The organism is Streptomyces sp. Je 1-79 (assembly GCF_025195125.1).
Classification (GTDB): Bacteria; Actinomycetota; Actinomycetes; order Streptomycetales; family Streptomycetaceae; genus Streptomyces.
The window spans coordinates 168,543-283,885 of the sequence record NZ_JAMGSL010000005.1; the positions used below are offsets into that span (position 1 = coordinate 168,543).

Consider the following 115,343-nt stretch of genomic DNA (forward strand, 5'->3'; position numbering starts at 1 on the left):
AGCTCGACGCCGCTGTCCTTCGCGGCCTGCTCGGCGCCCTCCTTCATCTTCACGAAGAAGGGGTTCGTGTCCGTCTTGGTGATCAGGCCGACCTTCACCGATCCACTGGACCCGCCCTGGGCGCCGGAGCCGCAAGCGGTCAGGGCCAGCGCCCCGACGGCGGCGCAGGCGGTGACGCGGACAAGGGTGGGAACGGCACGGTTCCTACGGGACATGAATGACTCCTGCGGGGTTCGGGCGGAGCGGCCGCGCTGGTCGGACAGGCTGCGGCGCGGGGGAGGTCGTTGCTGTGCGGCGAGTGTCATCGTTAACACATGTCATCGTTGACACTGCTTGCGGAGGATGATGGACTCCGACTCCGCGCAACGTCAATGCCTTGGCACCGTCACAAATCGGCAACGTCGAAGAAGGTCCGTACTTCGATGACGCCGCCCCTCGTGAACCGCCCTGCTGCGCACCGCTACCGCGCCGCCCCAACTGGAGAGAAGCCGTCATGCGCCTGCCTCGGGTCACCGTCCTCGGAGAATGCGTCGCCGACGCCTTCACCGCTCCCGCGCCCACCTCGGGTGAGTTCGCTCCCGAGCTCGCTCTGCGGGTCATGCCGGGCGGTGGCCCGGCGAACACGGCCGTGGCACTCGCCCGGTTGGGCACGTCCGTCCGCTTCCTGGCTCGGCTGTCGGACGACGTCTTCGGTCGGCTCTTCCGTGCTCACCTCGAGGCATCCGGCGTCGATCTGTCCCGGGCGATACGCGCTCACGAGCCCAGCACCCTGGCCGTCGCCGAGCTCGACGCCCGGGGTCAGGCGGTCTACTCCTTCCACGCGCAGGGCACAGCGGACTGGCAGTGGACGGCGGACGAACTGTCCGCAGCGGATCTCGCGTCCACCACTTGTCTGCACGCGGGTTCTCTGGCCCTCGTACGCGAACCGGGCGGCCCCGTGGTGGAGGAGTTCCTCGCCCGCGCCTCTGATGCGGCCACGATCTCCATCGACCCGAACGTGCGGCCCCTGCTCGTGGCGCCCGAGGTCTACCGCGCACGCCTGCAGCGCTGGTGCGCGCTCGCGGACATCCTGCGGCTGAGCGAGGACGACCTGGAGCTGCTGCTGCCCGGGTACTCGGTCGAGCGCGCCTGCGACGTCTGGCACACGGCGGGTGCCCGGCTCGTGGTGGTCACTCGCGGCGAGCGCGGCGCGACAGCCTCACTGGACGGCGACCGGGCCGCCGTGCCGGCTCCGCCGACCGAGGTGGTGGACACCGTGGGGGCGGGGGACTCGTTCACCGCGGGTCTTCTGCACCATCTCGACGCCAGGGGCCTGCTGGGCGGGCGGTTGACGGATCTGCGGATGGACGACGTCGCGGAGGCGTGTGCGTTCGCGGCCCGGGTCGCGGCGCTCACCTGCTCCGCCAGCGGCCCGAACCCGCCCTGGGAGAGCCAGTTGCGGCCGCCGGCGACCGCGGTCGGGTGACCGGCCCGCACCCCGGTCCGGCCCGGACGAGTCTGCCGGAACCATTGACGCACCGCCGCGCGCAAGCTCATCATCACTCCCCAGCAGGTGTCATCGCTGACATGTGTCAGCGATGACACCTGCTGTTCCGGGCCGCCCCCACCGGCCGGCACTGCAATCCCCTTCCGGCGGTCGTGCCCACCGCAGCGGACGCGGCCGGGACGCCGCCCCACAGTGCAGGAGAGACCATGAGCCCAGGCCCCGTACTCCGCCGTGCCCCGCTGCGGCTTGTCGCCGCGGCGGCCGCAACATGCGCGCTCGCCGTCACCGCCGTCGCCCCCCGGGCCGCGGCATCCGACAGCCCGCCGTACACCGAGCCCCACCGGCCCCAGTTCCACTTCACACCGAAGAAGAACTGGATGAACGACCCCAACGGGCTGGTCTACTTCAAGGGCGAGTACCACCTCTTCTACCAGTACAACCCCAGCGGCAGCACCTGGGGCAACATGTCCTGGGGCCACGCCGTCAGCAGGGACCTTGTGCACTGGGAGGAACTCCCGCTCGCCATCCCGCACGACGACGAGGAGATGGTCTTCTCCGGCAGCGCGGTCGTCGACCATCACAACACCTCGGGCTTCGGCACCGAGAACACCCCTGCGATGGTCGCCGTCTACACGAGCGCGTACAAAGCCGACGGCAAGCAGGCCCAGTCGTTGGCCTACAGCACCGACCGGGGTCGGACCTGGACCAAGTACGCCGGCAACCCCGTGCTGGACATCGGCTCGAAGGAATTCCGCGACCCCAAGGTGCAGTGGTACGCCCCCACCAAGAGCTGGCTCATGACCGTGTCCCTGTCCACCGAGCACAAGGTCAGGTTCTACTCCTCCAAGGACCTCAAGCAGTGGGAGCTGCTCAGCGATTTCGGCCCGGCCGGTGCCGTGGGCGGCGTATGGGAGTGCCCCGACCTGTTCCCGCTGCCGGTCGACGGAGATCCGAGCCGCACGAAGTGGGTGCTGGTCGTCAACATCAACCCCGGCGGCATCGCGGGAGGTTCGGCCGCGCAGTACTTCGTCGGCGACTTCGACGGCAGGAGGTTCACCCCCGACGACGACGGCTCCTACACCCCGCCCGCCGGGCTGGTCATGCAGGACTTCGAACAGCCCGGCTTCGGCGCCTGGGCGACGACCGGCACGGCGTTCGGGAACGAACCGGCCACCGGCCCGCTCGAGGGACAGCTGCCCGTCTCCGGCGTCGAGGGCACGGGCTACGCCAACAGTTTCCACGGTCACGACGGCGCGACCGGCACCCTGACCTCACCCGCCTTCACCGTCGACAGCCCCTATCTGAACTTCAAGGTCGGCGGTGGACGACACCCGCACGTGACCGGCGCCGTCATGGGTGAGCAGCCGGTGCCCACCGGGACGGTCCTGGCCGACTTCGAAGCGGCGGGCTACGGCTCCTGGACCGCGACGGGCACCGCGTTCGGCGACGGCCCGGCGACGGGCACGCTGCCCGGCCAGCAGGAAGTGTCCGGGCACCTCGGCGACGGCCTGGTGAACACCTTCCTGAACGGCGACTCCACCGTCGGGACGCTCACCTCACCGGACTTCACCATCGACAAGGACCACATCAACCTCCTCGTCGGAGGCGGCAACCACCCCTCCGGCGCCGAGGCTCCCACCGCGGTGCGCCTCGTCGTGGACGGCAAGGTCGTCCGCAGTGCCGCCGGCAAGAACTCCGAGGCACTGAACTGGGCCACCTGGAACGTCGCCGATCTATCCGGCAGGACCGCCCGTATCGAGATCGTGGACCAGAACACCGGTGGCTGGGGCCATATCAACGTCGACCACATCATGCTGTCGGACACCCCGGCAACGCCACGTTCGAACGAGACGTCTGTGAACCTGCTCGTGGACGGCACGGTCGTGCGGACCGCCACAGGCGAGGACAGCGAAACCCTGGACTGGGCCTCGTTCGACCTGCGCCCGTACGCCGGGAAGCAGGCCCGGGTCCAGCTCGTCGACATGAACACCGCGGGCTGGGGCCACATCTCAGCCGATCAGTTCACCGCCGCCGATACGCCCGCGCTGTCGAGGATCCAGCGCGCCGACTGGGTCGACCACGGCAAGGACTACTACGCGGCCGTGTCATGGGAGGACGCCCCGGACGGGAGGCGCCGCATGATCGGCTGGATGAACAACTGGCAGTACGGCAACAGCGTTCCCACCTCCCCCTGGCGTAGTGCGCAGAGCATGCCGAGGGAGATGGGGCTGCGCACCGTGGACGGCCGGATCCGGCTGACCCAGCAGCCGGTGACCTCCCTGGAGTCGCTGCGGACCGCGCCGCCCGTCAGCGTGCGCGACGTCACGGTCACCGACGGCTCCACGCCTCTGGCCGGGGGACGTGCCGACGGCAAGGCGCTCGACATCCGGGCCACCTTCTCCCTCGGCGACGCCGAGCGGTTCGGACTCAAGGTCCGCACGGGCGAAGGGCAGGAGACCGTCATCGGTTACGACACCGAGACCCAGGAACTGTACGTCGACCGCGCGAGGTCGGGCGCGGTGGACTTCAGCGACGACTTCCCCGGTGTCCAACGCGCGCCGCTGACGGCCAAGGGCGGCAAGGTCAGGCTTCGGATCCTGGTCGACTGGTCCTCCGTGGAGGTGTTCGGCGGCGACGGCCAGGCCGTGATCACCGACCAGATCTTCCCCGACCCGGACAGCGAGGGGGTACAGGTCTTCGCAGAAGGCGGTTCCGTCGGCCTGGACCGCATCCAGGTCTGGCAGCTGCGCTCGTACCGCGACTGATCGCGCTCATGCGCGCTCATTGACAGCGCAGGGCGGGGATGCCGGAACCGGCCCCCCGCCCGTACCGCTCACGCCACGCCGGCCACGCCGGAGACAGACAGGAAGAACGACATGCGCAAAACTCTGCTGGCCGAGTTCGGTGTCCGGCCCGGCTCCGAGGAACACGTCGCCGAGCTGGTGAGGGACTACTGTCGGCACGTCCGCGAAGAACCCGGGAACCTGGCGTTCGAGGTGTACACGAAACAGTCCGACCCCCTGGCGTACTGGATCTTCGAGGTGTACGCGGACGAGGCGGCGTTCCAGGCTCACCTGGCAGCGCCTTACGGCTCGTTGTTCAACGCCGAGCTGCGGCAGTCGATCACTGAGAAGGAGTCCGTCCTCACGTTCCTCAGCCCGCTCGACGCCACGCAGTGGGGTGGTGACTCGTAGGCTGTCCCGGACGGCGGGCGGCCGGCCGACGCACTCGCATCCGACGGACTTGACCGATCGTGAGGGTTGCAGCCGCGCCACGACAGCTGTCTCGCCCCCGGTGCGTCCACGCCTCAGCGGCGGGCCGTCCGCCGAAGACGGCTCGGGGTTGTCCTTGCGGAGGTTGGTGGACACGAACAAGGACAACCCGGAGCGTCAGGTGCGGTTGACGTTCATGGGCTGATCGAGCCGATCACGATGTGCAAGCGGCGCTGGCCGACGGCCCCGCGGCCCCATCCTCGTCATGACCGGCGGTCTCGCGACGGCCGGTGGGTCACGGCCAGCGCAGGATCACGTATCCGCGGTGGGGTACGTCGGCCTCGACGTGCAGGTGCGGCCCGGCTCGCCGCACCGGGACCGACACCGGCTCCCGCAGGGGTTCCAGCAGCAGGGCCGTCGGATCGCCGTCGGTCACCACCACAGGGCGTGCCGGGTCGGCGGAACCGTTGGCGATCGCCAGTCGCCGTACGCCGTCGGCCTCACCGTAGTGCGGGACGAGGTGCGGTCCGCCGGTGACCAGGGGGAGTTCGGCGCCGAGGAAGCGGACCATGCGCTGTGCCAGGCGCTGTCCGTCGTCGCATCGGCCCAGCGTCTCGGGCGCGCACGCGGCCATGGTCACGACTCGCCCGCCGAGGCTGTTGGTGTAGGCGACCCGGCCGTCGCCCCAGTGGTCACGCCGTGGTGTGAGGATGCGCGTCCACACCTGCGCCTCGGGCACGGCAGTGAGCCTGGCCAGGGCGGGCTGGACGTTCACGCTCAACAGCGCGTCGCTGTCGAGGATGTGTTCCATGCTGTACGGCTCCGGCTGCGGCGTGTCCCGTTCGACGATCCCGCCCACCTCGACGCCGAGGAACTCCCCGCAGCCACGTTCTTCGAGGATCCGCGCGGCCACCCCGTCCAGGAGCAGGCCACCGGAGAGCAGTCGCGGCAGTTCGTCGTCGGGGACGCCCCAGGCGGTGCTGCCGAAGAGCGCTGTGACGGGAGCCCTGCCTGCCTGGATCGGGATGCCGTAGGAGAGCAGGAAGCGCGCGGTGCGCACCGGGTCGGCCTCCAGGCCGCGGAGCGTGCCGTCGCCCGGGATCGACGCCGCCGTGTCGGGCCACCAGGGGACGCCCACGCCGATGGTCGTCAGGTCCTCGGTGACGGTCGCGTCGAGCGCGGCGCGTGAGGCGTCGAGCATGCGACCGATGCGGGGATAGCGCGCGGGGCCGCCGGTGACGAACGGGAACAGGTCCAGAAGGAGCGCGTCAGCGCCGGAGAGCTGCGCGGTGACCATCTCCGACCACGTCTGGGTGTCGGACTTGCTCCATTCCGTGTGCGTCCAGTTCTCGATCTCCGGCGCGACCTCGACCGTGTCGGGCCGTAGCGGCCTCTGGAGTTCGAGCATGGCGACGGAGTACGACAGGAAGGCACCGGGCTGGTCGCTGTACGGGGCGAAGTGCGGGCGGTGCACGTCGCAGCGGGTGAACAGGGCCTTCCAGTCGCGCCCTTCCAGGGACGCGGATCCCAGGCCGGAACTCATGAGGCCCAACTGCGCGCGGCCCGCGACGGCGTCCCGCACGGCGTCCAGGGCCTCCAGCTGCGTCGTGCGCCACGTGCGGCGCAGGATCTCTCGCCACGGGTGCACGCCCGGGCCGGTGATGGCCTCGACGAGCTGTTCCCTGGAGGGGCGCTCGCCGGCCAGCTCGGCGAACCGGTCGAGCATGCCGGGCTCGAAACCCCCGCCCCAGGTGAGCGGCGCGTGGTTGTGGAAGCGGAAGTCGTCCTCGATCCACAGCACACGGAAGCCGAGGCCGGCGAAACGCCCGTAGTGCGACGCGAGCCAGTCGCGCCAGACCGGGCACGCGAACGAGGCCGCGGCGGTGGCGACCTCCCCCTGGGGCGAGACCAGAGGCGCGAATCCCACGTCCTGTACGCGCCCCCGGTCGGCGTGTCCCGCCGTCACCCAGGGATTGAGACTGAGCGAGACGCCGTGCTCCGTGAGCACCTTGTGGGCGTGTGCGACGTGCTCGAACCAGAAGTCCTCGTCGGCTCCGACCAGATGGCCGGTGTGCAGCTCCTCGGACCCGTAGATCAGCACCACTTCCTCGATCCCGTGCGCGACGCAGAACTCACCCAGTTCGCGAGGGTCCCGCCCGGGAAGGAGCTGGTAGCGCAAGTGGTACCGCGACGTGCTGGTCATGCCTGGGATCCCCTGTCCACACGGGTACGTGATGACGCAGGGAGCGCGAACCTCCTCGCCTCGGGCACGATCACGGGGGTGCCCTTCCCTGTGGCAGCAGAGAGTAGCGACACTTTATTCAAACCGCCAGGTTTATTGGCCTCGGCCGGTCCGGGCTTCGGGCTCTTGGCGCCCGGAACAGACCGTTATGCGCCTGTGGTGTCCGATCTATTAGCCAAAGCGATATCGGATTCCGCGTACTCGAGAGCCAGTCTCGCCGCACCGATGGCGACCGAGTCGCTCCCCAGACCGGACGCCACGACCTCCGGCGGATAGAGGCAGGCTCGGTTCAGGTGCTCCTGGATGGGCTCGACCAGCAGGGCGCCACCGCTCGACAGCGAGCCGCCGATGATGACCATCTCTGGGTCGAAGGGGCCCACCACCGTCAAGAGGCTCTCCGCCAGCCCGACCGCGAGCGCGGTCACGGCCTCCGCGGCCCGCGGCTCGCCCGCGGCGGCCCTGCCGAAGGCGAATTCCGCGGCCTGCGCCGGCGAGCGAAGCTCTCCCGGCTCGACCGCCATCGCGAAGTCCATGACGGGACCGAAGACCTGCCACAGGCCGGTGGCGTGTTCCGCGATCTCGCCCGAGGCCGAGTGGGCCCCGCGGTACGGCTTGCCTCCGATCAGCATGCCCAGCGACATCCGGTTGCCCGCGAAGAGGTAGAGCACGTCCATGCGCTCGACGGCGGCGCCGCGCCACTGCTCGGCCAGTACGGCGAGCCGGACGTCGTTCTCGACCACCACGGGAGCCGAGATCCTGCCCGACAGCTCGTCCTGGAGCGCGAGGCCCGTCCACCCGGACAGGACGGAGCTCTTCACGACGCGCCCGGTACCGTCGACGACCCCGGTGGTGCCCACCCCCACGGCCATGGGGCGCTGGCCCAGCTCCTCCGAGCAGTCGGCGATGAAACGCTCGATCGCGTCCAGGCGCTCGCCCGCCGTCATGTCGGGGAAGATCGCCGCCTTGCGGGACTGGGTGACCTGCCCGTTCAGGTCGACCCCCACCGCCTGGAGCCGGTAGGCGCCCACGCTCAGACCGAGGACGCGTCCGGCCGAGGCGCGGAACCGGTAGCGCTTGGCGGGCCGGCCGCGCAGACCGCGCTCCTGGCCGCACTCTTCGGCCCACCCCTGCTCCAGCAGCTCTTCCATGATCGTCTCGACCGTCGGCCTGGAGACCTGCACCTGCTGGGCCAGCTCGGTCAGGGTTGCGGCCGTCTCGCGGTGCCGCAGAACGCGCAGGACGGCGGCGGAGTTCAATCGCCGCAACAGAGAGGCGTCACCGCCGTGCTGGTTCATGCCAGGCATCCTACTTACGAAAGTTCACAGAGAAACAGCAGGTGATTCGGATTTCGTCGCCGCCGGCCTCCGTCGTCCGCATGAGAGACCCGGAGCGCCGTGCCACCCAGGAGAACTGGGGACGGTCACGGGCGGAGCGGTCTCCAGCCGAGGGTCGGGCCCGGCGTAATGGTGGCGTCACTTAGCAAAACTCTTTGAATATAGGTATTGACCGGGGCGCGACCCGCGCTGTTGACTCCTGCCACATCCGCACGGAGCCCGAAGGCGTCGAGACGACGCCGCGGCTTCGGTGCCGGCCCCGCGTGCACCCGGCGAGGCGACCGGCGGCATCCCGTTCTCGGATTGGCTGAGGCAGCGACACCTGTGATGAGTACGACGACTGCGTTCAAGCCCCGGCTCCGCCCGGGCACACAACGGATCCCTCTCCCCGAGCGCCCCACGACGGTCTGGGCGTCTGCCGAAGTTCTCCCCGCTACCACTCGCCGCAGGAGGTGAACGTGTCGGCCACTGCATCCACTTCGCCCCGTCCGGACACGCCTCAACCCGCTCCGCCGCGCGATCGGCGCGCACGTCCGCGTACAGAGGCCGGAAAGGCCGGCCGCGACCTCGCGGCCCGACGGCGCTTCGGCGCACGCCTCAAGCGGGACCGAACGCTGCTGCTCCTGTGCGTGCCCGGCATCCTGTACTTCGCGGTGTTCTTCTACCTGCCGCTGGCGGGCAACGTCATCGCCTTCCAGGACTACCAGACGTATCTGGGGTTCCAGCAGAGCCCGTTCGTCGGCTGGGCCAACTTCACCGCGCTACTGGAACAGCCCGAGTTCTGGTCCGCCGTGTGGAACACCCTGGAGATCAGCGTCGTCCAGCTGTTCCTCTACTTCCCGGCGCCGATCGCCCTCGCGCTCTTCCTCAACTCCCTGATCGGTACCAGGACCCGTCGGCTGATGCAGACCGTGGTCTACCTGCCGCACTTCCTGTCCTGGGTCGTGGTCGTGGGCATGTTCCAGCAGGTCTTCGGCGGCGCGGGCACGGTGACGAGTCTGCTCAACGACAACGGCATCGCCGTCGGCAACATCATGAACAACCCTGACACGTTCATCCTGCTGCTCACCTCCCAGGCCGTCTGGAAGGACGCCGGCTGGGGCGCGATCATCTTCCTCGCCGCCATGGCGTCCATCGACAACTCGCTCTACGAATCAGCGGCCATGGACGGCGCCGGGTGGCTACGCCGCATGTGGCACATCACCCTGCCCGGCATCCGCCCCGTGATGATCATGCTGCTGATCCTGCGGCTCGGCGACATCCTCTCCGTCGGCTTCGAGCAGATGCTGCTCCAGCGTGACGCGGTAGGCGCGGAAGCGGCGGAGGTACTGGACACCTACGTCTACTTCCACGGCGTCGTCGACGGGGACTGGGGCATGTCCACCGCCGCGGGCCTGATGAAGGGCGTCATCGGATTCATCCTGATCGTCCTCGCGAACAAACTCGCTCACCGCCTCGGCGAGCAGGGGGTCTACCGATGAGCATGGCGTCGCTTTCGACGATTCTCGGCAAGGGCCGGCGCGGCCGCCGCCCGACCGAGCGCCCCGTATGGATGGAACAGCCCAGCAGGGCGGGCCAGGGGCTCAAGCTGTTGGTCATGGTCGCGATGATCGTCGCCGTCGGCTACCCGTTCCTGCTCGCCATCGGCACCAGCCTGGCCACCAAGGCCGAACTGGCGGCGAACGGCGGATATGTGCTCTTCCCCGCGGATCCGACCTTGGAGGCGTACCGGGTGGTGCTCTCCGGTGGCGTGGTCACCCGCGCCGCGCTGGTCAGCGTCGGCATCACCCTCGTCGGCACCGTACTGAGCCTGCTGTGCACGATCTGCCTCGCCTACGGGCTCTCGCGACCCGGGACCCTCGCCGGGAAGCCGTTGCTCCTCATCGTGGTGGGCACGTTCCTCTTCACACCGGGCATCATCCCCAACTACCTGGTGGCGCAGGCGCTCGGACTGCTCGACACCTACGGCGCGATGGTCGTACCCATCATGCTCAACGCCTTCAACGTCATCGTGGTGCGGGCATTCTTCCAAGGCATCCCGGAAGAACTGCACGAGGCCGCGCGCCTCGACGGGGCAGGCGATCTGAAGGTGCTGCTGAAGATAGTGCTCCCGCTGTCCAAGGCGGTGATCGCTGTGGTCGGCATGTTCTACGCGGTCACCTACTGGAACAGCTTCTTCAACGCGATGCTCTACATCAACGACCCGGACAAGCTGCCGCTGCAGGTCGTCCTGCGCTCGTACGTCCTCCAGGGCGACACGTTCAACGCCAAGGCGATGGGTGTCAGCGTCCTCCCGGCGAGCACCTCGCTGTCGATGGCCGTCCTCATCCTCGCCGTCCTGCCGATCATCGCGGTCTACCCGTTCCTGCAGAAGTACTTCACCAAGGGCGTCCTCACCGGCGCGATCAAAGCCTGAGCCCTTCTTCCACCGTTCCTTTCGCCGGTCGCCGGTCATTCCCGCCGTTCGTCCTTCCCCCTTCATCGCTTCAGGGAGAGCCATGTCCTCCAGAAACCTCAACCGTCGTGGATTCCTCGGCGCCGCCGGTGCGGCCGGCCTCACCGTCGCAGGAGGTGGTGCTCTCGCCGCGTGCAGCTCCGGAACGGGCACGTCCAACGGCGCCGGCGCGGAGGCCTCGGCCAGGCTGAAGCTGCCGACCTACGTGCCGGCGCAGGTCACCCCTCCGGACCTGCTCGGCAACGGCCAGGGCCTGGACCCCGCCTACCTGCGCTACCCCAAGGACCCCGCCCGTAGCGTCACCGCGGTGCCCGGTGACGGAAAGCCGGTCACCGCCCTGACGGAGACGTTCACCACCGCGGCCCCGGCCATGAACCGCAACTCCTACTGGCAGGAGCTCAACAAGCGGCTCGGCTCGGAACTGCGTATGACGATCGTCAACGGCCTCGGTGCCGAGGACGTCTACCGCGCGAAGTTCAACGCGACCGTCGCCGGCGGCGACATGCACGACCTGATGTGGTTCCCCCCGAACCAGGGCCTGAAGAACGTCCCCGCCCTCCTCAAGGCCAAGTTCCACGACCTGACGCCGTACCTCGCGGGCGACGCCGTCAAGAAGTACCCCCACCTGGCGAACATCCCCGACTTCGCATGGCGCACCGCCGTCTTCAACGGCAAGCTCTGGGGCGTCGCCGTCCCGTACGGCCGAATGGGACAGGTCTACGTCGCCAACGAGGACTTCTGGAAGCCTGTCGGCGGTGCGCGGTTCGACAGCGCCCAGGACTTCCTCGACAAGGGGAAGGAACTGCTCGACACCAAGCGCAAGAAGTACGTGCTGGAGCCCGCCTACGTCAACCACATCGGTCAGTTCGCCCTGTGGTACGGCGCGCCCAACGGCTGGCGGCTGGACGGCGGCAAGCTCACCCACACGTTCGAGACGGAAGAGTTCTTCGCCGGACTCGAGTTCGCCCTCAAGTGCCGGCAGGCGCAGCTCTTCTGGCCGGACCCCAACCTCGCCACGACTCTGGAGAAGCTGGAGGGCGGCTTCCTCGGCGCCCATGTCCAGTCCTTTCCCGGCTTCCTCAACGACAGTGCGATGTACGACTGGCCGGCGAAGGTCATCGTCCCCTTCGCCGCGGAGCCGGGCATCAGGCCTAGCTTCAGCTTCGGCTACGGCTCGGTCGGGTTCACCGCGATCAACAAGACGGTGCCCAAGGAGCGCATCGAGACGCTGCTTCAGATCATGAACTACCTCAGCGCGCCCTTCGGCACCGCGGAGCGCCTCTTCCTCGACTACGGTCTGGAGGGCACCCATCACACCCGCTCCAAGGACGGTGATGTCATGCTCAACACCAAGGGCAACGCCGAGGTGCTCACCACCCGGCAGGCCATCACCTTCTTCGGCAACGCTCCGCAGGCGCTCTACCTGCCCGGCAAGCCGGAGGTCACCAGCGCCATCCACCAGACCGAGCTCGAACTGATGAAGCTCGCCCGAGTCAATCCGACCACGGGCCTCTTCTCCGACACCAACTCGAACAAGGGCGCCTCCGCGTCCGGCGACTTCTACGGCGCCATCACCGACCTCGTGGCCGGCCGGAAGCCGCTCTCCTCCTTCAAGAAGGAGATCCTCCCCGCCTGGCAGCGGGCCGCGGGCAACGCGATGCGGCGCGAGTTCGAGAAGGCCATCGCCCAGGGCGGTGGCAAGTGACCGACGACCTGCGCATCGGCGTCATCGGCCTCGGACTGCGGCGCAACCTCGCCGACTCCGCCCATCGTCCGGGCGAAGGCTCGGTCGTCGCCGCGGTGGCCGACACCGACCCGGCGGTGCGGACCGGGGTTCCCGGGCGGTTCCCCGGCGCGACGGCCTACTCCGACCACCGGACGCTCCTCGACGACGACACCATCGACGCCGTCATCGTCGCCACCCCCGACGACACGCACGAGGCCATCGCCTGCGACGCCCTCGAGGCGGGCAAGGCGACCTACGTGGAAAAGCCGCTGGGGATCACCGTCGAGCAGTGCGACACGATTCTGCGCACCGCGTACGAGACGGGCAGTCGCCTCTACGTCGGGCACAACATGCGGCACATGGGCGTCGTCCGGCTGATGCGCGACATCATCGCCCGCGGGGACATCGGTGTGCCGAAGACCGTGTGGGTACGGCACTTCGTCTCGTACGGCGGTGACTACTACTTCAAGGACTGGCACGCCGACCGCCGCCGCACCACCGGGCTGCTGCTCCAGAAGGCGGCTCACGACATCGACGTGATCCACTGGCTGGCCGGCGGATACACGCAGCGCGTCAACGCCCTCGGAGATCTGATGGTCTACGGCGACCTGCCGCGTCGGGAGCCCGACACCCCGCGGCCGGAGGGCTGGCTGCGCACGTTCGAGTGGCCGCCGGGCGAGCGCAGGAACCTGCACCACATCGTGGATGTCGAGGACGTGTCCGTGATGAACATGCGGCTGGACAACGGCGTCGTCGCCGCCTACCAGCAGTGCCACTTCAGCCCCGACTACTGGCGCAACTACACGGTCATCGGGACCGAGGGCCGGCTGGAGAACTTCGGTGACCGGCCCGGCGACGAGGTCCGCGTCTGGAACACCGGACCGAGCGACTACCGCGTCGACGCCGACGCGGTCCACAAGGTGCCCGACGCGAAGGGCGGGCACGGCGGCGCGGACGCACGGATCATCGAGGAGTTCTGCCGCTTCGCACGCGACGGCGGTGCCACGGACACGTCGCCCGTCGCCGCCCGGATGAGTGTGGCCGCAGGGGTCATGGCGACGCGCTCGCTGCGCGAGGGCGGCGCGGCGTACGAGGTGCCACCGCTGGACCCGAGCCTGGTCGCCTACTTCGCGGACGGCCAGCGGCGGACGGAAGCGCTGAAGTAGGAAGCGTCAGTGCACCGCACCACCGCCCCGGCCTCCTCGCAGGAAGGCCGGGGCGGTCGCGTTGCTCCACGGCCGCGCCGGTTCGTCGCCGGGGCTGGTGGACGTGGCTCGGCTCGCCGGTCACAAGCTCGCCGACGAACGCCTTCGCGAAGGCCGCCTCGACCTGTGATCGCGACACCAGATGCCCACGGCCGTCGAGCGGCTGTCGACCGCTCGTCAAGTGGGGTGATTCTGGACCACTTGTCGGTGATCCTGGCCCACGTCAATGGCGGAAAAGAGCTTCTACGGTACGTGAGGACCGACCAGTACCCGAGCAGAGGTCCTGACCGCATTCCATCGATATGCTGCTACCGCTGAGCACCGAACCCGGACTGACGGCCGCGCCGAAGGCCGGCGACGGGTGTCGCTATGTGGCGTCAATGCTCGATTTGGAAGCGGCTTTGGGACACTACGGTCTGGCGGATGCGGTTGGTGAATTCGGGGCTGCGCGCGATGCGTCGACCCCGTCGGCCGCCGCGTCACAGCCGGCGATGGGAGCCTGCCCCGGACCCGCCGGCAAACACAGGCCCCGAATCCGGGCCGCTGGCGGCCCTGCTGAACCGGACCGCGGTCACCCAGGTCGAGGTCGGCCGCCGGCCCCTGTCGGTCTATGACGAGCTGACCGGCACCCGCCCCTTCACCACCAAGCCGAGCACGAGGGAAACGTCTTGAAACACGGCCGGCAAGCTGGGACTGCCCCACCTGGCCGACGCCCTGACTCAGTACGCTCAGCGGGCTGACGAGGCCAAGATTGCCCACTCCCGGCGGCCCGAGCAGAGCTGCGTTGGCCTTGGTGCTCCTGCACCACTGCGACGTGATCTCCATCAACGGCCCCAGCTACCGGCTCAAGAACCGGCTCTCTGCCATCGAGTGAGACCAGGAAAGCGCAGCCTGACAACGACCTGGTCGACAATGAGCGCATGGACGTCCCTGAGCTGCTCGAATCAGCTTCCCTGCTGGTTCCGGAAGAGACCGCCACCGAGAACGACATCACGGTGCGAGATATCTGGGACTACCTCGTCCACGACGAGTGGGAGATCGCCCTGGGCCTGCTGGAGGAGCTAGGGGACGGTCGCTCGCTCCCTCTGGCGTTTTGGGAGAAGCTCGCCGACGCGGCCGAGCAGCTCCGGCTGGAGCGGAGCGCGGCTTGGTGCCATTGGCGGTGCTCAGAGATCCGCAACGGCGTGATCCGGGCGGATCTGGCGCTCCGTCCTGCCGTCGAGGCGCGACGCACGACGCCGATCTCCGGTGCCGGTGTTCTGCGACCCATGTGGGACACCGGACACCTCTCACCCACCGGTGGACGTGCGGTCAGCATCGCCTGGCTCTGGGTTGAGAACATGCCCGTTCTCGAGCCCGGCGGCCGAGCCACGGTTCGCCTCGTGCCCCTCACCCCCTCCCACTGGACGCACGTCCAGCCCGGCCAGCAGATCACCATGCACGAGGACCGAACCGTGGCCGGCACCGCAGTCATCCTGGAGGTTCACCGCCCCGCCACCGTCATGCCCTCGCGATGACGTGACTGGCTCACAGCCTCCCTGCTGGTGCACGTATCTCCGTACTTGGTGGGGCACTCACAGGAGTACGCCGACAGGGATCTCGTGCACCAACGTGACCCTGCTGGGCAGTCGGGAGAGGGGCACGTCCCAGCTCATGGTGACCTTCGGGGCGGGAGTCGATGAGCGGTTGCGGGGTTCAGGCTGGGGTTCTTCGTCGGACCCGCTCCGTCCCGCAGACGAGGGTCCGGGGGCGTCGCGAGCAGGAACGTGTAGAACTGAAGTTCAGCTGTAGTCGCAATTCTAGACTGGGTCTGAGAAACAGCCATAGTCGCGCTAGAGTGGCCCCTGAGCTGTTGAAAGAGACCTACGGAGGCCGGGCTATGTCACCCCGCAAGAAGCGGGCCACACTCGCCCGCACAACTCGCCGCCCCTATGTGGATGACGCCACCTGGGACAGCGCCGACGACATCGCCGCCAGTGATGCCCTGACCGTCGGTCACCTGCTCACCGTCCTCCTGGACCGGTATGCCGCCGGCGTCGTCGACGTGCCCCTTCCGGAGGAGGATGTGCGCGCGGGTGGACGCAGCGGGCACCTCGCCGCCATCGGAGATGCCGCCTGGGTCCACTCCGACGAGCGCCGAGCGCGGGAGGGCATCCAGTCCATGAGTGTCCTTTGCGAACTGCTGCTGCGTGAGACCGTTGCCGGACGCGTCTCGGCCGGTCTCGACGCCGCGCCGCGCGCCCAGCCGCAGACCGAGCCGCGCGAGGAAGCCGCGGGCGCCGTGACCCCGTCCCTGCTCCACCCCGCCGCCTGAGACCGGAGTCCGCCATGACCGAGCGTGCCGCAGAGCCCACTGGCCCCCGCATCCCCATGCCCGAGAAGACCCCGGCCGCGCTCCGTGTAGCCGTCGGACGCCTCGACCCGACTGTCCTCGCCACGTTTGATCAGCAGTGGGACGAAGCGATGCGCCAAGCCCGCGATGAGTACACCCTCACACCGCCCCGTGCCTTTGTCGAGCACTGGTGGTCATGGGTCGGAGTCGCCCGCTACCCGCAGCGCCTCGCCCGCTTCCGTGAGTGCGAGCGCATCATCGGTGAGTCGGATGATCGAGCCGAGCGCCGCGCCGCAGCGAGTGAGCTGGCTTCCATCCTCGCCGAGGCTGTCGCCGCGTGAGTGACTGGACCTGGGAGTACGAACCCGATGCCGAGAACGTCGTAGGCGGCCTGGACAAGACCCAGCGGCTGGAGGTCGAAGCGATCGCGCAGCGGATCGCCGATGCCGTGGGAGTCCGTCGCATCGGCAAGCCCTTCGACATCACCGAGGCGGCATCCGGCGTCAGGACGTTCGCAGAGGGCGCCGTGATGGTCTGGTACCAGGAGGACTACCGCGACGATGTCGTCCTGGTCCTCCGCGCGCAGCACTTCGGAGCGCAGCATCTCGGCACCTGACCCCGCGCGGAGTGACGCTGCCGGGCGTGCCGTTGCGCGCCAGGATCCCAGCACTCTCATGGCGGCCGTCTTCACCCCGTTGCCGAGGTGGCCGCGCGTTCTTCTTCGAAGCCTGACAGCAGGGCGTCGAGCGCGAAGTCGAAGCGTGCTTCGGCCGCGTCCTCGCCTGCCTCCCTGGCGGCGGTGACCAGGAGCGGGTACGCCGCCGGGTCCAGTGAGGCCATGTCCCCGGCGCCGTCGACGCGGCCCGCCTGGGCGGCGGCGTGGCCGACGACGAAGCTGGTCAGTGAGTAGAGCACGTCCAGGCTCCTGGGCAGGGAGAAGCCCGCCCCGTGCAGCATCCCCACGACGGCCTCCAGCGTCCGCAGGTTGCGGGGTGTCATGGCGGCCCGGGACAGCAGCAACGGCACGGTGTGCGGGTGGGCGTTGAGTGCGGCGACCAGCGCGTGGGCGTACGCGCTCAGGTCCGCCCGCCAGGTGGCGGCGCCGAACTCCGGGGGTACGGCCTCGGCGACGACCTGCTCGATCACCCCGTCCAGCAGAGCGACCTTGTTCGGCACGTGGTGGTAGAGGGTCATCGCCTCCACGCCCAGCTCGGCGCCGAGCCGCCGCATCGACAGCGCCTTCAGCCCTTCCTGGTCGACGAGCCGCAGCGCCGCCTCCAGGACGGCCTGCCGGGTGAGCCCCGCACGTTGTCCGCGAGCCCTGTTGGCCGCCATGGCGCCCCTCCTCCGTACCGGACGCACCGTGATCCGGTTGACGATTCTTACGATGTAAGTATAGCGTCCCGGTCCAGATTTACATTGTAAGAATGTGGATGCCTCAAGGGTCGACGGGGATGAGGGGACGATGACCACAGGGGAGCTCGCCACGGCGAGGGAACAGCCCGAACGGCCGCCGGACGACGCCGGTCCCGCCCAGGGGCCGCCCCCGGCGGGGCTGCTGCGGCCCTACGCGGGGGGCTTCGCCGCCGTGATCGTCCTCCAGGTCGTCGGCGCGGCGGCGGGCCTGGTGCCCCTGCTCGCGGTCGTCGAGCTGGGCCGGCTGCTGCTCGCGCCCGGTCCGGTCGACCACGGCGACGTCCGGTTCGTCGTGGTGGCGGGCGCGGTCGGCCTGTTCGTCAAGCTGCTGTTCACCGCCGCTGCGGCAGGGGTGGGGCACCTGCTCGACGGGCGGGTGCAGTTGGCGTTACGCCGCCGGCTGGCCGCGCGCCTGGGGCGGGTGCCGATCGGCTGGCTCTCCCGGCGTCGCAGCGGTGAGCTGGCCAGGCTGGTGGGCGAGGACGTCGGAGCCGTGCACCCGTTCATCGCCCACACCCCCGGCGAGCTGGCCTCCGCCTTCGTCGTGCCGCTCGGGTCACTGGTCTACCTCGTCACCGTCGACTGGCGGCTGACGCTGATCACACTGATTCCGGTGGTCGCGGCCGTGGCACTGGTCCCGCTGATGATGACTCCGGTCCGGCTGCGCGAACAGGCCGACTTCGACGCGGCGATGGCGCGGATCGCGGGTTCCGTCGTGGAGTTCGTCCAGGGCATCGCGGTGGTCAAGGTCTTCGGCGGGGGCGAGCGCGCCCACCGCGAGTTCCGCACCGCCGTCGACGGCTTCGTCGACGCCTTCCGCCGCTGGGTGGACGGGATCTCCCCGATCGCCGCGGGGATGCAGCTGGTTCTCTCGCCCCCGTCCGTGCTGCTGACCGTCCTGATCGGTGGCGCCGCGCTGATCGGCGACGGCGGGATGGCCCCCGCCGACCTGCTGCCCTTCCTGCTGCTGGGGCTCGGGCTGACCGCCCCGGTGGCGGCGCTCGGGCACGGTTTCGACGAGGCGCAGGCCGCCCGCCGCGCGATCGGCCGGATCCGCGACGTGCTCGCGGTGCCGCCGCTGCCGGAGCCGGTGAACCCGATCGCGCCGCGCGGCCACGGGGTGGAGCTGCGCGACGTCCGCTTCGCCTACGAAGCCGGCCGCGACGTCCTGCGCGGCATCGATCTCGTACTGGAGCCGGGGACCGTCACCGCGCTCGTCGGACCGTCGGGAAGCGGCAAGTCCACGCTGGTGCAGCTGCTGCCGCGGTTCTTCGACCCCACGAGCGGTTCGGTGCGCCTGGGCGGTGTCGACCTGCGCGAGGTGGGCAGCCGGGAGCTCTACCGGCACGTCTCGTTCGTCTTCCAGGACGTCCACCTGCTGCGGGCCTCGGTCGCGGACAACATCGCCCTCGCGGTGCCGGACGCCCGGCCGGAGGAGGTGGTGGGCGCCGCCCGTCTGGCCAACGTCCACGACCGGATACTCGAACTGCCGCGGGGGTACGAGACGGTGATCGGCGAGGACGCCCGGCTGTCGGGCGGCGAGGCCCAACGGATCGCGCTCGCCCGCGCGCTGCTGGCCGACACCCCCGTCCTGGTGCTCGACGAGGCGACCTCCTTCGCCGACCCGCAGACCGAACAGGCGGTACGCCGAGCCCTGGACACGCTGCGCAAGGACCGGACGATCCTGGTCATCGCGCACCGCCTGGAGACCGTCACCGGTGCCGACGCCGTCGCGGTCCTGGAGGACGGCGTGATCGTCGAGCACGGCAGCCCTGGGGAACTGCTCACCGCCGACGGGAAGTTCGCCGCGCTGTGGCGCTCCCGGCACACGGCGGGCTCCGGAGGCGAAGGCGAACGGCCATGACGGCACACCACCCTGACCAACCTCCACGGCGCCTCTTCGATCAGCAAGGAGACGACCTTCGATGATCCGCACGCTGCTGCGCGTGCTGGGCCACCAGCACTCCCGCCCGATGCTCCGTACCCTCGCCCTGATGACCGCGGCCGCGGTCGTCGAAGGTCTCTGCTACGCCCTCCTGGCACCCGTGCTGCGGGCGTTGCTCGGCGGCGCGCCGGACCGTGCCTGGCCCTGGCTGGCCGCCCTCGGGGCGACGGTCGCGGCGTACGCGGTGCTGCGCTACGTCAGTGACCTGTCGGGGTTCAGGGTCGGCACCGCGCTGCTGCGCGGCGTGTACCACCGCCTCGGCGACCATCTGACCCGGCTGCCGCTCGGCTGGTACGGGGCGGCCCGGGTGGGAGAGGTGTCCGTCCTGGCCGGTCAGGGCGTTCTGCAGGCGATGAGCGTGGTCGCGCACCTGCTGGCGCCGCTGGTCTCCGCCGCCGTGACGCCGCTGACGATCGTCGCCGTGATCTTCTCCCTCGACTGGCGGTTGGGCCTGGCGGCGCTCTCCGCCGTGCCCGTCGTCGCGGCGGTCCAGGTCCTGACCGGGCGGATGACGACGGCCGAGGACGACGAGCGGGCGGCACGCGACCGCGAGGCCACCGGGAGGGTCGTCGAATACGTCCGGGCACAGCCGGTGCTGCGCGCCGGCGGCCGGACGGCCGAACGCTTCCGCCTCCTTGACGACGCCCTGGGGCAGGTGCGGCACGCCTCCCGTCGCTCCGTACTGTCCGCTCTGCCCGGCGCGTTGGGGCTGTCGTTGACCGTGCAGGCGGCGTTCACAGCGGTACTGGCCGTGGGCGCGCATCTCGCGCTCGGCGGCGCCATCGGAGCCGCGGAGCTGCTCGCGGTCCTGGTGCTGGCCGCCCGCTGCGCGGATCCGCTGCTGTCGCTGGCCGACCTCGGTGGCCGACTGCGCGGCGCGCGCGGCGAACTGGCCAGGATCGACGCGGTTCTGCGTACGGAACCGCTGCGGCAGGCCCCCGACCCGGTGGAACCGGTCGGCCACGGTCTGGAGTTCGAGGCGGTCGCCTTCCGGCACGGTGGGCGCACCGTGTTCGACGGCCTGTCACTGACCGTTCCCGAAGGGCAGCGGCTGGCCGTGGTGGGGCCGTCGGGCGCGGGCAAGAGCACCCTGCTCCAGCTGCTCGCGCGGTTCTACGACGTGGACGCGGGCGCGGTGCGCGTCGGCGGCGCGGACGTGCGCGCGATCCGTACCGAGGCGCTGATGGCGCGGTTCGCCGTCGTCTTCCAGGACGTCTACCTCTTCGACGGCACGATCGAGGACAACGTGCGCCAGGGCCGCCCCGACGCCACCGGCGCGGAGGTACGGGCGGCCGCGGCCGCGGCGCGGCTGGACGAGGTGGTCCAGCGTCTGCCCGACGGATGGGCGACCACGGTCGGCGAGGGCGGCGCCCGCCTGTCGGGCGGTGAACGACAGCGGGTCTCGATCGCCCGGGCGCTGCTGAAGGACGCGCCGATCGTGCTGCTGGACGAGATCACCTCCGCGCTGGACCCCGTCAACGAGGCCGCCGTCCACGCCGGCATCGAGCGCCTGATGGCGGGTCGGACGGTGGTGATGGTGGCCCACCGCCTGCGCACCGTGCGGCACGCCGACCGGATCGTCTTCCTCGACGACGGCCGGATCACCGAGGAGGGCGACCACGACGATCTGCTGCGCCGCGGCGGCCGTTACGCCGCATTCTGGAACGCCGCTCTCACGCCCGCAGCGATCAGTCCGCCGCGGTGATCGGCGCGGGTGCTCCACCCCGCTTGGCCGTTTCCCGCGAAGGGCCTCACGGCTCCTCGGCGGGCCAGGGCTTCTCGTTCGGTTCCTCGCCGCCCTGGTCGAGGCGGAAGGGCGGGTACGCGTCCGTCATGAGGCCCGCGTAGGCCACGACCCGGAGCACTCAGCGGTTCAGGCCGACCACCAGGACGAACAGATCGCGCGGATACCGGCCGGTGAACGCGAGGGCGAAGGCCGCGATCAGCGTCAGCAGGGTGGTCAGGCCGCCGCTCCACCAGCCCGCCCTCATGCCGCCGGCGAAGAACGCGATCACGAGGTAGTGGGGGATGGCGAGCAGCCACCACTTGACGAGGACCAGCCCGCGCGAGAGCCGCTCCGGATAGGCGATGTCCAGTCGCGCCGGGTAGTCGGGCTCGCGCCCCAGGCTGAAGGGTGGGTAGCGGTCGGTGCCCAGGGCGCTGTACGTGTAGAAGGACACGCGCCAGGACCAGCGCAGCACCCCCACGTTGAAGTCGAACAGCGCGCGCGGATAGCGCTCCGTGAACAGGATGGCGAAGAACGCGATCACGGACACGATCAGGAACGCGAGCCACAGGAAGATCAGCACGATCCAGTGGGGGATCGCCAGGATCCACTTGACCAGCCACAGCCAGCGCGACAGCGGGGTGTCGAGCCGGGCCGTCACCGTGACCGGAGGGTAGGAACGGGAGCCGTCCATCATCGTCACTTCCTCGACGGAGAGGCAGCGTCGTACGGGAGAGCCGGTCGGTACCCCTCCCCTCCATGATCGCGCCGTTCCGCCTTCCGGCCCACCGGAAGAGCAGGACGCGGGGGCCGGGCCCCGTACGTGCAGGTCAGGCGTGCGGCTCAGCGGAGCGGAGCCGCACGGATCGCTCCTCCAGGGTGGGGGTACGACCTCCGGATCAGAGCCCCGTGACCTTGGCGCTCGCCGACAGCTCGTAGACCAGGGTGACCGTGCTGCGGCCGCCGGGCGGCAGGGGGACGTCCCAGCGGGCGATGCCCTCGGCGTCCACCACGTCCGGCGCGGGGGAACACCCCTCCTTCTGCAGGCGCACCTCCACCGCCGACACCTCGGAGACCGGGATCCGCTCCCGTAGCGCGACCACGCGCTCGCCCCGCTCCCCGGGGGCGGAGAACCGGGACAGATGCAGGCGCACCGTGCGGGTGACCACGGTCCGCTGGCTGAAGCCGGCGGAGTCGCGGGACTCCTCCGTCTCCCGGACCACCCGGTAGTCGTCGCGGCTCCCGAAGGCCAGCTCGAAGGGGGCGCCCACGGCGGTGAAGTCCAGCGTGCCGCGGCCGCTGAAACCGCTGCCGCGCACCAGGTCCACGGGCCCGGCGAGCAGCACGTGCCCGGACCGGTTGTCGCCCCGTACGACCTGCGTGACCAGGGGGGACAGCTCCGGCGAGCAGGCGTACTCGCTGCGCGCCGCCGTGGTGAACGCCGAGAGCGGTACCCGGTGGGCGCGGCCGTCACCGCGCACCGAGACCGGCGCGGGGGACCTCAGCACCTGGGCCTCGCCGCCGTCGTCCACGCCCGGCAGACCCAGTACCGGAGCCGCCGGGCCGAGGTCCCCGATCTCCTCCTCGCGCAGCTCGACGTCGACCGTGCGGCGCTCCGCCGCGGAGCGGTCGGTGAGCGTCAGCCGGTCCTCGCCGAGCCGTGGCGGAGCGGTGGCCAGGGCCGAGCGGGCCGTCGACAGGGTGAGCCGTACGCCGGACCAGTCCTCGCCCGTGCGCTGCCAGACCATGGCGTCGGTCTCCAGCGTCAGGGAGTCCCCGTCGAGCACGGCCCGGTAGGCGGGCCGCCACAGCGCGCACGGGGTGAGGTGGCTCAGCCGTAGCCGGGCCGGTCCGGCGGCCGACGCCTCCACGGTCAGCTCGACGTGACCGAGCAGTTCGGCGGGCTCCTCCTCGGCCAGGTCCATGGCCCGCAGGGTCTCGCCGAGTTCGCCGCCCAGGGCGCTCAACTCGGCCTCCACGAGGCGGAGTTCCTCGCTCTGTTCGTCCCGCTGGCCGTCCAGCCGGTCCAGTTCGCGGGCCCAGCGGGGCCGTTCGGACTCGCCGGAGCCGGCGCCTTCGCCGATGTCGCGCAGCAGATCGGCGGCGACGCGGCCGAGCAGGTCGAGGCGGGCCCGGAGCCGGTCCCGCCGCCGCTCCAGGGCGAGCTGCTCCTCCTGGAGGGCGTGTGCGCGGTGGCTCAGGGTGGAGTCGTCGTCGGTCGGCAGCGGCCCGCGCGGCGTCCATGCGCGGACGATCCGTACGTCGAGCACGGTCGCGGGGTGGTCGGCCGTCAGCTCGGCGTGAAGGGTCCGGTCGACGGCCAGCGCGCTGACCGGCCCGAGACGCAGGCGCTGGACGCCCGCCGCCAGGTCCAGCACGGCGGTGCGCTCGACGTGGGCGCGGTCCTCGAGGCAGGTGACGGCGGTGACGGGGAGGGCGATCGGCTTCGGGGCCGTGGACATGGTGTGTCAGCTCCTGCGGTTGCCGCCGACCAGGGCCTTGCCGGTCGGGATGCGGATCTCGTAGCCGCCGTCCAGCGCGGCGGTGGCGCCCGCCGGCAGGTCCAGCCGCCAGACGCGGGTGCCCGGCGCGTGGCGATCGGGCCCCGCGCCTTCCTCGGGTGCCGTCCAGTCGGCCCGTTCCTCGATCCGTACGTCCGGTTCGGAGGTGACCGGCACGCGTTCGCGGACCTCGACGGTGACGGGCCTCGCGAGCCGGTTGGCCAGCTCGACGTGGATGCGGTGGTCGAGCACGGTGGTGTTGTTGCGCAGGCCGGAGGTCGACTCGTGCACGTTCGTACGGCGGGTGACCCGGATGCCCTCGGCCGGCCCGAGCCCCACCCGGCGGACCCCGCCGGGGGCGAGCGTGGGCAGGGCGGCGGTCAGCAGGAACTCGTCGTCGACGGTGACCTCCACCGGACCGGCCAGCAGCGCCTGATCGGTGGCGTTGGAGAGCACCAGCGTCGCGTACACGGTCTGCTCGACGGACGGCACGCAGAGGTACTCGGTGCGCAGCCCGACCGGGATCTCGCCGACGGTGACGGTGTGCCAGGTGCCGTCCGACGGAATGTCGGCGCGGGCCGTGGCGTCGAAGCGGTGGTCGAAGGAGCCCGCCGACTCACGCGGCCGGACGGCGTGGCCGGGCAGCGGCAGCGCGGCCACCGTCTCGGCCCGGCGGCGGTACTCGGCGGCCAGCGGGTCGAAGGGCGCGTCGGGGAACAGCCGTCCTCGGCGACCGGCCTGGTCGTCGGGGCCGGACAGGACGAGCGCGGCGTAGTCGAGCTCGGCGCCGCTCGGCTGCGGCGGACCGGCCACCGGCGCCGGAGGAGGCGGCGGCGCCGGTGCGGCCGCGCCCGGAGCCGCCGGTGCCATGGCGGGGGGAGGTCCCGCGAACCCGCCGCCGCCACGCGGCGCGGCGCTCCGTTGCGGTGCGGCCGGCTGTGCGGGGGCGGGCATCCCGGCGAAGCTCTCCGGGGCGGGGCGGTACGCGCCGCCCGGCTCCGGGAGCGCCGCGGGCGGCGCGCCGTAGCCCTGCGATGCCGGCGGCGGGGGAGGCGGTGGCGGAGGCGGCATCGGGCCGCCCGCGAAAGCGCCCCCGAAACCGCCCGCGCCGACCAGCGTCGTGGAGCCGGCCCCGCCGGCCATGGGTGCGCCGGCCGGGGCGGGACGGGGGCCGGCCGCCTCGTACCCGGCGAACAGATCGGCGAGCCCCGCCGGGGGCTCACGCCAGCCGGACGGTGCGGGGGCGGGCTGCCGGCGTCCGATCCGGATCGAGCGGAGCCTCGGCAGGTCCGTGCGGCGCCGGAGATCGGCCGTGGCCAGGGCGATGCGTACGCCGGTCCAGTCCTCGCCCGTCCGCTGCGCCACCGAGGCGCGCAGCACCAGACGGCCGCCGCCGTCACCCTGACGGTGGCTGAGACGGTACGTCGGCACCCACACGGCGCCCGGCACCCCGTACTCCAGCTCCACCTCCGCGTCCACGCCCGCGTCGGCGCCGGTGACATCGAGGGTCAGCACCGCGCAGACCGTGGTCTCCACGTACGCCGACGGCGCGTCGGTGGAGGCGCGGGCGAACCGGTCGGTGGCGATGTCGAGTTCGTGCTCGACGTCACGCAGCGCCTCCTCCAGCTCGGCCAGGCGGCTGTGGAGCGCGGTCAAGCGCTCGTCGACGAAGTCGGCGAGCTCCAGCCACGCGTCGACCGGGGTACGACGGTGCGGGTCGTCGCGCTTGCGGGGCGGGGGCACCGGGTGGAGCGCCCTGATCTCCTCGATGAGAGCCAGCTGCCGGTCCCGGCGAGCCCGCGCCGCCGCGTACGCGTCGCGCAGCCGCTCGACCTCGCGCCTCGACTCGTCGGACGTCCCGCCCGCGCCGAGCGGCTCGGCCTCGACCTCCACCCGGGCCTCGGTCACGCGGACCTCGGGGGCGCCCAGCACGCGGGCCCGCAGCGAGCCGGGGTCCAGCGAGCGGGGCAGTCCCGTCACGCGCACCCGGCCGTCGGGCGGCACGCTGCCCCTGGCCAGGCGGCGGCAGACCGCGCCCTGCGCGTACACCACGACCGCATCGAGGGTCGATCCCCACCTCGGTGCCGACTCAGCCGTCATCTGCTCCCGCCCCCCGCCGCGTTCATGCTGGACGAAGCCTACGCCCGGCCGGCCCACGCGTCCGTGCCGGATCGGAAAGCCGGCGTCCCGGCCCACGCGCCCCGTCGGCCGGTCCGCCGTCTCCTCCTCGGCTGCCGGACGCATCGGTGCAAGCGCCGGACAACACCGGCCTAAGCTGCCGTCGGCACCGGCCTCAGCTGCCGTCCGGCACCGGCCTCAGCTGCCGTCCGGCACCGGCCTCGACCCAGGAGCGCACCTCATGTCCGACCCCACCCAGCAGCCCCCGTACCCCGACGCCCTGAGCCCCGACCAGGCACCGGCGCCGCACCCACTGCTCGCGCCGCTGACCGGGCTGCTGGGCACCTGGGCCGGCCGGGGGCGTGGCGGGTACCCGACCCTCGACGAGGAGTTCACCTACGCGCAGGAGGTCACCTTCAGCCACGACGGGCGACCGTTCCTGCACTACGAGGCCCGCGCCTGGCTGCTCGACGCGGACGGTGCCCCGCTGCGGCCGTCGGCCCGGGAGGCCGGCTTCTGGCGGCTCCAGCCCGAGGGGCGGGTGGAGGCGCTGATCACCCAGCCCACCGGCATCGCGGAGATCCTGGCGGGCAGCGCCGACGCGGGCACGGTCGACCTCACCACCCATCAGGTGGCGTTCACCCCCACGGCCAAGGAGGTGAACGCCACCCGCCGTCGCTACACCCTCGTGGACGAGGACACGCTCGACTTCGTGCACGACCTCGCGGCGGTCGGCCGGCCCCTGCAGCACCACCTGTCGGCCCGGCTCCGACGGAGGTCCTGACCCGGCGTCAGGTGCGCGGTGCCCGCGGTTCGATCCGGAAGTCGAAGGCGAGCGTCCCCGGGTCCAGGGCCGTCACGCCGCCGTCGACGGTGAGCACCGCCCCGTTGACGAAGGAGGAGGCGGGCGAGAGCAGCCAGGCCACGGCCTCGGCGACCTCGCGCGGCTCACCCGGACGGCCGGCGGGCAGGACCCGGGTCACCTCCTCGTACGCCGCGTCGACACCGCCGTTCCCCAGCCCCGCCTCGTCGGCGAACCGGCTCATCCGGCGGTCCGCCATGTCCGTGCGCACCCAGCTCGGGCACACGGTGTTGGCGCGCAGCCCCGCGTGTCCGTAGTCGACCGCGAGCGAGCGGCAGAGCTGGAGCAGGGCTGCCTTGGAGGTGGCGTAGGCGGCGTTGCCCACACCGTTGCGCAGCGCGGACACCGAGGCGACCGCGACCACCGCGCCCCGGGCGTCGAGCAGGTGTGGGAGCGCGGCGCGCAGCAGATGGAACGGGCCCGTGAGGTTGGTCCGCATCACCGCGTCCCAGTCCTCCAGGGTCACCTCGCCCACGCCGCCGCCACGGCCGATCCCGGCGTTGAGGACGAGCCCGTCGAGCCGGCCGTACGCGGCGACGGTCGCCTCGACGAGTGCCCGTACCGCGTCGGGGTCGCCGATGTCCGACGGGAGGGCCAGGGCGCCGCACTCCTCGGCCACGAGCCGCAGGGGTTCGGGCCGCCGCCCGGAGACCGCCACCTGGTGCCCCGCTTCCCGCAGCAGCCGGGCCGTCGCGGCACCGATGCCCGTCCCGCCGCCGGTCACGAGGTACACGCGCTGATCAGCCATGGTCGTCGAGCCTCCGTCGTCGTCCGCCGTCTTGTTGATGGATCACGGCTTCGGCCTCGCCGGCCGGTCGGCGTAGTCCTCGACCAGGTCGCCGATGAGGGCGAGGAGCGCGTCGACCCGGTGCCGGTCCTCGGTGGCGGTCCGCAGGCCGTGGTGGACCTCCTTCAGCCGGGCCAGGGCTGCCGGCTCACGGTCCCTCACCGCGTCGAGCAGCGACGTGGAGACCAGATCCATGCACGCGGTGAACAGGGTCCGGGTCGCCGGGGCCGGGGGAGCCGGGTCGGGGGCGGCGTAGGCGCTGGTCAGGTACTGCACGGGGTCGGTGAGGCTCCAGCCGACGATGGTGCCGTGCTGGACGAGGAGCGCCACGTCGGTGGCGATGCCGACGCGGGCCTCCAGCGGCTCGTCGAGGACGTCGAGGTCACGCAGGCAGGTGAGCACGGTGTCTCCGGGGGCGCGGCAGAGTTCCGTGGTCACCTCCAGCCGGAAGTCCTCCGCCTTGTCCGCGCGGAGCCCGCCCGGCCGGACGGGGGGCGTGGCGGGGACGCGCGCGGAGTCCTCGGCGTCGGCGGCCTCGTGGGACGGCAACTGGAACTCGGCGCCGACCAGTTCCCGTCCGGCCGGGTCGAACCGGAGCTCGTCGGGCGTGTCCCACAGCCAGTCCTGGCTGCCGAAGGTGTCCAGCTGGAACCGCTCGCGTTCCTCGGCGTTCGTGTACGGCGCGACGCGCACCCGGAAGTCCCGGAAGTCGAAACGCGGGGTGAGGGGCAGGGGATCGCCGGCCACGGTCGAGGTCCAGCCGTTGTCGAGGGTGAGTCGCATGGGGATCGCCGCCTCATCGGATCTGTACGGCCGGAGCCATGTAGCCGTTCTTGGCAGGAATCCTGCCCTCCACGACGTCGGTATGGGTAATCGGCCCGCCGGGGTCGGTGGGCAGGCCGCCGAGCGCCTTCACCCCGGACTCGCCCTTGATGCCCGAAGGGCCGTACGCGGTGATGGCGTTGCCCGCTCCGGCGCCGCCGCCCTTCGTCACCACGATGTCCTCGCCCTGACGGAAGATCAGGTTCCCGCTGTTCGCGGTCGAGTGGTACACCGCGTCGGGGTTCTTCAGGATCTCCAGGACCCGTTCGTCGCTGAAGCCGTGTTTGGTGTCGCCGTGGTAGTCGCCGCCCTTCTTCCACTTGCCCTCCTGCGCCCTCTCGATGACCTCGTCCGTGGTCCTGTGGGCGTCCTCCCTGGCCTTCTGGGCCTTCTCCTCCTTGGTGTACTTGGGCATGAGGCCCAGCGGGTCGCACAGGGTGTACGGGTTGTCCACGTAGGCGACGGGATTCGGCGCGGGCGCGAGGCCGAGGGGGTCCGGGGAGGTGTAGCGGCCGGTCTCCGGGTCGTAGTGCCGGAAGTAGTTGTAGTGCAGGCCGGTCTCGGGATCGAAGTACTGGCCGGGGAAGCGGAGCGGGGTGTACGTGGTGCTGTCGCGGGCCCAGGCGGTGGTGCCCCACAGGGTGGCCCGGGAGCGCCACGCGATGTCGCCGGACTCGTCGACCAGTTCGGTGGGGGTGCCGATGAGGTCCGTGGCGATGGCGAAGAAGCGCCGGTCGATCTCCTGCCGGCGGTCGTCGGCCGTGAGGATCCGCTCGGTCTGGGCCAGCGGGACGGTGCCCCGGTGGTCCCAGGTGAGGGCGACCGCGTTCGGCAGGTCGGGCTGGTGGCTGGTCTGTTCGCACAGCGTCAGGCCGTCCCAGGTGAACCGGACCTCCTCGGCCACGCTCTCGCCGTCGGACGCCAGGCGCTGTTTCGCGACGCGGCGGCCGAGCGGGTCGTAGCGGTACCGCCACCGGGTCCCGTCGGGGGTGGTCACGGAGGTGAGGCGGTTCTCCGTGTCCCACGCGTAGCGCCAGGTGTCCGGCTTGCGGGAGAGACGGGTCTTCTGGCGCAGGACGACCCGGCCGAGGGCGTCGTACTCGAAGCGGACCCCGCCGGCGCGGGTGAGGGTGGTGCCGGTGAGGTCGCGCGGTCCGGTGGCCTCGGCGCCGGGGTGGCCGGACGGCCAGGACGCCGAGGTCTGGTTGCCCGCTTCGTCGTAGGCGTACCGCTCCGTCCAGCCCTGCGCGTGGACGGCGGTCACCCGGCCCGCCGGGTCGAGATCGAAGGTGCGCGTGCCCGACAGCCGGTCGGCGACGGAGGTCACGTGACCGTCCGCGCGGTAGGAGTAGGCGCGGCTGTTGACGGCGCGTCCCCCGGCGGTGATGTGCTGCGTGGAGAGCCGTCCGGCCTCGTCCCAGGCGGAGGTCACCGTGAGCGCGTCGCCGAAGACGCGGGACAGCTCGCGTCCGGCGGCGTCGTGGGTGAAGTCGACGTGCCGGCCGCCGGTGGTGAGGCGCCGGGCCCGGCCGTCGGCGCCGTAGACGTAGGAGGTGACGTGGCCCGTAGTCGTGATGCGGCGGGTACGGCGTCCCAGTGCGTCGTAGGCGTACATGAGGGGCCGGCCGTCCACCAGCTCCGTCTTGGTGAGTCCGCGGCGGTCGTACTGATAGGCCAGAGAGCTGTCGGGGCCGGTCGCCTCAAGCAGCCGCCCGGCCCGGTCGTAGGTGTACGCCGTCACCCGGCCGTCGGCGTCCTTGCGGATCACCCGGCCGAGCCGGTCACGCTCGAACGCGACCGTCCCGCCGAGCGCGTCGGTGCGGGCGGCGAGCCGGCCCGCGGCGTCCACCCGGTAGGTGACGGTACGGCCGTCGAAGTCGGTCTCGGAGACGATGTCGCCCGCGGCGTCGTACTCGTAACTCCAGCTCAGCCCCTGCGGGTTGAGCACGCGGGTCAGGCGCAGCTCGGCGTCGTGCTCGAACTCGTGGCGGGTGCCGTCGGGCCCGGTGCGGGCCACCGGCAGGTCGAAGTGGGTGTACTCGAAGCGGGAGACGCCACCGGACGCGTCGGTCCTGGTGAGCAGGTTGCCCTCGCCGTCGTAGCTCCACGACTCCGTGGCGCCGTCGGGACCCGTACGGCGGGCGAGCTGCCCGTCCGCGTCCCACTCCAGACGCGTGACCCCGCCCACCGGGTCGGTGACGCGGACGGGGCGGCCGAGGGCGTCGCGCCGCGTGCGGGTGACGCCACCCGCCGGGTCGGTCACCTCCACGGGCAGACCGGCCGCGTCACACACCACGCGGGTCGTGGCCCCGAGGGCGTCGGTGACCGAGGTGAGCCGGCCGGCGTCGTCGTAGGTGTAGTGGGTGGTGGCGCCGGCCTGGTCGGTGACCGCCGTGCGGTTGCCACGCTCGTCGAACGTGTGGAGCATGCGGGTGCCGTCCGGCCCGCAGACCTCCACCGGCAGGCCGAACGGGCCGCGCACGGTGCGCAGTTCGGTGCCGTCGGGGCGGACGGCGGCGATCAGCCGGTCTTCCTCGTCGTACGAGAAAGCGGTGGTGAGGCCCAGTGGGTCGGTACGGGTCGCGGTGTTGCCGCGCGGGTCGTACGAGAAGGCCGTGGTGCGGCCGAGCGGGTCGGTGACGGCCAGAAGACGGCAGCCGGGGCCGAAGGTGTGCCGGGTCGCGTGGCCGTCGGCGGTCGTGATCGTGGTGGTGTGGCGGCCGGTCGCGGGGTCGGGTTCGGTGTACGCGAGGGAGATCTGGACGTGCCCCGCCTCGCCGCCCTCGGCCACGACGCGGTCGCGGTCGTCGTAGACGTAGTCGTAGCGGCTCCCGTTGGAGTCGATCCACGCGATGACCCGGCGGCGGTCGTCGTAGACGAAGGTGGTGGTGGCGCCGGAGGGCCTGGTGACGGTCGCGAGGTCGCCGTCCTGGTAGCCGTAGCTCATCAGGGGCAGGTCCGCGCCGCCCTCGCCCGCGCCGGCCAGCGACAGGGCGGTGACCAGACCGTCGGCGGCGGACAGCTTCACCTGGTGGCCCGCCGAGTGGACGAGCGCCAGCGGCAGGCCGTCCTCGGTCCGGTCGACGGTGAGGGAGTGGCCGTTGCGTTCGGTGATCCCGGTCAGCCAGGCCGCGCCGTCGCCGCCCGGTTCGCCGCCGGCCGGAGCGGTGAAGTGGAAGACCAGGCCGCTGTCGGGATCGGTGACCGTGTAGTCGCCGTCGGCGTCGCGCGCCAGCAGGGTGCGGGCCCTGCCCGTCTCCGGCCGGGTGGGCGCGCCGGGGACCGGGTGCGGGTACGGCACCAGGAGCCCTTCGGCGGTGACGTGCACGACGCCGACGGCGTCGATCTCCAGACGCTCGTCGACGGTGGAGGTCCAGGCGGGGCCGAGGAAGCGGCCCACCGCGCAACCGGACTCGGTGCGGCGGGTGAAGACCAGCGGCAGGATGCCGGGCAGTGAGACATCGGTCTGGGGCAGGAACATCCGGCCCGTGGCGAGGTCCACCGGGTCGCCGCCGGCGTCGCGGTCGCCGTCCGGGATGCGGTGGGTGCCGTCGGGGGATTCGTCGATCAGCTTGCGCGCCTTCGCGGCGTCCGCCAGGTCGGCGGCGATGCGGACGCCCTTCACCGCGGCGCCGCCTCCGCCGGTGGCCACGGTCAGCGCCGCGTCGGGCAGCAGACGCCCGAAGCCCTCGTAGGGGTCCTTCATGAAGTCGCTGATCATCTGGCGGCCGGTACCGACCGGGTCGTTGACCGCGACCACGAGGCCCGCCGCCAGGCTGTTCAGGGACGTGGCGTACTCCGCGGGGTGCGTGATGTTGTACGGATCCAGCGGGTTGATCCCGCGGACGAAGTTCAACAGGCCCGCTGTGCCCTTGATGAGGCCGCCGCCGACATGGTCCCCCATGATCTGGAGTTCCTGGAACCCGTCGCCCAACTGCTGGGCGTACGAGGGCTTCTCCGGGGCCTTGTCACGGGCCGCGCGGACCGCGGTGCGCGCGGTCTCGGCCGCCGTGTTCCGCTGCTTGCGGGCCTCGGCGAGGATCTCCTGGGCCTCCTGCATCAACTTCTTGCCGGGATCCTCGAACGTCGCGGCGGGACGGGGCGGCAGCGTCGAACTGTCGCGCTTGTCGGCGGGCTGCGCGTTGTAGCGGTCGACCGCACTGTTGAAGTCGTCGACCTTCTTGCGGTGCGCGTCGGCGGCGTCCGCGGAGGCCTTGGTGCCCTCCTTCCACTTCTCGATGGCCGTCTGCGCCCGCCCCTGCGCCCAGGTGACCGTGCCGGCGAACGCCCACAGCGCTCCGGCCGCCTTCTCCAGGGCGTCGGCCCCGGTGAACCACTTGGGCGGCTGGGTGCGCACGGCCGCCCGCAGCGCCTCCGCCGCCTCACCCTTGAGCTGGGAGGAGTCGAGGCCCTTGAGGCCGGCGGCGGAGCTCTCGAAGGCCGACTGGAAGCCCCTGAGCTTCTTGGCGGTGGAGGTGATCTTGTCCGGGCTGCCGTAGATCAGCTTGGTCTTGTCCTCGGTCTGCCCGAGGTCCATCTCGTCGACCTCGGCGCCCAACCGGTTGGCGATTGAACGGGACTGCTCCCGCACCCAGTCCGCACCGGACTCCCACCCGACGTCCTCCAGCCGGTCGGCGGTCCAGTCACCGGCGTCCTCGACCCGGTCGCCGACCCACTCGACGCCCTCCTCGACCGCGTCCTCGACCGAGTCCGGCGTGATGTCGCTGATGATGTCGCCGATGCCCATGGTCAGTTCCCCCCGGATTCACCCTGCTGCTGGGCCTGCTTGGCGCGTTCCTCCGGAGACGGGCCGAAGGTGTCGTCCAGCGCCTGGTTCCACTGGTCGTCGGAGATGCCGAGCGCGTCGTTCATCAGCGCCGACTGGCGGCCGCCCTGCCCCTCGGTGAGGACCGTGCGGCCGGTGTCCTTCCACGTCTGGCCCATCTCCTGACCGGCCTGCTCGAAGGACTCCGCGCTCCAGTCCGGGTTCAGGTAGTCCGGCGTGAAGACGTCGCCCCAGTTCTGCTTCGCGATCTCCTCCTCCGTGGCGTGCGGGTTGCCGCCCATCACGGAGTTGACGCCCACCTTCAGCGCGCCCTCGACGTACTGGTCGTGCTCCCACTGCGTGCCCGCGGCGAGGCCGAGGCGGTTCGCGATCCCGCTGGCGTCGGCCACCAGCGCGCGCACCCCCCACTCCCAGCGCTCGCAGAAGTCCTCGAAATCGACCGAGAGCCCGTGGTGTCCGGCCTCCATCCCGGTCATCGACAGCTCCGAGAAGCCCTTGCCCGCCACCGAACCGGTGGCGCCGCCGAGGTCACCGAGCTGGTCGATGATCGCGCCCACGCCCTGCGTGAACTTGGCGACGGACGCCTTGTCGAACTGCAGGTCGCCCCCGTCACCGCCCATGGCCGCGCCCCTCGTTCGGCTCTTCCGCGTCGACGGCGGCACCGTCCGCGACGATGCCCCGGACCGGCGGGAAGAACATCGAGCCGTCCTCGGTGGCGATGTCGACGGCCAGGCCGGTGGGCTCGTCCAGGGACGGCACGACCTCGTCGACGATGCGGGCGCCCAGCAGCGCCGCGTACTCCATGGGCCGGTCGCCGGTCCCGCGGAGCCCGGCGAACCGGGCGAGGGCGGCCTCGTCGGTGAACCCGCAGATCCACCGCACCCCACCCGAATGAGCCGACCAGAGACCTCCGCCGGACGTCGGCACCAGGAGCAGCGAGCGCCGCATCTCCCCGACGAGTGCGCGAGGATCGCCGATGCCCCTTCGCTGCTCGGCGATGCGCTCGGCCAGTGCTGTCCTCGTCCGTTCCACGGCGCCTCCCTCGTCGTCGGTCTCACAGCCTGCACCGTGGTTCAGGACGCGCGCCAGGGTGACGCCGGTTCTCGTGGCACCCGTGGGAGACACGAACCGCACCGCACTCGTGGAAGACACGATCCGCACCCGACCCCGTGGGAGACACGATCCGCACCGTGAGACGGGACCTGCCCCGCGCGCCAGGACCGCTTCAAGGCCTGCTCGTGTGAACTATCTTGGGCAGCAGTGGGACGAGAAGGAGGCACCCCGTGCCATCTGGGCAGCAGGCGCGCGCACAGGCAGCGGCGATCACACCGGGCAGGCGCTCGTCGGAGGCTGAGCCGGCCTCGCCCGCCGAGCGGGTGCGGGCACTGTTCGGCGGCCATCGGCTGTCCCCCGCGCAGCGGCGAATCGCCCAGTTCCTCATCGACCACCTCACCGAGGCCGCGTTCCTGTCGATCACCGAACTCGCGGAGCGTGTCGGCGTCAGCCAGCCGTCCGTGACCCGGTTCGCCTCGTCCCTGGGGTTCAGCGGATACCCCGCGCTCCGGGAGGCCCTGCAGCCGATCGCGCTCAGCGCCGTCGCCGGCGCGCCGGACGAGGGGGAGGAGCGGCTCGGCAACGAGCTCCAGTCGGCGGTCGACGCCGAGATCGAGAACCTGACGGCCCTGCGGCGGGTGCTCGCCGACCCGGACCAGATCCTCGACATCGGCCGCGAACTGGCACGGTCCGTCCCCCTGACGGTCGTCGGCGTACGGATCTCGGTCTCCCTCGCCGAGTACTTCGCGTACGCGGCGCGGCGCATCCACCCCGACGTGCGGGTGGTGACGCGTGGCGGCAGCGTCGCCTACGACGGGCTGCTCCAGGCGCGCGAGGCGGGCGGGACGTGGGTGCTGGCCTTCGCGATGCCCCGGCATGCCAACGAGACCCTCGCCGTCGTCCGGGCCGCCCGCCGCACCGGGCTGCGCGTCGCGCTGATCACCGATCTGGCGCTCGGGCCGCTCGTCGAGGAGGCCGATGTGGTGTTCACCGCCGGTACGGGATCACGGCTGGTCTTCGACTCGTACGCGGCGCCGGGCGTGCTGTCCGCGGCGATCCTCCAGGCCATGGCGGACGCGGATCCGGAGCGTACGCAGCTCCGGCTGGAGAAGTACGAGCAGGCGGCCGAACAGCACGCCTTCTTCCTGGACGACTGAGGTCCGCCCGCACGGCCCGGGGGCTGCCGGAGCGGTTTCATGGCAACGAAGTGCATGAAATTTTTCATGCACCTTGCTTACTCGACGGTATATATATTTACTGTGAGGGCCCCCACGGGCCCGAACATCACATGTGGGCCGCCCCCTCCTCCTCGGACGGCTCCCGCGTGTGTGAACGGCTCGCTCCGCGCTCGTCGCGGATGCTCTGTGGCGGCTCCGGTCAACCCCTGGGCCGGAGCCGCCACGCAGAGCGTCACTCAGAGGAAGTCGGCGAGGCCCGTGAGGAGCCGGTCCACGTCGTCCTCCGTGTTGTAGGGCGCCAGGCCCGCCCGGAGCGCCGGGCCCTCCAGCTTCAGCGCGGCGAACGGCTCGTGCGCGTAGAACTGCCCGGCGGTGGCCAGGACGGAGCGGGCGGCCAGATGTATCTGGGCCTCGCGCTCGTCGCGGCCTTCGAGGGTCATCAGCACCGTCGGGGTACGGTCCCCGGCCTTCGAGTGCAGGGTGACGGCGTCGCCCAGCCCCCGAAGCCCCTCCTCCAGCCTCGTACGCAGCGCCAGCTCGTGCTCGTGCAGGGAGGCCAGCGAGTGCCTCAGCCGCTCCCGGCGCGTGGCGCCGTCACCCGGGTCCACCGCCGCGAGGAAGTCCACCGCCGCGGTGGCGCCCGCCAGGATCTCGTACGGCAGCGTGCCGAACTCGAAGCGCTCCGGCACGGCGTCGGAAGAGGGCAGGAGCTTGTCCGGGCGCAGGGTCTCGAGCAGCTCGGGCGAGCCGGTGAGCACCCCGCAGTGGGGTCCGAGGAACTTGTACGGCGAGCAGACGAACAGGTCCGCGCCCATCGCGGGCACGTCCACGAGGTGGTGCGCCGCGTAGTGCACCCCGTCCACGTACACCAGGGCGCCGACCTCGTGGGCCCGGTCGGCGATCCGGCGGACGGGCGGCTTGGTGCCGAGGACGTTCGAGGCCGCCGTCACCGCGACGAGCCGCGTCCGGGCCGAGAGGACCCGCTCGTACGACTCCAGGTCGAGCTCCGCCGTCTCCGGGTCGATCTCGATCCAGCGGACCGTCGCTCCCGCGTGCTCGGCCGCCTGGACCCAGGGCCGGACGTTGGTGTCGTGGTCCAGCCGGCTGACGACGATCTCGTCACCCGGCCGCCAGTCCTTGGCCAGGGTGCGGGAGAAGTCGTAGGTGAGCTGGGTGGCGCTGCGCCCGTGGACGACGGCGCTCGCGGGCATGTGGAGCAGGTCGGCGTAGGCGCCGCGGAACTCCGCGACGGCCCGCTCGGCGTTGAGCTCGGAGGGGCTGACGGTTCCCCGGTTGGAGAGCGGTCCGGTCAGTGTCTCGGCGATGGCGTCGGCGACGGGGCGCGGGGTCTGCGTGCCGCCCGGCCCGTCGAAGAACGCGAGGCCGTGGTCGAGGGAGGGGAAGTGGGCCCGGAGAGCGGTGACGTCGATGGCCATGGCCTCTGCTTTCGGTCGGCGGCTGGTCGGGTCTGCCTGGGGTGTACCCGGGGGCGGTGTGCCCGGTGGGGCACGGCCCCCGCTGCGGGGCGCCGTGGGATGGGGCGCCCCTGGCACCCCCGGTGCCGGGTCCGTTCGACGAGGTCCGTCGGTCCGGAGCCGGCACCGGGGGCCTGGGGTCTGGGCCGGGCTACTCGGTCACGCCGTAGGCGCGGCCGTCCCGCCCGCCGGAGCCTTCCCCGGCGGCGGCGTGGCCACCTTCCGACCGTACGCCCGCGACCGGCTGCTTCAGGGAGCCGAGGTCGTGCGCGTACGTGCCGACCGCGTGGGCGATGACGTCGATGTTGCTGTCGAACGTCGTCATGCTGATGTTCTCGAGCGTGTCGCCGGCGCCGTGGTAGTTCGGGTCGAAGGCGACCCCCGCCGTTCCGCCGAACCTGGCGGCCTCCGCGGGCGTCTTGAGCGCCTCCGCGCCGGAGAACGTACCGCCGGAGGGGATGCCGGCGTCGAGGAACGGGCCGTAGTCGAAGCGGGCGACGAACGGCGTGCCCGCGTGGGGCAGGCCCCGCTCGCCGAGGAACGCGGTGATGTCCCGCTCGATGCGGTCGGAGCCCGCGGCGGCGGTCTGCGTGTTGGCGCCCTCGGAGTTGTCGCCGTCGTAGACGAACATGCCGGCGTTCGTCGAGGCGATCAGCTCGAAGTTGAGGTAGAGCCTGATCTCCCGCTTGTCGAGGGGCGAGAGGTTCGCGACGTAGTGGTGGGAGCCGACGAGGCCGCTCTCCGCCGCGGACCACCAGGCGAAGCGCACCTTGTTGCGGGGGCTCTTCTCCTTCTTCGCCAGCTTCAGCGCGACGTCGAGCAGTCCGGCCGAGCCGGAGCCGTTGTCGTTGATGCCCGGACCCGCGAGCACCGAGTCGAGCGAGGCGCCGAGCATCACGGTGTCGGCCGCGTTGCCTCGCTTGGTCTCGGCGATGACGTTGTTGGTGGAACGCTTCTCCTGCAGCTGGCGGATCTCGAAGGAGAGGTTCACCGGGCCGGCGGCCAGCTCCGCGGCGAGCTTCTCGCCCTCGGCCTTGCTGATGCCGCCGGTGGGTATCTTCGCGGCGGCCGGGTCGCCGAGGGTGCCCGAGAGCGGGCCGTACCCGGCGTCGATGTTGTTGTAGATGAGGGCGCCGACCGCGCCCGCGGCCGCGGCCTGTTCCTGCTTGACGGCGAAGGCGCAGCCGCCGCGCTTGATCAGCGCGATCCTGCCGTTGAAGGCGCCCGGGGCGTAGTCACCGGGCTCGCAGCCGGTGGTGCCGTCGGCATCGACCGGAACGGCCGCCACCTCGGCCCTGACTCCGCCGACCGGCGTCGACTTCGTGTACGTCAGCGCCCGTATCTCGATGTCGCGCGGGGCGGGCGTGACGGTGGAGAGCTTTTCGGCCAGCGTCTGCGTGTAGACGAAGTCGAAGCGCTGGTACGAGACGTTGTAGCCGGCCTTCTTCAGCTGCTGGTAGACGTAGGCGGCCGAGGCGTCGTGCCCGAGCGAGCCGGCGACGCGGTGACCGCCGGCCGAGTCGGCTATCGCCTGGAACTTCCGCAGGTGAGGTAAGGCGTCCTTGGCGGACGCCTCGCGAACGAGCGCCTTCGAGAGCGCGGCGGCGTCCTTGCCCGGCCTGTCCTGTTGGGAGGAGGCGGGTGAGGCGGAGGCCAGGAGGAGCGGGGTCGCGAGAGCAGCTGCGGTCAGGGTGGCCGCGGCTCTGCGATGTGATGCGTTCACAGAGGTCCTTCCCGGTGCGAACGAGGTTGAGGGGAAGTTAGCGATCTCTGGGGGGTTCTGTGAACAGATGTGCCACAACTCACTTCATTTCACTCACAGTTGCGGCGGCTTCGTGGAGGAGAGGCGGGTGGAGGCCGTGCGGCGCGCCGGATGGCGGGGCGTCCGCACGGAGGCCGGTGCCGGTCCCGGGAGAGGGTGAGTCCTCCGCCGTGTCCCCTGCCGACAGCAGAAAATGCTCGTGGGCGAGCCGGCGCAGCGCGGACATGGCGATGTCGCCGAGCGCGGTCACCGCCACCAGGCTTGTCGCGGCGCTTTCCGGGTCGTCCTGTTCGCTGAGAATTTGCACCTCAAGTCGCGCGATCCGCTCCAGGTGTTCGGCATACGCGGGGAACAGCCGTGGAATTTCGTGGTGATCGAGCGATTTACAGGCGATGGCCACCTGGCAGAGCGTCTGCCAGGCCGGGTTCTCGGGGCTCACCTGCCAGCCCCACCCCTGGATCAGGCCCGCCACCCTGGCCTGAGCCCACTCCCACTCCTGATCGGGCGAGGGGGAGCCCGGCGTGGGCAGGGCGTACTGGGTGATGCGCAGTAATTCGGTCGCGGGTGGTCGTTCCTCTTCGACGTGCCTGACGAGCCTGCGGACCTCGGCGTGCGGAAGTCCTCCGATATTCAGCAGTGCATTTACCAGTGCAACCCTGCGCACATGGGATTCGTCGTATTCGGGAAGCGTGGGCAGGAGATCCAGTTCCTGGTACGAGCGCAACGTGCGGACAGGGACATGGGTCTTGCGGCTCAGAGCGGCGAGCTGCGACATATTCCACCGGATTTCGGTCGGATGGTGGGGACGGCGTGCTTCACGACTGGGCGGGTAATTCGGGGGTCGCCGAGACCCTATGCGGCGTGAATGCGGAGACACAAGCATTCCTGTCGCCACCCTGGAGGAGTTGGCTCAAAGGGGAGTTCGCCGTCCCGTGGCGGTTCGGTGTACTCGCGAGGGTCGTCCGGCACCGTGGGGGACCGGCCCGCTCGCGTGCGACCGGTTCGGCCTGAAAAGGCTGTTGACGCCCTGCCGGAACGGCCCGTGTGCGGGATACCCTCCAGCGCCCGCGGGGGTCCGGGGACGGTGTTCGGTGGGTGTTGGTCCTCCTCTCGGTTCGTGTTCGGCGAACCCTGGTACCCATGGGAAGTGGATATGCCGGGCCTTCGTGGCCGTCCGAGTTCTTTCGCCGGTTTTGCGTCGCCATGCAAAGGCGCCGAGGAGGGCCGGATTCCGTGGGCGCGACACTTGACGTTTCATTTGGTGATACGGCATGATCATGGCGATCTCCGGCCTTTCTCGCCGTTTTGTACCGACCGCGTGACGAGGGAGCCCGTGGAGGGGGATGTGCAAAGGGGAGGGGGAGACGTGTCCGACACGTCGGCGGGGGGAAATCCACGGCACGGTCCCCGTGCCGAGGACGAGGGGCTGGCCGCGGAATTACTGGCCTGCGAGCCGGAGTTGCTCGACGTCTATCGGAGCAGGTTGGTCGAGCAGCGGAATCCGCTCGGCACGAATAGGGAAGCCTGGGATTCCGTGTCCGACCGGACCCGCCGGATCCTGTCCGAATGCCGTGAAGCGCTGAGGGGAGGCGCCGACGCCTTCCCCGAGCAGCGACCTGTGCCGCACTGCTGCCCCCGCCGTCCGGGAGGGGCGCGGACACCCGACGGAACCGTACCGGTCCACGCCCTGCGCGCGGGGTCCTCGCTGGTCCAGGTCGTGGCGGAGTTCCTGGAGCGGTCCCTCACCCGCCGGCCGACCAGCGACCTGAGCCGGACGAGACTGATGGCGATGCTCCAGGCGGCGGTCGCACGCTCCCTGGAGGACGGCGCGGACGGGCACGACCTCCATCTGCTCGACGTCGTACGGGAATCCGCCCGGCAGAGCCGCGAGGCGATGGCGCGGGAGATCCACGACCGCATCGGGAGCGCGGCCAGCCTGGCCCTGCGCCAACTCGAACTGTACGAACTCACGCAGAACGTCTCCTCGGCGACGGACCCCCGCCTGGACAGCCTGAAGCAGGCGATCCTGGAGACGATGCACAGCACCCGGGACGTCGTGACCGAGCTGCGTACCGGCGCCGACTGCGGCGGCTCCCTCCAGGTGGCACTCTCCGCCTTCGTCACCGCCATGGCGGTCGAGAGACCCGTGGTGGAGATCCGGATCGAGGAGTGCGAGGAGCCGCTCCCGGACACCCTGAGCGAACATCTCTTCCTCGTCCTGCGGGAATGCCTGCGCAACGCCCTCGCGCACGCCCACGCCTCCCGTGTGACCCTCGACGTGCGGTGTGAGGCACGCCGATTACGGGCGAGGGTCGCCGACGACGGGGTCGGCCTGCCCCAGGAGAGGAAGTTCGGCAACGGCCTCGCCTCCGTGCTGGAACGGATCCGGATCATGGGCGGCCGGATGGAGATCGAGAGCGCCCCGGGACGCGGTACCACCTTCGCGTTCTCGGTGCCGATGGGCGAGGAGTCGCATGCGGACGTCCGATGACCCGGGACGGGCGGGGCCGGGTGAGCCGATCCGCATCGTCGCGGTCGACGACCACTCCCTGCTGCGGGACGCCCTGTGCCGGCTGCTCGACGTGGAGGACGACCTGAGCGTCGTGGCCGAGGCCGACACCTCCGTGGGCCTCGGCGAGCTGGTGGCGAGCACCGGCGCGCACGTCGTCCTGCTCGACGTGGAGATGCCCCACCACCACGCGCCCACCGTGGTCAGTGAGCTGACCGCGCGCTTCCCGGCCCTGCGGGTGCTGATGCTGTCGATGCACGACCACGGCCCGCTCGTGCACGAGCTGCTCGCCCGGGGCGCCGCCGGCTATCTGCACAAGAGCTCCCCGCGTGCGTCGCTGCTGTGCGCCATCCGCGGCTCCATGGCGCGCGATCCGCAGGTGATGATCGCGCTGCCGGGCAGCGCCACCCCGGAGACGGCCATCCGCGGCGCCGGGCACTCCCTCTCGCCCCGCGAACGGGAGGTCCTCACCCAGGTCGCCGGAGCGCTGAGCAACCGCCAGATCGCCAACGCGCTGGGGATCACCGAGGCGACGGTGAAGCGGCACCTGCGGAACATCTTCGAGAAGCTCGGCGTGGCCTCGCGCATCGGCGCCGTCAACAAGGCCGTGGAGGCGCGGCTGATCGACCCCGCCGGGAAGGGCCACCAGGCGCCCTCGCTCCCCGAGCTGGTGTGCCGCCGCGTCATGTGACCCGTCCGCGCCGGGTGCCGGGTGCCGGGTGCCGGGTGCCGGGTGCCGCGTCCGCGCCGAGTGCCGCGTCCGCGCCGGGCGACCCGGAAAGCCGCCGCGTCTACGCCTTTCGGAGCATGCCCGATGCTCCCAGAAGGCCTGGTGTCGCTCTGGTGTCCGGATTAGATTCGCTGCATGCCTCGAGTGACGCCCTGCGAGACTCACCTTCCGGCCCGCGGTACGGATCTGTACTCCGACGCGTGTCATGGCCACCGCAAGGGCCTGCACTGTCCGTGTCGGCGGCCGTCGGCCGCGTCCTGACGCATCCGGGCAGTCCGCTGCCCGCGCCGGCCGCCGCCCGCGGACGCACCGGCTCTTCATGAACACGCGATACGCGACGCAACTCGCCGCCTTCGCGCAGCCCGGGGCCCGAACGGCCACCACCGGGAACCGGCATGAACAGCGACCCTGAGGGGTGAACGGGACCATGACCTGCACGGGGGCACCTCTACGCATACAGCTCTTAGGACCCATCCGTGCCTGGCGGCACGGTGAGGAGGTCGCGCTGGGCTCGCCCAAACAGCGCGCGGTCCTGAGCCTGCTGGCCAGCCGGGCGGGTGAGGTGGTCAGCGGGGAGACGATCACCAGCGCCCTCTGGGGCAGCGACACACCGCAGACCGCGGCCAACGGCGTCCACACCTATGTGGCCCGACTGCGCCGCGCGCTGGAGCCCGGACGCGGAAGCAGGGCGGCCAGCACCATGCTCTCCTCGGAGCCCGGGGGCTACTGCCTGAGGCTGGAGCCGACCGACGTCGACGCCAGGCTCTTCGTCGAGCGGCACGGCCACGCCCGCCGGTCACGCGAGGGCGGGAGCGCCGAGACGACCTTACGGCTGTACGAGGACGCGCTGGCGCTGTGGCGGGGTGAGGCGTACTCCGGGGTGCCCGGGCCCTTCGCCGCCATGGAAGGCGTCCGCCTGCGGGACCTGCGGCTGACGGCGGTGGAGGAGTGGGCCGCCGTCATGGTGGAGGCCGGCGAGCACGCCGAGGTGGTCGACGCGCTCTCCCGCGCGGCGGCGGAGGAGCCGCTGCGCGAGAAGCTCCGCTGGCTGCTGATGCTGGCGCTCTACCACGCGGGTCGGCAGGCCCACGCCCTCACCGTGTACACGGAGACCCGGCAGCTCCTGCGCCGGGAACTGGGCATCGAGCCGGGCACCGAGCTCCAGGACCTCCACCGGCGGATCCTGGCGGGACAGCGGGAGTTACGGCTCCCCGGCGGCAGTCTCGCCCCGAGACCCAGGGAGGGGCTCGGCGCCGGCGTCCCCCGGCCCGCGCAACTCCCCCCGGTCGCACGCGGTTTCACCGGCCGCGACGTGGAGCTGAGACAGCTGGAGGGCCTCCTCGACGACGAGCCCGCCCCGCGGAGCACCCCGGTGATCGTCGTCGACGGGCCCGCGGGCGTCGGCAAGTCGGCACTCGTCCTGGAACTGGCCCACCGGCTCTCCGACCGCTTCCCGGACGGCCAGCTCTACGTCGACCTCTGCGGAAACGGACTGCGCGGCAGACCGCTCACCGCCTCCGACGCCCTGCTCCAGCTCCTCACCAGCCTCGGGGCCGACAGCACACGGATACCGCGCGACCTGGCGGGCCGCTCCACGCTCTACCGCAGCCTGCTGTACGGCAGACGGATGCTGGTCGTCCTCGACGACGCCCTCAGCGTGGACCAGCTCAGACCCCTGATACCGCGCGGCGCGTCCTGCGTCGTCGCCACGAGCCGGCAGCGGTTCGGCGGCCTCGCCGCACGTGACGGGGCACGTACGCTCACCGTCCGGCCCCTCGCCGTCGACGAGGCGGCCGACCTGCTCACCGGGCTGTCCGGCGGGCGGCTCGCCGGACAGGCACCGTCCGCCCGACGCCTCGCGGCGCTCTGCGGCGGGCTGCCGCTGGCGCTCCGCATCACCGCCGAGGGGCTCGCCGCCAACCCCGGAGTGCCGCTGGCAACGCTGGTGGAGCAGTACACGACGGAGAGCGGCCGGCTGGACCGCTTCACCGTGGCGGACGACGCCCTGGCCAGCGTCCGCGACGCGTTCGAGACCTCGTACCAGGGCCTGCCCGCCGAGGCGGCGCGGATGTTCCGCTTCCTCGGCCTGTGCAAGGACGAACCGGTCACGGTCCCCATGGCGGCGTCGCTGGCGGACACCGAGCCTGCGACCGCCCGGCGCCTCCTCGACCTGCTGGTCGCCCACCACCTCCTGGAGGACCACGGCCACCGGTACCGCCTCCACGACCTCCTGGGGATATACGCGGCGGAGTGCGCGAAGAGCGAGCCGGTGCTGAACCGGAGGGCGGCCCTGGCGCGCCTGGGCGAAGCACGGACGCCGGCCCCGCCCGAGCCCCCGGCGCCCCGGGCGGCGGACAGGGCCGCGGGCGAGGGCTACGCGGTGGTGATGCGCAGGGCCGCCATGCTCCGCAGGGCCCCCTTCCGTCAGCGCGAGGAGCTCCCGCGGCCCACGGACCTCACTTCGCGGTGAGGGCCTCGTCCTCGGGGCCCGTCGGCATGGCGCGCAGCTTGCCGACGGGCGACAGGAAGATCGGGACCAGCATCGCCGCGGACAGCAGACCCGCGATCCACAGAGCGCCGTGCAGTCCCGCCACCACGGCCAGCAGACCCGCCACAGGGCCGCCCAGCGCACCGCCGCCGTACAGCAGCATGCGCATCGCGGCCGTCATCCGGCCCATCAGGTGCTGAGGCGTGATGGTCTGACGCAGGCTCACGATCAGGACGTTGGAGACGCTCGCGCCGAAGTACTCCAGGAAGAACGAGGCCACGAACATGCCCACGAGCAGCCATCGCGGGCCACCCGCCGCCGGAACGAGCAGCGGACCGAGGAAGATGATCGAGACCGACACCCGGTAGGCGGTGCCCACCGAAAGGCGGCGCACGACCATGCCGGAGACCAGCGCCCCGAGCAGGCCGCCCACGGCGGCCGCGCCCATCACGAAGCCGACCGCTGCGGCGGAGAGTTCCTTGTCGCGCACGGCGTACAGCAGGAACAGCGTCTGCACCATGGTGAGCAGGAAGTTGCAGGAGCAGCCGACCAGACCCATCGCCCGCAGCCAGCGGTTGCCGAACACCCAGCGCAGGCCCTCCGCGAGCTCGGCGCGCAGCCGGCGCCGCTCCGCGGGTGCCTCGGGGGCCGGTTCGGGCTTCCTGATCAGGAGCAGCGACAGCACCGACAGGGCGTACGAGAAGGCGTTGGCGGTCATGGCGAAGGGCGCCGAGAACACGCTCACCAGCGTGCCGGCCAGACCGGGCCCGGCGATGTCCGCCGACGACAGCGTCGCGTTGAGCTTGGTGTTCGCCTCCAGCAGGCTCCGCCGGTCCTTCACCAGCACCGGCACGTACGACATCCAGCTGACGTCGAAGAGCACCGTCGCCACCCCGATGCCGAGCGCCAGGGCGTACAGCGTCGGGAGCGTCAGCAGCTCGAACTCGTAGAGGAGGGGCACCAGGCCGATCAGCACCATCCTGACGATGTTCGCGCCCAGCATCACCGGCCGCTTGCGCATCCGGTCCACCCACACGCCGAAGAGCAGGGCGAGCCCCAGGAAGGGGACCAGCTGGGCGAAGCGCAGCATACCGAGCTCGCCGGCCCCCGCCTCGAAGACGAGGACCGCGGTGAGCGGCAGGGCGAGGTGGGTGATCTGGGTTCCGTAGAGGGAGAGCGCCTCGCCCGCCCAGAACACCATGAAGTCCCTGTCGCGCCAGAGCGGCCGAGGGGGGCCCTCCGCCTCGGCCGGGGCGGCCGAAGCGGTGGGCGTACCGTGCTCCGTCATGCGGAAGTCGCCTCTCGTAGCGCGTGGTCGACGATGGTGCTGATGGCCTCAAGACCCGGGCCCTGCCACACGGAGTGGTGGTCGCCCGGCGCGATGTGTTCGGTGAGCCGGCTGGCGTACGGACTCCAGTCGAGGAGCCGCTCCACCGAATCCTCGGCCCTGATCAGGATCGTGGGCCCGTCGTGGACCGCGTCCAGGCGGTGCTCGCGCATGGCCACGACATGCGTACGGAAGAGGGCGTAGCGCTCCAGCAGGAACTCCGCGTCGAACTCCTCCGGTACGGCGCCGTGGAGTTCGGCCGCCGCGAAGACCTCCGCCGGCGCGGCCCCCGGCCGCACGCCGGCCAGCGCCTTGTCGACGCCGGGCGCCCGGTCGCGGGTCACGCCGAGGAAGTCGTACAGGAAGTAGCGGGCCAGCTCGTCGTCGGGCGGCACCGACTGCGTCCCGGGCAGCGCCGCGTCGACGATGACCAGCAGCGGCACCTCCTCGCCCGCGGCGACGAGGAGCCGTGCCATCTCGTAGGCAACGACCCCGCCGAGCGACCAGCCGAGCAGCTGGTACGGGCCGTGGGGGCGGGCCGCGCGCAGCGAGGCCGTGTGCAGCTCGGCCAGGGCCCTGATCGACGTCAGGGGCTCGGAGACCCCGTCGAATCCCGGTGCCTCGAAACCGAACACCGGCTGCGCGGGGTCGAGTCGGTGTGCCATCGCCGAGTAGCAGAACGGCGAACCGGACACCGGATGGACGCAGTGGAGCGGTAGCCGGTCACCCTCCGCCCGGAGGGTGACCAGACTGCCGACGGAGGGTTCGATCACGGTGCGGACGCTCCGTTCGGAGTCGGTGCGAGTGCGGCGAGCCGTTCGTCGATGACGAGCGCGATGTCCCTCACCGTGCTTCCGCCGTACAGCAGACGGACGTTCACCCGGATCGCGAAGTGCTTGTTGAGCCGGGTGACGGCGCGCATGGCCTGGAGGGAGTTGCCGCCGACCGCGAAGAAGCCGCTGTCCGCGCCGATCCGCGAGGTGCCGAGCACGGCGGCGAAGACCTCGGCCACCGTCCGCTCGGTCTGCGTGGACGGTTCGGTGAAGCTCGCCACGGGCTCGCCGAGGTCGTCGGGCGGCGCGGGGAGGGCCTTGCGGTCGACCTTGCCGTTGGGCGTCAGCGGCAGTTCGTCCAGGACGACCACGGTGCTCGGCACCATGAAGAGGGGCAGGGACCGGGCGGCGTGCTCGCCGACCGCCGGCCGCTCCACGGTCCGGCCCGTCTCGGCGACGACGTAGGCGACCAGCCGGCGGTCGCCCGACCCGTCGGGCTGTGCGGTGACGACCGCCTCCCGGACGGTGTCGTGGGCGCGCAGCACGGCCTCGATCTCACCGAGCTCGATCCGCAGGCCGTGCAGCTTGACCTGGAAGTCCGCCCTGCCGAGCAGCTCGATCAGACCGTCGGGCCCGTAGCGGGCCACGTCGCCCGTACGGTAGAGGCGCTCGCCCGACACCTCGCCGCAGGACCACTCGAAGAACCGCTCCGCGGTCTGCTCCGGCCGGCCGAGATAGTCCCGGGCGAGGCCGATGCCCGCCAGATGGAGTTCACCGGGAACGCCCGGCGGGACCGGCTGGAGAGCCTCGTCGAGGATGTACGTGCGCTGGTTGGCCATCGGGCGCCCGTACGGGATGCTCGTCCAGCGCGCGTCGGTCTTCGTCACCTCGTGGATGGTCGAGTGGATGGACGACTCGGTGGCCCCGCCGAGCGCGACGAAGCGCAGGGCGGGGGCCTGCGCCCGGGCCCGGTCGGGCAGCGACACCGGGATCCAGTCGCCGCCGAGCAGCGCCAGCCGCAGATCGTCGAGCGGCCGCGCCCCCGTGCTCTCCAGGTGGTCGACGACCATGTCCAGGAGGGCGGGGGCCGAGTTCCACACGGTGACCCGGTGGCCGGCCAGCAGGTCGGCCCAGTGCTCCGGGTCCTTGGCGCGCTCCGGCTCCGGAAGGATCACCGTGCCGCCCGCGGTGGTCAGCCCCAGGAACTCGTACACCGACATGTCGAAGCTGGGCGACGACAGGGCGAGGACCCGGTCGCCGGGACCCACGCCGAAGCGGGTGTTGAGGTCCGCGATGTTGTTCATCACCCCGCGATGGCGCAGGGCGATCGGCTTGGGGGCTCCGGTGGACCCCGACGTGTGGATGACGTACGCGAGATCGTCGGGGGTCGCCCCGCCCGCCGGGTTATGCGCGGGGAATCCGGCGAGGACCGCCTCGTCCCGGTCGAGGAGCACCACCGGGGTGTCCGGGCCGATGTCCGGCAGCGGGAGGCTCCCGGCCGGACCGCTCCGGCTGATCACCACCGCGCAGGACGTGCCGGCCACCATCGTGGCGAGGCGCTGCCGCGGATAGTCGGGGTCGAGCGGCACATAGGCGCCGCCCGCCTTGAGCACCCCGAGAACGGCGATCAGCAGCTCGGCGCAGCGGTCCAGGCAGATGCCGACCCGCCGGTCGGGCCCGATGCCCAGGTCCCGCAGCCGGTGGGCGAGCCGGTTCGCGGCCTCGTTGACCTCGCGGTACGTCCACGTCCTGTCGCCGCCCACGAGGGCGAGGGCGTCGGGTGCCTCGGCGGCGCGCGCCTCGAAGGCGGTGTGCAGGCACACGTCGTGCGGCAGGTCCGACGCGGTGTCGTTCCAGTCGACGAGCATGCGGTGCAGCTCGTCCTCCGGGAGGAGGCGCAGCTCCGCCACCGGTCGCACGGGGTCGGCGAGTCCGTCCTCCAGGAGCGTGCGGTAGGAGGCGAGGAGACGGGCCACGGTGTCCCGGTCGAAGAGCTCCGGGGCGTACCGCAGCTCGGCGCTCGGCACGCCCTCGTCGCCCTCGCCCGGCGCGTGCAGGACCAGCTCGAACTCGTCCTCGGCCGCCGGCTCCGCGACGGGCGCCGGGCCGGCGGCCGCGTCGCGGGCAAGGCCGGACAGGGTCGCCGCACCGGAGACGGACCGGCTGAGCCGGCCCGTCCCCGATCCGGGCGTCGTGACGAGGAAGCCGAACTCGAACTGACCGCTCCAGCGGTGGAGCAGGGCGGTGAAACCGGCGAGGAGGAGCTCCTCCTGGTCGGTCCGTGCCGAGGGACCGAGCGGCACGCGCACGGAGCCGGTGCGCCGCGGAGCGGCTCCCGGCAGGCGCGGGCGGTCGGCCGGCAGCAGCGCGGGCGGCGCGGACACGGCCGCCGGTGCGGGGGACGCCACGGAGGGCGTCGCGGGGGTGGTGTTCCGGCTCAAGACCTCTCTCCCGGCTCGCGGTCGGACCCGTCGGCGGGGCCGAGGCCGGCGCCGAAGGGCAGGGGATGGGCGCGGCACAGGGCGGCCACCTCGGCCGCGACCCGGTCGCGGACCTCGGGGTCGGTGCGGTACTCGGTGTCGCCGAGCACGGTGGTGGCCGTGAGCACCCGGTGCAGCAGTCCGGCGCAGACCCGCATCTCGGCGGGCCCCATGCCCCGCTGTGCCAGCACGTTCGTGCCCAGCCGCAGACCGCTGGCGACGAGGGGGGCCTTGGTGTCCTTGGGGATGCGGTTGCGGTTGGTGAGGATGCCGCAGTCCTCCAGGGCGCGTTCGGCGACGACACCGGTGATGCCGCGGTCGAACATGTCGAGGAGAACCATGTGGTTCTCGGTGCCGCCGGTCAGGACCCGGTAGCCGGACTCGGCCAGGGCGTCGGCGAGTGCCGAGGCGTCGTCGCGGACGAGCCGCATCGTCTCCCGGAACTCCGGCTCCGCCACCAGCTTGAGCGCGTGCGCCTTGGCGGCGACCGACGCGGGGCTCGGCGTTCCCTGGGACTGCGGGAACACCGCGCGCTGCATCAGCCGGGCCAGCGGGGTGCGGCGGGTGTCGGGACCGGGCGTCCGGTACTCCTCGCCGATCAGGATCAGCCCGCCGCGGGGCCCGCCCAGCTGCTTGTACGTGCTGGTGGTCGTGACATGGGCCAGGTCGATGGGGCTGGGGTGCTCCCCGGCGGCCACCAGGCCGGCGATGTGCGAGATGTCGGCCACCAGACAGGCCCCTACCGAGTCCGCGATCTCGCGGAACCGGACGAAGTCCAGCGTCCGGGGATAGGCGCTGGCCCCGGCGATGAGAACCTTGGGGCGATGGGCCAGGGCCAGCTCGGCCATCTGGTCGTAGTCGATGAACCCCTGGTCGTCGAGGCCGTAGTGGACCGCCCGGTAGTGGCGTCCGGTGACCGAGGCGGCGGACCCGTGGGTGAGATGACCGCCGGAGTCCAGGTCGAGGGCGAGCAGGACCCCGCCCGGCGGCAGCAGCGCGGCCAGTACGGCCTGGTTGGCCGAGGAGCAGGAGTGCGGCTGCACATTGGCGTACCGGGCGCCGAAGGCGTGCTCGGCCCGCTCGACGGCCAGGCGCTCCGCCGCGTCGAACCGCCCCGCGCCGGGGTGATAGCGGGCCCCCGGATAGCCCTCGGCCGTCACGTTCGACAGGGCGGCGCCGCCCGTGGCCAGGACGGCCGGGCTCGCGACGCTGGCGGAGGCCACCATGGCCAGGGTCATGGCCTGTTCCTCCACCTCACGGTCGAGGAGCCGGGCCAGTTCGGGGTCGGTACGGTTCAGCAGCGCCACGCCCTCGCGCAGCAGCACGGCCTGCGCGGAACCGGAGCCGGCGCCTGAGCCTGAACCGGTGCCGGGCCGGGTGCCGTTCTGCGCGGCGTGCGGGAGCTGCGGCGCGTGCGGGGGCTGCGGCGCGTGCGGGGACGGGATCGCCACCCGTGGGACCTCAAGCACGTGAACCCGCCTTGGACTCCACCAGCGTGTCGATGGCGGTCGCGACCGAGGCGACCGTGGCTCCGCCGTACAGGGAGCGGACGTTGACCTTGACGCCGAAGTGCTTGTTGAGGCGGCTCACGACACGCATCGCCTGCAGCGAATTGCCCCCCAGCTCGAAGAAGTTGCCGTCCGCGCTGACCTGTGTCATGGACAGTACAGCACCGAACACCTCGGCCACCTTCTCCTCGGTCGCGGTCACCGGGGCCGTGAATCCGGCCGTCCCGTCGCCCGAACCCGCCGCCGGAGCAGGGAGCTTGGCGCGGTCGATCTTGCGTGCCGGCGTCAGCGGGAACTCCGTCAGCTCCACCCAGGCCGTCGGCACCATGTACTCCGGCATCGTGCTGCCCAGGTGCTCACGGAGCTCGGCCACCGTCGGCGGGACGTCGCCCACCACGGTGTAGTACGCGACGAGCTGCTTCTCGCCGAAGTCCTCGCGCAGCAGGACCAGGGCCATCCGCACCTTCGGGTGGGTCAGCAGGCCGGACTCGATCTCACCGAGTTCGATCCGCAGCCCGCGCAGCTTCACCTGGTTGTCGAGCCGCCCGATGAAGTCGATCTGCAGATCGCGCGTCCAGCGCACCAGGTCACCCGTGCGGTAGACCCGGCCCTCGCCCAGGAACGGATCGGGGACGAACTTCTCGTCCGTCAGCTCCGGCAGGTTGAGGTAGCCGCGGGCGAGACCCTCGTCGCCGCCGATCAGCAGCTCGCCCGGGACGCCGACCGGCACCAGGTTGAACTCCTTGTCCACCACGTAGTGCAGTCGGCTGAACTCCGGCCGTCCGATGGGCGGCGAGGACAGCCACTCCTTCTGCTCGCACAGGTACTCGGTCGTCGCGATCGAGGCCTCGGTGGGGCCGTACAGGTTCACGAACTTGCGGCCCGGCAGGTTCCACTTGTTGACCAGCTCGGCCGGAAGGGCCTCCGCGCCGCCCATGATGTACTTCAGGTCCGGGTACGGCCCCGCCTCGACCACCGACAGGATCGCGGGGGACAGACCGGCGTACGTCACCCGCTGGTCGCGGATGAGGGAGCCGAGGGCCTCCGGGGACGAGGCGTCCTCCGGCGCGACGAGGACGAGCGCGGAGCCGCTGATCAGGCCGGCGAAGATCTCCCCCTGGGACATGTCGAAGGTCAGCGCGGGCAGCTGCAGCAGGCGGTCCTCCGTGGTCCACTCGCCGAAGGTGCGCCGGTACGCCTCGATGAACATGCGCAGACCCCGCTGCTCGATCATCACGCCCTTGGGGCGTCCGGTCGATCCCGAGGTGTAGAGGACGTAGACCAGGGAGGTCGGCTCCGCCCACTCCTCCAGCGGCTCGTCGTCCGGCTGCGCCTCGATGGTCTCCCAGTCGGCGTCGATGCTGACGCTCGCCCAGCCGCTCGACTCCGGCAGGTCGCCGAGCGAGCCCTTCCGCGTGATGACCAGCGGGCTCCTGGTGTCCCGCAGCATGTGGTCGAGGCGGGCGTTGGGGTGCGAGGGGTCGATGATCGTGTAGGCGGCGCCGGAGACCATGACACCGAGGATCGCCACCAGCGCGTCCAGGTCGCGGTCCATCGCGATGGCCACGACCTCCTCCTGCCGCACGCCGCGCGAGCGGATGTACCGGGCGACCTTGCCGGCCCGGCGCATCAGCTCGCCGTACGTCATCTCCACCCCGCGGCAGACCGCCGCGACCAGCTCGGGGTTCTCCTCCGCGATCCGGGCGATGGTCGCGTGCACCGGCTCCGTCGTGTACGCGAAGTCGGCGCCGGTGCCCACGTCGAGCAGCTCGCGCCGCTCCTCCTCGGAGAGCAGCGGCAGCGCCGAGACCGGGGTGTCGGGAGCGTCCGCGGCGGCGCCCAGGACGGCCTGGAAGTGGCCGATCATGGCCTCGACGCGCCAGCGGTCGTAGAGGTCGGTCGCGAACTCCACGATCAGACGCAGCCGTTCGGTGCCCTCGACGAAGCTGAAGGAGAGGTCGAACCGCGAGCGGGAGGTGGCCAGCGGGATCGACTCGGAGGTCAGCCCGGGCAGCTCCAGGGCGTCGCCGGTGCTGGCCTCGCCGAGCAGCTGGCAGGCGATCTGGAACAGCGGGTTGCGTCCCGCGTCGCGCGTCGTCTGCACGCGGTCCACGACGTGGTCGAACGGCACGTCCTGGTTGTCGTACATGTCGAGGTTGGCGTCGGCGATGCGCTCGAGGAGTTCGGCGAAGGTGACACCCCCGGACAGGTCGCACCGCAGCACCGTCATGTTGATGAACAGGCCGACCACGTCTTCGAGTTCGGGGTCGGTACGGCCGAGCATCGGCACCCCGAGGGCGATGTCGTCCTGCCCGCTGTAGCGGCTCAGGACGACGTTCAGCGCCGCGGCGACCACCATGTAGAGGGAGGCGCCCTGCTCGTGCGCCAGCGCCCGCGCCTTCGTGAGCAGGTCGACCGGGAAGTCGACCACGAAGGTCTCGCCGTTCTGCGTGGGCTCGGCGGGCCGGATCCGGTCGGCGGGCAGTTCGAGCGCGTCGAGACCGGCGAGCCGCTCCTCCCAGAACTTCAGCTCCTCCTCCCACACACCGTCGGCGCGCTGCTTGCGCTGCCGCTTGATGTGGTCGCCGTAGCCGATGGTCAGCTCGGGCAGCGCGGGGGTGCGGCCGGCCGCCAGCTCCGCGTAGGCCTGCGAGATCTCCCGGCTGACGACACCGCCGGACCAGCCGTCGGTGATGATGTGGTGGAAGCTCAGGCCGAGCACGTGGTGGTCGGCGGCCAGCCGGAAGAGCTGGAACCGGGAGATCGGCCCCGCGGCCAGGTCGAACGGAGTGTCCGCCTCGGTCTTCAGCGCCTCGTGCAGGGCGCTCTCGGCCTCGTCGGGGGTCAGTCCGGAGAGGTCGCGGACCGGCAGCGGCCGGTCCTCGGCCGGCGAGACGACCTGGTACGGGACGCCGTCCGCCGCGTGGAAGGTCACCCGCAGCTGCTCGTGGCGCTTCACCAGCAGGTTCAGCGCGCCTTCCAGGGCGGCCGTGTCCAGAGGGCCGCGCAGCCGGTAGGCGATCGGGACGTTGTAGGTGGTCTCGCCCGGACTCATCTGGTCCAGGAACCACAACTGCTCCTGTCCGAAGGACAGTTGGATGCGCGACTCGGCGGTGTGGATGCTCATCGTCACAGAACTCCGTTCGGCTGTTCACGGTGGTCGCCCAGAGGGCGCGGGGGAGCGACCCGGGGCCGGCCGCACCGGGGCGGCAGGAAGCGGGCATGGCAGGGCGTGGCGGGGCGGTGCGGGAGTGGGAAGGGTGGAACGAGGCCCCTGGCGGACCGGGTGCGGCGGCTCCGGGGCGGCGGACCGGGCCGGGCGCCCGGGTCGCCCGGTGGCCCGGTCCGGGGCGGCCGGGGCGGCCCTCCGGGTCTCCGGGGTCTCCGGTCGGCCGGGAGGGCGCCCCGGCGGGTCGGCCGGGGTCGGGCGGCGGGGTCGGGCGGTCAGCCCGCCGGTGCGGGGCCGGCCGCCGGAGACGTGGGTCTGAGCACGCGCTCCACGCGGCTCAGTCCTTCGGTCACGGCCTCGGGGGAGCGGGCGAAGCAGATCCGGAAGCCGTCACTCGCCCCGAGCGTCTCGCCGGGCATGAGCAGCACGCCCAGGTCCAGCGCCCTGCGGCACATCGCCAGCGGCGCCTCACCGGTCGTGAGCCAGAGCCAGGCGAACGGGGTGTCCTCGGGTTCCACGAGGGTGACCGCGTCCGCGTTGCGCCGGGCGAAGTCCCGGACGATGGCCAGACCCTGGCGGGTGAGCTCGTGGTAGTTGCGCAGATGGTCCTCACGGTGGGCCAGCACGTCGACGGCCAGCGTCTCGCACAGCACCGAGTTGGAGATGGTGGACAGGAACTTGCGCCGGGCACAGCGCTCCACGACCTCCTGCGGACCGTAGAGCCAGCCCACCCGGAGGCCGGGGAAGCCGTACACCTTGGACAGGCTGGACACGGAGATCACCCGGTCGGAGCCGACGGCCGCCGAGCGCGAGAGGTCGAGCGCGTACTCCTCGTCGAGCAGCAGGTACGCGCCCGTACGCTCCGCCAGGGCGAGCAGGCCGTTCAGGTCCTTCTCCGCGATGCGCCGGCCGGTGGGATTGCACGGGCTGTTGGCGACGATCAGCCGCACGTCCGGCCCGGCCACCGCCTCGGCGGCCTCGACGTCGAAGCCGAGATCGGGGCGGAACCCGACGAGGTCGACCTGGCAGCCCAGTTCGGGCGGCACGTCCCAGGACTGCTGCCAGCCGGGCCGGAAGGCGATCACCCGGGACCCGGGGGTGAGCAGCGCCGCGTACACGAGGTACAGCGCCTGCTGCGCGCCCAGCGTGATGAGGACCGAGTCGGCCGAGCCGCCGTAGAGGCCGGCGACCGCCTCGCGGAGGGTGCCGAGCCCCCGGTCGTGTCCGTAGTCCAGCTCCAGTCCGGCCGGCACGTTGAGCGCGTCGAGGCGGCCGGGGACCATGTTGCTGTCGCCGAGGTCGATGTCGAAGCGGCCGGCGGCGTCCTCGAACACCCACCGCTGGATCGGGTAGTCGCGCGACTCGGGCGCGGACGTGAAGAGGGTCACCGCGGGGCCCTCGCCGACGCCGTCCGGTCGAGCCGCGCACGCAGGGCGGGCGCGAAGGAGCCGGCCGCCACCTGCTCGGCGTCGCCGGTCATCGTGACCGCGCCGTCGTCGGAGACGGTGATCTCCAGACTGCCCCCGGGCATCCTGACCTCGACCCGGGCGTCGCACAGCCCCAGTTCGCGGGCGGCCGAGACCGCGGCGCAGGCGCTGCTGCCGGACGCCGTCACGTATCCGGCGCCGCGCTCGAAGACCTCCAGCTCCATCACGGACCGGTCCACCATGCGGATGAACTGCACGTTGGTGGCGTTCGGGAACCGCGGGTGCCGGGCGATCCTCGGTCCGAGGCGTCGCGCGAGGTCCTCGGACGGGGAGTCCACCAGGACCACGGTGTGCGGATTGCCGTTGTACACACAGGTGACGGTCCGCTCGCCGTCCACCGAGAGCGGCACGCTCACCGCCCGGCCGGGGTACGGCGCCCCGTCCTCCTGGAGCAGGGGCAGGTCGGCGGCGTCGAAGCTGGGCCGCCCCATGCCGACCTGCACGCGCCCCTCGGCGGCGTCGAGGACCCGTACCGGACAGTCGCCCGCGGCCGTACGAAGGGTGAACTCCCGTCCGTCGGCCCAGGCGCCGGGCTCCTGCGCGGCGAGGTGGAGGGCGAACATCCGCAGGCCGTTGCCGCTTCTGCCGCAGACGGACCCGTCGGAGTTGTAGAGATCGAGCGGGACCGGGGCGCCGGGACGGGGCTGCTCCAGCGGTCCGTAGAGGACACCGTCCGCCCCGATGCCCCGGTGCCGGTCGCAGACCAGGCGGATCGCCTCACGCGTCAGGGGGAAGTCGGTGTGGCGGGGGTCGATCACCAAGTAGTCGTTGCCTGCTGCCTGGTATTTGAAGAAGTCGATCACGGATGATCTCCCTTGGCTGCTGGGCGCGGCGCCGCCCCGAGGCGTGGTGCCCCACCTCGGGGCGGCGCCCGGGATCACTGCTCGGAGAGCACGGCGGCGTCGTGCTCCTCGCCGTACCACTTCTCCGCCCACCGGGAGAAGGCGATGATGACGATGTCCCGGTGGCCGGGCCCGCCGTCGCCGGAGAGCACGTCGGTGACGTCGTGGGCCAGGTCGCGGTCGTCCAGGAGGACCGCCTGCCCGGGCTCGAGCGTGCCGGACCAGAACGGCTCCTCGGCCCCGTCCTTCCACAGCCGGGTGGTGCCGCCGGCGACGTTCACCTTGTTGAGGACCGCGATCATGACGAACTCGTGGCCGTCGTGGTGCACGCCCTCGGGGGTGAGGGGGCCGGGCTTGCCGCCGTCGGCGCGGGTCCGGTTCTGGTGGACGTTGATCTGCCAGTCCTCGGACCGGTCGAGACCGAGCTCACGGACGCCGAACTCGATCAGCGGCGTGAAGTCCACCTTGATCGGCTCGTAGACGCGGCGGATGCCGCCGCCCACCGAGTTGAACTTCTTGTAGGCCGTGTAGTCGCGGTGCGCGAGGCGCTCGAACGACCACGCGCCGCCGTCCTGAGGGCTGAGGCGGTACTGCGAGAAGCGCTTGAAGCGGGTGCCGTTGCCCATGTACTCGTCGACCGGGCAGTCGTCGTAGCTCGGCAGGATGTCGGCCGAGAACTCCGGCAGGTCGATGATGGCGAAGCGTTCGCTGCCAAGGGCCATGGTCTCTCCTCCAGAAAAGGGTGGTGTCGTCGGACTCGGTCGTCGGACTCGGACGTCGGACTCGGGCCTCCGACGTCGGACGTCGGACGTCAGGCGGCGACGGAGGGCATGCGCTCGTCCAGGTAGGCGGCAGAGGAGTTGAGCCGCCACAGGATGCCGCGCGCGATGGCACGCCGCATGTCCGCGGACTCGGCGGCGGGCAGCACCACGTTGTGGAACCAGCCCTGCGCGTGCTGGGAGTCGATGGTGATGTGCAGCTTGTGGTAGACGATCCCCACCTCCGGCAGGCCCAGGCGCTCCCAGGCGTGCACGACCTGGACGAACCGGTCCGGGGCCATCCACTCGGTCATCCCGAGGAAGCCCACGGCCTCCGGGTACAGGGTGCGGTGGCGGCACAGCATCACCGCGAGGTTGCCGTTGAGCAGCGAGGTCGCGGTCAGCGAGCGGGCGAGCTCGTCCTCCGAGATCTCGAAGACCTCGTAGATCTTGTTGAAGAGGTGGGTGTGGACCTGCTCGTGGTCCCCGTTGCCCATCTCGTCCCAGAAGTTGGCCGCGATCTCCATCTTGGCCGCGCCGGCCGTGCCCACCTGCATCATGGCGAGCAGGTCGTCGAAGCGGCCGTCCACGACCGACTCCTGCATCACGTAGTTCCGCAGGTCGCTGTGGGTCGCCGTGTTGCGGATGAACTCGTGGTAGTACGGGTGCTTGTACACCCGGTGGCCGCGAGCGGTGTTCTTGAGCCAGGTCAGGTACTCCCGCGGCTCCGTGGGCGCGTCCTCCAGCAGCCCCGGCTCGATCAGCCGGTCCTGGGCGGCCGCGGTGGCGGTCTCCAGGAGCCGGGCTATCTCGTAGACGACGACGGACCCCTCGGCGGTCTGCCGGCGCGGGATCTTCGTGTACAGCTGGTAGATCCGGTCGAGCAGGTACTGCTGGGCGTACAGAGCGCCCATGTCCCCCGCGGCCGCGGCGGTGTTGATGTCGGCCACCTCGCCCAGGACGCGGCTCCGCTCACTGCCCGACAGGGCGTCGACCTTCTCAGGCGCGGAATCGAGCCATGCGCACACCCTGTCCACGGTGGACAGGAACGGGTCACCGGATACGGTCAGACCCTTGGAGCCGCCGACTTCTGGCATGTGTTTCCCCTTGGATTCACTGGACGAATCAGAAATTCCGACACGAAGTCTGTGCACCGTCGTCGGTCGGACGACGGAAGGCCTGCCGTACCTGTACTGCGGCGAAACGGTCCTGCGAAGCCGCTCGGGCGGCGGGCGTTGCCATTCTGCAAGGGGCCCGCTGGACGGAGTGTGTACGCGCTCTGTACGCCCCCGGCCAGGCGCCTCCCGGCTAGGCTGGCCAGTGCTTTCGCTGACATCGACGGAGGTTGCGGATGGACGGGACGAGCAGGCACGAGACCCGGTACGGACGCCTGCGCGTCGAGCGGGCGGACCTCGGGCCGGCCCGGTGGCTCACCGAACGGCGCCCGGGGCACGGGGACTTCGGGACCGTGGGCGGAGTCGCCGCACCCGGCTTCGCGGCGTACGCGCGTGTGCTGCATCCCGCAGGCCTCGACGAGCACCCGGTCCGCTGGGCGACCGTCGCCTCCGCCTACGGGCGTCGCGTCGAGGCGCTGACCGACTGGCACGAGGTGATCGGCGTGGACCGCTACTACCAGAACGAGGAGTCGTACGGCCGGCCCGGCGTGTGGGACGAGCACCCCGACGAGGGGCCCACGCCGTCCGGGGTCGCGCGCGCCCTCGTCCCGGTCCTCGCCCGGCACACGGGCACGCCGGAGCGGTGCTGGTTCGGACTGTGGGAGGGGTACGGCCGCCGGGAGTGGCCCGGGGTCCCCACCTTTCCGACACCGGAACGGGACGAGATCCTGCTGTCCGGAACGCTGGAGGACGTCCTGGACCCCGAACCTCAGGACCCGTTCTCGGAGCTCCCCGACCTGTGGTGGCCGCAGGACCGCGCCTGGTGCGTCGGCGGTGACGTCGATCTGGTGAGTACGTACGTCTGCGGTTCCGAGGACCTGATCACCGAGCTGCTCGCGGCGCCCGGACTGGAGGCGCACCGGGTCGCGGCCACGGACCGCGTCGGCTGATCGTCCGGCCCCGGGCCCCGCCCGGGGGTGCCGGGGCGGGGCGGGTGAGCGATCCTGGGGGTATGGGTGCCCGACGTGGTGGGACCCTCCGCAAGGGCCTGCCGAGTGGCCGGGGCGTGCACCGCGCCCTGGTCGTCGCCGCCGTGGCAGCGGTCGCCACCGTCGTCGCGGCCGTCGCCGCGCTCGTCGGCGGTCCTTCCCTGGACGCGCGCGGTGCGGGCGGGCCCTCGCTCTCCGTCCACGATCCCGTGCCCGCGGCGCCCCCCGCGGCCTCCGCCCCCGTCGCGCCGCCGGTCACGGCGGACGCCATGCCGTCCGAGCCCTCGCCCAGGGCGCGTGTCACCGCCGAGCTCTCCATACCGTCCATAGGCGTCGACGAGCTGGACGTCGTGCCGTACGAGGGGACGACCGACGACCGGGCGGGCACGGTGATCCAGGACCGCGGCGTCGCCGCCAGTCCGTACGGCGAGCGAGGCGGCGTCGGACCGGGGGAGATCGGCAACTACCTGGTGACCGCCCACCGGCTCTCCGCCGGCGGGCCCCTGCGGGCGCTGCCCTCGGTGGACGTCGGGGACGCGGTGCACGTCACCGCGGGGGACACCGTCTACACGTACAAGATCGTCGAGACGCGGAGCACGTCCTTCCGGTCGGACCGCTCGCTCGCCGAGCAACGGGCCGCCGTGCCGGGTGAACCGGGAGAGAAGCCCACCCGGGCGATGATCACCCTCTCCACCTGCGCGACGCCGGAGGACGACGCGGCGGGCAACTTCTGGCGGGACGTCCAGGGCAACCCCGAGCACCGCATCGACAAGGTGGGCGTCCTGACCTCGCAGCGGCCCGCCTAGGACGTGGGTGCGGCCCGTCCGCTCAGGTGGTCGGCGGGTGGTGGGGCGGCGGGGGAGGCGGTGGCGGGAACGGTGGACGGGGTGGGATCCGTGGCCGGGCCGGAGCCACGGCCGGGGGTGGTGGCGGAGGCGTCGACGGCGGACGCTCGCGCCGTGCCGGGTGCGGCGGGGCCGGGGCCGGCGGCGGGGCTGCCGGTGGTGGCGGCGGAGGCGGGTCGATCGCCGGGAGCAGTGGCAGGCCCTGGCGCAGCCGCGCGATGCTCAGCTCGGTGCGGCGGCGTGCCTGCGGGTCCTCGTCGCGCTCGTAGACGAGGGCGACCCCGGCCCATCCGAGGTTGTGGACGGCGAGCGGCCGGTAGCCGAGTGCGTGCGCGATCTCGTCGATGCGGCTCCGCCTGGCAGCTGTGACGCTGCCGGGTCGTAGTTCGACCCGGCTACGGCCGTCGAACAGCGCGCGAATCTCGTCGTCCGTCACCTGACTCCGCTTCCGGGAATGAGCGGCGGCTCCCCGGCCGCTCCACCCCACGATCGTCGCACGCGCCCCTCGCCCGCACGCGCCCGCCTCCGCCGTGATCATCCCCGTCCCGCGTGGCTCCCGGCACCTCGTGGCTCCCGTCCCGCGCGGCTCAGGCCAGTGCGCGGGAGGCGTGGGCGCGGACGTCGGCGTCGGGGTCGGTGGTGGCCGTGGCGAGGGCGGCGCGGGCCTCGGGGTCCGTCCGGTGGGGGTGGAGCGAGAGGACGGCGGCCTTGCGGACATCCGCGTTCGGGTCGGCCACCGCCTTCGCGAGCGCCGGGACGGCCTGCCCGGACGGCGCCGCGCGCAGGGCGGTCGCGGCACCGGCCCGCACCTGCCAGGCCGCTGCGGCGAGCGCGACCACCGCCGACTCGGCGCACGCGGGCGGGCAGCCCGTGACGGCGAGAGCGGCGAGAGCGGCGCCCTTGACCAGAGGGTCGGGGTCGTCCAGTAGGGGAAGCAGCGGTGCGGGCGCCGGAGTACGGACGGCCGCGAGGCCGCGGGCCACGGCGACCCGGACCTCGCGGGCGCCGTCGGCGGTGGCCGCCGCGAGCTCCGGGACCGCGTCGACCGAGACCAGGCCGCGTACCGCGTGGATCCGGACGTCGACGTCGGGGTCGGTGAGCGCCCCGGCGTACACCGACGCGTCACCGAGCCGAAGGGCGCGCAGGACCTCCAGCGCGGCGGAGCGCACGACCGGATCGGTCACTCCGAGCGCCTCCCGCAGACCGCTCCCCAACTCCGTTTCGTCGGGCAGTACTTCGACGAGCTCGCGCAGGGCCGCCGCGGCGGCGTGCCGGACCTCGGGCGCGCTGTCCCGCATCCGTTCGGCGAGCGCGGGTCCGGCCCCGGCCGGCACGGTCTCGCCGAGGGCGGCGACCGCCGCCGACCGGACGGCCGCGTCGGCGTCGGTGAGGTAGGGCCCGAGCGCGGCCAGATCGGGGGACTCCTCGGCGAGGGAGAGCAGGCGCAGGAGGGCGGGGCTCGGCCCTGCGGAAACGGGCGCCGATTCCCCCTCCCGCACCGGAGCCGGCTCCGCGCCGGCGCTCTTCGTGGCCCCCGCCGGAGCGACGTCCCGCCGGCCCGCCGTCGCCGTCGGCACCAGCTCCACCTCGCCCAGCCACCGCTCCGGCCCGGCCTCCGGCGTGAACTCCGGGACCGGGACCACGTACGGCTCGATCGGCCGGGCCGTGAACTCCATCGCCCCCGACGGGGACTTACGCAGGTCGACGTGGTGCAGCCACCCCGTGTCGTCGCGCTCCGGGTGGTCGAGCCGCTCGTGGTACAGCCCCCAGCGGGACTCGGTCCTCGCCAGCGAGGCCCGCGCCGCCATCTCCGCGCAGTCCCGGATGAACGACACCTCGGCGCACCGCATCAACTCGTGCGCGGTACGCGCCCCCAGGCCCTCGATCTCCCTCGACATCCGGTCGAACGCCTCCACCGCCAGCGACAGCTTCGCCCCCGTCTTCGGCGGCGCCACGTAGTCGTTCACGAACCGGCGCAGCTTGTACTCCACCTGCGGCTGCGGCGGACCGTCGGGGTTGCGCAGCGGCCGGTAGACGAGTTCATGGGCGGCGGCCAGCTGCTCCTGCGGCAACTCCCCTTCGTACGAACGGTACTGAGCGGCGTCCTCGCCCGCCAGGTCGCCGAAGACGAAGGCTCCGATCATGTAGTTGTGCGGTACACAGGCGAGGTCTCCGGCCGCGTACAGCCGGGGCACGGTCGTGCGGGCGTGCGCGTCCACCCGTACGCCCGAGGCGGAGTGGCCGCCGCACAGTCCGATCTCCGAGATGTGCATCTCGATGTCGTGGGTGCGGTAGTCGTGTCCCCGGCCCTCGTGGAAGGTGCCCCGGGTGGGGCGCTCCGTCGTGTGCAGGATCGATTCGACGGCGCTGATGGTCTCCTCGGGCAGATGGCTGAGCTTCAGGTACACCGGGGCCCGGTCGGAGGCGAGTTCGGCCGCGAACTCGGCCATCATCTGCCCCGACCAGTAGTCCGACTCCACGAACCGCTCACCGTGCCGGTTCACCTGGTAACCGCCGAAGGGGTTCGCCACGTACGCGCAGGCCGGCCCGTTGTAGTCCTTGATCAACGGGTTGACCTGGAAGCACTCGATGCCGGTCAGGGCCGCACCCGCGTGGTACGCCATGGCGTAGCCGTCACCGGCGTTGGTGGGGTTCTCGTACGTCCCGTACAGGTACCCGGACGCGGGCAGACCGAGGCGGCCGCAGGCGCCCGTGGCCAGGATGACGGCCCCCGCCCGTACGGCGACGAACTCGCCGGTACGGGTGTTGAACCCGGCCGCGCCGATCGCCCGCCCGTCGTCGGGGTGGGTGAGGACCCGTACCGGCATGACCCGGTTCTCGATCCGGATCCGCTCGCGCATCTCCCGGCGCCGCAACTGCCGGTAGAGGACCTTCTTGACGTCCTTGCCCTCCGGCATCGGCAGCACGTACGAGCCGGAGCGGTGGACCTGGCGGACCGCGTACTCGCCGTGCTCGTCCTTCTCGAACTTCACCCCGTACGACTCCAGCCGCTGGACCATCGCGAAGCCGCGGGTCGCGGTCTGCCGGACGGTGGACTGGTCGACGATGCCGTCGTTGGCGCGGGTGATCTCGGCGACGTAGTCGTCGGGTTCGGCCCGGCCCGGAACGACGGCGTTGTTGACCCCGTCCATGCCCATGGCCAGGGCGCCGGAGTGGCGGACGTGCGCCTTCTCCAGGAGGAGCACGTCCGCGCCGCGCCCGGCGGCCGTCAGCGCGGCCATGGTGCCGGCGGTGCCGCCGCCGATGACGAGGACGTCGCAGGAGAGCTCGGTCGCGTCGGCGAGGTCGGGGATGGCCAGGGGGGTGTCCACGGGATGCCTTTCGGGAGCGTTCGGGCGGGATCAGAGGGAGGCGAGCACGCGGCGGCGCAGCTCGACGGTGGGCGGCTCCTGCCGGGCGTCCCGCCGGCGCGGCCGCGGTACGTCGAGCACCTGGCCGGAGGGGAGCAGGGCGACGCGGTCACCCAGGTACAGGGCCTCGTCCACGTCGTGCGTGACGAAGACGACGGTGGCGCCCGTGCCGCGCAGGATCTCCACGAGGAGGTCCTGCATCCCGGCGCGGGTGTGGGCGTCGAGCGCGCCGAAGGGTTCGTCCATCAGGACCGCCCGGGGGCTGCCGACCAGCGCCCGCGCCAGCTGCACCCGCTGCCGCTGGCCGCCGGAGAGCCGGTGCGGCAGCTTGCCGGCGTGGTCGGCGAGGCCGACCCGGTCCAGCCAGTCGGCGGCGGCCCGTCGTCGCTCGGCTCGTGGGACCCGGCGTATCGCGAGCGGCAGTTCCACGTTGGCGCGCACGGTACGCCAGGGGAGCAGGGCGTCGTCCTGGAAGACCAGCGCGCGGTCGGCGGCAGGTCCCTCGACCGGCCGGCCGTCGTGGGTGACCTGCCCGTCCAGCGGGGGAAGCAGCCCGGCGAGGGTGCGCAGCAGAGTCGACTTGCCGCAGCCGGACGGGCCGACCACGGCCAGCAGTTCGCCGGGCGCGATCCGCAGTTCGGCGGCGGCGAAGACCGTCGTACCGTCCGCGTGGCCGAGTCGTACGTCGTGCAGGGCGAGCTCCGCTCCGGCGCCGGCGGGCGCGGCGCTCGGGGGCGCGCTGGTCATGAGACGGACTCCTTCTCGACGCCGACGCCGACGCCGACGACGGGGGCTGGGGCTGGGACGGAGGCGGGGGCGGGTGCCGAGGTGACGGACGTGCGGGCGGCGGTGCCGCGACGGAACGCCGCACGGGCGACTCCTGCCGCCGGCCGCCCGGCCGGACGGGGCAGCCACGAGGTGACGCGGCGGCCCAGGAGCTCCACGGCCGTGGAGGTGAGCCAGCCCAGGGCGCCGATCGTGGCCATGCCGACGAAGACGCCGGGATAGTCGACGACCGTGTAGTCCTGCCAGGTGCGGTACCCGACCCCGTACTCGCCGGAGATCATCTCCGCCGAGATGACACAGATCCACGAGACGCCGATGCCCACCGACAGACCGCCGAAGATCCCCGGCAGCGCGCCGGGCAGGACCACCGAGAACAGCACCCGGGCCCGGCCACCGCCCATGGTGAGCACGGCTTCCTCCCACACCGGGGTCAGGGCGCGCACCGCGTGCCGGGTCGACACCAGGATCGGGAAGAAGCCCGCGGTGAAGGTGATGAAGACGATCCCCTGCTCGTTGGTGGGCAGCAGCAGGATCGCGACCGGGACCAGGGCGATCGCCGGCACCGGCCGTGCCACCTCGAGGAGCGGGCCCAGGAGATCGGCGGCCCACCGGGAGCGGGCGACGAGGGTGCCGACCGTCACCCCCGCCACCGCGGCGAGCAGGAAGCCGACCACGATCCGGCGCAGGCTGTGCCCGAGGTCCTGCCAGTACGCGCCCGTGCCGACCCGGTCGGCGGCGGCGGAGGCCACCTCGCCGACCGTGGGGAACTGCTCGAACCGCAGCCACAGGTTCACGTCCAGGGAGGTCAGCAGCTGCCACAGCGCGAGAGCCGCCCCGAGCGAGAGCGCCCGCAGCAGCCAGCGGCCCGCGCTCATGACGCCAGGCCGACGGCGGTCGCGTGGTCGACGATCCGGGATCCGGGGTGCGCGTCGACGTACGCCTCCGCTCCGGCCCGTGTGACGAAGGCGCGCGGTTCGGAGCCCTCGGCGACCCACACCGCCTTGTCGGCGAACCACAGGGTCCCGGTCACCGTGTCCGGGACGTACGCGGCCCGTACGTCGGCGCCCTTGGCCGCCTTCAGCAACTCCTTCGGGCTGTCGAAGGTACGGGTGGTGCTCTGCCCCTTCAGCCACAGCTCGGGCTTGGCGGCGGTCGCCTTCGGGTACGGCGGCGCCTGCGCCGCCCGCGCCAGCGGGGCCCGGTCGACGAAGGCGTCCACATCGACGTCGCCCACGAGCTTGGCCGCCTTCAGCAGGGGCACGTCCTTCTTCAGCGCGTCGATCAGCTCCGGGCGGAGCTCGGGGTCGAAGGTGGCGATGCCGTTGGCCCCGTTGTAGAGGTAGACCACCTCGGCCGGCAGCCCGGTCTCCTCGGCCACCGACTCGGCGGCGGCGACCGGCTGTTCCCGCAGGTGGTCGGTGGCCCGCCGCTGCGCCGTGAGGAAGTCGTCGAGGATCCCCTTGCGCTCCTCGGCGAACTTCTCCCGGACGGTGACCCCGTGGAAGGTCGGCAGGTTCAGCTCGGCGCCGTCGTAGAGCGCCGTGGCACGGCCTTCGAAGGCCAGCAGCCCGGGCCAGGCGACGAACTGCGACAGGGCGTCGGCGCTGCCCGCGGCCAGGGCGGACGCGCCGACGCTGGGCTGCTGGTTCAGCTTCCGGATGTCCTTCTCCGGGTCGACGCCCGCCTGCTGGAGGGCCCGGACCAGGGTCCCGTCGGCGGCCGAGCCGACGCTCGTCGACACCTTTCTGCCACGGAGGTCCGCCAGCGACCGCAGGGGCGAACCGGGCTTGGTGACCACGGTGTTGAGGCCGCCGCGCAGGTTGTAGCCGGTGACCGAGACCAGCCGCGTGGGCTGCTTCAGCTGCCTGCCGCGGGCGGCGTTGATGAGCAGGGGGAAGTCGCCCATCGAGCCGATGTCGATCTTCCCGGCGGTCATCTGGGCGGTGATCGGGGCCCCGGTCGCGTAGTCCTGCCACACCACCTTGTAGGTGACGCCGTCCTTCTTCCCGCGGGCCGCGAGCTCCTCCTCGAAGTAGCCGAGCGAACGCAGCAGGGTGCCGGCTGTGACCGTGTTGATGGTCTTCGACTGGTAGCCGACGGTCACCGTGACGGTGCCCGTCCCGGCCGGGCCGTCGGCGCCCGCCGCGCCACCGCAGGCCGTGGTCAGCAGCAGCGCGAGGGAGAGCGGGACGAGCCGGGCGGGGGAGCGGAGTGCGGTGATGCGCTTGCCGTGCATGGGAGTCGGGCCTTTCACCGGAGCAGATAGGGCATGTTGACGGTGACCGCGCCGGTGGGGCAGCGGGCCGCGCACGGGCCGCAGTACCAGCACTCGTCGACGTGCATGTACGCCTTGCCGTTGTCCTCGCGGATGGCGAGCGAGTCGAGCGGACACATGTCGACGCAGAGCGTGCAGCCGTCGATGCACTTGGACTCGTCGATGGTCACGGGCACGTCGGCGCGTTGCGGCACCAGAGGCATGGCTGTCTCCAGGAGGCGGGGTGGGGCGGGGGAAGGGGGGTGTCAGACGGAGCGGTGCAGGACGCCGCTCATGGTGATGCGGTCGCCGCGGAACCGGATGAACTCCAGGTCCACGGGGCGTCCGTCGGGCAGACAGGTCAGCCGCTCCAGCATCAGCACGGCGGCCCCGCGGGGCGCCTGGAGGACGGCGGCGGAGTGCGCGTCGGCGTTGACGGCTTCGAGGGTGATCTCGGCATGCCCCAGCGGGCCGCCGGTGAGCGACTCCAGGAGCCGGAACACGTCCGTGTTCTCCAGGTCGCAGCCGAGGAGTCGACCGCCGATGTCCATGGGCAGATAGGACAGGTCCAGGGAGAGCGGCAGCCCGTTCAGCCGGCGCAGCCGCTCGATGCAGAGCACGTCCGTGTGCTCGGGCAGGCCCAGCCGGTGCGCCACCGGGCCCGGGGCGGCGACCGGCCCGACCGTGCGCACCTCGTTGGTGACCCGGCCGTGCTCGTGCAGCGTCTCGGCCAGGCCCTGGAGCCGGTCCAGGCCGTGCGGGTACTTCTCGCACACCACGACCGTGCCGACACCGGGCTGCCGGTCGACGAGCTGCTCGCCGCGCAGCAGGTCCAGGGCCTGGCGGACGGTGTTGCGGCTGGCCCGGTAGTCGGCGGCGATGGTGTCCTCCAGGGGGAGGACACCGCCGGGGAAGCCGCCCGTCAGGATCTGGTGGCGGAGCAGGTCGGCGAGTTCCCGGGCCCGGTCCGCGCGGAGTCGCCGGCGGCGCGCGGCGGCGACCGGGAGGGAGGCGGGGGCGGGTTCGGCTGGCATGTCTGGGAACGTACCGGCGGACCCGCGGGGATGGTGTTGCGGCGGCATTGCGCCACCTGACGCCCCGAAGGCACCGCCGTGACCTGCTGTTTCGTCGACGCCCTCGGAAGATCCGCCACCCAGTGGCTCACCAGGTGGACGCTTTCTGCCCAGAATGCGGGCAGACCCGCCCCGCACCGGTGCGGGCCGTGGCGCGAGCCCCACGGCCCGCGCCCCCGCCTACTTCGCGTACCAGTACCCGAGCTTGTTCTCCCCGGCGTCCGCGGCGTGCTGGAGGGCGTCCGAGCGGCCCACGATGCCGCGCGGCAGGTATGCGGAGCGGACCTCCAGGTCCCAGCCGTGCACCTGGACGGCGAGCGCCGCCAGGGCGAGGGCGTCCAGCGGCAGCAGCGTGCGCGGGGCCGGGTCCGTGCCCACGCTCTCGCGGTGGAGGTCGAGCCGGGCCGCCAGGGCCTCCTCGAAGGCGCGCCGGTCGTCGTCGAGCAGGACGCGCAGCAGTCGCTGATCCGGCGTCAGGGCCGCGGTCACGTCCAGCCGCTCGGCGGCCTCGGCACGCTCTCGCGGGTCCGGCTTGCGCAGCGGAACGGTCGGCCAGTCGCGGGGCAGGTGCCCGCTCGCCTCGGTCAGGTAGGTGCAGAGCGCCTCCATCGCGGCCAGGTCCGCCGGCTCCGACGTCGAGGTCAGCTTCGAGTACGGCACGCCGTCCCGGATCGAGGAGGCGTAGCCACCGCCCAGCAGCAGTCCCGTGACCCGCTGCCAGTCCCACACCACTCCGCTGACGACGACGGCCGCGAATGTGTCCAGCCACGTACGGGCCGTGGGAGCCTCGTCGACGACGTCGTGGAACGCCATCTCCTCGCTGGTCAGTTCCTGGCGTATGAGCGAGAACGTGATCTCCTGGTCGCCGTCGGGGTAGCAGCCGAGGCTGATCACGCCCAACGCGCACTCCGCAGCCGTCAGCAGCGCGAGGCGCGCGGCCTCGTCGAGCCCGGGCTCGGTGAGTGTGCGAGCGGCGACGTGATCGAGCAGCTCGTCGCCCATCTCCCGCAGCCGGTCGAGGCGGAAGCTGCCGTAACGCATGCTGTGCCACCGCCCGAAGGCCCGCCCGTGGATGTCGTCGAGCGCGTGGGCCATGCGCTCCTCGCTCACCTCGTGATGCGCCACTTCCCGCACGAGTGCCGTCCCTTCAAGATCGATCCGCCGGGAGACGGACGCTATCAGCGGCCTCGGACATCGTTGCCCGCACGCCCGGCCTCGGAGGCCGAGGTGCCGCTCGACCGGGCCGCCGGGACGGAGTCGGAGGCGTCGGGTGGCACGTCCGCGTGCATGGCGGCGTAGGCATCGGCGATGCTGCCGGGGGTGAGACAGGCGGTCCGGGGCCGGTTCGTGAACTCGACGCCGTGCCGGATCTCGCCCAGGAAGTCCCGCATCGCCTCCGTCGTGCGCGTGTCCCATCCGCTGACACGGCGGGCGAGCGTGGGCAGCGGACCCCGCTCCTTGAGAAAGGCCACCAGCACATGGTCGACCCTGACGACGGTGTGGCCGCAGGCGCGTGCGATGTCCGCCGAGGACCTCAGGACGGCGAGCACGTCCTCGGGCACCGTCACGCCGTCCGCGCGCCGATCGCGGGCGCGCCCTCGGAGCTCGGACCACACGGCGTACGGGTACGTCATGGCGCGGACCGCGAGAAGGCGGCGCAGGGGGAGATCCTCCTCGAAGCCGTACAGGCCGAGGTGGAGGAGGAGGTCGCGGCGGTTCACCCGGTCGCGGCCCGCTGCCGCCGCCGACCGTGCCGCTTCGTCCAGCAGGGTGAGCACACCCTCGTCCACCCGCCGACGTTCCGCGGGCGGAAGGGGAGCGAGCGGCACGGGGAGGCCGAACGCTCCCATGGCGATGTGGCCCGCCCAGTGCAGGGGAGCTCCGCGGGTGCCCGAGCCACGCCAGGAGGCGAGCGCCTCCAACTGGACGGTACGCAGGGCGTCGAGCATGCTCTCCCGCGCGGTCAGACTCCGTACCAGCCGGTGATCGATGACGTCGAGCGGGTCCTGCCCCTCCGCCGAGTCGACCGTCGGGTACGCGGTCACGACCAGCCGGTCGGCGCCGGCCCACAGCACGGCCGTACCGAGCACCAGCCACTCGCCGTTCAGCGCTCCGCTCAGATCGCCGCTGTCGCAGCAGAGCATGAGGACCTGCCGGGGCATGGGGAAGCGGTCCGGGGCGGCGATGAGCATGCCGGCGGTGAGGACGCGCTCGGGCTCGCCGCCCTCGGCGCCGGGCGTCGCGGGGCGCAGGACGAGGCCTCCCAGCAGGGGCGACGGAACACGTTCCACGGTGTGGCAGGCGATGACCGCGCTCGTCTCACCGCGCTCCTCTCTCAGGTCACGGAGACGAACGCCGAAACCGTCCAGCGACAGGTCCGTGGAGGGCGTGAACGCGACGACGTCCTCGGGCAGATGGTCCAGCAGCTCCCTGGCCACGGGCAGGAAACCGTCCGTGTCCGGGTCGGAGAGGTCCGATCCCGGGTCGACGACGGCCAGGGCGAGGGGCGGGGCCTCCAGCCGGCGGGTGCGCCTGGACAGGGCGGCGAGCAGGCCGGCCGGCGGGGCGATCACCATGCGGCAGCGTTCGACCATCCGGAGATCACCGGCAAGGTGGTCGGGGAGGGCGACCGCGGCCCAGGGGACATGCGCCAGGCGGGTGGCGGGAGCGATGGCGAGCCGCAGCGGCGACTTCGTCGACTCCTCCAGTACGGCCACGAGTTCGGAGGGAAGGAAGCGGCCCAGCCGCCGTGACAGGGAGACCTCGGCCGAGAACGGCCCCGCCAGCAGCGGGCTGCCCAGCACGCGGTCCTCCCACGCTTCGACGCCCTCGCCGGGGTGGGGGACGGTCAGCGCGTCGCGGAGATCCGCGAGCACGGCCGCCAGGTCCGATCCGGGCCGGACGTCGAGCTGCCCGCCTCGCACCGGACCGTCCGGGGCGACCAGCGCCCAGTAGACCGCCGACTCGGTCGACCAGGTGCTCCACCACCACGCGCCCGGCCCGGCCACGGCCGCGGCGAGATCCTCCAGGGCGTAGGCCGGGGGTGTGTGGTCGGGCTGGAACCACGGGCCGCGCTCCAGCCGCGAGACGCCCCCGACGCGGATGAATGGGGCGCCCGAGCTGTCGACGTCGACGAGGCCGCCCTCCTGCTGCGGGCCCAGCTGGATGCGTGCCGACTCGATCAGTTCCGCGAGCGTGGGCCAGTCGCGCCCTCGGCAGGCCTGTTCCATGGCCTGTTCGAGCGTCCTGCCGAACAGGGACCACCAGTGCATGCGCTCCTCGGTCGTGCGCAGCTGGTGGCGGGTCGCGTTGAGGACCGCCAGAGCCTCGATGCGGCTGTCGAGAGCCCTGAGCTGGTACTCGGGCGATCCCGCGAGGTGGTCCGCCAGCCTGTTCAGCATCGTGGCCGCTTCGAGCGGCCGGTCGAGCCGCATGAGGAAGGAGGGTCCGCCCTCGCCGGAGCCGAGCCTGCCGACGGTGTCCGGCGTCCTCCCGTCCACGACGAGGCTCGCCAGGTCCACGACGCCGGCGCAGCGCACCAGTTCGCGTCCGAACGGCCGCGCGCGGCTGAGGAACCAGCGCTCGTTGTCGGGGCCGTCACCGGCGATCTCCATGGTCAGCGGCACCGCCGTGGCGGCCAGGTGGTAGGCGAGCGTCGGGGTGCGGGGCAGGGCGGCCTCGGCGGTGAGCCGCATCATCGTCATGAAGTGGAGGAGATTGCCGCGCGAGACCTTCCGGGGGACGAGTTCCGCGAAGTGGTCGGTCAGATCCGCGCCGGGCTCGCGCAGCAGCAGGAGCTGCGACCAGGTCGTCAGCAGCTGCCCGCGGACCTGGACCGGAAGCCTGCCCGGGAAGGAGCGGATCTCCTTCAGCGCCTCCTCGGCCGCAGCCAGGTCGGCGAGTTCCAGGGACGCCCGCATGGCGATCAACTCGTGCACGGGCGACCGGCGTCCCCGGTGCGGAGCCACCGTCTCGCGGGCCGCGCCCGGCGCGCCGCGCTCCAGGAGGGCCCACCCGCGCAGGGCGGCGACCTTCGGGTCACCGCTGTCCGCGACGGCGTCGAGGCGGCCGAGGGCGGCGGCCGGACGGTCGACGCGCAGGAGCCGATGGGCGCGGAAGAGCGCGCGGCCCTTGCGGCCCAGCAGGGCGGCGACGTGCGGTCGGGGCACGGGCACGTCGGCCGTGGGGTGGCGGTCCACCCAGACGATCACGGCTCGGGCCAGGAGCCCGGTCAGCGCGGCGGTGACCGAGCCGGCGAGAGCGAGGGCGACCGACGGCGCGGACAGGAGCGTGACGGCGGCCGTGACCACGGCGAGGCCGCTCAGCCGGGACGCGGTGAACACTCCGAGGAAGACGAACGGAACCCAGAGCGCGGAGTCGGGCGCCCATACGCAGGTGAGGGGCACGACCGAGGCACAGAGGACGATCCGGCCGCGGAAGAGCCGCCGCCGGGGCGGGACGACGGCGACGACGGAGAAGAGATCGCGGACATGGGGTCCGGCCGCGTCGATCTCCGGGCCCTCGATGCGCACCTGACGGGCCGCGCCCAGCTCGCCCGCACAGGACACCAGGCTCAGGACCCCGTACAGAGCGGCGATGACGAGGGACGGCCGGTGCAGTCCGACCGCGGACGCGAACACCGCCAGGCAGGCCAGCCACGGCCACCGCAGCCGCAGTTCGAAGGGAGACACCGTCTCGCCCAGGAGATGTTCGACGCGCTCCCGCCGGTCGCGCGAGGACACGGCGGCGGCCAGAGCCACGGGCCACGCCCAGAAGGTGTGTTCCGTGGGCGCGTCGGCGAGCAGGTATCCCACGGCGAGCGCGCGCGCCGACAGGTGGAGCGTGACGGCCGTCCGGCGGCGGCGCAGAGCCAGCGCCGTCGGCCCCCAGGCGAAGACCTCGGAGGGAGTCGTCGTTCCCTCCTGCTCGGTCAGCGCGAGATGCGTGTCGACGATCTTCTCGAAGTTCTCCAGCTCGCCGAGTCCGAACGCCTCGGCGACGACCTGGACGGAGTGGACGCCTTCGCATTCGGTGACCGCCGACGTGGCGGCGAGCGCGACGGCGATGTGCCCCACTCCGACCGTGTCGTAGCCGTACATCCGCGCGACGCTCCCGGCCGTCTTGACGACGTGCGCCAGTTCGTCCGGGGTGAAGGCACCGCCGGCTCGGGACAGGGCCGCGAGCAAGGGCTCGGGGAGTACCACGCAGGTCCGCGACCATTCCTGTGAGGCCAGCAGGTCGAGCGAGCGGATGATCTTCTGCCGCTCGGGCAGCCGGACGTCCATCGCCGCGACCGCCGCCAGCAGACGGCGCGCACCGTCCCCGAGCGGGGGAACGCCCTCGGACATCGGTACCTCCAAGGCGGACGCGCCGGCACCTGGCATGCCGTGCGGGGTGGCGGGACGGCTCAGACCTTGTGCACCGGTTCCCTGGTGAACTCGTCCCAGGAGACGGGGGTGAGGGACGGTGCGGCGAGCGCCTCCGACTCTCCCGCCACCGGATGGGAACGGACCCGCAGCCGGCGACGGCCGAGCGCCTTGCGCCGCATGGCCGACGCGCGGAAGAGGGGCGTGAGGCCGCCCTCCGGCACGATGACCCGCGCGGCGAGCGAGGACTCCGCTCCGGTGGCCGTCCCCAGTTCGAGCGCCGCGCCCACGGGCTGGGGGAGCGGGGCCAACTCGGCGGAGACCTGGAGTTCGACCCGTGTTCCGGCGCGACCGGACACCAGGATGATGGCGGGTCCCGTCCGCACGAGTTCCGTCACCACCGTGTACTCGCCGCGCCACTCGCCGCTGTCCGTGAGCGCCCTGAGGCGCCCTTCGAGGGCCAGCACGTCGTCGATGCGGCGCGTCTCGCAGCGGACGGCCTGGAAGTACGTCGCCTGGGACCGCGTGAACGTCACGGACAGCAGGAGCGCCGGCTCGATCCCCAGCCCGACCGGCAGCTGGGCCTCCGGGCTCAGTGACACCTCGACCTGGCCGTCCGAGGCGTACGACAGGGTGCTCTGCGGCCCCGCGGCGGAGGACGCGAACGAGACCCCCATGTCGGCGAGGGAGGTGATCCGGTCGAATTGGTGTCCGCGGACGATCCCCACGTCCCCCAGGGACAGTGCCGCGTTCGGCTGCCATGTGGCGAAATAGTCGAATTTCTTGTGCATTTCACGCGTGTACTGCTTGAAGACCGGCTTCATGGCTCCCCGCCCGTAACGTTCCGCCGATCGTAGTGTCAGGCGCGACTTCCGCGGGCGGGAAACAGTGAAACTCCACGGCCGCCCGGACCACGACAGGTCCGAGCGGGGCTCGCCAGGCACCAAAGACGAGGCCAGAAGCGGGATAAGGGCCTGACCTGGGTTTTCCCAGGCCAAATGCCGGGAACCTGCCTTTTTGCCCATCGTCACGCCGAACGGCGGCCGGGGCACACCCAAGGTTCTGTCTGGAGGTCGCGATGCTGCTCAGCCATCACATCGACGCAGGGACGCTTCGCGTCACGCTGAAGCAGGATCTCGACGTCACGAACCGGGCCGCCGCCGCCCTGCTGCTCCAGGCCCTCGTCGACGCCCACCGGCCCGCCGCCGTCGTCCTGGAGCTGCCCGCCGGCCCGCTCACCGCCGCGACCATGAGCGCGGTCGCACGCGCCAGGAGGATGTGCGACAGCCTCTCCGTCCCGCTCACGCTGGTCCACGGACCGGCCGAGCCCGTGACGGGGAGCCGCGAGCCGCTCGCGTACGGAGCGGTGAGCGAGGCCTGACCGGCGCCGCGGGCGCACTCCGGGCTCCGCCGGGGGATGCGGCGTCCCGCCGGGCATCGCCTGGCGGGACGCCGCTCGTCCGCTCGGCGAGGGGCGTCTCAGGCCGGTGAGGCCGTGGCCTCGTCCACGAGGATCACGTCCAGGCGCCGCGGGCCGTGGACCCCCTCGACACGGTCGAGTTCGATGTCGCTGGTCGCCGAAGGGCCCGAGATCCAGGTCAGAGGACGTGTGGGATCGAGGCGCTCGAGTGCCTGCGGGACGGAGGCGACGACCTGACCGGGGGTGCGGACGAGACAGATGTGATGGTCGGGAACGAGGGTGATCCGTCGGCCGCCCTGGTCGGGGCCGGCGTCGAGGACGACGGTGCCGGTCTCGGCCACGGCCACCGCGCAACCGGTCACGACACTGTCGACGGCGTCGAGGTCGTACGCGGTGAGGTCGCCCCGGTCGTCCACGACGGTGGCCTCCGTGCGGCTCAGAAGCTCGCGTGGCAGGCCCGTCGGCGCGAGCACCCGGCGCGCGCCCCGCTCGGCGAGCAGCCGTCCGATCAGCTCGGGGAGCGCGCCGGGCCGGCAGTGGTGGACGATGGCCCGGTAGTCCGCGAGGTTCTCGGCGAGGAGACCGAGGGTCTCCCCGGTGTCCCGCTCCCCGTGCTCACGCAGATAGTCGCGGGGTACGGCCTCGTCGTAGGGCCGCTCGGCCGCCGGTACGTCGGTCAGTGCCTCGCGGATCCGCCGCAGGATCATCTCCCTGCTGCTCATGCGGACCCCTCCTTCCGCTCGTGCTCACGCTTCCACCACGCGCGGAACGATTCCGCCGGGACCTCGGGCAGATCGCGGCTGTCCGTCCACGCGCGCCCCGGACCGGGCAGACGGGAGGGGTGGAGGCCGCGGGTGAGCGAGGCGAGACGCTGTCCGGCCGCGTAGACGCCGGGGTGGTCGAAGGCCCACGCGGCCGCTCCCATGGCGGCCTTCTCCAGGCGGTGTCCTCCGCCGTCCGCGACCTTCTCGCGGAGGTGGACGAGGACTTCGGGGATGTCGATGGCGACCGGGCACACGTCGTAACAGGCCCCGCAGAGGGAGGAGGCGTACGGCAGCGAGGCGTCGATCTCGCTCGCGGTGCCCCGGAGCTGAGGGGTCAGGATCGCGCCGATCGGGCCGGGGTAGACGGAGCCGTACGCATGACCGCCGGCCCGCTCGTACACCGGGCAGACGTTCAGGCACGCCGAGCAGCGGATGCAGCGCAGGGCCTGCCGGCCGACCTCGTCGGCGAGGGTGTCGGTGCGGCCGTTGTCGAGCAGCACCAGATGGAAGGTCCGCGGCCCGTCACCGTCCGTCGTGCCGGTCCACATGGAGGTGTACGGGTTCATGCGCTCGGCGGTCGAGGAGCGGGGGAGGGTCTGGAGGAAGACCTCCAGGTCCCGCCAGGTCGGCACGGTCTTCTCGATGCCGACGACCGAGATCAGGGTCTCGGGGAGCGTGAGGCACATCCGCCCGTTGCCCTCGGACTCGACCACGACCAGCGTGCCGGTCTCGGCGACCATGAAGTTCGCCCCCGAGATCCCGACCTTGGCGCGCAGGAACTTCTCGCGGAGGTGGAGCCTGGCCGCCTCGGCCAGCTCGGCGGGGCTGTCGGTCAGGTTCTCGGGCGCCGGACGGCCCCAACGGGCCATCTCGGAGCGGAAGATGTCGCGGATCTCGCCCCGGTTGCGGTGGATGGCGGGGACCAGGATGTGCGAGGGCCGGTCGTCGCCGAGCTGCACGATCAGTTCGGCGAGATCGGTCTCGTAGGCGGCGATGCCCTCGGCCTCCAACGCCTCGTTGAGCCCGATCTCCTGCGTGGCCATCGACTTGACCTTCACGACCTCGCTCTCACCGGTCGCCTTCACCAGACCGGTGACGATCCGGTTGGCCTCGGCGGCGTCCGCGGCCCAGTGGACCGTGCCCCCGGCCCGCACCACCGACTCCTCCAACTGGAGCAGGAAGCGGTCGAGATGACGGAGCGTATGGTCCTTGATCCGCTTGCCGGCCTCGCGCAGCTCGGCCCAGTCGTCCAGCTCGGCCACGGCCTTGGCCCGCTTGTCGCGGATCGTGTGGGTGGCGTGCCGCAGGTTCGCACGGAGCGTCGTGTTCCGCACCGCCTCGCGCGCGGCCTCGGGGAAGGCCGGCATGCCCAGGAACGTACCGCTCATACCGCCGGCTCCTCTTCCGTGCTCGCCAGGATCTCGGCGATGTGGACGGGCCTGACCCCGACCTTGAGCCGGCTCATCGTGCCGCCGATGTGCATCAGACACGAGTTGTCGGCCGCGCACAGGACGTCCGCGCCGGTCGAGACCGCGTTGCGGACCTTGTCGGCGCCCATCGCCGCCGAGACGTCGGCGTTCTTCACGGCGAAGGTGCCGCCGAAGCCGCAGCACTCCTCCGCGCCCGGCAGCTCCACCAGCTCAAGGCCCTTGACCGCCGACAGCAGACGGTGGGGCCGGTCCGCGAGACCGAGGGAGCGCAGCCCGTGGCAGGTGGGGTGGTACGTGACCCGGTGCGGGTAGGACGCGCCGACGTCCGTCACGCCGAGCACGTCGACCAGGAACTCGGTCAGCTCGTAGGTGCTCGGCACGACCGCTGCGACGGCCCGGGCGAGCATGTCACCGCGGCCCTCCGCGCGGGCCCGCTCGCCCATGCGGGGATACAGCTCGCGGACCATGGCGCCACAGGACCCGGAGGGGGTGACGATCGCGTCGTAGCCGCCGAAGACCTCGGCGAAGCGGCGCGCGAGCGGCTCGGCCCGACGCCGGTAGCCGGTGTTGTACTGCGGCTGCCCGCAGCAGGTCTGGCCCGCCGGGAAGTCCACGTCGACGCCCAGCCGGTTCAGCAGCCGCACGACGGCGCGGCCCGTGTCCGGGTACAGCGTGTCGTTGACACAGGTCAGGAAGAGAGCGACACGCATCGCGGCTCCTTCACGGATCAAGGGATTCGTTCCCCGAACGTAACCCCGGCCCCGGCCCGCCCGCGACCACCCCCGGACGGCAATCGCGTCGACAGCGCCCGCGGGCGCTCCCGCAGACGAGACCGCCCCTGGTCCACGGCGGCTACGGGAGCGCCGTGCGCAGGCGCCCGCGTCCCAGCCGTTCGGTACGGTGATCTCGGTGCCGAAGCCCGCCGTGACCCGGCCGGGCCGCCGCGACCCGGTGACCAGGAGGGGACGTACCGGGTGCCCCATCGAGGCCGCCGCCGCGAAGACCTCCAAGGGGCCGAAGACGTCGAGCTCCTCCGCGCCGTCGAAGGCGACGACATGGACCTGTAACGGCCGCTCGGCGTTCCACGCCCCCGGCCCGCCACCCGGGCCGGCGGCCGCCGCCGTCCCGGCCGTCGCGCTCCAGCCGGCCACGGCGGCTCCCGCGCCCGCCGCCGACACCAGCGCACTCCGGCGATCGATCCCCACCATGCTCTCCGCCTCCCACGTTCTCACCTGCGCCGCCGAACCTCGGCGATGTCCCGGGGAGTTGGTCGCGGAGCCGGTCGCCGGAGTTCCCCGCCGTCAGCCGTCAGCCGTCAGCCGTCAGCCGTCAGCCGTCCCGGCCGGGCGGCCGCGGCCCGCCGACGCCAGGGCGGCCGGGTTCCAGCCGCGGCGGGGGACGGAGTCGAGCAGCAGCCGGGTGTACGGGTGGGCCGGCGCGTCCAGGAGCGCCGACGTGGCCCCCATCTCCACCACGCGGCCCTCCCTGAGGACCATCACCTCGTCCGTGATGTGCCGGACCACGGCCAGGTCGTGCGTGACGAAGAGGAAGCCGATGCCCACCTCGCGCCGGATCCTGCCCAGGAGTTCGAGAACCTGCGCCTGGATCGACACGTCCAGGGCCGCCACCGCCTCGTCCAGGACCAGCACACGCGGCTCGGCCGCCAGCGCGCGGGCGATCGCCACCCGCTGGCGCTGACCGCCGGACAACGCCCCGGGCAGGGCCGCCGCCTCCCGCTCGCCGAGCCCGACCTGGTCGAGGAGTTCGGCGACACGGGCCTGCCTGGCCCGCGCCCCCGTGGGGAAGTGCAGACGCAGCACCTCCTCGACGCACCGGCCCACCGGCACGCGCGGATCGAGCGAGAGATACGGATCCTGGAAGACCATCTGGATCTCGCGGGCGCGCGCCAGCCGCTCCGCCCGGCCACGGGCCGGCGCCGAACGGTCCCGTCCCCCGATCCGGACCGTCCCGCCGTCGGGCCGCTCCAGACCGACCAGCATGCGCACGGTCGTCGTCTTGCCGCTGCCGGACTCGCCGACGATGCCGAGCGAGGCGCCCGGCGCGAGGGTGAACGACACGTCGTCCACCGCCGTGTGGTCCCCGTACCGCTTGCGCAGACCCTCGACCACGAGCGCGCCCGGCATCCCGGTCGCGGCACCGCTCCGGGTCTCGTTCCTGGTTCCGCTCACAGTGCGATCCCTTCGTCTGCTCGGTGGCAGGCGGCCAGGCCGCCGCCGTGGCCCGCCAGTACGGGCGTCTCCTCCTCGCATCGCGGCTGCGCGTGGACGCAGCGCGCCGCGAAGGCGCACCCCGGCGGGGCCTCGGCGAGGGAGACGGGCCGCCCGGGAACGGGCCGCGGAGCGGAGGCACCGGCCTCGATCCGGGGGGTGCAGGCGAGCAGCCCCGCCGTGTACGGGTGGCGCGGCCGGTCGAACAGGGCGTCGGTGCCCGCCGTTTCCACGATGCGGCCCGCGTACATCACGTACACCCGGTCGCAGATCGCCGACGCCAGCTCCAGATCGTGGGTGACGAAGAGCAGGCCCGTGCCGCGCTCGGCCTGCAGCCGGGTGAGGATCGCGATGATCTCGGCCTGCGTGGTGACGTCGAGCGCCGTCGTCGGCTCGTCGGCGACCAGCAGCTCCGGCTCGCCGGCCAGCGCCGCCGCGATCACCACCCGCTGGAGCATCCCGCCGGAGAACTGGTGCGGATGGCGGCGCAGCGCGCCTTTCGGATCGCGGATGCCGACGGCGTCGAGGAGTTCCTCCGCCCGTGCGAGCGCCTTCGCCGCGGGGGTGCCGGAGGCGCGGAGTCCTTCGGTGAGGAAGTCCCCGACCCGGCGCAGGGGGTTCACCGAGGCGCGGGGATCCTGGTAGATCATCGCGACCCGCCGGGCGCGCAACCGGGTCAGCTCCGCCCGGTCCATCGTCAGGACGTCGCGGCCCCCGACCCGTACCTCACCGGTCGTCCGCGCCCCTGTCGGCAGCAGGCCGAGCACGCTCCGGCACGCGACCGACTTGCCCGAACCGGACTCGCCGACCAGACCGACGGTCTCTCCGGCCGCGACCCGGAGCGTGACGCCGTCGAGGATGGGCCGGGCCGCCCGCCCCTGCGGCAGTCGGACCCCGAGCCCGTCGATCTCCAGCACGGGAGTCCGGTGCGTCTTCGGGGTGCCGAGGGAACTCAAGGTGTTCATCGTGCTCATCGCTCCCGCTTCGCGATCCGGTCGGCGAGCCCCTCGCCGACGATGCCGAACGCCACCACGGCCAGGACGACGCAGACCGACGGCGCCATCGCGGGCAGCATCGCCCCCTGCTGGAGGGCCGCCTGACCGTCGTTGATCATGGCGCCCCAGTCGGCCGTGGGCGGCTGCACGCCGAACCCGAGGAACGACAGGGCGGCGAGGTCCATCAGGGCGTACCCGAAGTTCATCGCGGACTGCGCGAACACCGTCGGGGCGATGTTCGGCAGCAGATGACGCAGACAGATCGTCCAGCCCGACCAGCCCTGCACGCGGTATGACTCGATGTACGCACGGGTCTTCTCCTGGCGGGCGATGCCGCGCACGAGCCGCCCCACGTACGGCGTGTACGCCACCGCCATGGCGATCACGGGCGCGGTCATGCCCGAGCCGAGGACGGCCACGAGAAGGATCGCGAAGAGCAGCCCCGGAATGGCGAACGCCAGATCCATGGACCGGGACAGCACCGTGTCCGCCCAGCCGCCGCGCCAGGCGGCGACCAGCCCGAGCAGCGTGCCGAGGAGCGTGGAGACGCCCACCACGAGCAGCGGTCCCAGGAGCCCCGTCCGCGCGCCGTGCAGCAGCCGCGACAGGATGTCCCGGCCCGACTGGTCGGTGCCGAGGAGATGGTCGCCGCTCGTGCCCACCAGACTCGCCGACAGGTCGAGCGCCTCGGGGTCGTACGGCGCGAGGACGGGCGCGAGCACGGCGACCAGGACGAGCGCGGCCAGGACGACGACGGAGGCCGTGAAGAGCGGGCCCTGCCCGAGGACGCGCAGCCCGCGCAGACCGGGACGGCGGCGCAGCGCACCGGACGCGGGGGAGAGGGTGGTGGTCATCGGGACGCCTCCCCGTGGAGGGACAGCCGGGGGTCGACGAGCGGAACGAGCAGGTCGACCAGGAGGTTGACGACGACGAACGCCGTCACGCCGAGCAGGGTGATCGCCTGGACGACGGCGAAGTCCTTGGCCGTCACCGACTGCACCAGCAGCGAGCCGATGCCGGACACGTTGAAGGCGGTCTCGACGATGGACGTACTGATCAGCAGCCCGGCGAGCATCGTGCCGCCGACGGTGACGATCGGGCCGAGGGCGTTGCGGAGCACGTGCCGGCGGACCACGGCGCCGCCCGCGACCCCGCGGGCGCGCGCCACCTCGACGTGCTCACGCCCCAGCTCGTCGAGCATCGCCGACCGGGTGACCCGGGCCAGCATCCCGGCGAAGGTGATCGCCAGCGCGAACGCCGGCAGTGTCAGGTGGTACACCCGGTCGGCGAAGCCGTCCGGAGTGCCACCGGGCCCGGGGAACCAGCCCAGTTGGACGGAGAAGAGCGAGACGAGCGCGATGGCGCTGACGAACGACGGGGTCGCCGTCGCCACACCGGTGCCGATCAGCACGGTCCGGTCCACCGTTCCGGGCCGCAGCGCCGCGACGACACCCGCGGACACGCCGAGGAGCGAGACGAGCAGCGCCGCGTACCCGACGAGCACGGCCGTGCCAGGCAGACGCGAGCCGATGAGTGCGCCGACCTCCTGGTGGAACTGCGCCGAGCGGCCGAAGTCGCCGTGCAGGACCCCGCCCAGCCACTTCGCGTACTGGACCGGCAGCGGATCGTCCAGGTGGTACTGGGCGCGCAGCGCCTCGACCGTCTCCGGGGTCGCGGGGCGGCCGTGGAGCAGGAAGGACACCGGGTCGCCGGGGGCGAGGTGCACGGCGGCGAAGACCACGACCGAGGTGACGAACAGCACGGTCACGAGGCCGACGAGCCGGCCCGCCAGATAGCGCGTCATGACCGCGCCGCCCCGACCGTCGCCGCCCACGGGTAGTACAGCTGCGCGATCCCGGTGGGAGCACCGGTCACCCGGTCGCCCAGGAAGACCGAGTAGGGCGCTTCGTACAGCGGGATGACCGGGAGCTCGCGCACGGCGATCTTCTGGAGCTCGGCCGTCAGATCCGCCCGGCGGGCCGCGTCGGGCTCGGCGTTCGCCTTCTCGAATGCGGCGTCGTACTCACGGTTCGACCAGTTGCCGTAGTTCCCGGTGTGGCCCGTGCTCAGGTACTGGTAGAACTCCAGCGGATCGGGGGTGCTGTCGTACCCGTTGGTGATGACCAGGTCCAGCCCCTTGCGCGCCTCCGGGTCGACGAACAGGCTGCTGTACGCCTCCGGGGCGACGGCCTTCAGCCGCACGTCGAGCCCGATCTGCCGTCCCGCCGCCTGCACGGCATTGGCCACGACGCTGATCTCGGGCGCGAGGGTGCTCGTCGCCAGGGTGACCCGGCGCCCGGTGGCGCCGGCCTCCTCGACCAGCTTCTTCGCGGCGGCCACGTCGAAGACGGGCTCGGGCAGGGCGTCGAAGTACGCGTCGGTCCTCTCGGGTACGAGCGCCCACGCGCCGCGGGCGGTGGGCGCCTTCGCCGGGACGCCGATCCCGCCGGCGGCGGCCCTGACGATGTTCTTCCGGTCGAGGGCCATGGAGAGCGCCTGCCGGACCTTCAGGTCGCCGAGCGTGCCGTCGAAGTCGAGTACGGAGAGGTCCGCGGCGGCCGTGTTGGGCCCGAAGTACAGCTTCCCCTTCGTGGTGGCCCGCAGCTGCGCCAGCGAGGTGGCGGGCACCAGGTAGCCGCCGTCGGCCGTACCGGACAGGAAGGCGTTGGTGCGGGCGGCCGGGTCCTCGACGAAGGTGAACGTCACCGTGTCGTTCTTCGGGGCCAGGGACGTGTCCCAGTACGCCGGGTACTTCTTGAGCGTGACGCTCTCGCCCTGGGCCCAGGAGTCCAGGGCGTACGGGCCGGTGCAGTTCACCTGTCCCTTGGGGCCGCCGTACTCCTTGCCGGCCTTCGCCAGGAAGGCCGCGCTCTCGACGGTGCCGGGTGAGGCCGCCATCAGCTCGTTGAGCAGGACGTCGGGCTTGCTGAGCCGGACCGTCACCTCCAGCGGACCGCTCCTGGTGACCGAGGCGACGTTCCTGAACGCCGATCCCCAGGGGGAGCCGGTCGCCGGGTCCATGTGGCGCTCGAGGGAGGCCACGACGTCGTCGGCGGTCATGGGCGTGCCGTCGTGGAACGTCACGCCGGAGCGCAGGGTGTACACCCAGGTCTTCGGGTCGGGATTGCTGTACTTCTCGGCGAGACCGGGCTCGATCTTCAGGTCGGGGGTGACCCGCAGCAGCTGCTCGCACACGTTGGCCAGCACGGTGTTGGGCGGGTAGTCGTAGGCGAGCGCGTAGTCGAGCGTGTAGGGCTCGGCGTACAGCGACCAGGTGAGCGAGCGGATCGCTCCCTTCGCGGCCGGGGTGGTGGGGGTGACGCTGTAGGCGGAGGCGCCACCGCCGGATCCGGATCCGGTCGCGCCGGAACATCCGGCGGTGGCGGCCGCGACGACGGCGGTACAGACGAGCAGTGCGGTGACTCTGGGCTTGCGCAAGGAGACCCACCCCTTTACGGGTGTAGTGACGGGCGCGGGGAGGTGGAGCGGGGCAGCCGGGCGGCTGACGTGGTGGGGGTGTCGTGGGGCCGGTGGGGGCGGGCGGCCGGAAGAGGGGACGGGAGGGGGACGGGGAGGGCGGACGGCGGGTGACAGGGCGTCAGCTCGTGTGCACCGGTGTGCCGCCGACGTACGTGCCCAGCACGCGCGCCTCGGCGATCTCCTCCGGAGGCGCGGTGAAGATGTCGCGGTCCAGGACAACCAGGTCGGCCAGCATGCCCGGGAGCAGCGTGCCGGTCTCGTCGTGCCCGTTCACATGCGCGGACCCGGCGGTGTACGCGGCGACGGCGCTGGTCAGGTCGAGGCGCTGCTCCGGAAGGAAGACCCGCTCGTCGGCCGTGCCGGGCTCCTTCCGGTTCACCGCGACATGGAGGCCCGCGAGGGGGTCGGGGCTGGAGACCGGCCAGTCGCTGCCCGCCGCCAGGGTGGCCCCGGCGCGCAGCAGGGATCCGAACGGGTACTGCCAGGAGGCCCGTTCGGGCCCGAGGAAGGGGATCGTCAGCTCGTCCATCTGCGGCTCGTGCGCGGCCCACAGGGGCTGGATGTTGGCGACGGCCCCCAGGCGGGCGAACCGGTCCAGGTCGTCGGGGTGGACCACCTGCAGATGCGCGAGGTGGTGCCGGTTGCCGCGCCGGCCGTTGGCCTCGACCGCGGCCTCGACCGCGTCCAGGGCCTCCCGTACCGCGCGGTCGCCGAGCGCGTGGAAGTGCACCTGGAAGTCGAGGGCGTCCAGCCGGGTCACGTACGAGCGCAGGGCGGCCGGATCGACGAAGCTCAGACCCGAGTTGGCCGTGGCGCAGCCGCAGCCGTCGAGGTACGGAGTGGTCATCGCGGCGGTGAAGTTCTCGGCGACACCGTCCTGCATGATCTTGACCGAGCCGGCCCGGAACCGCCCGTACGCCAGCTCCTTCCGCCGGGTGACGAGTTCGTCGATCTGCTCGGCCCCCCGCTCGCGGTCCCACCACAGCGCCCCGTTGACCCGGGCGGTGAGCGTCCCCGCACGGGCGGCCGCGAGATAGGCGTCGGAGGGGTCGGGCTGCCCGCCGTACACGCCCAGCATGGCGTCCTGCCAGCCCGTGATGCCGAGGGAGTGCAGCAGCTTCTGCGCGCGCAGCAGACCGGCGAGCCGGTCGGCGGCGGTGGACGGCGGGACGAGTCGGGAGACCAGGCCGGTGGCGCCCTCCTGAAGGGTGCCGCTCGGGGTGCCGTCCGGCTCGCGCTCGATCCGGCCGTCGGCGGGGTCGGGGGTCGCGCGGTCGAGCCCGGCGAGTTCGAGGGCGCGGGTGTTGGCCCACGCGCCGTGGTGGTCGCGGTTGACGAGGTACACCGGCCGGTCGGGCACCACCGAGTCGAGCAGCTGCCGGGTGGGCAGCCCGCCCTCGAAGCTCTCCATCGACCAGCCGCCACCGGTGATCCACGGACGCTCCGGGTGCGCGTCGGCGAACTCGCGGATCCGGGTCAGATACTCCGCGACACCGACCGTGCCGGTCAGATCGCACTCGGCCAGCTCCACGCCGGCGAAGACGGCGTGGACATGCGCGTCCTGGAAGCCGGGGAGGAGCACCTTCCCCCGCAGATCGACGACTTCGGTGTCCGGCCCGATGAGCTCGCGCACCTCGTCATGGCCGACGGCGGTGATCCGCTCGCCGGTCACGGCCAGGCTGCTCGCCCTGGTGCGTGCGGGATCGCCGGTGTGGACGGGGCCATGGGTGAAGACCAGATCGGCCTTGGTCATGGGGGTGCTCCAGAACGGGAGAAGGAGGACTGCCTGGTGAACGCACATGGAACTGGGCGAGCCATTTACACGTCAATGGTGTTGTCGTAAGGTCCCGGCATGGCCGAGCGAGTGGTTCCCGAAGGGCAGCGGCGGCGCCGCAGGCCCACCAAGCAGGGCGCCGTCCTCTCGCAACGGCTGATCATCGAGACGGCCCTGCGGCTCGTCGCCCGGCACGGCGCGGAGGCCCTGTCCGTACGGCGGCTCGGCGCCGCCCTCGGAGCCGACCCCAGCTCGGTCTACCGGTACTTCCGCAACACCGACGACCTGCTGCTCGCCCTCGCCGACGAGTTCATCGGGCGCGCGCAGGAGGGCTGGCGGCCGACGGGCGACTGGCGCACGGACCTGCGCGAGATGGGGCTGCGGATCCACGCGGTCTATCTGGCGAACCCGCAGGTGGCGCTGCTCGCGGCGCACCGCACGACCGGCCGCGCGCACGAGACGGCGGCGGTGGAGAAGATCCTCGGCATCCTGCGCCGGGCCGGCTTCCCCGACGCGACGGCGGTACCGCTCTACCACGCCTTCGTCGACCAGGCCCTGGCCTTCGCGGCGCTGGACGCCGCCGCGCTGGCGCTCCCGGACGCGGCGCGCGAGGCGGACGAGGCGGTGTGGCTCGCCTCGTACGGGAAGCTGCCGCCGGACACGCACCCGAACATCGCGGCGACGTTCCCGCTCCTCGCCGCCGACATGCGCGACAGCGGGTACCCCTTCGCCCTGGAGCTGATGCTGGACGCGGCGGCGGCCCGGCTGCCGTAGCCGAGGCAGCGCGCGGCTCTTCGGCCGCGGCGACGCCGCGAGGGGCAGCCGAGACACGGCTGCCCCTCGCGGGTTGCTCCCTTGGCGGACCGGCGTCCGTCACGTCAGCCGGCGACGGATCCACCAGGCGCAGAGCCCGGCCAGGGCCAGGGCGAGACCGAGGTAGAGCGCCGTCTCGGCCCATTGAAGGGCCCAGAAGTTGCCGGCGGGCTGGTACGTCACCTGCTGCTTGTAGCCCTGGGCGCCGAGGTCGGCGATGCAGCCGTCGACCTGCTGCAGGGTGGGTGGGCCCGACTCGGTGCTCAGGCAGTCGCCGAAGGACGACGGCACGGCGGCCGGCTGACCGGCGGCGTTCAGCGTCTGTTGGGAGGTGACCCAGGTACCGGGCACCTCTTCGAGGTGCGCGATGATCTGCTCGGCGCCGTCCTGGACGCTGATGGGGGCGCCGCCGGGCTCGATCGGCACGGTGGTCCGGTCCGTGGCGGCCAGGTGGGGCCGGACCCACATCGGCACGACGACCTGGACTGCGGCGTAGAGGGCGAACGTGGTCGCCATCGCGGGCAGGGTGCGGCGGATGAGGAGGCCGAGGGCCACACCCAGGACGAAGGCGAAGGCGGCATGGGACATGGGGGCGACTCCCCGTGCGGCGAAGGCCACGGGGTCGAGCCGCGGGAAGTACGTGTCCGTCGAGCCCCCGCCGTTGACAGCCCGGTCGATGGGGCTGCTCCACCAGCTCACGGCGAGACTGGTCAGTCCGGCAGCGGCCATGGCGGCAGCCGCACCGAGGCCCAGCTTGGTCGCCAGCCAGCGCGTGCGGGTGACGCCCTGGTTCCATGCGAGGTAGTGGGTGCCGGTCTCCAGTTCACGGGAGATCAGTGGAGCGCCCCAGAACATCGCGATGACCGCAGGCACGGCGAGTACGGCCATCAGTCCGGCGTAGTACAAGGTCTGGTCCGAACTGGAGACCTGGTCCACCAGGCCGCTGCCGGCAGCTCGGTAGAGGTCCGCCAGCTGCGGGCCGGTGCCCGCGAGGGTGGCGGCGAGGGCAGCCACTGCGGCCAGCATCACGGCGGCCTGGGTACGGAACTGACGCCAGGTCAGCCAGATCATCGGAGCACCTCCAGTGCGGGCCGGGTGTCACGTACCGCATCGGCGGGCCGGGTCATGTAGGCAAGGACGATGTCCTCCAGGCCGAGCGGGCCGACGGTCCAGGACGGATCGTGGACCGCAGTGTCGGTGCGCACCAGGAGGGTGGTCTGCCGGTCGGTGTGGCTGGCGGTGATGACGTGCACGCCGGCCGGGAGCGTGTCCGGGTCCCGGCGCGGTCCGGTGAGCCGGTGGTGGCAGGCGACCAGGTCGTCGATGTCGCCCGCCACCTGCACCCGGGAGTCGACCAGGACGATGAGGTAGTCGCAGGACCGCTCCACGTCGGAGACCAGGTGGGAGGAGAGCACGACGCTCAGCTCGTGCTCGGCGACGGCCTCCAGCAGGTCCTGCATGAACTCCCGTCGGGCGAGCGGGTCCAGGGCCGCGACCGGCTCGTCCAGGATGAGCAGTTCCGGGCGCTTGGCGACGCCCAGGGTGAGAGCGAGCTGCGCGCGCTGGCCGCCTGACAGCTTGCCGGCCCGCTGCTTCGGGTCCAGACCGAGGCGACGGATCCGGCCGCGCGCCAGGCCGTCGTCCCAGTTCGGGTTGAGGCGCCGGCCGAGGTGGAGGTGGTCGGCGACGCTCAGCGCGGCGTAGGTCGGGGTGTCCTGGGCGACGAAGCCGACCTTGGCGAGCTGTTCCACGCCCTCGGCAGGGCGGCCGCCGCACACCTCGATGGTGCCTGCTGTGGGGGTGAGCATGCCGGATGCCAGGTTCAACAAGGTCGACTTGCCTGCGCCGTTGGGGCCGACCAGGCCGACCACCCGGCCGGCGGGGATGTCCAGGTCGCAGTTCTGCAGCGCCCAGCGCTGCTTGTACCTCTTGCCCAGACCCTGGGCTCGCAAGACGGCGCTCACGCCACGTCCTCTCCGGCGGCGTTGCGAAACGTGGTCATGAACAGCGCCTCGATGCTCTCGTCGTCGAGTCCGGCCAGGCGGGCCTTGGTCAGCCAGCGCTGCAGGTCCTTGCGCAGCGGTCCGTGCGCGGCGAGCGTGCCGTCGGCCAGCGTCCGGGTCACGAAGGTACCGACGCCGGGGCGGGCGGCCACCAGGCCGTCGTGCTCCAGCTCTCGGTACGCCTTGAGCACCGTGTTCGGGTTGACGGCCATCTGCCTGGCCACGTCCTTGACCGTCGGCAGGCGGTCGCCCTCGTTCAGCAGGCCCAGGCGCAGGGCGTGCCGCACCTGCTGGACCAACTGCTGGTACGGGGGCAGCCCGGACCGGCTGTTCAGGTGGAACTCAATCACCGGTTCCTCCATTTATCTAGTTGCCTAGCACTATAGCCATCTACGCCAGCCTTGTGGCAAGGGCGCGCTGCGGCGCCGGCCGCGGTCGCCCAACGGCTCCACGACGAGCGGGAGAAGACCGGAAGCGACGAAGCCGCCCCCGTCCGTGGGCCTCGGGGGTGCGAGGCGCACAGACGGGGGCGGCCCGGCGGGCCGGGAGCGCCCGGGCGGGGGTGCTCGCGGTTCGCTCGCGTCCGTGGCTCAGGCCACCAGGGTCGCCGCCTCCTCGTCCCGTACGGCCGTGCGCGGCTCGTGGCCGGGCTCCGGGGTGGACTCGGTCGGCGCCGTGGGTCCCTCCCGCAGCAGGGCGATCAGCGTGCCGCGGGCGCGGGCGACGCGGGAGCGGACCGTGCCGACCGGACAGCCGATCGAGGCGGCCGCGTCGGCGTACGGCAGCCCGAGCAGCTGGGTGAGGATGAACGCCTCGCGGCGCTCGGGCGGTATCGCCGCCAGGAGTTCGGCGAGCGCGATGCCGTCCTCGAACCCCGGCAGGCCGCGTGGCTGGGCCAGTTCCGCCGCGGTCTGCCAGTCGTCCCGGCCCGAGAGTCTCGGCCGGGCGGCGGCGTGCCGGATGCTGTCGATCACCGTACGGCGGGCGATCGCGAGGAGCCATGTGCGCGCGGAGGAACGGCCCTCGAAGCGGGGGAGGGCGCCCAAGGCGCGGAGGAACGTGTCCTGGGTCAGGTCGTCGGCCGCCTGCGGGTCGGCGCTGAGGAAGGCGACGTACCGCCACACGTCACGCTGGGTGGCGCGCACCAGACGGTCCACGGCCTCCGGGCAGCCGCTCCGGGCGGCCAGCGCCAGCTGGGTCACGGCCTCGTCGGTGCCGGCGGTGTGCCGCGACGGGCGCGGCGAGGTCAGGGCAGGGGTCATCGCCTCAGGTCCTTCGGGAGGAATGGGGTCCGGCGGCGCGCGCGAGGGGCGGCGGCCGGTGAGTCGTACGGCCGGACGCATGGGCGCGCGGCCGATGCCCGACCCGTGCGCGACGACGTCGCGACGCGGTGGTCGGGAATCCGGCTGTCAGAGGACAGCGACAGCCGGTGGCGGACCCCTGGAGACGAGGACGTGGGCGAGGAGGAGCTGGCGGAGCCGCCGGGCCCGGGGTTCGCGGCGGGCACGGACCCGGGGGCGGTGCGGAGGCGCGGGCAGCCGGCCGGCCGGCCGGAACGGGGCCAGGAGCCTGCTCGCGAGCGCGCGCAGGACACGGAACGCGGCCCGCTCGCCATGGGCGAGCCAGAGGCCGCAGAGCAGCGCGGCCAGCAGGTGGGCGGCGAACATGCCGGTCGTCGACATGTCACCCATGTCGTGCCCGGGCATGGGGGTGTGCGCCATGTGGTCGTGACCCATGGCGGCGTGGCCTGTGTGGCCGGTCCGGCCGGCCTGCACGGCCGGTAACGCCGTGCCGGCGGGCAGCCGGGGCGCCGCGGATGCCTGGGCGAGGGAGAAGAAGGTGTGCAGGACCGCCTGGGCGGCCACCGTGGCCGCGGTGACGGACGGCAGACCGCGTTCCCGGCCGGCGAGGCCCCAGGCGGCCCCGCCCGTCGCCGCGAGCGCGACGGCCGCCGCCCACCAGGACACGGAGGCACCCGACATCAGGACGTGGCCGGTGGCCGTGAGCAGCACGCAGACGGCCGCGAACAGCGCGGCCCGTACTCCTCGACACCACCGGTCCGGAATCATGGCGGGGGTCATCCTTGCATTCCCCCCGTCGGTCGGCATCGGAAGGTACGAAATCTGTCGAAGCCCTTACTCAGTAAGGAAGTTGTGGCACACGTCACAAGGGGCCGTGGGAACCGCGGAACCTCCTGATCCGACCACTCGCGCATGGAAAAGACGGGGGACAGGCGGGCGGGGAGCCGGCTCACGGCGCTGCTCACGTGCGCGATGGCGTTCTCGATGCTTCAGCTGTTCCTGCTCGGCGCGCTCGGCCCCCGGCTGGTCGACGAGTTGGGCATCTCGCCCACCCTGCTCGGGCTGACGACGACCATCGGCTTCGGTACGGCCGCGGTGCTCTCGCCGTCCGGCGGCCGCGTCGTGGACCGGATCGGGCCCCGCCGGTCGCTCGTCCTGCTCCTCCTCATCTCGGCGACGGCGCTCGCGCTGATCGGCGCGGCGCCGGGGGCGGGGCTCCTCCTCGGCGCGGTCGCGCTCGGTGGCCTGCCGCAGGCGCTGGCCAACCCGGCGACCAACAAGGCCGTTCTGGCCGCGGTGCCCCCGGACCGCCGGGGCGCGGTGACCGGGACGAAGCAGTCCGGCGTCCAGCTCGGCGCGTTCGCCGCGGGTCTGCCGCTGGCCGCGCTGGCGGGCGGTGTGGGGTGGCGCGGTGCGGTGTGGACCGCCGCCGGTACGGCGCTGCTCACCGGCCTGTGGGCGTGGCGCGCTCTCCCCGCCGACCCGCCCGCGTCCAAGGCCGCGCCCTCGGGCGGGCGTTCGCTCGTCCCCCGGGGCCTGATCGCCTGGCTGGCCGTCTTCTCGCTCTTCCTGGGCTGCGGGATCGCCTCGGTGAACACGTATCTCGCGCTGTTCGGCACGCGGGAACTGGGGCTCGGACCGACCGCCGCCGGTGCGCTCGTGGCCGTCCTGGGCGTGGCGGGGATCGTCGGCCGTGTCGGCTGGTCGCGGGCGGCCCGCCCCGGCCGCGCCGAGTGGCTGCCGGGCCTGCTGGCCGCCGGAGCGGTCGGCGCGGCGCTGCTGCTCGCGGCGGCGCCGGTTGTGGCGCCGCTGGCGTGGGTGGCCGCCGCGGCGGTCGGCGTCTTCGCCGTCTCCGGCAACGCGGTCTCGATGGTCCTCGTCCTGCAACGGGCGGCCCCCGGCCGCGCGGGCCAGGACTCCGCCCTCGTCGCGGCCGGATTCTTCACCGGTTTCGCCGTGGGCCCTCCGCTCTTCGGCCTCCTGGCCGAGACCGGCCGCTACGGCACGGGATGGCTCCTGGTGGCCACGGAGTTCGCGGCGGCCTGCGCGGTCGCCCTCCTCTGGGCGACCAGGGACCGCTCGGCCCGGCCGGGCGCGCCGTCATGACCCGGCGCGCGGAGGGCGGGCTGCCGGTGGCGCGGCGCGTGGACGACGGCGGGTCGGTGGCGGGGCGTGGGGGCGACCGCGGGTCGGTGGCGGGGCGTGGGGGCGACCGCGGGTCGGTGGCGGGGCGTGAGGGCGACGGCGGGTCGGTGGCCGGGCCTGCGCCCGCGGACGCCCCCGGCTGGGCCCATGAGGCGCTGGGCGCGGTGCTCGGGCGGGTCGCCGTGACGCGGGACGATGTCGGTGACCGCTTCCCGCTGTTCGCCGACCCCGGCACCGGGCGTTGGACCACGAGCCGCCGTGGCTCCTGGACCGGAGGGTTCTGGGCCGGGCTCCTCTGGCTGAGGGCGCGGCAGACCGGCGAGGAACGAGACAGGGCGGCGGCCTCCACGTGCACCGCCCGGCTCGCGCCCTGGGCGGAGGCCGACACCGCGACCCGGGGGCTCATCCTCTGGTACGGGACCGCGCTCGCCGACCAGGACCCGGGCGCGAGCGACCTGCGGAGGCGGGCGGCCCGGGCCTGCCTCGACGCCCACGACCCCGAACTCGGCCTGGTTCCCTGGGGATCGGCGCTCGGCGGACCGCGCCTGCTGGCCCGGGCCGACGCCGTCCCCGGCCTGGTTCCCCTGCTCGCCACCGAGTCCCCCGCGGCCGCCGCCACCCACCTCCGTACGCACCTCGACCTCTGCACCGGCCGCCCCGAGGGACTGCGACCGGCCTGGCGGCGGGGCGACGACGGCACCGGCTGGCATCCCTGCGAGGAACCACCGCCGGGCTGGAGCCGCGGCCGGGCCTGGCTCCTCCTCGCCGTGGCCGACGCCCTTTCGGCATCCGGGACAGCCCTGGACGAGGCGGACGGGATCAGCTCCCCGACCGCCGCACGCGCCCGCGTCCCCCACGCCCACCCCCCGTTCCTCCAAGCGGCACGGGAGTTCCTGCTTCCCCGTCCCGGTGATCCGCTCGTGCCGCCCGCCGACGAGAACGTGCCCGACGGCCTCCTCGACACCTCGGCCGCCGCCATCACCGCCGTGGCCCTGCTCAAGCTCGCCCGGCTGGGCGACGCCCGGGCGGCCGGCCACGCGGACCGGGCCGTCGCCGTCCTCTCCCGCCTGACCGAGTCGCACCTGTCCCGGGGGCGGCTCCTCGACGGGTGCTACGACGCCGGCCGAGGCACCGCCGTGCGGCACGAACTCGTCTGGGGCGACTTCTTCCTGGCCCTCGGACTCGGCGCCCTGACCGGTCTCGTGGACCTCACCACCGTGTAGCGGCGCCCTCGTCCCCGTACCCCCGCAGCACCCGGCGCGCGACGGACGTGATGTGCAGTTCGTCCGGGCCGTCGAGGATCCGGGCCGCGCGTCCCGTGCGGAACAGCCCGGGCAGCGCGGTGTCCGGCCCGAGGCCCGCCGCGCCGTGGACCTGGATCGCCGCGTCCGCGACCCGCTGGAGCATCCGCGCGGCCGCCACCTTCGCCAGCCCGACCTCGGTACGCGCGTCCCGCCCCGCCTCCAGCAGCGCCACGGCCTCGTGCACCAGCGGGCGGGTGGTCCGCAGCGCCAGCAGCGCCTCGAAGACGTGCTGCTGGACCAGCTGGTGACCGGCGAGCGGCCCCCGCGAGCCGGTCCGGGACACCGCCCGCCCGCACATGAGGTCGAAGGCGCGCTGCGCCTGGCCCAGCCAGCGCAGACAGCGCAACGTCCGGCCCCACTGGAGCCGTTCACCGGCGACGGCCAGCGCCTGCCCCCGGAAACCGACCAGATGGTCGGCGGGGACGACGACCCCGTCGAGCTCGATCTCCCACTGACCGCCCGCTCCGAGCACGGGCAGTTCACGCACGACACGGAACCCGGAGGCCTCGGTGGGGACGAGCAGCAGCGACAGGCCGTCCCGGTCCCCGTCCCCGCCGTCGGTGCGGGCCAGCACGGTCACCAGGTCGGCGTCCGCCGCCCCCGACGTGAACCACTTCCGGCCCGTGACGCGCCAACTCCCGTCCGGTCGCCGCTCGGCGCGGGTCGCGGTCAGGAACGGGTCGGTGCCGGGCACGTCGGGCTCGGTCATGGCGTAACAGCTCCGCAGCTCCCCGGCCACGAGCGGCTTCAGGAACCGGTCCCGTACCCCCGTGCTCCCGTGGCGCGCCAGCATCCGTACGTCGAGGAGGGGTGCCGAACCCAGCGCGGCAGGGCCGTGGTCGCTCGCGCCCTCCACCTCGGCGTACGCGGCGTACTCCGCCAGTCCCAGCCCGCCGCCGCCCAGTTCGGCGGGGAGCGGCAGCGCCCACAGCCCCCGGGCCGCGGCCTCCTCCCGCAGCTCGCGCAGGGCGGCCGAGGCCGTCGGCCCTCCCGCGTCGAGGACCGGCTCGCGCGGCACGACCTCGCTCCGTACGAACTCCGCCACCCGCTCCGGCACGGCTGTATCAGGCACGTCACTCCTCCACTTCGCCGGGAACCCGTGGGAACGGCTGTCCGACTGACTCATGCGTGGAACTGGTCGGGAGCGAGGGCCTTCGGGTTCCCGCTCACCCAACACCCGCCGGGCGCAGGCCACCCGCCGCGCCGGGAGAGGAGAGGCATGGCGTCATCCGTCACCACGCAGACGGTCCGGCCGCTCGGCACCCTGCGGTTCGAGACCTCCGGACCGCCGGGGATCGCCGGCGTCGTCGACCGGCACCTACGGCTGCTCGGTGCCACCACCCCTCCGAGAGCGCCCGGTGAAGGGCCCGCCGGAACGGCGGTGTTGAGCGGCGACGGCTTCACCGCCGTCGAGGCGGCCATGACCTGGGCCGTCGACGGCCCAGGGTCCGCGGCGGCCGACGGCGGCCGGCACGGGATGTCCGACGAGGCCACCGTCCAGGCCGCCACCGGCGTCATGGCCGTCCACGGCCGGCGCGACGGCGCACCGCGCGGGCTCGCCGCCGACTGGACCGCCGCCGCCACCGGCGTCCTCACCGTGCAGGGATTGCTGGCCGCCCTGCTCGCACAGGCCCGCGGCGGTACGGCGCCCGCCCGCGTCGGCACCTCCGCCGACCGCGCCGGGCTCCTGGCCGTCTCCCAGTACCTCGCCGCCGCCGGGGCCGACGAGGGTGAGGCCGCCGAACTCGCCCCCGGTGGGCCCCCGTTCACCACCGCCGACGGCGTCCTCTTCGAGCTGGAGACCCTCGACCCCGGGGCCTGGGCCGCCTTCTGGCGGGCCCTGGACGCCCCCGCCGCGGCGATACGGGCAGGCTGGCGCCCCTTCCAGTTCCGTTACGCCACCGCCTGCGCGCCCTTCCCGGCGGCACTCCACGGCACCACGCGCGGCCACGGCTGGGAGCGCGTCCGGCGGGCCGCCGCCCTCTCCGGAGCCGAGGTCTGCGCCCTGCGCACGCTGGCCGAGCGGGCCGCGGAACAGGACGGCGCCGACCCCTGGGAGTTCGGCCTCCTGCGCCCCGGCGCCCCGGCGGCCGCCGGATCGACGCCCACGGCCGTACGCCCGCTGGCCGGCCTGACCGTCCTGGAGGCGGGCCGCCGGATCCAGGCCCCGCTCGCCGCCCATCTCCTCGGCCTCCTGGGAGCCGACGTCATCCGGATCGAACCGCCGGGCGGCGACCCCCTGCGCGGCATGCCGCCCGCCTGCTCGGGCGTCTCCGCCCGCTGGCTCGCCCTCAACCGGGGCAAGCGCGCGGTCGAGATCGACATCAAGTCGCCGGACGACCGGAGCCGACTGCGCGAGATGGCGGCCGGCGCCGATGTCTTCCTGCACAACTGGGCTCCGGGCAAGGCGGCCGAACTCGGCCTCGACGCGGAGGACTTCGCCGCCGTCAACCCGGCGCTCGTCCACGCGTACACGAGCGGCTGGGCCGGCCGCCTGGCCGACGCCCCCATGGGTACGGACTTCATGGTCCAGGCCCGCACGGGAGTCGGCGAGGCCGTCCGCCCGCACGGCGAACCGCCCGCACCCTCCCTGATGACCCTCCTCGACGTCCTCGGCGGCCTCCTCGGCGCCGAAGCGGTCCTCGCCGGGCTCCTCCTGCGCGAGCGCACGGGCCACGGCGTCCGCGTCGACTCCTCCCTGCTCGGCGCGGCCGACACGCTGACCGCCCCGGCCCTGCGGCGCGCGGCCCGTGGCGCGGACCCGCGCCGCCCGGAGGGCTTCCGCCGCCCACGGCCCACGGCCGACGGCTGGGTCGCCCCGGGCGACGCGTGCGCCGCCGCGGCGGCCGCGTACGACCTGCGCGAGCTGTCCACCGAGGACGCGGTACGTCAACTGCGCGGCCACGGCCTGACCGCGACCGCGGTCACCACCGATCTCTCCGCCCTGCACCACGATCCGCGCTTCGCCGGCTCGATCAGCCGGGACGCGCACGGCGCCCCCGCAGTCCCCGACCCCTGGAGCTTCGCATGACCGCCGACACCACCACCGCCGCGCCCACAACCGCCTCCGCCACCGCCACCGCGAGAGCCTCCGCCACGGACCCCGCCCCCGCGACCGCCCCCGCCCCCCGGATCACCACCACCGCCGCCCACCGCACGGCGCCCCTCCGCGACCTCCTGCCCGCGCGGCTCCGGCGTTCCTGGGCGGTCGACGGCACCTGTCCCGACCTCGACCTCTACAGCCTCTTCCGTGCCCGCCAGATCGCCGATCTGCACCGCACGGCCGTCCTCGACGCGAAGGGGAAACTCTGTTACACCGCCCTCGACCGCAAGGTCCGATGTCTCGCCACCGGCCTGCGCGCCCTCGGCATACGCGAGGGCGACGTGGTCGGCGTCCAGCTCCCCGACAACCGCAACGCCGTCATCGCCGACCTCGCCCTCGCCGCCCTCGGCGCCGTCGCGCTCCCGTTCCCGGCCGGCCGGGGCGCCCGGGAGGCCGAGCCCCTGCTGCGCCGGGCCGAGGCGGTGGCCGTCATCGCCTCGACCGCCCACCGCGAGGCCCACCCGGCCGCCGAACTGCTCGCCCTGGCCCCGGTGCTGCCCGCCCTGCGGCACGTCGTCGCCGCCGGCCCCGGCACCGCGCCCGAAGGCACCGTCGCCTTCTCCCAGCTGCTGCGCTCCGACCCGGCCGGTTTCGTCGCGGCCCGCCCCGACCCCGACAGCGCGGCCCGCATCCTCGTCTCGTCCGGCTCCGAGGCGGAGCCGAAGATGATCGCGTACTCCCACAACGCCCTCGCGGGCGGGCGCGGCAACTTCCTCGCCTCCCTCATCCCCGACGGCACTCCGCCGCGCTGTCTCTTCCTCGTGCCGCTCGCCTCCGCGTTCGGCTCGAACGGGACGGCCGTCACCCTGGCCCGGCACGGCGGCACGCTCGTCCTGCTCGACGCGTTCACCCCCGAGGCCGCGCTCGCGGCGGTCCGGGAGCACGAGCCGACCCACATCCTCGGCGTCCCGACCATGGTCCGCATGATGCTCGACCGGCTCGACGCGACCGGCGAGAAGCCGCCCGCGCCGACCGCCCTGGTCCTGGGCGGCGCACCGCTCGACGAGACGACCGCGGCCGACGCCGCGGCGGCGTTCGACTGCGCGGTCGTCAACCTGTACGGCTCCGCCGACGGCGTCAACTGCCACACCGGCCTGGAGAACCGCACCCCGCCCACCGACGGAACGGGGGTCGTCGCCGGCCGCCCGGACCCCCGGGTGGCCGAGATCCGCATCACCGACACCGAGACCCACGAGCCGCTCCCGGAGGGCGGCATCGGGGAGATCGTCGCCCGCGGCCCGATGACCCCGCTCTGCTACGTCGGCGCCCCCGAGCTCGACGCCCGCTACCGCACCGCCGACGGCTGGGTCCGCACCGGGGACCTCGGCTTCCTCGACCCCACGGGCGTGCTCCACGTGGTCGGGCGCCTCAAGGACATCGTGATCCGCGGCGGCGCCAACATCAGCCCGGCCGAGGTGGAACGCGCCCTCGCCTCGCACCCCGGGGTCCGGGACGTCGTCTGCGTCGGCGTGCCGGACGGCCTGATGGGGGAGCGGCTGGCGGCCTGCGTGGTGCCCCGCACCGACGCGCCCCTGACGCTCGCCTCGCTGGGCGCACACCTGACGGACCGCGGACTGGACACCCGTAAGCACCCCGAGCGTCTGCTGACCGTCGCCGCACTCCCGCTGACACCCGCGGGCAAGCCCGACCGCGCGGCCCTGCGCGCCCGGCTCGCCCCGGACGCGGCTCCGGCACAGGCCGGATGACACGACGGTGGGGGCGGTCCACGCGGACCGCCCCCACCGGCATCGGCGACCGGCTGGTCAGGAAGCCGTTCCCATGGCCTTCTTCAACTCGTCCGCGGCCGCGCGGTAGACGCCCAGCAGGTCGAGGTCGTCCGCCGGATAGTTGACGATCTTCACCTGGGTGGCGCCGGAGTCGGGCAGCACGGTGCCGGTCGACATGTGCGCGTTGTCGAGGACCAGGGCGGGCTTCTTCTTCGAGAGGTCCGCGAGCTGGGCGGGCGTGACGGCCTCGGGCCCGTACGTACCGACCGTGGTGGCGCCCGCCAGCTTCGCCGCCCAGCCGGTGAACGCCTGCGAGACGACGTTCGGGCTCTTCCCGTCCGGCCAGGCGCCCTTCAGCTCCTGGGACAGCTTCGTGTACTCCGTGTCGAAGCCGGACTTCCACGTCGTCGCCGCGTCCTCCGTGCCGAACAGCTTGCCGAGCCGGGCGACTTCGGCGCGGACCTTGTCGGCGTCGTTGTCGAGGCTCACCTCGACCAGCTCGGCCTCGGAGCCCGCGGCCTCCTTGATCTTCGCGGCGTACGGCTCGAAGGGCGCGTACAGCACGAAGTCGGCCTTCGCGACGGCGGCGAGGTCGGAGGGCTTGGGATCGTAGTCGGGCGCGTGGTGCGTGGAGGAGGGCACGATGACCGTGACGTCCTCGGCGCCCGCCGCCTTGGCGAAGGCCCCCTCCCAGGTGGTGGTGACGACCACGACCGGCTTCCCGTCGTCCGGGCGCGCGCCGTCGTCGGAGGAGCCCGTGTCGCCGCCGCAGCCGGTCGCCAGGATCAGGGGAAGGGCCGCGCTCAGTGCGAGGAGGGAAGGGATGCGGACGCGGGTGCGCGCCATGAGCTGATTCTCCGTTCGGGGACGAGATGGACGGCGAGGACGACCGCCCCCGCCGTCAGGACGAGGACGGGCCCGGGAGGCCAGTCCAGCTGGAGGGCGATGAGGAATCCGGTCAGGTTGACGGCGACGCCGAGCGCGATCGCCCAGAGGGTGATGGACTTCAGGGAGGTGCCGAGCCGGCGGGCGGCCAGCGCGGGCAGCAGGGTGAGGGCGTCGACGAGCAGCGCGCCGGTCAGCTTGATCGCCCCGGCGACCGCCACCGCGACCAGGACCAGCAGGACGAGGGTCAGCGCGCGCACCGGCACACCGGAGCACTGGGCCAGCTCGCGGTCGTACAGGAGCAGGGCCACGTCGCGCCGCTTCCACCAGAACAGGCCCGGTACGAGAACGGCGAGCAGCCCGAGGACGACGAGATCGGCGGTCCCGACGGAGAGGATCGAGCCCCACAGCAGGGCGAACGCCCCCGAGGCGTTGACGCCCGACACGGCCAGCACCAGCAGCGCGGCGGCGATGGCGAGACTCATCAGGAGCCCCATCGCCCCGGACAGACCGTCGGGGGTACGGGCCAGCGGAGCGACCCCCGCGCCCGCGAGGGCGCAGGCGACCAGCGCGCACACCATCGGGTCCAGGCCGGTCAGGAGGCCGACGGCGATGCCGAGCAGCGCCACGTGCATCATCGCGAAACGCACCGGCATGATGTCGAGGCCGACGATCACCACACCGACCACCGGCAGTCCGACCGCCGCGAGCAGCAGCGCGAACCCGGCACGCTGCACCGGTACCAGCTGGAGCAGCTCCCCCATGTCGGCGGCGAGATTCACCGGACCTCCCGCAACCGTCCGGCGGCCATCTCCAGGACCCGGTCGCACCGTTCGGCGAGGGCCCGGTCGTGCGTGACGACGATCAGCGTGACCGGCAGCGACGTGAGGGTGTCCGCGGCCTCGTCCTGCCCCGCGAAGTCGAGGGCGGCGGTGGGCTCGTCCGCGAGCAGCACCTGCGCCCCGGCGGCCACACAGCCCATCGCCCGCGCGAGGTACATGCGTTGCAGCTGGCCTCCGGAGAGCGTGTGCAGCGGCCGCTTCCTCAGCTCCGCCACCCCGAGCCGTCCGGCCGCCTCGACGGCCTCCGCCCCCGCGCCCCCGCTGGCCAGCAACTCGTCGGCGAGCAACGGGAATCGGCCGGCGGCCGGCTTCTGCGGGATCCAGGCGCACGCCCGGCGCCGCCAGGCCCACTCCGCGGGAGACGCGGTGCCGCGCCCGCCCACCCGGATCGAGCCGCTCACCTGCCGGTGCAGACCCAGGACGGCCCGCAGCAGGGTGGTCTTCCCCGACCCGTTGGTCCCGGTCAGCGCCACACGCTCACCCGCCGCGATCTCCAGGTCCACCCCCGTCACGGCCTCGACCCGGCCATGACGGCAGGCGACCCTCCGCATGTGTACGTCAAGCCCGCCCATCCCCTGCCTTCCCGCCGACCTCGTGGAGTCCGCCCGGGTAGTCGGACGGCACGCCCGCCTGGTTCCCGGGGAATTCGCGCCGGGCCTAGGGAGGCCGGTACCGCGTGGTGAACTCCCTTCACGTTGGGCTACGTTGACCGAGCGGGAGAGAACGCCGACGGGGGAGTGGCGGGGGCATGGACGCCGAGAAGAGCGCGCAGCGGATCCTGGACCGCGTGCAGCGCGTGGACGCCGATCCCGGCGCGCTGCGCTGGTTCCTGACCGAGGAGGCCGCCGAGGCCGCCGACGCCGTGCGCCGCGCCGGAACGCTGCCGGACGGGAACGTCCTGCTCACCACCGTCCACGCGATCGCCTACTACGACTGGTGCCGCCACCTCGCCGGCGAGGAGACGGACATGGCGGCCCTCGGCTCCGCGGTCATCGGCTTCCTCGACGTCCACCGCGCCTCGCCCGCCCACGTACCGCCCCTCCTCGCCCCGGTCCTCGCCCTCCTCGCCGGCGAGCCCGCCGGGGCGGACGCCGACCCCGGCGACGCCTACCGGGCGGGTGCCGGAGTCCTCGCCCTGTACACCCGGCACCGCCATCCCGCCCTGCTGCCCGCCGCCGCCCTCCTGCTGCGCCACGCCGTCGCGGGATTCCCCGCCGGCAGCGCGGAACAGGGCACCTGCCTGTCCGACCTCGGCCTGACGATGCTGTACGGATCCCGGGACGGCGGCGGCCCCGGCCTCCTCGCCGAAGCCGTCCATCACAGCCGCGCCTCCGTGGCCGCCGCACCCGGGGAACGGGCCGAACAGGCCCGTCGGCAGGGCAATCTGGGGCTCGTCCTCAAGCACGCGGCGGAGGCCACGGAGGACCCGGCGACCGCGCGCGAGAGCGTCGACGTGCTGCGCGGGACGCTGCGGGTGAGCCTGCCGGGCGATCCGTACCACGCGCTGCACCTCGCCCTGCTCGGCTCGGCGCTCCTCACCGCGGCGGTGGGGCTCCACGATCCCGCGCTCCTTCCCGAGGCCGTCGAGGTCCTCCGCCGTTCCGCCGCCGCGAGCCCGGAGCAGCCGCCGCCCGCCGCGCACCTGAACGACCTGGGGACGGCGCTGGTCACCCTCTCGCTGGCACCGGTGGACAGCCCCCACGGGCAGGACCGCACCGCGCTCCACGACGAGGGCGTCGACACCTGCCGTCGCGCCGCGGCGATCGCGGGCAACCCCGTCGAGGGATCCCTCTACCTCGCCAACCTCGCCCACGTCCTCAACGGACGTACGGTGAAGACCAGGAGCCCGGTCGCCCTCGAAGACGCGCACAGCGCCGCTCGTGACGCCCTGACGGCGGCCCCGTCCGGTCACCCGGCCCACACCCACGCCCAGCACATCCTCTCCGAGGTCCTGCGCACCCGGTACGTCGAGACGGGCGTCCTCGCCGACCTGGAAGCCGCGATCGGGTACGCCCGGAGCGCGCTGGACGCCACCGCGGCCGAGGACCCGCGCCACGGGGAGCGGGCGTTGGACCTCGCCGCCCTGCTCCGTGTGTACGCGGGCGCCGTCGGCGGCGCGTCCGAGGCGCTCGCCGAACCGCTCGCCCTGCTGCGCGGCCTCGCCGCCGACACCCCACCGCACTCGCGCCGCCGGGCGCGCGTCCTGCTCGAACTGGCCAGGACGCTGGAGGCGACGGGCGACGGCGCGGGAGAGACCGCCGAGACGGCCGCGGCGGAGGCGGAGCGGACGTTCAGGGAGTGCCTCGCCCTCACGGACGCCGTGGGCGACGACACCACAGCGGTGACGTACGCCCTCGGGCACGCGCTCGCCTGGCGCGCCGCCGCACACGGCGACAGCCCCCGCCCCGGCGCCGAGGAGCGGCGGCGCGAGGGCATCACCCTGATCCACCGGGCCCTCGGCTCGCTGGACCAGGACGATCCGCGGCGCTCGGAGTACCTGTCCTCCCTGGGCTGCGTGCACCTGGAGCACGCCACCGCGACGCGGGACCGGGACGAGTACGGCGAGGCCGTGCGCCTCCTGCGCCTCGCCGTCGCGGCCGCGCCACCGACCGGCGGACACGACAGGGCGGTGGCCTGCTCGAACCTCGGCGCCGCCCTGATGGGGCTCGGCGGCCTCACCGCCGACGAGGCGCTGCTGGCCGAGGGCGTCCGCGCACACCGCGACGCCGTCGCCGCGACCGCGCCGGGCGACCACTACGGCGCGCACCGCCTCGGCAACCTGGGCGACGCGCTCGACGACCTCGCCCAGTTCCGCTCGGACGTCGGTCTCGCCAGGGAGGCCGTCGAGGTGCTGCGCGAGGCGGTACGGGCCTCCAGCCCCACGGCGCCGGGCAGAGGCGAGAACCTCTCCCGCCTGGGCACCGCGCTGCGCTCCCTGTCCCGTTTCACCGGCGACGACGCCCCGCTCGAAGAGGCGGTCCACTGGCACCGGCAGGCCGTCGCCGTGGCGGAGGACCCGGGCTCCCACCGTACGGACGCCTACGGGGCCGGAACACGGCACACCGCCACGGCGCGCGCCCGGGCGGGCCTCGCCAACGTCCTCGCCGAACTCCACCTCCGCACCTACGACGAGGCGCTGCGCGAAGAGGCCCTGGCCCACTACCGCGCGGCCCTCGCGAGCCCCCATGACCCCGGATCGCGCCACGCCCTCCTCACCAGCTACGGCACCGCGCTCTGCGACCGGGCGGCCGACACCGCCGACGACACGCTCATGGGCACCGCCATCGGCGTCCTGCGCGAGGCGACCGCCGTCGTCCCGGCCGACCACACGGGACGCGCGGGCGTCCTGTCGAACCTGGGGCTCGCGCTGATGCGACGCTCGCGCATGACCGGTGACCGCAGGTGGCTCGACGAGGGCGTGGACGTCCTGCGCCGCGCCGTCCGGCAGTCCCCGCCGACCTCCTTCGAGCGTGCCGCCCAGCTCTCCAACCTCGCCGAGGCGCTGCGGGTCCGGTACGAGGCCACGCACGACCGGACCGCGGCCGACGAGGCGGCGGGGCTGCTGCGCGAGGCGATCTCCCTCGACCACGGCGAGCGGCACGGCAGGGACATCGCCCGGGTCAGCCTCGGCGTCCTGCTGCACCGCACCGCGCTCGGCGCCCCGGACGAGGACACGGACACGGAGCTGCTCGCGGAGGCGAGGCGCGTCCTGGAGGAGGCCGTCGCGGGCCTCGACGACCGCCACCCCCGGCGAACCGTCGCCCTGATCAACCTGGCCGGCGCCTGCATGATCACCGCGGAGCTGGCCGAGGACACCGCCGATCCGGCACTCGAACCGCTGCTCGCCCGCGGGGTCGGCGCCGCCCGGGAAGCGCTCGGCCGGCTCCCCGAGGGCCACCCCCACGAGTCCCACGCGCAATGGGTCCTCGCCCGGGCCCAGTTGGCCCGCGCCCGCCTCGGCGACGGGGCCGTCGACCGTCCCGTCAGGTCCGAGGGCGTCGGGCGGCCGGACCTCGCAGAGGCGGTGCGGCTCGCCCGGCAGGCCGCCCACAGCCCGGTCGCCTCCGTGTCCAAGCGCCTGCTCGCCGCCCGTACCTGGGGAGAGGCGGCTGCCGCCGCCGGCCAGGACGCCGAGGCGCTCACCGGCCACACGTACGCCGTCGGCCTGCTGCCCCGCCTCGCCCCGCGCGGTCTCGGCCGCGCCGACCAGGAGGACCGGCTCGTCGCCGGCACGGGCCTCGCCTCCGACGCCGCCGCGCTCGCGCTGCGGCAGGGCGACCCGGAGGCGGCCCTCACGCTCCTCGAACAGGGGCGTGGAGTCCTGCTCGCCCAGGGCCTGGAGTCGCGCGGCGACCTCTCCCGGCTGCGTACGGCGGACCCGGAACTCGCCGCCGAGTTCGAACGGGTCCGGGACGCCCTGGGCACCGGGCCGTCAGGTCCCGACACGATCCCCACCGATCTCGAACCGGCCGACCCCACGTACTCCGGCCACCGGGCCGGTCTGCTCGCCGAGTCACGGCACGCCCTGGCCCGGACCTGGGACGAACTCCTCGACCGGATCCGCCGGCTCCCCGGCCTCGAAGGCTTCCTCACACCGCCGTCCGTCGCCGAGCTGCTCGGGGCCGCCTCCGGCGGACCGGTCGTCGTGGTCAACGTCAGCCGGTACCGCTCCGACGCGCTCCTGGTCACCGCCCGCGACGGCATCCAGGTCGTCCCGCTGCCCGCCCTCACCCCGCTCGAAGTCCTCGACCGGGCGACGGAGTTCGTCTCGGCGATCGACGACGCCTACGGGGACCGCGGGGCGCGGGAGGCCGTCGCCGCGATGGGAACGCTGTCCGGGACCCTGGAGTGGCTGTGGACCGCCGTCGCGGCGCCGGTCCTCGACCGCTTGGGACTGCGGACCACCCCGCGCGACGGCGCGCCCTGGCCCCGGCTGTGGTGGTGCCCCACCGGCTGGCTGGCACTGCTGCCGCTGCACGCCGCCGGCCGCGCGGGCTCCGAGAGCGTCATGGAGCGGGTCGTCTCCTCGTACACCCCGACGCTGCGCGCCCTGGACCGCGCACGGAACGCGCCCTCACTCGCCGCCACGGCCCTTCCCAGCCCGCTGATCGTGACCCTCGCCGAGACCCCCGGCGCCCCGTCCCTGCCCGGGGCCTCGCAGGAGGCCGAGCTGCTGCGCAAGCTGTTCCCGTCACACGTCGAACTCGCGGGACCCGCCGCCACCGTCGACGCGGTCCGCCGTGCCCTGCCCGCCCACCCGTGGGTCCACTTCAGCTGTCACGGCGTCAGCGAGCCGCACCAGCCCTCCCGGAGCGGGCTGATCCTCCACGACGGACGGCTCACCGCCCACGCCGCCGCCGAGCAGCGCCCCGGCGAGGCGGTCCTCGCCGTCCTGTCGGCCTGCTCCACCTCGCAGGGCGGATTCACGCTCCCCGACGAGTCGGTGCAGCTGGCCGCCTCGTTCCAACTCGCCGGATACCCGCATGTGATCGGCACCCTGTGGCCCGTCGCGGACAAGGTGGCGACCCGCCTGACGGAGAAGCTGTACGGGGCCCTCACGGACGACCTCGCACGGGGCCGCCCGGTCGATCCGGCGACGGCCCTGCACCGCCCGGTCCGCGAGCTGCGCCGGCGCCTCGCCCGCGCCCCGCACCTGTGGGCCGCGCACATCCACACCGGCCCGTGACGGCGGGGGGAGGCTCCCCGCGCACATCCACACCGGCCCGTGACGGCGGGGGGAGGCCCCCCGCGCACATCCACACCGGCCCGTGACGGCACGGGGAGCGCTCCCCGCCGACCCTCGGCACTCAGTCCGACGTGGCCCCGTCGCCCATCGCCGTCCCCGACGGTGCCTGCGGCACGTCGTCCGGCTCCTCCAGGTCGTCGGACGGCCGGTAGGTCCGGCGCTCCGAGAACTCGGCGACCAGGTCGTCCAGCTCGCCCTCGTCAGACGCGTGGTGATGCTGTGTCATGTTCCGCTCCCTCCTCCTGCGGCCGTGCGGGGACGGGCGGAGCCGACGGCCGCAGCAGCACTTCCAGTACGTCGATGTCGGCGGCCCGCAGGTAGACCCCGCCGGTGTCGGGGACCCTGCCGAGGAACCTGCCGTCGGGCGCCATCCGGTACTGGGACTCCAGATAGACGTCACCCGGCTGCGGATAGGCCGACACCGCCGACCTCGACCCCAGCCAACCACCCACCCACAGACCGTTCTTGAGCCGCGCCCGGACGAAACACGACCCACGGTCGCGGAACAGCGCGTCCCAGGCCGTGGGCGTCGGCTCGTACCGCGCCCGTCGGCGCCGCCGGTCGCGGGCGGCCTCCGCCCACGCGACCCCCGAGGGCACCACGACCACCAGGAGCAGCGCCGTGAGCCCCGCCTCCCGGGGATGCGCGAGCACCCCCGCGACCGGCCCCTTCCCCTGCCCCGCGAGCAGCCGGACCAGCCAGGGCCCCGCGGCCACCGCGTACACGGCGTCGAGCAGTGCCCCCGCCGCGACGGCCCGCACGATCCGGTTCTGCGGCTCCTGCTCCGCCGCGACGGCACCGCGCAGATGCTCCCGCGCCGCCTGGTAGAAGACGCCCGGCAGCACCAGCACCAGCAGAATGGTCAGCTGCTGCACCGTCCCCGGAACCATCGTTCCCTCTCCCGTCCCCCACGTCACGACCGCCGGATCACACCGTACGTCCCGAGGAGCCCGACAGGGCGCGCGGGAACGCATGATCGATAGGATGGCGCGATCCGCTGCGCCCGGGGGAGGCTGCCGTCGTGAAGATCGTCCTGCTCGGTCCGGTCGGGGCAACGGCCGACGACGCGTCGCCGGTCGACATCGGAGGCGTCCGCCTCCGCATGCTGCTGGCCAGACTCGCGCTGGAGGGCGGCCGGCCGGTCTCCGTGGACGCGCTCGTCGACGGAGTGTGGGGCGCCGACGCCCCGGCCGAGGCGGGCAACGCCCTGCAGGCGCTGGTCTCCCGGCTGCGCAAGGCCCTGCGGGGCGTCGCCACGCTGGAGTCCGTGGCCGGCGGATACCGCCTGTCGGTACGGGACGAGGACGTGGACGCCCACCGCTTCGAGGAGTCGGCGGCGCGGGGGAGGCGCGAACTGGCGGCCGGGCACCTCGACGAAGCGGCCTCGCGGCTCGGTGCGGCGCTCGCCCTCTGGCGGGGCCCGGCGCTCGTGGACGTCCTGGACGCCCCCTTCGCCCGCGCCGCCGCCACCCGCCTCGACGACGTACGGGCCGCCGCGGCCGAGGACCGCTTCGAGGCCGAACTGCGCCTCGGGCGGTACGCCGAGATACTCGCCGATCTCGAAGCGGCCGGAGCCGAACGCCCGTTGAGCGAACGCCTCGCCGGCCTGCGGATGAAGGCGCTGTCCGCGGCCGGCCGGCAGTCCGACGCGCTCGCCGTGTACGAGGAGATGCGCGGCCGACTCGGCGAGGAACTGGGCGTCGACCCCTCGGCCGAACTCCGGGACATCCACCTGGCGTTGCTCCGAGGCGAGTTGAGCACCCCGGCGGCCCGCCCTGAGGCGGTCCCCAGCCGGCTCCCGGCCCGCCTGACGAGCTTCGTGGGCCGGGACCGCGAACTGGACCGGGTCGCCCGGCTGCTGGCCTCCTCCCGCCTCGTCACCGTCGTCGGCTTCGGCGGAGCGGGCAAGACCCGGCTCTCCCTTGAGGCCGCCACCCGGCACCGCGCCTACGGCCGGGGCCGGGTCTGGTTCGCGCCGCTGGCCGGCGTGGGCCCCGGTGACGAGCCGGCCGACGCGGTGCTCGGCGCGCTCAGCTCCAAGGACGGCCGCCTCTACGACGGCGCGCAGGGCCGGCGCGTCACGCCTCTCGACCGACTGGCCGACCTCCTCGACGGCGGCGAGGCCCTCCTCGTCCTCGACAACTGCGAACACCTCGTCGCGGCGGTCGCGGAGCTGGCCGATGAACTCCTGGCCAGGCTGCCGCAGTTGAGGATCCTCGCCACCAGCAGGGAGGCGCTCGCCATCACCGGCGAGGCACTCTGCCCCCTCGGCCCACTGGAGGTCCCCGCGGCCTCCCGCGAACTCGCCGACGCCGCCGACTCGGCCGCCGTACGCCTCTTCGTCGACCGGGCCGTCGGCGTCCGCCCCGACTTCGCGCTCGACGCCACCACGGCGGGCGCCACCGTCGAGATCTGCCGCCGCCTCGACGGCATGCCGCTCGCGCTCGAACTGGCCGCGGCCAAACTGCGCTCCATGAGCGTCGACCAGATCGCCCGCCGCCTCGACGACCGCTTCCGCCTCCTCACCTCGGGAAGCCGCACCGCGCTGCCCCGGCAGCGCACGCTCCTCGCGCTCGTCGCATGGAGCTGGGACCTCCTCGACGAGCCCGAACGGATTCTGGCGCGACGGCTTTCGGTCTTCCCCGGCGGAGCCACGGTCGCCGCGCTGGAAGGTGTCTGCGCCGACGACACCCTGCCCGCCGACGACGTGGTGTACGTCCTGGGCGCCCTCGTCGAGAAGTCCCTGGTGGTCTCCTCCGGCGAGGGCGAGCCCCGCTACCGGATGCTGGAGACCGTGCGCGCCTTCGCCGCCGACCGGCTCACCCGCGCCGGGGACGACGTCTCCCTGCCGTTCGCCGACCACTTCCTGGCCCTGGCCGAAGAGATCGAACCCCTGCTGCGTACGGGCGAACAGCTCCGCGCGATCGCGGTCTTCGACGCCGAGCACGACAACATGGTGGCCGCGCTGCGTTCCGTCCTCGACGCGCGCGACGCGGCGAGGGCCTCCCGGTTCGTCCGGGCGATGTTCTGGTACTGGGGGATCAGGGGCATGACCACCCAGTTCGAGACCTTCCTCGGCGAGGTCCTGGAGCTCGGCGACGCGCTGCCCGCCGAGGCGCGGGTGGCATTCGGCCTGGTACTCAGCGCGGCCGGCGTCCCCGACGCCGGGGCGCCCCCGGTGCGGGGCGACGTCGACGACGCCGAGGTGCTCGGCTTCCACCCGGCGCTGCCGCTGCTCCGCATGTCGCAGCCGGCGGGTGACGCCGGCCGGCGGGAGCGCGGGCTCCGGCAGTCCCTGAGCTCCCCGGACCCCTGGGTCCGGGCCAGCGCGTACTGGGCGCACGACTTCGTCCTCTCCGAGCAGGGAGACCTGGAGAGCGGCGCCGAGGCGCGGGCCGAGGCGCTGCGCGGCTTCGAGGAGGTCGGCGACCGCTGGGGGCTGGTGATGAGCCTGCTCCCGCTCGGCCGGGACCACTCGCTGAGGGGCGAGTACGGTCCCGCCCTCGCGGCCTTCGAGCGAGCCGTGGCGATCAGCTCCGAACTGGGCACGGAGGAGCACCTCACGTGGACCAAGTTCCGGCTCTCGCAGGAGCGGTCGCGCGCCGGGGACCACGAGGGCGCCCTGCGCGACCTCCACGCGGCCCAGCGGCAGGCCCGGGAGCGGGGCCACCGGCGGGTGGAGGCCGGCCTTCTGCCCCAGCTCGCCTACGCGCACCGGATCGCCGGTGAGTTCGCCGAGGCCGACGAGGCGCTGGACCGGATGGAGCCCCTCGTGCACCGGCTCCCGTACCCCGAGGCGACGAGCCGGGACATCGTCGCCGCCGACCGGATGGCGAACCTGATCGCCCGGGGAGCGGCCGAGGAGGCCCGCGCCCTGCTGCCCAGGGCCGTGCGTGGCTACGGCGCACGGGGCGACAGCAGCGGCCTCACCTGGGTCGCGGAACAGCTCGCGCTCCTGCTCGCCCTGGAGGGCGATCCGGAGGGCGCGGCGGCGGCGCAGGGGGTGACCCGGGCGATCCGCGGGGCGTTCGACCTCGGCGACCCGCAGATGCGGACGCTCACCGCCGACCTGATCACGAAGCTCGGCGAGCCCGCGTACCGCGCGGCGTACGAGCGCGGCGCGGACCTGCCGAGGCAGGAAGCACTGGCGACCCTCAAAGGCACCAAGGGGTCCTGACGGGGCCGGGTCGGCTCACGTCGGGCCGCCCTCACACTGCGTAAGATCATCAATGCGTACCGAGATCGCTGCCCTTTGCTTACGGAAAGGCACGTTGTCCGACACCCAGAAGGAAATGCATGATGCGCCCCATGAAATACACCGTCTCCATCGAGATCGCCCTTCCGCGGGAGAAGGTGGCCCAGCTGCTCGCCGACCCGGCACACCTGCCGAAATGGCTGCGTGGCCTGGTGCTGCACGAGCCACTGAGCGGGGAGCACGGGCAGCTCGGCACCACGTCGCGGGTCGTGATGCGGATGGGGCGGCGGGAGATGGAATGCACCGAGACCATCACCCGCCGGGAACCGGCAGACCTGCGCGAGATCCCGAAGACGAGCGTCGTTCGCTTCGACCGCGAGATCGTCGGCGAGGGCATGTGGAGCGCCGTGCGCGACCGGCTGACCGAAGCGGGCCCGGAAACGACGCTCTGGGAGAACGAGAACGAATACCGGTTCAGCGGCCTTCTCATGAAGCTCGTGGGACTTCTGATGCCCGGCGCCTTCCGTAAACAGTCGCACCAGCACATGCTGGACTTCAAGGCCTTTGCCGAGCAGGGAAAGGACGTCCGCGAAGCGACGGACTGATCTGGCGTGACCGGCGTCCGACGGCGTGGCGTGTTGATCTTCCCATCGTTCGTGGACGGCCTCTGGGGCAGTACGACGTCAAGACGATCACGATGGGGGCCGTCCGGGCCCTCCGGCGCCGCCGAGCGGTCAACACCGAAGCGGAGTGCCTCCGTTGGCGTCGCGGACCGCCCCGGCACCGCCCCCGCGGAGGGGCGCCCGGGCATCCCGGGGGCGTGAGCGTCTGTGCCCCCGCCGTCCCGGAGGGCATACTGGCTGGACGATGACGAACCGATCCGCGCCCCGGCGCCACCTGTCCACCAGCCCCTTCGCGGCTCCCGTCGATCCCGTGATCAAGGAGTTCGCCGTCGGTGACCGCGTCTCCCACGATCGTCACGGCCTCGGGAAGATCATCGGCACGGAGCCGACGGGTGCGCTGCTCGTCGACTTCGGGGCCACCCAGGTCCGAGTCCTCAGCCCCTACAAGGGCATGCACAAGCTCTGACAGAGCTCCGACAGCTTCACGGAATCCGCCCCGGCGCTCAGATCGCGCCGGGGCGGTTCACGTGCCGGTGCCTACGATGGCCCCATGTCAGAACGCGAGGGAACCTCACCTGCGAGCGTCGTGCATCAGCGCACCCCCGGCGCTCCCGAGCTCGCCGCCGCCGCCGGGGTGTTCGCGCTCCTCGCGGACCCGACCCGGCTGCATCTGGTCTGGCTGCTGTCGCGCGGGGAGTCCGACGTCACCGCGCTCGCCGAAGCCTGCGGCGCCGCTCGCCCGGCGGTCAGCCAGCACCTCGCGAAGCTGCGGCTGGGCGGGCTCGTCCAGCACCGGAAGGACGGCCGGCGGGTGGTGTACACCCTGCCGGACGGCCATCTGCGGCGCCTCGTGGTCGAGGCGATCAGCCACGCCGACCACCAGGTGACCGGGGAGCCCTGGCACGACTGAGCGCGACCGGGCACGCCTCAGTACGACCGGGCGCGATCCACCGCAGAGTCGCCCCACCTCCGTTCATGCAACATGTGCGCAAGCATGCACATGACGCTACCGTGGTCCCGACCCCCGGAGCCGAACGAGGGCGGGCCCCATGCTGTCCGTGCTGCGCCACCCCACCTACCGCCGTCTCTTCACCGCGCAGGTCGTCGCCCTCGCCGGTACCGGCCTCGCCACGGTCGCGCTGAGCCTGCTCGCGTACGACCTCGCGGGCGCCGACGCCTCCGCCGTCCTCGGGACCGCGCTCGCGATCAAGATGGTGGCCTACGTCGGAATCGCCCCCCTGATCAGCGCGTTCGCCGACCGGCTACCCCGGCGCACGCTGCTCGTCGCCATGGACCTCACCCGCGCGGCGGCCGCTCTCGCCCTGCCCTTCGTCACCGAGGTCTGGCAGGTCTACGTCCTGATCCTGCTGCTCCAGGCCGCCTCCGCCGCCTTCACCCCGGCCTTCCAGGCGACCGTTCCCGACATCCTGCCCGACGAGCGTGACTACACCCGCGCCCTCTCGCTCTCCCGCCTCGCCTACGACCTGGAGAACCTCTTCAGCCCGGCCCTGGCCGCCGCCCTGCTCACCCTCGTCCCGCCCGGCCTGCTCTTCACCGGCACCGTCGTGGGCTTCCTCGCCTCCGCCGCCCTCGTCGCGTCCGTGCTCCTGCCCACCCCCGCACCGGTGGAGCGGACCGGCGGCGCGTACGCCAAGGCCGCCTTCGGAATCCGGCTCGTCCTGGCCACCCCACGCCTGCGCGCCCTCCTCGCGCTCGATCTCGTCGTCGCCGCAGGCGGCTCGATGGTCCTCGTCAACACCGTCGTCCTGGTCCGCGACGTCCTCGGCCGCCCCGTCGGCGACGTGACCCTCGCCCTCGCGGCGTACGGAGCGGGCTCGATGGCCGCGGCGCTGCTGCTGCCACGCGCCCTGAACCGAGCCGCCGGCCGCGCAGGCCGCGCCGACGACGGCGCACACGGCCGGACCGACGCCCGGGCCGCCGACCGTGCCCACGACCGTGCCCACGACCGCGCAGACGGCCGCGCAGGCCGCGCCGCCGACCGGGCTCACGACCACGCAGGCCCCGCCCACCCCCGCGCCGCCGACCGCGCCGCCGACCGCGCCCTGATGCTGCCCGCCGGGTTCGCCACCGCCGGGGTCCTGGCGCTTCTCCCCGCCGGCCTCGCGGCGAGCCCCGGACCCTGGACCTGGCCCGCGCTGCTCGCCGCCTGGGTGCTCCTCGGGGCCGCGGGCTCCGCGATCCTGACGCCCGGCGGGCGGCTGCTGCGGCGCTCGGCGGGCAGCGCGGACCTGCCCGCCGCCTTCGCCGCCCGGTTCTCCCTCGCCCACGGCTGCTGGCTGATCGCCTACCCCCTCGCGGGGTGGACGGCCGCGCGCGCCGGCCTCCCGGTCGCCGCGGGCGCGCTGGGCCTCGTCGCCCTCCTCGCGGCCGTCGCCGCCCTACGGCTCTGGCCGCGCGAGGACCCGGAAGCGCTGGAACACCGCCACCCCGAGCTGGCCACCGACCATCCGCACCTGGCCGGCGCGGGCCGGTCCCACGCGCACGACTTCCGGATCGACGCCCTTCACACGCGGTGGCCGGACCCGGTGAAGCGCAGCGTCACCAGCTCGAACGGCCGCAGGGCCAGCTCCACGCCCCCGTCCTCCCCGCGCACCGTCCCGGGCGGCACGTCGGCGAGCGGGCGCTCCAGCAGGTCGCACACCGTCACCCCGTCCCAGACGAAGCCGGTCGTGAGGCGGGCCCGTGCCCGTCCGCCCCGCGACTCGTAGAGCCGGACCACGACATCGCCGCCCCGGTCGTCGGCCAGCTTCACCGCGCTGACCACGACGGCGTCGTCGTCCAGGACGACCAGCGGGGCGACGTCCGCGTCCCCGGGCACCCGGCGCTCCGGAAGGCTGATCCCGTAGCCCTCGCGCACGGCGTCGCCGACGGTCGCGCCCGGCACCAGCGCGTGGCGGAACCGGTGCGCCCCCTGGTCCGTGTGCGGATCCGGGAAGCGCGGGGCGCGCAGCAGGGACATCCGTACCGTCGTCGTGGTGCCGCCGTCCTCGGGCCGTACGGTACGGGTCACGTCGTGCCCGTACGTCGACGCCGTGACGAGCGCGACGCCCCAGCCGGGCTCCTCGAAGTGGACGAAGCGGTGGTTGCACGCCTCGAACTTGGCCGCCTCCCAGCTGGTGTTGGTGTGCGTCGGACGGTACAGATGGCCGAACTGGGTCTCCGAGGCGTAGCGGTCGGTGTGCAGATCGAGCGGGAACGCCGCCTTGAGGAACTTCTCCGTCTCGTGCCAGTCGACCTCGGTGTCCAGATCGAGCCGCTTCGCGCCCGCCGCCAGGGTCAGCGTCTGCACCGCGCGCGAGGCGCCGAACGACCGCGTCACCCGTACGGACACGGCCCGCGCGCTCTCGGCGGCGAGCGTGACCTCGTCCGCCTCGGTCAGGTCCACGACGGTGTTGCGGTAGAACTGGTCGACGTCCCAGGCGTCCCACATGTTCGGGAAGTCGGGGTGGATCTGGAGCAGGTTGGCCGCGGCATCGGGGGCCAGCGTCTCCCGCCCGGCCGCGAGATCGAGGACCGACACCACCAGACCGCGCCCGTCCACCGTCACCCGCAGCAGCCCGTTGTCCAGGACGAACCCGCCGCCGGGCAGCCCCTCGGCCGTACAGCCGCCCGCCGCTTCGACGACGGCCCCCGCCCCGCCCGCCGCTTCGACGACGGCCCTCGCCCCGCCCGCCGGGACCCCGGCGCGCTCGTGCGGAGCCGCGTTGAAGACCAGCTCGCCGCCGGCCGCCGGGTCCCCGGCCAACGCCTCCTGCGCCCGGCCGATGATGCCGTTCAGCTCCTCGGCGACCCCTGCGTACGTGCGTTCCGCCTCGCGGTGCACCCACGCGATGGAGGAGCCGGGCAGGATGTCGTGGAACTGGTGCAGCAGCACCGTCTTCCAGATCCGGTCCAACTCCTCGTACGGATACGGCGCTCCGGACCGTACGGAGGCGGTGGCCGCCCACAGCTCCGCCTCCCGCAGCAGGTTCTCGCTCGCCCGGTTGCCCTGCTTGGTCCGCGCCTGACTCGTCAGCGTCGCCCGGTGCAGCTCCAGATACAGCTCACCCACCCACACGGGGGCGTGCGGATACTCCGCCTCGGCCTTCGCGAAGAACTCCGCGGGCCGCTCCCAGCGCACCCGCGCCGAACCCTCCAGGTCCCGCAGCCGGGCCGCCTTCGCGACCATCTCGCGGGTGGTGCCGCCACCGCCGTCGCCCCAGCCGGTCGGCGCGATCGAGTGCCGCGCCCGGCCCTTGTCCTTGAAGTTGCGGACGGCATGGGCGATCTCCTTGCCCCGCATCGAGCAGTTGTACGTGTCGACCGGCGGGAAGTGCGTGAAGATCCGGGTCCCGTCGATGCCCTCCCACCAGAACGTGTGGTGCGGGAACGAGTTGACCTGGCTCCACGAGATCTTCTGCGTCAGCAGCCACTTCGACCCCGCCGCCTTGATGATCTGCGGCAGCCCGCCCGCGAAACCGAACGTGTCCGGCAGCCAGGCCTCCTCGTTCTCGACGCCGAACTCCTCCAGGAAGAACCGCTTGCCGTGGACGAACTGACGGGCCATGGCCTCCGAGCCCGGCATGTTCGTGTCCGACTCCACCCACATGCCACCGGCCGGCACGAACCGCCCCTCCGAGACCGCCTTCTTGACCCGCGCGTACACCTCCGGACGGTGCTCCTTGATCCACGCGTACTGCTGGGCCTGCGACATCGTGTAGACGAAGTCCGGCTCGTCCTCCAGGAGCGCCGTCATGTTGGCCGTCGTCCTGGCCACCTTGCGGACCGTCTCGCGCAGCGGCCACAGCCAGGCCGAGTCGATATGGGCATGCCCGACCGCGCTGATCCGGTGCGCCGACGGCTCGGCAGGCGAGGCCAGCACCTCGGCGAGCCGCTCACGGGCGGCGGCCGCGGTCCCGTTCACGTCCTGGAGGTCGACCGCGTCCAGCGCGCTCTCCACGGCCCGCAGGATCTCCCAGCGGCGGGCGCCCTCCACCGGGAGCTCCGCCATCAGCTCGCCCAGCACCTCCAGGTCGATCACCAGCTGCCACACGGTCTCGTCGAAGACCGCCAGATCCATCCGCGCGAGCCGGTACTGCGGGGCGTCGCCCGCCGTCTCCTTCTCGCCGAGCTCGGTCGGCAGGAAGGGGTGGTAGTCCAGGACGACCGGGTTGGACGCGGCCTCCACATGCAGCAGGACCTCCTCGCCGCCGACCGCCGGGTCGGCGACCCGCACCCACTGGTTGCGCGGGTTGAGGCCCTTCACCGGCGAGCCGTCGGGCCGGTAGACCAGTCCCTCGCACTGGAAGCCGGGCATGTTCGCGTCGAAACCGAGGTCGATCAGGGCCTCGACCGTCCGCCCCGCCCAGGCCGCCGGCACCTCCCCGGAGACGGTGAGCCAGCTCGTGCCCCAGGGCGCACCCCAGGCGTCGCCCGCCGCGATCGGGGTGCGCGGGGCGGCGATCCCCTCGGCCACCGGCACCGGTTCGTCCGGCGCGGTCCAGATCCCGGCCTCCAGGGGCACCGACTCCGGATGGATCGCCGGGCGGATGCGCTCCTCCAGGACGCGCTTGAGACGGGACTCGATCAGGGTGCGGTCGTCATGCATGCCAGTCGCTCCATCACGTAAGAGAGGGTGGTCGTCAGGGCCTGTCGACGTCGTCGACGGTGACCGTCTCGGTGATCCCGCGTGCGGTGAGATGATCGCGGTCCGACGCGCGTGACGCCAGTACGGCCGTCGGCCGCGCGCCGTCCGCGGCCAGCCGCATGAAGGCCTCGAAGAACGCCCCGCCGGGCGCGCACGTCGAACGCTTCGACGCCTCGTCCGGCAGATCGAGGACCAGCGCCGTGGTCCGCGGCCGGGGACGGGAAATGCCGGAGCGGAACTCCGCCACGGCCTCGGCGAGCGCCCGCCCGGCCGGTTTCACCTCCCGGTCGCTGGTCAACAGACCGAGGCTGTACTCCAGTTCGGGGAAGTCGGCGAGCGAGCGGTCGACGTCGTGCGAGCACCACCAGGTGACGCCCCAGACGTCCGGGCAGTCGAGCGCCGCCGCCACCGTCGTACGGGTGAAGCCGGCGGCCCGGTCGGGCGCGATGTGCGGGGCGGGCGCCCCCACCTCCTGGAGCCACACCGGCCGCCCGGGATCCTCGGCCCAGGCCTTCGACAGCTCGATCAGATACGCGGCGTGCTGCCCGGTCGCGACGGAGTCGGCGCCGTAGCGCTGGGCCGTGCCGTTGAAGACCCAGGAGTGCACCGCCGTCACCGCCCCGAT

At 72.9% G+C, this 115,343-nt stretch carries 87 protein-coding genes and 3 pseudogenes (2 of these 90 cut by a window edge); 34 read left to right on the forward strand and 56 right to left on the reverse strand.

Translation table 11 applies throughout. The annotated features are described in order from the left end of the window. Positions 1–215, reverse strand: partial view of a sugar ABC transporter substrate-binding protein gene (locus M5362_RS11330; RefSeq protein WP_260227320.1) — the start only. Its footprint begins 796 nt before the window's first position; the window shows 215 of its 1,011 coding nt (coding positions 1–215); it begins with the start codon at positions 213–215; its stop codon lies beyond the left edge, outside the window. Positions 216–493: 278 nt separating this feature from the next. Between M5362_RS11330 and M5362_RS11335 the strand changes: the two genes are divergently transcribed. The 3 genes from M5362_RS11335 to M5362_RS11345 all read left to right on the forward strand — a co-directional run bounded on the left by M5362_RS11335 (position 494) and on the right by M5362_RS11345 (position 4,680). Next, positions 494–1,465: a carbohydrate kinase gene (locus M5362_RS11335; RefSeq protein WP_260227321.1), complete on the forward strand. Its 972-nt coding sequence runs from the start codon at positions 494–496 to the stop codon at positions 1,463–1,465. A 227-nt stretch (positions 1,466–1,692) separates the two neighbouring features. Next, positions 1,693–4,251, forward strand: a complete 2,559-nt coding sequence (locus tag M5362_RS11340) for a GH32 C-terminal domain-containing protein (RefSeq protein WP_260227322.1) — start codon at positions 1,693–1,695, stop codon at positions 4,249–4,251. A gap of 111 nt (positions 4,252–4,362) precedes the next feature. Beyond that, positions 4,363–4,680, forward strand: a complete 318-nt coding sequence (locus tag M5362_RS11345; protein ID WP_260227323.1) for a putative quinol monooxygenase — start codon at positions 4,363–4,365, stop codon at positions 4,678–4,680. Between the two features lie 313 nt (positions 4,681–4,993). Here M5362_RS11345 and M5362_RS11350 read toward each other — a convergent pair whose 3' ends face one another. Continuing rightward, positions 4,994–6,901: a hypothetical protein gene (locus M5362_RS11350; RefSeq protein ID WP_260227324.1), complete on the reverse strand. Its 1,908-nt coding sequence runs from the start codon at positions 6,899–6,901 to the stop codon at positions 4,994–4,996. Positions 6,902–7,086: 185 nt separating this feature from the next. Continuing rightward, on the reverse strand, positions 7,087–8,235 hold the full coding sequence (locus M5362_RS11355; RefSeq protein ID WP_260227325.1) for an ROK family transcriptional regulator: 1,149 nt from the start codon (positions 8,233–8,235) through the stop codon (positions 7,087–7,089). Between the two features lie 491 nt (positions 8,236–8,726). On the opposite strand from M5362_RS11355, the gene M5362_RS11360 reads away from it, so the two are divergent. The 9 genes from M5362_RS11360 to M5362_RS11400 all read left to right on the forward strand — a co-directional run bounded on the left by M5362_RS11360 (position 8,727) and on the right by M5362_RS11400 (position 16,608). Further along, complete coding sequence (locus tag M5362_RS11360) at positions 8,727–9,755, forward strand: ABC transporter permease (protein ID WP_374214443.1); 1,029 nt, start codon at positions 8,727–8,729, stop codon at positions 9,753–9,755. 2 nt (positions 9,756–9,757) lie between these two features. Further along, complete coding sequence (locus M5362_RS11365; protein WP_374214453.1) at positions 9,758–10,690, forward strand: carbohydrate ABC transporter permease; 933 nt, start codon at positions 9,758–9,760, stop codon at positions 10,688–10,690. 82 nt (positions 10,691–10,772) lie between these two features. Then, positions 10,773–12,434 carry a hypothetical protein gene (locus tag M5362_RS11370; protein WP_260227328.1) on the forward strand — a complete coding sequence of 554 codons (1,662 nt, stop codon included), beginning with the start codon at positions 10,773–10,775 and terminating at the stop codon, positions 12,432–12,434. Then, positions 12,431–13,621 (forward strand): Gfo/Idh/MocA family protein, encoded by a 1,191-nt coding sequence (locus tag M5362_RS11375; protein ID WP_260227329.1) that lies wholly within the window; start codon positions 12,431–12,433, stop codon positions 13,619–13,621. The genes M5362_RS11370 and M5362_RS11375 overlap by 4 nt, the downstream gene beginning before the upstream one ends. 823 nt (positions 13,622–14,444) lie before the next feature. Continuing rightward, the gene (locus M5362_RS11380) at positions 14,445–14,534 is read left to right on the forward strand and encodes an ATP-binding protein (protein WP_260227330.1); all 90 of its coding nucleotides are present in this window, start codon (positions 14,445–14,447) and stop codon (positions 14,532–14,534) included. 46 nt (positions 14,535–14,580) lie between these two features. Beyond that, a complete protein-coding gene (locus M5362_RS11385) occupies positions 14,581–15,177 on the forward strand; it encodes a hypothetical protein (protein ID WP_260227331.1) in 597 nt (198 codons plus the stop codon). Positions 15,178–15,539: 362 nt separating this feature from the next. Continuing rightward, on the forward strand, positions 15,540–15,974 hold the full coding sequence (locus tag M5362_RS11390; protein WP_260227332.1) for a hypothetical protein: 435 nt from the start codon (positions 15,540–15,542) through the stop codon (positions 15,972–15,974). Between the two features lie 14 nt (positions 15,975–15,988). After that, positions 15,989–16,333, forward strand: coding sequence for a DUF6247 family protein (locus M5362_RS11395; RefSeq protein ID WP_260227333.1), 345 nt, complete (start codon positions 15,989–15,991; stop codon positions 16,331–16,333). Further along, complete coding sequence (locus M5362_RS11400; protein WP_260227334.1) at positions 16,330–16,608, forward strand: hypothetical protein; 279 nt, start codon at positions 16,330–16,332, stop codon at positions 16,606–16,608. Before M5362_RS11395 ends, M5362_RS11400 begins: the two co-directional genes overlap by 4 nt. A 71-nt stretch (positions 16,609–16,679) precedes the next feature. Here M5362_RS11400 and M5362_RS11405 read toward each other — a convergent pair whose 3' ends face one another. After that, positions 16,680–17,327, reverse strand: coding sequence for a TetR/AcrR family transcriptional regulator C-terminal domain-containing protein (locus tag M5362_RS11405; RefSeq protein ID WP_260227335.1), 648 nt, complete (start codon positions 17,325–17,327; stop codon positions 16,680–16,682). 130 nt (positions 17,328–17,457) lie between these two features. Between M5362_RS11405 and M5362_RS11410 the strand changes: the two genes are divergently transcribed. After that, entirely contained in the window at positions 17,458–19,272 is a 1,815-nt protein-coding gene (locus M5362_RS11410) for an ABC transporter ATP-binding protein (protein WP_260227336.1), read from the forward strand. Positions 19,273–19,333: 61 nt separating this feature from the next. Next, a complete protein-coding gene (locus tag M5362_RS11415) occupies positions 19,334–21,058 on the forward strand; it encodes an ABC transporter ATP-binding protein (protein ID WP_260227337.1) in 1,725 nt (574 codons plus the stop codon). A 46-nt stretch (positions 21,059–21,104) separates the two neighbouring features. Here the strand turns inward: M5362_RS11415 and M5362_RS11420 are convergent. The 3 genes and pseudogenes from M5362_RS11420 to M5362_RS11430 form a co-directional block, all read right to left on the reverse strand. Next, positions 21,105–21,776 (reverse strand): annotated as a pseudogene (locus M5362_RS11420) (DUF4389 domain-containing protein). Positions 21,777–21,978: 202 nt separating this feature from the next. Then, complete coding sequence (locus M5362_RS11425) at positions 21,979–23,541, reverse strand: DUF4139 domain-containing protein (RefSeq protein ID WP_260227338.1); 1,563 nt, start codon at positions 23,539–23,541, stop codon at positions 21,979–21,981. 6 nt (positions 23,542–23,547) lie between these two features. After that, positions 23,548–25,680 carry a DUF4139 domain-containing protein gene (locus M5362_RS11430; RefSeq protein WP_260227339.1) on the reverse strand — a complete coding sequence of 711 codons (2,133 nt, stop codon included), beginning with the start codon at positions 25,678–25,680 and terminating at the stop codon, positions 23,548–23,550. A 259-nt stretch (positions 25,681–25,939) separates the two neighbouring features. On the opposite strand from M5362_RS11430, the gene M5362_RS11435 reads away from it, so the two are divergent. Beyond that, positions 25,940–26,482, forward strand: a complete 543-nt coding sequence (locus M5362_RS11435; RefSeq protein ID WP_260227340.1) for an FABP family protein — start codon at positions 25,940–25,942, stop codon at positions 26,480–26,482. A gap of 7 nt (positions 26,483–26,489) precedes the next feature. On the opposite strand, the gene M5362_RS11440 is transcribed toward M5362_RS11435, so the two are convergent. Genes M5362_RS11440 through M5362_RS11475 form a run of 5 tightly spaced genes read right to left on the reverse strand, consistent with a single transcriptional unit; the run spans position 26,490 to position 33,987 of the window. Next, positions 26,490–27,308, reverse strand: a complete 819-nt coding sequence (locus M5362_RS11440) for an SDR family NAD(P)-dependent oxidoreductase (RefSeq protein WP_260227341.1) — start codon at positions 27,306–27,308, stop codon at positions 26,490–26,492. 42 nt (positions 27,309–27,350) lie between these two features. After that, positions 27,351–28,130, reverse strand: a complete 780-nt coding sequence (locus M5362_RS11445) for a hypothetical protein (protein WP_260227342.1) — start codon at positions 28,128–28,130, stop codon at positions 27,351–27,353. A 13-nt stretch (positions 28,131–28,143) separates the two neighbouring features. Next, positions 28,144–32,916, reverse strand: coding sequence for a putative T7SS-secreted protein (locus M5362_RS32980; protein WP_261365851.1), 4,773 nt, complete (start codon positions 32,914–32,916; stop codon positions 28,144–28,146). Between the two features lie 2 nt (positions 32,917–32,918). Further along, positions 32,919–33,575, reverse strand: a complete 657-nt coding sequence (locus M5362_RS11470) for a hypothetical protein (RefSeq protein ID WP_260227343.1) — start codon at positions 33,573–33,575, stop codon at positions 32,919–32,921. Beyond that, positions 33,565–33,987 (reverse strand): hypothetical protein, encoded by a 423-nt coding sequence (locus tag M5362_RS11475; RefSeq protein WP_260227344.1) that lies wholly within the window; start codon positions 33,985–33,987, stop codon positions 33,565–33,567. Before M5362_RS11475 ends, M5362_RS11470 begins: the two co-directional genes overlap by 11 nt. A gap of 251 nt (positions 33,988–34,238) precedes the next feature. Between M5362_RS11475 and M5362_RS11480 the strand changes: the two genes are divergently transcribed. Continuing rightward, positions 34,239–35,165 carry a MurR/RpiR family transcriptional regulator gene (locus M5362_RS11480; protein ID WP_260227345.1) on the forward strand — a complete coding sequence of 309 codons (927 nt, stop codon included), beginning with the start codon at positions 34,239–34,241 and terminating at the stop codon, positions 35,163–35,165. A gap of 257 nt (positions 35,166–35,422) precedes the next feature. On the opposite strand, the gene M5362_RS11485 is transcribed toward M5362_RS11480, so the two are convergent. The 3 genes from M5362_RS11485 to M5362_RS11495 form a co-directional block, all read right to left on the reverse strand. After that, positions 35,423–36,622 (reverse strand): cysteine desulfurase-like protein, encoded by a 1,200-nt coding sequence (locus tag M5362_RS11485; RefSeq protein ID WP_260227346.1) that lies wholly within the window; start codon positions 36,620–36,622, stop codon positions 35,423–35,425. A 190-nt stretch (positions 36,623–36,812) separates the two neighbouring features. Then, complete coding sequence (locus M5362_RS11490; RefSeq protein ID WP_260227347.1) at positions 36,813–38,384, reverse strand: M28 family peptidase; 1,572 nt, start codon at positions 38,382–38,384, stop codon at positions 36,813–36,815. Between the two features lie 79 nt (positions 38,385–38,463). Next, entirely contained in the window at positions 38,464–39,198 is a 735-nt protein-coding gene (locus M5362_RS11495) for a MerR family transcriptional regulator (protein ID WP_260227348.1), read from the reverse strand. A gap of 759 nt (positions 39,199–39,957) precedes the next feature. Between M5362_RS11495 and M5362_RS33130 the strand changes: the two genes are divergently transcribed. From M5362_RS33130 to M5362_RS11510, 3 genes are all read left to right on the forward strand, one after another. Beyond that, complete coding sequence (locus M5362_RS33130; RefSeq protein WP_260227349.1) at positions 39,958–40,914, forward strand: sensor histidine kinase; 957 nt, start codon at positions 39,958–39,960, stop codon at positions 40,912–40,914. Further along, positions 40,898–41,623 (forward strand): response regulator transcription factor, encoded by a 726-nt coding sequence (locus tag M5362_RS11505; protein ID WP_260227350.1) that lies wholly within the window; start codon positions 40,898–40,900, stop codon positions 41,621–41,623. Before M5362_RS33130 ends, M5362_RS11505 begins: the two co-directional genes overlap by 17 nt. 466 nt (positions 41,624–42,089) lie before the next feature. Beyond that, positions 42,090–44,132 carry an AfsR/SARP family transcriptional regulator gene (locus M5362_RS11510; protein ID WP_260227351.1) on the forward strand — a complete coding sequence of 681 codons (2,043 nt, stop codon included), beginning with the start codon at positions 42,090–42,092 and terminating at the stop codon, positions 44,130–44,132. On the opposite strand, the gene M5362_RS11515 is transcribed toward M5362_RS11510, so the two are convergent. From M5362_RS11515 to M5362_RS11555, 9 genes are all read right to left on the reverse strand, one after another. Further along, positions 44,119–45,438: an MFS transporter gene (locus tag M5362_RS11515; protein ID WP_260227352.1), complete on the reverse strand. Its 1,320-nt coding sequence runs from the start codon at positions 45,436–45,438 to the stop codon at positions 44,119–44,121. The two genes, M5362_RS11510 and M5362_RS11515, sit on opposite strands and share 14 nt — an antisense overlap. Beyond that, positions 45,435–46,250 (reverse strand): alpha/beta fold hydrolase, encoded by an 816-nt coding sequence (locus M5362_RS11520; protein WP_260227353.1) that lies wholly within the window; start codon positions 46,248–46,250, stop codon positions 45,435–45,437. The genes M5362_RS11515 and M5362_RS11520 overlap by 4 nt, the downstream gene beginning before the upstream one ends. Continuing rightward, positions 46,247–48,691, reverse strand: coding sequence for an amino acid adenylation domain-containing protein (locus tag M5362_RS11525; RefSeq protein ID WP_260227354.1), 2,445 nt, complete (start codon positions 48,689–48,691; stop codon positions 46,247–46,249). The genes M5362_RS11520 and M5362_RS11525 overlap by 4 nt, the downstream gene beginning before the upstream one ends. Then, entirely contained in the window at positions 48,688–50,199 is a 1,512-nt protein-coding gene (gene glyA / locus M5362_RS11530; protein WP_260227355.1) for a serine hydroxymethyltransferase, read from the reverse strand. The genes M5362_RS11525 and glyA overlap by 4 nt, the downstream gene beginning before the upstream one ends. Continuing rightward, the gene (locus tag M5362_RS11535; protein ID WP_260227356.1) at positions 50,192–53,365 is read right to left on the reverse strand and encodes an amino acid adenylation domain-containing protein; all 3,174 of its coding nucleotides are present in this window, start codon (positions 53,363–53,365) and stop codon (positions 50,192–50,194) included. The genes glyA and M5362_RS11535 overlap by 8 nt, the downstream gene beginning before the upstream one ends. 317 nt (positions 53,366–53,682) lie before the next feature. Then, a complete protein-coding gene (locus M5362_RS11540) occupies positions 53,683–54,795 on the reverse strand; it encodes an aminotransferase class I/II-fold pyridoxal phosphate-dependent enzyme (protein ID WP_260227357.1) in 1,113 nt (370 codons plus the stop codon). Further along, positions 54,792–55,697, reverse strand: coding sequence for a diaminopimelate epimerase (gene dapF / locus M5362_RS11545; RefSeq protein ID WP_260227358.1), 906 nt, complete (start codon positions 55,695–55,697; stop codon positions 54,792–54,794). The genes M5362_RS11540 and dapF overlap by 4 nt, the downstream gene beginning before the upstream one ends. 74 nt (positions 55,698–55,771) lie before the next feature. Next, positions 55,772–56,458: a 2OG-Fe dioxygenase family protein gene (locus tag M5362_RS11550; protein WP_260227359.1), complete on the reverse strand. Its 687-nt coding sequence runs from the start codon at positions 56,456–56,458 to the stop codon at positions 55,772–55,774. Between the two features lie 89 nt (positions 56,459–56,547). Beyond that, on the reverse strand, positions 56,548–57,591 hold the full coding sequence (locus M5362_RS11555) for an iron-containing redox enzyme family protein (RefSeq protein ID WP_260227360.1): 1,044 nt from the start codon (positions 57,589–57,591) through the stop codon (positions 56,548–56,550). Positions 57,592–57,845: 254 nt separating this feature from the next. Between M5362_RS11555 and M5362_RS11560 the strand changes: the two genes are divergently transcribed. Continuing rightward, a complete protein-coding gene (locus tag M5362_RS11560) occupies positions 57,846–58,559 on the forward strand; it encodes a hypothetical protein (protein WP_260227361.1) in 714 nt (237 codons plus the stop codon). A gap of 143 nt (positions 58,560–58,702) precedes the next feature. Continuing rightward, positions 58,703–59,404, forward strand: coding sequence for a class E sortase (locus M5362_RS11565; protein WP_374214454.1), 702 nt, complete (start codon positions 58,703–58,705; stop codon positions 59,402–59,404). A gap of 22 nt (positions 59,405–59,426) precedes the next feature. Here the strand turns inward: M5362_RS11565 and M5362_RS11570 are convergent, their stop codons facing one another. The 10 genes from M5362_RS11570 to M5362_RS11615 all read right to left on the reverse strand — a co-directional run bounded on the left by M5362_RS11570 (position 59,427) and on the right by M5362_RS11615 (position 73,117). Beyond that, entirely contained in the window at positions 59,427–59,879 is a 453-nt protein-coding gene (locus tag M5362_RS11570) for a hypothetical protein (protein ID WP_260227649.1), read from the reverse strand. Positions 59,880–60,030: 151 nt separating this feature from the next. Next, positions 60,031–62,775, reverse strand: coding sequence for a fumarate reductase/succinate dehydrogenase flavoprotein subunit (locus tag M5362_RS11575; RefSeq protein WP_260227363.1), 2,745 nt, complete (start codon positions 62,773–62,775; stop codon positions 60,031–60,033). Positions 62,776–62,805: 30 nt separating this feature from the next. Further along, complete coding sequence (locus M5362_RS11580; protein ID WP_260227364.1) at positions 62,806–63,561, reverse strand: ABC transporter ATP-binding protein; 756 nt, start codon at positions 63,559–63,561, stop codon at positions 62,806–62,808. Next, positions 63,558–64,475, reverse strand: a complete 918-nt coding sequence (locus tag M5362_RS11585; protein ID WP_260227365.1) for an ABC transporter permease — start codon at positions 64,473–64,475, stop codon at positions 63,558–63,560. The genes M5362_RS11580 and M5362_RS11585 overlap by 4 nt, the downstream gene beginning before the upstream one ends. Next, on the reverse strand, positions 64,472–65,836 hold the full coding sequence (locus M5362_RS11590; RefSeq protein ID WP_260227366.1) for an ABC transporter substrate-binding protein: 1,365 nt from the start codon (positions 65,834–65,836) through the stop codon (positions 64,472–64,474). Before M5362_RS11590 ends, M5362_RS11585 begins: the two co-directional genes overlap by 4 nt. A 14-nt stretch (positions 65,837–65,850) precedes the next feature. Then, a complete protein-coding gene (locus tag M5362_RS11595) occupies positions 65,851–66,078 on the reverse strand; it encodes a ferredoxin family protein (RefSeq protein ID WP_125741086.1) in 228 nt (75 codons plus the stop codon). 42 nt (positions 66,079–66,120) lie between these two features. Continuing rightward, positions 66,121–66,888 (reverse strand): GntR family transcriptional regulator, encoded by a 768-nt coding sequence (locus M5362_RS11600; protein ID WP_260227367.1) that lies wholly within the window; start codon positions 66,886–66,888, stop codon positions 66,121–66,123. Between the two features lie 219 nt (positions 66,889–67,107). Further along, a complete protein-coding gene (locus M5362_RS11605; RefSeq protein ID WP_260227368.1) occupies positions 67,108–68,061 on the reverse strand; it encodes an immunity 49 family protein in 954 nt (317 codons plus the stop codon). A 44-nt stretch (positions 68,062–68,105) separates the two neighbouring features. Beyond that, positions 68,106–72,275: a CHAT domain-containing protein gene (locus tag M5362_RS11610; RefSeq protein WP_260227369.1), complete on the reverse strand. Its 4,170-nt coding sequence runs from the start codon at positions 72,273–72,275 to the stop codon at positions 68,106–68,108. A gap of 59 nt (positions 72,276–72,334) precedes the next feature. Continuing rightward, entirely contained in the window at positions 72,335–73,117 is a 783-nt protein-coding gene (locus M5362_RS11615; RefSeq protein ID WP_260227370.1) for a hypothetical protein, read from the reverse strand. A gap of 254 nt (positions 73,118–73,371) precedes the next feature. Here M5362_RS11615 and M5362_RS11620 point away from each other — a divergent pair, with 254 nt between their 5' ends. Then, positions 73,372–73,674 carry a hypothetical protein gene (locus tag M5362_RS11620; protein ID WP_260227371.1) on the forward strand — a complete coding sequence of 101 codons (303 nt, stop codon included), beginning with the start codon at positions 73,372–73,374 and terminating at the stop codon, positions 73,672–73,674. 98 nt (positions 73,675–73,772) lie between these two features. On the opposite strand, the gene M5362_RS11625 is transcribed toward M5362_RS11620, so the two are convergent. The 9 genes from M5362_RS11625 to M5362_RS11665 all read right to left on the reverse strand — a co-directional run bounded on the left by M5362_RS11625 (position 73,773) and on the right by M5362_RS11665 (position 84,363). Next, positions 73,773–74,435, reverse strand: coding sequence for a lactate utilization protein C (locus M5362_RS11625; RefSeq protein WP_260227372.1), 663 nt, complete (start codon positions 74,433–74,435; stop codon positions 73,773–73,775). After that, positions 74,432–75,865 carry a lactate utilization protein B gene (locus M5362_RS11630; protein WP_260227373.1) on the reverse strand — a complete coding sequence of 478 codons (1,434 nt, stop codon included), beginning with the start codon at positions 75,863–75,865 and terminating at the stop codon, positions 74,432–74,434. Before M5362_RS11630 ends, M5362_RS11625 begins: the two co-directional genes overlap by 4 nt. Then, positions 75,862–76,617 (reverse strand): (Fe-S)-binding protein, encoded by a 756-nt coding sequence (locus M5362_RS11635; protein WP_260227629.1) that lies wholly within the window; start codon positions 76,615–76,617, stop codon positions 75,862–75,864. Before M5362_RS11635 ends, M5362_RS11630 begins: the two co-directional genes overlap by 4 nt. Before the next feature lie 612 nt (positions 76,618–77,229). Then, positions 77,230–78,051: an ABC transporter ATP-binding protein gene (locus tag M5362_RS11640; RefSeq protein ID WP_260227630.1), complete on the reverse strand. Its 822-nt coding sequence runs from the start codon at positions 78,049–78,051 to the stop codon at positions 77,230–77,232. Between the two features lie 41 nt (positions 78,052–78,092). Continuing rightward, on the reverse strand, positions 78,093–79,100 hold the full coding sequence (locus M5362_RS11645) for an ABC transporter ATP-binding protein (protein WP_260227374.1): 1,008 nt from the start codon (positions 79,098–79,100) through the stop codon (positions 78,093–78,095). 5 nt (positions 79,101–79,105) lie between these two features. Further along, positions 79,106–79,984 carry an ABC transporter permease gene (locus tag M5362_RS11650; protein WP_260227375.1) on the reverse strand — a complete coding sequence of 293 codons (879 nt, stop codon included), beginning with the start codon at positions 79,982–79,984 and terminating at the stop codon, positions 79,106–79,108. After that, the gene (locus M5362_RS11655; protein WP_260227376.1) at positions 79,981–80,934 is read right to left on the reverse strand and encodes an ABC transporter permease; all 954 of its coding nucleotides are present in this window, start codon (positions 80,932–80,934) and stop codon (positions 79,981–79,983) included. The genes M5362_RS11650 and M5362_RS11655 overlap by 4 nt, the downstream gene beginning before the upstream one ends. Next, complete coding sequence (locus M5362_RS11660; protein ID WP_260227377.1) at positions 80,931–82,568, reverse strand: ABC transporter substrate-binding protein; 1,638 nt, start codon at positions 82,566–82,568, stop codon at positions 80,931–80,933. Before M5362_RS11660 ends, M5362_RS11655 begins: the two co-directional genes overlap by 4 nt. Positions 82,569–82,728: 160 nt before the next feature. Continuing rightward, positions 82,729–84,363 carry an amidohydrolase gene (locus tag M5362_RS11665; protein ID WP_260227378.1) on the reverse strand — a complete coding sequence of 545 codons (1,635 nt, stop codon included), beginning with the start codon at positions 84,361–84,363 and terminating at the stop codon, positions 82,729–82,731. Positions 84,364–84,462: 99 nt separating this feature from the next. Between M5362_RS11665 and M5362_RS11670 the strand changes: the two genes are divergently transcribed. Then, positions 84,463–85,158 (forward strand): TetR/AcrR family transcriptional regulator, encoded by a 696-nt coding sequence (locus M5362_RS11670; protein WP_260227379.1) that lies wholly within the window; start codon positions 84,463–84,465, stop codon positions 85,156–85,158. 99 nt (positions 85,159–85,257) lie between these two features. Here M5362_RS11670 and M5362_RS11675 read toward each other — a convergent pair whose 3' ends face one another. From M5362_RS11675 to M5362_RS11695, 5 genes are all read right to left on the reverse strand, one after another. Beyond that, positions 85,258–86,268 (reverse strand): ABC transporter permease subunit, encoded by a 1,011-nt coding sequence (locus tag M5362_RS11675; protein WP_260227380.1) that lies wholly within the window; start codon positions 86,266–86,268, stop codon positions 85,258–85,260. After that, positions 86,265–87,161, reverse strand: a complete 897-nt coding sequence (locus M5362_RS11680) for an ABC transporter ATP-binding protein (RefSeq protein WP_260227381.1) — start codon at positions 87,159–87,161, stop codon at positions 86,265–86,267. The genes M5362_RS11675 and M5362_RS11680 overlap by 4 nt, the downstream gene beginning before the upstream one ends. Beyond that, a complete protein-coding gene (locus tag M5362_RS11685; RefSeq protein WP_260227382.1) occupies positions 87,158–87,562 on the reverse strand; it encodes a GntR family transcriptional regulator in 405 nt (134 codons plus the stop codon). Before M5362_RS11685 ends, M5362_RS11680 begins: the two co-directional genes overlap by 4 nt. A gap of 228 nt (positions 87,563–87,790) precedes the next feature. After that, positions 87,791–88,462 (reverse strand): sigma-70 family RNA polymerase sigma factor, encoded by a 672-nt coding sequence (locus tag M5362_RS11690; RefSeq protein ID WP_260227383.1) that lies wholly within the window; start codon positions 88,460–88,462, stop codon positions 87,791–87,793. 147 nt (positions 88,463–88,609) lie between these two features. Beyond that, positions 88,610–89,269, reverse strand: a complete 660-nt coding sequence (locus M5362_RS11695; RefSeq protein ID WP_260227384.1) for a hypothetical protein — start codon at positions 89,267–89,269, stop codon at positions 88,610–88,612. Positions 89,270–89,413: 144 nt separating this feature from the next. On the opposite strand from M5362_RS11695, the gene M5362_RS11700 reads away from it, so the two are divergent. Both M5362_RS11700 and M5362_RS11705 read left to right on the forward strand, forming a co-directional pair. Continuing rightward, the gene (locus tag M5362_RS11700; protein WP_260227385.1) at positions 89,414–90,607 is read left to right on the forward strand and encodes a nitrate/nitrite transporter; all 1,194 of its coding nucleotides are present in this window, start codon (positions 89,414–89,416) and stop codon (positions 90,605–90,607) included. Further along, a complete protein-coding gene (locus M5362_RS11705) occupies positions 90,604–91,869 on the forward strand; it encodes a sugar ABC transporter permease (RefSeq protein WP_260227386.1) in 1,266 nt (421 codons plus the stop codon). Before M5362_RS11700 ends, M5362_RS11705 begins: the two co-directional genes overlap by 4 nt. Here M5362_RS11705 and M5362_RS11710 read toward each other — a convergent pair. Continuing rightward, positions 91,856–93,022 carry an acyl-CoA dehydrogenase family protein gene (locus M5362_RS11710; RefSeq protein ID WP_260227387.1) on the reverse strand — a complete coding sequence of 389 codons (1,167 nt, stop codon included), beginning with the start codon at positions 93,020–93,022 and terminating at the stop codon, positions 91,856–91,858. The genes M5362_RS11705 and M5362_RS11710 overlap by 14 nt on opposite strands. A gap of 147 nt (positions 93,023–93,169) precedes the next feature. Here M5362_RS11710 and M5362_RS11715 point away from each other — a divergent pair, with 147 nt between their 5' ends. Further along, positions 93,170–94,981: a CoA transferase gene (locus M5362_RS11715; protein WP_260227388.1), complete on the forward strand. Its 1,812-nt coding sequence runs from the start codon at positions 93,170–93,172 to the stop codon at positions 94,979–94,981. Further along, positions 94,978–96,759 (forward strand): class I adenylate-forming enzyme family protein, encoded by a 1,782-nt coding sequence (locus M5362_RS11720; protein WP_260227389.1) that lies wholly within the window; start codon positions 94,978–94,980, stop codon positions 96,757–96,759. Before M5362_RS11715 ends, M5362_RS11720 begins: the two co-directional genes overlap by 4 nt. A 57-nt stretch (positions 96,760–96,816) precedes the next feature. On the opposite strand, the gene M5362_RS11725 is transcribed toward M5362_RS11720, so the two are convergent. The 3 genes from M5362_RS11725 to M5362_RS11735 are packed head-to-tail and all read right to left on the reverse strand — an operon-like array spanning position 96,817 to position 99,079. Further along, the gene (locus tag M5362_RS11725; RefSeq protein ID WP_260227390.1) at positions 96,817–97,626 is read right to left on the reverse strand and encodes a metal ABC transporter solute-binding protein, Zn/Mn family; all 810 of its coding nucleotides are present in this window, start codon (positions 97,624–97,626) and stop codon (positions 96,817–96,819) included. Continuing rightward, positions 97,584–98,429 carry a metal ABC transporter permease gene (locus M5362_RS11730; protein ID WP_260227631.1) on the reverse strand — a complete coding sequence of 282 codons (846 nt, stop codon included), beginning with the start codon at positions 98,427–98,429 and terminating at the stop codon, positions 97,584–97,586. Before M5362_RS11730 ends, M5362_RS11725 begins: the two co-directional genes overlap by 43 nt. Before the next feature lie 14 nt (positions 98,430–98,443). Further along, positions 98,444–99,079, reverse strand: coding sequence for a metal ABC transporter ATP-binding protein (locus M5362_RS11735; protein ID WP_260227391.1), 636 nt, complete (start codon positions 99,077–99,079; stop codon positions 98,444–98,446). A gap of 176 nt (positions 99,080–99,255) precedes the next feature. Between M5362_RS11735 and M5362_RS11740 the strand changes: the two genes are divergently transcribed. Continuing rightward, positions 99,256–104,193 (forward strand): CHAT domain-containing protein, encoded by a 4,938-nt coding sequence (locus M5362_RS11740; RefSeq protein ID WP_260227392.1) that lies wholly within the window; start codon positions 99,256–99,258, stop codon positions 104,191–104,193. A gap of 121 nt (positions 104,194–104,314) precedes the next feature. Here the strand turns inward: M5362_RS11740 and M5362_RS11745 are convergent, their stop codons facing one another. Both M5362_RS11745 and M5362_RS11750 read right to left on the reverse strand, forming a co-directional pair. Then, complete coding sequence (locus tag M5362_RS11745; RefSeq protein ID WP_260227393.1) at positions 104,315–104,479, reverse strand: hypothetical protein; 165 nt, start codon at positions 104,477–104,479, stop codon at positions 104,315–104,317. Next, the gene (locus tag M5362_RS11750) at positions 104,454–105,143 is read right to left on the reverse strand and encodes a DUF6338 family protein (RefSeq protein WP_260227394.1); all 690 of its coding nucleotides are present in this window, start codon (positions 105,141–105,143) and stop codon (positions 104,454–104,456) included. The genes M5362_RS11745 and M5362_RS11750 overlap by 26 nt, the downstream gene beginning before the upstream one ends. 131 nt (positions 105,144–105,274) lie before the next feature. On the opposite strand from M5362_RS11750, the gene M5362_RS11755 reads away from it, so the two are divergent. The 6 genes and pseudogenes from M5362_RS11755 to M5362_RS33300 form a co-directional block, all read left to right on the forward strand. Then, positions 105,275–108,430, forward strand: coding sequence for a BTAD domain-containing putative transcriptional regulator (locus tag M5362_RS11755; protein ID WP_260227395.1), 3,156 nt, complete (start codon positions 105,275–105,277; stop codon positions 108,428–108,430). Between the two features lie 131 nt (positions 108,431–108,561). Next, a complete protein-coding gene (locus tag M5362_RS11760; RefSeq protein ID WP_260227396.1) occupies positions 108,562–109,053 on the forward strand; it encodes an SRPBCC family protein in 492 nt (163 codons plus the stop codon). Positions 109,054–109,315: 262 nt separating this feature from the next. Then, entirely contained in the window at positions 109,316–109,537 is a 222-nt protein-coding gene (locus M5362_RS11765) for a hypothetical protein (protein WP_260227397.1), read from the forward strand. Positions 109,538–109,621: 84 nt separating this feature from the next. Continuing rightward, a complete protein-coding gene (locus tag M5362_RS11770) occupies positions 109,622–109,981 on the forward strand; it encodes a metalloregulator ArsR/SmtB family transcription factor (protein WP_260227398.1) in 360 nt (119 codons plus the stop codon). A gap of 139 nt (positions 109,982–110,120) precedes the next feature. Beyond that, a pseudogene (locus M5362_RS33295) lies at positions 110,121–110,942 on the forward strand (MFS transporter); the annotation flags it as partial. Further along, positions 110,940–111,503 (forward strand): annotated as a pseudogene (locus tag M5362_RS33300) (MFS transporter); the annotation flags it as partial. The pseudogenes M5362_RS33295 and M5362_RS33300, both read left to right, overlap by 3 nt. 92 nt (positions 111,504–111,595) lie before the next feature. On the opposite strand, the gene M5362_RS11780 reads toward M5362_RS33300, so the two are convergent. Both M5362_RS11780 and M5362_RS11785 read right to left on the reverse strand, forming a co-directional pair. After that, a complete protein-coding gene (locus M5362_RS11780; RefSeq protein ID WP_308354868.1) occupies positions 111,596–114,679 on the reverse strand; it encodes a glycoside hydrolase family 38 C-terminal domain-containing protein in 3,084 nt (1,027 codons plus the stop codon). A 34-nt stretch (positions 114,680–114,713) separates the two neighbouring features. Beyond that, a protein-coding gene (locus tag M5362_RS11785; protein WP_260227400.1) for a glycosyl hydrolase crosses the window boundary here: on the reverse strand, positions 114,714–115,343 show its end. 654 nt of this gene lie beyond the right edge of the window; the window shows 630 of its 1,284 coding nt (coding positions 655–1,284); its start codon lies beyond the right edge, outside the window; the stop codon is at positions 114,714–114,716.

Coding starts and splice junctions, on each gene's coding strand:
- M5362_RS11335 (WP_260227321.1), top strand. CDS start 494: ATGCGCCTGCCTCGGGTCACCGTCCTCGGAGAATGCGTCGCCGACGCC.
- M5362_RS11340 (WP_260227322.1), top strand. CDS start 1,693: ATGAGCCCAGGCCCCGTACTCCGCCGTGCCCCGCTGCGGCTTGTCGCC.
- M5362_RS11345 (WP_260227323.1), top strand. CDS start 4,363: ATGCGCAAAACTCTGCTGGCCGAGTTCGGTGTCCGGCCCGGCTCCGAG.
- M5362_RS11350 (WP_260227324.1), bottom strand. CDS start 6,901: ATGACCAGCACGTCGCGGTACCACTTGCGCTACCAGCTCCTTCCCGGG.
- M5362_RS11355 (WP_260227325.1), bottom strand. CDS start 8,235: ATGAACCAGCACGGCGGTGACGCCTCTCTGTTGCGGCGATTGAACTCC.
- M5362_RS11365 (WP_374214453.1), top strand. CDS start 9,758: ATGGCGTCGCTTTCGACGATTCTCGGCAAGGGCCGGCGCGGCCGCCGC.
- M5362_RS11370 (WP_260227328.1), top strand. CDS start 10,773: ATGTCCTCCAGAAACCTCAACCGTCGTGGATTCCTCGGCGCCGCCGGT.
- M5362_RS11385 (WP_260227331.1), top strand. CDS start 14,581: ATGGACGTCCCTGAGCTGCTCGAATCAGCTTCCCTGCTGGTTCCGGAA.
- M5362_RS11390 (WP_260227332.1), top strand. CDS start 15,540: ATGTCACCCCGCAAGAAGCGGGCCACACTCGCCCGCACAACTCGCCGC.
- M5362_RS11395 (WP_260227333.1), top strand. CDS start 15,989: ATGACCGAGCGTGCCGCAGAGCCCACTGGCCCCCGCATCCCCATGCCC.
- M5362_RS11405 (WP_260227335.1), bottom strand. CDS start 17,327: ATGGCGGCCAACAGGGCTCGCGGACAACGTGCGGGGCTCACCCGGCAG.
- M5362_RS11410 (WP_260227336.1), top strand. CDS start 17,458: ATGACCACAGGGGAGCTCGCCACGGCGAGGGAACAGCCCGAACGGCCG.
- M5362_RS11415 (WP_260227337.1), top strand. CDS start 19,334: ATGATCCGCACGCTGCTGCGCGTGCTGGGCCACCAGCACTCCCGCCCG.
- M5362_RS11425 (WP_260227338.1), bottom strand. CDS start 23,541: ATGTCCACGGCCCCGAAGCCGATCGCCCTCCCCGTCACCGCCGTCACC.
- M5362_RS11430 (WP_260227339.1), bottom strand. CDS start 25,680: ATGACGGCTGAGTCGGCACCGAGGTGGGGATCGACCCTCGATGCGGTC.
- M5362_RS11435 (WP_260227340.1), top strand. CDS start 25,940: ATGTCCGACCCCACCCAGCAGCCCCCGTACCCCGACGCCCTGAGCCCC.
- M5362_RS11440 (WP_260227341.1), bottom strand. CDS start 27,308: ATGGCTGATCAGCGCGTGTACCTCGTGACCGGCGGCGGGACGGGCATC.
- M5362_RS11445 (WP_260227342.1), bottom strand. CDS start 28,130: ATGCGACTCACCCTCGACAACGGCTGGACCTCGACCGTGGCCGGCGAT.
- M5362_RS32980 (WP_261365851.1), bottom strand. CDS start 32,916: ATGGGCATCGGCGACATCATCAGCGACATCACGCCGGACTCGGTCGAG.
- M5362_RS11470 (WP_260227343.1), bottom strand. CDS start 33,575: ATGGGCGGTGACGGGGGCGACCTGCAGTTCGACAAGGCGTCCGTCGCC.
- M5362_RS11485 (WP_260227346.1), bottom strand. CDS start 36,622: ATGGCCATCGACGTCACCGCTCTCCGGGCCCACTTCCCCTCCCTCGAC.
- M5362_RS11495 (WP_260227348.1), bottom strand. CDS start 39,198: ATGTCGCAGCTCGCCGCTCTGAGCCGCAAGACCCATGTCCCTGTCCGC.
- M5362_RS11505 (WP_260227350.1), top strand. CDS start 40,898: ATGCGGACGTCCGATGACCCGGGACGGGCGGGGCCGGGTGAGCCGATC.
- M5362_RS11510 (WP_260227351.1), top strand. CDS start 42,090: ATGACCTGCACGGGGGCACCTCTACGCATACAGCTCTTAGGACCCATC.
- M5362_RS11515 (WP_260227352.1), bottom strand. CDS start 45,438: ATGACGGAGCACGGTACGCCCACCGCTTCGGCCGCCCCGGCCGAGGCG.
- M5362_RS11535 (WP_260227356.1), bottom strand. CDS start 53,365: ATGAGCATCCACACCGCCGAGTCGCGCATCCAACTGTCCTTCGGACAG.
- M5362_RS11550 (WP_260227359.1), bottom strand. CDS start 56,458: ATGGCCCTTGGCAGCGAACGCTTCGCCATCATCGACCTGCCGGAGTTC.
- M5362_RS11555 (WP_260227360.1), bottom strand. CDS start 57,591: ATGCCAGAAGTCGGCGGCTCCAAGGGTCTGACCGTATCCGGTGACCCG.
- M5362_RS11560 (WP_260227361.1), top strand. CDS start 57,846: ATGGACGGGACGAGCAGGCACGAGACCCGGTACGGACGCCTGCGCGTC.
- M5362_RS11580 (WP_260227364.1), bottom strand. CDS start 63,561: ATGACCAGCGCGCCCCCGAGCGCCGCGCCCGCCGGCGCCGGAGCGGAG.
- M5362_RS11585 (WP_260227365.1), bottom strand. CDS start 64,475: ATGAGCGCGGGCCGCTGGCTGCTGCGGGCGCTCTCGCTCGGGGCGGCT.
- M5362_RS11590 (WP_260227366.1), bottom strand. CDS start 65,836: ATGCACGGCAAGCGCATCACCGCACTCCGCTCCCCCGCCCGGCTCGTC.
- M5362_RS11595 (WP_125741086.1), bottom strand. CDS start 66,078: ATGCCTCTGGTGCCGCAACGCGCCGACGTGCCCGTGACCATCGACGAG.
- M5362_RS11600 (WP_260227367.1), bottom strand. CDS start 66,888: ATGCCAGCCGAACCCGCCCCCGCCTCCCTCCCGGTCGCCGCCGCGCGC.
- M5362_RS11610 (WP_260227369.1), bottom strand. CDS start 72,275: ATGTCCGAGGGCGTTCCCCCGCTCGGGGACGGTGCGCGCCGTCTGCTG.
- M5362_RS11615 (WP_260227370.1), bottom strand. CDS start 73,117: ATGAAGCCGGTCTTCAAGCAGTACACGCGTGAAATGCACAAGAAATTC.
- M5362_RS11620 (WP_260227371.1), top strand. CDS start 73,372: ATGCTGCTCAGCCATCACATCGACGCAGGGACGCTTCGCGTCACGCTG.
- M5362_RS11625 (WP_260227372.1), bottom strand. CDS start 74,435: ATGAGCAGCAGGGAGATGATCCTGCGGCGGATCCGCGAGGCACTGACC.
- M5362_RS11630 (WP_260227373.1), bottom strand. CDS start 75,865: ATGAGCGGTACGTTCCTGGGCATGCCGGCCTTCCCCGAGGCCGCGCGC.
- M5362_RS11635 (WP_260227629.1), bottom strand. CDS start 76,617: ATGCGTGTCGCTCTCTTCCTGACCTGTGTCAACGACACGCTGTACCCG.
- M5362_RS11640 (WP_260227630.1), bottom strand. CDS start 78,051: ATGCCGGGCGCGCTCGTGGTCGAGGGTCTGCGCAAGCGGTACGGGGAC.
- M5362_RS11645 (WP_260227374.1), bottom strand. CDS start 79,100: ATGAACACCTTGAGTTCCCTCGGCACCCCGAAGACGCACCGGACTCCC.
- M5362_RS11650 (WP_260227375.1), bottom strand. CDS start 79,984: ATGACCACCACCCTCTCCCCCGCGTCCGGTGCGCTGCGCCGCCGTCCC.
- M5362_RS11655 (WP_260227376.1), bottom strand. CDS start 80,934: ATGACGCGCTATCTGGCGGGCCGGCTCGTCGGCCTCGTGACCGTGCTG.
- M5362_RS11665 (WP_260227378.1), bottom strand. CDS start 84,363: ATGACCAAGGCCGATCTGGTCTTCACCCATGGCCCCGTCCACACCGGC.
- M5362_RS11670 (WP_260227379.1), top strand. CDS start 84,463: ATGGCCGAGCGAGTGGTTCCCGAAGGGCAGCGGCGGCGCCGCAGGCCC.
- M5362_RS11675 (WP_260227380.1), bottom strand. CDS start 86,268: ATGATCTGGCTGACCTGGCGTCAGTTCCGTACCCAGGCCGCCGTGATG.
- M5362_RS11685 (WP_260227382.1), bottom strand. CDS start 87,562: ATGGAGGAACCGGTGATTGAGTTCCACCTGAACAGCCGGTCCGGGCTG.
- M5362_RS11690 (WP_260227383.1), bottom strand. CDS start 88,462: ATGACCCCTGCCCTGACCTCGCCGCGCCCGTCGCGGCACACCGCCGGC.
- M5362_RS11695 (WP_260227384.1), bottom strand. CDS start 89,269: ATGATTCCGGACCGGTGGTGTCGAGGAGTACGGGCCGCGCTGTTCGCG.
- M5362_RS11700 (WP_260227385.1), top strand. CDS start 89,414: ATGGAAAAGACGGGGGACAGGCGGGCGGGGAGCCGGCTCACGGCGCTG.
- M5362_RS11705 (WP_260227386.1), top strand. CDS start 90,604: ATGACCCGGCGCGCGGAGGGCGGGCTGCCGGTGGCGCGGCGCGTGGAC.
- M5362_RS11715 (WP_260227388.1), top strand. CDS start 93,170: ATGGCGTCATCCGTCACCACGCAGACGGTCCGGCCGCTCGGCACCCTG.
- M5362_RS11720 (WP_260227389.1), top strand. CDS start 94,978: ATGACCGCCGACACCACCACCGCCGCGCCCACAACCGCCTCCGCCACC.
- M5362_RS11725 (WP_260227390.1), bottom strand. CDS start 97,626: ATGGCGCGCACCCGCGTCCGCATCCCTTCCCTCCTCGCACTGAGCGCG.
- M5362_RS11730 (WP_260227631.1), bottom strand. CDS start 98,429: ATGGGGGAGCTGCTCCAGCTGGTACCGGTGCAGCGTGCCGGGTTCGCG.
- M5362_RS11735 (WP_260227391.1), bottom strand. CDS start 99,079: ATGGGCGGGCTTGACGTACACATGCGGAGGGTCGCCTGCCGTCATGGC.
- M5362_RS11740 (WP_260227392.1), top strand. CDS start 99,256: ATGGACGCCGAGAAGAGCGCGCAGCGGATCCTGGACCGCGTGCAGCGC.
- M5362_RS11745 (WP_260227393.1), bottom strand. CDS start 104,479: ATGACACAGCATCACCACGCGTCTGACGAGGGCGAGCTGGACGACCTG.
- M5362_RS11750 (WP_260227394.1), bottom strand. CDS start 105,143: ATGGTTCCGGGGACGGTGCAGCAGCTGACCATTCTGCTGGTGCTGGTG.
- M5362_RS11760 (WP_260227396.1), top strand. CDS start 108,562: ATGAAATACACCGTCTCCATCGAGATCGCCCTTCCGCGGGAGAAGGTG.
- M5362_RS11765 (WP_260227397.1), top strand. CDS start 109,316: ATGACGAACCGATCCGCGCCCCGGCGCCACCTGTCCACCAGCCCCTTC.
- M5362_RS11770 (WP_260227398.1), top strand. CDS start 109,622: ATGTCAGAACGCGAGGGAACCTCACCTGCGAGCGTCGTGCATCAGCGC.
- M5362_RS11780 (WP_308354868.1), bottom strand. CDS start 114,679: ATGCATGACGACCGCACCCTGATCGAGTCCCGTCTCAAGCGCGTCCTG.